115 protein-coding genes, 1 pseudogene and 1 riboswitch (1 of these 117 running past the window's edge) are annotated in these 115,343 nt (G+C 42.6%); of the genes and pseudogenes, 66 read left to right on the top strand and 50 right to left on the bottom strand.

Annotation, left to right across the window (positions count from 1 at the left end):
• Positions 1-179: 179 nt before the first annotated feature.
• Genes CF394_RS03840 through CF394_RS03850 form a run of 3 tightly spaced genes read left to right on the top strand, consistent with a single transcriptional unit; the run spans position 180 to position 2,925 of the window.
• A complete protein-coding gene (locus CF394_RS03840) occupies positions 180-1,154 on the top strand; it encodes an ABC transporter substrate-binding protein (protein WP_094941913.1) in 975 nt (324 codons plus the stop codon).
• Between the two features lie 15 nt (positions 1,155-1,169).
• Positions 1,170-2,144 carry an ABC transporter permease gene (locus CF394_RS03845; RefSeq protein WP_094941914.1) on the top strand — a complete coding sequence of 325 codons (975 nt, stop codon included), beginning with the start codon at positions 1,170-1,172 and terminating at the stop codon, positions 2,142-2,144.
• The gene (locus tag CF394_RS03850; protein ID WP_094941915.1) at positions 2,128-2,925 is read left to right on the top strand and encodes an ABC transporter ATP-binding protein; all 798 of its coding nucleotides are present in this window, start codon (positions 2,128-2,130) and stop codon (positions 2,923-2,925) included. The genes CF394_RS03845 and CF394_RS03850 overlap by 17 nt, the downstream gene beginning before the upstream one ends.
• 39 nt (positions 2,926-2,964) lie before the next feature.
• Here the strand turns inward: CF394_RS03850 and ilvA are convergent, their stop codons facing one another.
• Positions 2,965-4,227 carry a threonine ammonia-lyase IlvA gene (gene ilvA / locus CF394_RS03855; RefSeq protein ID WP_094942105.1) on the bottom strand — a complete coding sequence of 421 codons (1,263 nt, stop codon included), beginning with the start codon at positions 4,225-4,227 and terminating at the stop codon, positions 2,965-2,967.
• A 70-nt stretch (positions 4,228-4,297) separates the two neighbouring features.
• Positions 4,298-5,200, bottom strand: coding sequence for a glutamate biosynthesis transcriptional regulator GltC (gene gltC / locus CF394_RS03860; RefSeq protein WP_094941916.1), 903 nt, complete (start codon positions 5,198-5,200; stop codon positions 4,298-4,300).
• A 116-nt stretch (positions 5,201-5,316) separates the two neighbouring features.
• Between gltC and gltB the strand changes: the two genes are divergently transcribed.
• The 4 genes from gltB to hisF all read left to right on the top strand — a co-directional run bounded on the left by gltB (position 5,317) and on the right by hisF (position 12,794).
• Positions 5,317-9,816 carry a glutamate synthase large subunit gene (gltB, locus tag CF394_RS03865; protein WP_094941917.1) on the top strand — a complete coding sequence of 1,500 codons (4,500 nt, stop codon included), beginning with the start codon at positions 5,317-5,319 and terminating at the stop codon, positions 9,814-9,816.
• Between the two features lie 14 nt (positions 9,817-9,830).
• Complete coding sequence (locus CF394_RS03870) at positions 9,831-11,300, top strand: glutamate synthase subunit beta (RefSeq protein ID WP_094941918.1); 1,470 nt, start codon at positions 9,831-9,833, stop codon at positions 11,298-11,300.
• Between the two features lie 106 nt (positions 11,301-11,406).
• Positions 11,407-12,030: an imidazole glycerol phosphate synthase subunit HisH gene (hisH, locus tag CF394_RS03875; RefSeq protein ID WP_094941919.1), complete on the top strand. Its 624-nt coding sequence runs from the start codon at positions 11,407-11,409 to the stop codon at positions 12,028-12,030.
• Entirely contained in the window at positions 12,024-12,794 is a 771-nt protein-coding gene (hisF, locus tag CF394_RS03880) for an imidazole glycerol phosphate synthase subunit HisF (RefSeq protein WP_094941920.1), read from the top strand. Before hisH ends, hisF begins: the two co-directional genes overlap by 7 nt.
• A gap of 775 nt (positions 12,795-13,569) precedes the next feature.
• Here the strand turns inward: hisF and CF394_RS03885 are convergent.
• Together CF394_RS03885 and CF394_RS03890 are read right to left on the bottom strand one after the other, a co-directional pair.
• Positions 13,570-14,001 carry a hypothetical protein gene (locus tag CF394_RS03885; RefSeq protein ID WP_094941921.1) on the bottom strand — a complete coding sequence of 144 codons (432 nt, stop codon included), beginning with the start codon at positions 13,999-14,001 and terminating at the stop codon, positions 13,570-13,572.
• Entirely contained in the window at positions 13,985-14,560 is a 576-nt protein-coding gene (locus CF394_RS03890; protein WP_165767447.1) for an SLOG family protein, read from the bottom strand. The genes CF394_RS03885 and CF394_RS03890 overlap by 17 nt, the downstream gene beginning before the upstream one ends.
• Positions 14,561-14,631: 71 nt before the next feature.
• Here CF394_RS03890 and CF394_RS03895 point away from each other — a divergent pair, with 71 nt between their 5' ends.
• On the top strand, positions 14,632-14,862 hold the full coding sequence (locus CF394_RS03895; protein WP_165767448.1) for a DUF2642 domain-containing protein: 231 nt from the start codon (positions 14,632-14,634) through the stop codon (positions 14,860-14,862).
• A gap of 43 nt (positions 14,863-14,905) precedes the next feature.
• A pseudogene (locus CF394_RS16035) lies at positions 14,906-15,064 on the top strand (manganese catalase family protein); the annotation flags it as partial.
• Between the two features lie 46 nt (positions 15,065-15,110).
• Here the strand turns inward: CF394_RS16035 and CF394_RS03905 are convergent.
• On the bottom strand, positions 15,111-16,385 hold the full coding sequence (locus CF394_RS03905; RefSeq protein WP_094941924.1) for an MFS transporter: 1,275 nt from the start codon (positions 16,383-16,385) through the stop codon (positions 15,111-15,113).
• A 121-nt stretch (positions 16,386-16,506) separates the two neighbouring features.
• On the opposite strand from CF394_RS03905, the gene CF394_RS03910 reads away from it, so the two are divergent.
• The 8 genes from CF394_RS03910 (at position 16,507) to CF394_RS03945 (ending at position 26,406) form a co-directional block, all read left to right on the top strand.
• Complete coding sequence (locus CF394_RS03910; RefSeq protein WP_094941925.1) at positions 16,507-18,051, top strand: Ppx/GppA family phosphatase; 1,545 nt, start codon at positions 16,507-16,509, stop codon at positions 18,049-18,051.
• Positions 18,048-20,117: an RNA degradosome polyphosphate kinase gene (locus CF394_RS03915; protein WP_094941926.1), complete on the top strand. Its 2,070-nt coding sequence runs from the start codon at positions 18,048-18,050 to the stop codon at positions 20,115-20,117. Before CF394_RS03910 ends, CF394_RS03915 begins: the two co-directional genes overlap by 4 nt.
• Before the next feature lie 99 nt (positions 20,118-20,216).
• On the top strand, positions 20,217-21,662 hold the full coding sequence (locus tag CF394_RS03920; protein WP_094941927.1) for an MDR family MFS transporter: 1,446 nt from the start codon (positions 20,217-20,219) through the stop codon (positions 21,660-21,662).
• 182 nt (positions 21,663-21,844) lie between these two features.
• Positions 21,845-23,020 (top strand): ABC transporter substrate-binding protein, encoded by a 1,176-nt coding sequence (locus CF394_RS03925; RefSeq protein WP_094941928.1) that lies wholly within the window; start codon positions 21,845-21,847, stop codon positions 23,018-23,020.
• 71 nt (positions 23,021-23,091) lie between these two features.
• Positions 23,092-23,967 (top strand): branched-chain amino acid ABC transporter permease, encoded by an 876-nt coding sequence (locus CF394_RS03930; RefSeq protein WP_094941929.1) that lies wholly within the window; start codon positions 23,092-23,094, stop codon positions 23,965-23,967.
• 9 nt (positions 23,968-23,976) lie between these two features.
• A complete protein-coding gene (locus tag CF394_RS03935; RefSeq protein ID WP_094941930.1) occupies positions 23,977-24,939 on the top strand; it encodes a branched-chain amino acid ABC transporter permease in 963 nt (320 codons plus the stop codon).
• Complete coding sequence (locus CF394_RS03940) at positions 24,917-25,696, top strand: ABC transporter ATP-binding protein (protein WP_094941931.1); 780 nt, start codon at positions 24,917-24,919, stop codon at positions 25,694-25,696. The genes CF394_RS03935 and CF394_RS03940 overlap by 23 nt, the downstream gene beginning before the upstream one ends.
• A gap of 2 nt (positions 25,697-25,698) precedes the next feature.
• On the top strand, positions 25,699-26,406 hold the full coding sequence (locus CF394_RS03945; RefSeq protein WP_094942106.1) for an ABC transporter ATP-binding protein: 708 nt from the start codon (positions 25,699-25,701) through the stop codon (positions 26,404-26,406).
• A gap of 19 nt (positions 26,407-26,425) precedes the next feature.
• Here CF394_RS03945 and CF394_RS03950 read toward each other — a convergent pair whose 3' ends face one another.
• Positions 26,426-26,770 carry a hypothetical protein gene (locus tag CF394_RS03950; RefSeq protein WP_165767449.1) on the bottom strand — a complete coding sequence of 115 codons (345 nt, stop codon included), beginning with the start codon at positions 26,768-26,770 and terminating at the stop codon, positions 26,426-26,428.
• A 94-nt stretch (positions 26,771-26,864) separates the two neighbouring features.
• Here CF394_RS03950 and CF394_RS03955 point away from each other — a divergent pair, with 94 nt between their 5' ends.
• The 4 genes from CF394_RS03955 to CF394_RS03970 all read left to right on the top strand — a co-directional run bounded on the left by CF394_RS03955 (position 26,865) and on the right by CF394_RS03970 (position 29,995).
• Complete coding sequence (locus CF394_RS03955; protein ID WP_094941933.1) at positions 26,865-27,299, top strand: OsmC family protein; 435 nt, start codon at positions 26,865-26,867, stop codon at positions 27,297-27,299.
• A gap of 8 nt (positions 27,300-27,307) precedes the next feature.
• On the top strand, positions 27,308-28,831 hold the full coding sequence (locus CF394_RS03960; protein WP_094941934.1) for an amidohydrolase: 1,524 nt from the start codon (positions 27,308-27,310) through the stop codon (positions 28,829-28,831).
• Between the two features lies 1 nt (position 28,832).
• Positions 28,833-29,642, top strand: coding sequence for a type II pantothenate kinase (gene coaW, locus CF394_RS03965; RefSeq protein WP_094941935.1), 810 nt, complete (start codon positions 28,833-28,835; stop codon positions 29,640-29,642).
• Between the two features lie 152 nt (positions 29,643-29,794).
• Complete coding sequence (locus CF394_RS03970; protein WP_094941936.1) at positions 29,795-29,995, top strand: cold-shock protein; 201 nt, start codon at positions 29,795-29,797, stop codon at positions 29,993-29,995.
• A gap of 91 nt (positions 29,996-30,086) precedes the next feature.
• On the opposite strand, the gene CF394_RS03975 is transcribed toward CF394_RS03970, so the two are convergent.
• Positions 30,087-30,473 (bottom strand): ribonuclease HI family protein, encoded by a 387-nt coding sequence (locus tag CF394_RS03975; RefSeq protein WP_094941937.1) that lies wholly within the window; start codon positions 30,471-30,473, stop codon positions 30,087-30,089.
• Between the two features lie 72 nt (positions 30,474-30,545).
• Between CF394_RS03975 and CF394_RS03980 the strand changes: the two genes are divergently transcribed.
• Positions 30,546-30,731 carry a zinc-finger domain-containing protein gene (locus CF394_RS03980; RefSeq protein WP_094941938.1) on the top strand — a complete coding sequence of 62 codons (186 nt, stop codon included), beginning with the start codon at positions 30,546-30,548 and terminating at the stop codon, positions 30,729-30,731.
• A 40-nt stretch (positions 30,732-30,771) separates the two neighbouring features.
• On the opposite strand, the gene CF394_RS03985 is transcribed toward CF394_RS03980, so the two are convergent.
• Positions 30,772-30,981, bottom strand: a complete 210-nt coding sequence (locus tag CF394_RS03985) for a cold-shock protein (RefSeq protein WP_094941939.1) — start codon at positions 30,979-30,981, stop codon at positions 30,772-30,774.
• 93 nt (positions 30,982-31,074) lie between these two features.
• On the opposite strand from CF394_RS03985, the gene CF394_RS03990 reads away from it, so the two are divergent.
• The 18 genes from CF394_RS03990 to CF394_RS04075 all read left to right on the top strand — a co-directional run bounded on the left by CF394_RS03990 (position 31,075) and on the right by CF394_RS04075 (position 45,837).
• On the top strand, positions 31,075-31,701 hold the full coding sequence (locus CF394_RS03990; RefSeq protein WP_094941940.1) for an HD domain-containing protein: 627 nt from the start codon (positions 31,075-31,077) through the stop codon (positions 31,699-31,701).
• On the top strand, positions 31,689-33,569 hold the full coding sequence (locus tag CF394_RS03995) for an ABC-F family ATP-binding cassette domain-containing protein (protein ID WP_094941941.1): 1,881 nt from the start codon (positions 31,689-31,691) through the stop codon (positions 33,567-33,569). Before CF394_RS03990 ends, CF394_RS03995 begins: the two co-directional genes overlap by 13 nt.
• 30 nt (positions 33,570-33,599) lie before the next feature.
• Positions 33,600-34,730: a conserved virulence factor C family protein gene (locus CF394_RS04000; RefSeq protein ID WP_094941942.1), complete on the top strand. Its 1,131-nt coding sequence runs from the start codon at positions 33,600-33,602 to the stop codon at positions 34,728-34,730.
• Entirely contained in the window at positions 34,727-35,164 is a 438-nt protein-coding gene (locus CF394_RS04005) for a BrxA/BrxB family bacilliredoxin (protein ID WP_094941943.1), read from the top strand. Before CF394_RS04000 ends, CF394_RS04005 begins: the two co-directional genes overlap by 4 nt.
• 8 nt (positions 35,165-35,172) lie before the next feature.
• The gene (locus CF394_RS04010) at positions 35,173-35,952 is read left to right on the top strand and encodes a class I SAM-dependent methyltransferase (protein ID WP_165767450.1); all 780 of its coding nucleotides are present in this window, start codon (positions 35,173-35,175) and stop codon (positions 35,950-35,952) included.
• Positions 35,953-36,161: 209 nt separating this feature from the next.
• Complete coding sequence (locus CF394_RS04015; protein WP_243370664.1) at positions 36,162-36,707, top strand: YpjP family protein; 546 nt, start codon at positions 36,162-36,164, stop codon at positions 36,705-36,707.
• A gap of 12 nt (positions 36,708-36,719) precedes the next feature.
• The gene (locus CF394_RS04020) at positions 36,720-37,658 is read left to right on the top strand and encodes a thymidylate synthase (protein WP_094941945.1); all 939 of its coding nucleotides are present in this window, start codon (positions 36,720-36,722) and stop codon (positions 37,656-37,658) included.
• Positions 37,659-37,670: 12 nt separating this feature from the next.
• Entirely contained in the window at positions 37,671-38,150 is a 480-nt protein-coding gene (locus CF394_RS04025; protein ID WP_094941946.1) for a dihydrofolate reductase, read from the top strand.
• 24 nt (positions 38,151-38,174) lie between these two features.
• Complete coding sequence (locus tag CF394_RS04030; protein WP_094941947.1) at positions 38,175-38,897, top strand: lysophospholipid acyltransferase family protein; 723 nt, start codon at positions 38,175-38,177, stop codon at positions 38,895-38,897.
• On the top strand, positions 38,884-39,726 hold the full coding sequence (locus CF394_RS04035; RefSeq protein ID WP_094941948.1) for a DegV family protein: 843 nt from the start codon (positions 38,884-38,886) through the stop codon (positions 39,724-39,726). Before CF394_RS04030 ends, CF394_RS04035 begins: the two co-directional genes overlap by 14 nt.
• A gap of 4 nt (positions 39,727-39,730) precedes the next feature.
• Positions 39,731-40,561, top strand: a complete 831-nt coding sequence (locus tag CF394_RS04040; protein ID WP_165767451.1) for a GDSL-type esterase/lipase family protein — start codon at positions 39,731-39,733, stop codon at positions 40,559-40,561.
• The gene (locus CF394_RS04045; RefSeq protein WP_094941950.1) at positions 40,554-41,129 is read left to right on the top strand and encodes a YpmS family protein; all 576 of its coding nucleotides are present in this window, start codon (positions 40,554-40,556) and stop codon (positions 41,127-41,129) included. Before CF394_RS04040 ends, CF394_RS04045 begins: the two co-directional genes overlap by 8 nt.
• Before the next feature lie 11 nt (positions 41,130-41,140).
• Positions 41,141-41,668 (top strand): peptide-methionine (S)-S-oxide reductase MsrA, encoded by a 528-nt coding sequence (msrA, locus tag CF394_RS04050; RefSeq protein WP_094941951.1) that lies wholly within the window; start codon positions 41,141-41,143, stop codon positions 41,666-41,668.
• 22 nt (positions 41,669-41,690) lie between these two features.
• A complete protein-coding gene (gene msrB, locus CF394_RS04055; protein ID WP_094942108.1) occupies positions 41,691-42,083 on the top strand; it encodes a peptide-methionine (R)-S-oxide reductase MsrB in 393 nt (130 codons plus the stop codon).
• A gap of 11 nt (positions 42,084-42,094) precedes the next feature.
• Positions 42,095-42,310 carry a YozE family protein gene (locus tag CF394_RS04060; RefSeq protein ID WP_094941952.1) on the top strand — a complete coding sequence of 72 codons (216 nt, stop codon included), beginning with the start codon at positions 42,095-42,097 and terminating at the stop codon, positions 42,308-42,310.
• Positions 42,311-42,381: 71 nt separating this feature from the next.
• Positions 42,382-43,086, top strand: coding sequence for a purine-nucleoside phosphorylase (gene deoD / locus CF394_RS04065; RefSeq protein WP_094941953.1), 705 nt, complete (start codon positions 42,382-42,384; stop codon positions 43,084-43,086).
• Between the two features lie 85 nt (positions 43,087-43,171).
• Complete coding sequence (locus CF394_RS04070; RefSeq protein WP_094941954.1) at positions 43,172-44,632, top strand: S41 family peptidase; 1,461 nt, start codon at positions 43,172-43,174, stop codon at positions 44,630-44,632.
• A gap of 56 nt (positions 44,633-44,688) precedes the next feature.
• Complete coding sequence (locus CF394_RS04075; RefSeq protein ID WP_094941955.1) at positions 44,689-45,837, top strand: CobW family GTP-binding protein; 1,149 nt, start codon at positions 44,689-44,691, stop codon at positions 45,835-45,837.
• Positions 45,838-46,043: 206 nt separating this feature from the next.
• On the opposite strand, the gene CF394_RS04080 is transcribed toward CF394_RS04075, so the two are convergent.
• Entirely contained in the window at positions 46,044-47,387 is a 1,344-nt protein-coding gene (locus tag CF394_RS04080) for an MATE family efflux transporter (protein WP_094941956.1), read from the bottom strand.
• Positions 47,388-47,429: 42 nt separating this feature from the next.
• On the opposite strand from CF394_RS04080, the gene murG reads away from it, so the two are divergent.
• Positions 47,430-48,500 carry an undecaprenyldiphospho-muramoylpentapeptide beta-N-acetylglucosaminyltransferase gene (gene murG / locus CF394_RS04085; RefSeq protein ID WP_094941957.1) on the top strand — a complete coding sequence of 357 codons (1,071 nt, stop codon included), beginning with the start codon at positions 47,430-47,432 and terminating at the stop codon, positions 48,498-48,500.
• A gap of 27 nt (positions 48,501-48,527) precedes the next feature.
• Here murG and CF394_RS04090 read toward each other — a convergent pair whose 3' ends face one another.
• Positions 48,528-49,073 carry a GNAT family N-acetyltransferase gene (locus CF394_RS04090; protein WP_094942109.1) on the bottom strand — a complete coding sequence of 182 codons (546 nt, stop codon included), beginning with the start codon at positions 49,071-49,073 and terminating at the stop codon, positions 48,528-48,530.
• Between the two features lie 286 nt (positions 49,074-49,359).
• On the opposite strand from CF394_RS04090, the gene CF394_RS04095 reads away from it, so the two are divergent.
• From CF394_RS04095 to CF394_RS04125, 7 genes are all read left to right on the top strand, one after another.
• Complete coding sequence (locus tag CF394_RS04095; RefSeq protein ID WP_094941958.1) at positions 49,360-50,025, top strand: response regulator transcription factor; 666 nt, start codon at positions 49,360-49,362, stop codon at positions 50,023-50,025.
• On the top strand, positions 50,009-51,370 hold the full coding sequence (locus tag CF394_RS04100) for a sensor histidine kinase (RefSeq protein ID WP_094941959.1): 1,362 nt from the start codon (positions 50,009-50,011) through the stop codon (positions 51,368-51,370). The genes CF394_RS04095 and CF394_RS04100 overlap by 17 nt, the downstream gene beginning before the upstream one ends.
• Before the next feature lie 197 nt (positions 51,371-51,567).
• On the top strand, positions 51,568-54,357 hold the full coding sequence (locus CF394_RS04105) for a 2-oxoglutarate dehydrogenase E1 component (protein WP_094941960.1): 2,790 nt from the start codon (positions 51,568-51,570) through the stop codon (positions 54,355-54,357).
• Positions 54,358-54,379: 22 nt separating this feature from the next.
• The gene (gene odhB / locus CF394_RS04110; protein ID WP_094941961.1) at positions 54,380-55,609 is read left to right on the top strand and encodes a 2-oxoglutarate dehydrogenase complex dihydrolipoyllysine-residue succinyltransferase; all 1,230 of its coding nucleotides are present in this window, start codon (positions 54,380-54,382) and stop codon (positions 55,607-55,609) included.
• A gap of 57 nt (positions 55,610-55,666) precedes the next feature.
• Positions 55,667-55,864 carry a DUF6501 family protein gene (locus CF394_RS04115; RefSeq protein WP_094941962.1) on the top strand — a complete coding sequence of 66 codons (198 nt, stop codon included), beginning with the start codon at positions 55,667-55,669 and terminating at the stop codon, positions 55,862-55,864.
• 44 nt (positions 55,865-55,908) lie between these two features.
• Entirely contained in the window at positions 55,909-56,769 is an 861-nt protein-coding gene (locus tag CF394_RS04120) for an ATP-binding protein (protein WP_094942110.1), read from the top strand.
• Positions 56,769-58,616 carry a vWA domain-containing protein gene (locus CF394_RS04125; protein ID WP_094941963.1) on the top strand — a complete coding sequence of 616 codons (1,848 nt, stop codon included), beginning with the start codon at positions 56,769-56,771 and terminating at the stop codon, positions 58,614-58,616. The genes CF394_RS04120 and CF394_RS04125 overlap by 1 nt, the downstream gene beginning before the upstream one ends.
• Before the next feature lie 38 nt (positions 58,617-58,654).
• Here the strand turns inward: CF394_RS04125 and CF394_RS04130 are convergent, their stop codons facing one another.
• The gene (locus CF394_RS04130) at positions 58,655-59,812 is read right to left on the bottom strand and encodes a toxic anion resistance protein (protein ID WP_094941964.1); all 1,158 of its coding nucleotides are present in this window, start codon (positions 59,810-59,812) and stop codon (positions 58,655-58,657) included.
• A complete protein-coding gene (locus tag CF394_RS04135; protein ID WP_094941965.1) occupies positions 59,802-60,452 on the bottom strand; it encodes a 5-bromo-4-chloroindolyl phosphate hydrolysis family protein in 651 nt (216 codons plus the stop codon). The genes CF394_RS04130 and CF394_RS04135 overlap by 11 nt, the downstream gene beginning before the upstream one ends.
• A gap of 155 nt (positions 60,453-60,607) precedes the next feature.
• Between CF394_RS04135 and CF394_RS04140 the strand changes: the two genes are divergently transcribed.
• Positions 60,608-60,889, top strand: coding sequence for a DUF1033 family protein (locus CF394_RS04140; protein WP_094941966.1), 282 nt, complete (start codon positions 60,608-60,610; stop codon positions 60,887-60,889).
• Between the two features lie 190 nt (positions 60,890-61,079).
• Positions 61,080-61,280 carry a cold-shock protein gene (locus CF394_RS04145; protein ID WP_094941967.1) on the top strand — a complete coding sequence of 67 codons (201 nt, stop codon included), beginning with the start codon at positions 61,080-61,082 and terminating at the stop codon, positions 61,278-61,280.
• 39 nt (positions 61,281-61,319) lie between these two features.
• Here CF394_RS04145 and CF394_RS04150 read toward each other — a convergent pair whose 3' ends face one another.
• Complete coding sequence (locus tag CF394_RS04150; protein WP_094941968.1) at positions 61,320-61,976, bottom strand: hypothetical protein; 657 nt, start codon at positions 61,974-61,976, stop codon at positions 61,320-61,322.
• A 98-nt stretch (positions 61,977-62,074) separates the two neighbouring features.
• Between CF394_RS04150 and CF394_RS04155 the strand changes: the two genes are divergently transcribed.
• Positions 62,075-62,536 (top strand): YkvA family protein, encoded by a 462-nt coding sequence (locus tag CF394_RS04155; protein ID WP_243370667.1) that lies wholly within the window; start codon positions 62,075-62,077, stop codon positions 62,534-62,536.
• A gap of 34 nt (positions 62,537-62,570) precedes the next feature.
• Here the strand turns inward: CF394_RS04155 and CF394_RS04160 are convergent, their stop codons facing one another.
• Together CF394_RS04160 and msrA (CF394_RS04165) are read right to left on the bottom strand one after the other, a co-directional pair.
• Positions 62,571-64,178, bottom strand: a complete 1,608-nt coding sequence (locus CF394_RS04160; RefSeq protein ID WP_094941970.1) for an ABC-F family ATP-binding cassette domain-containing protein — start codon at positions 64,176-64,178, stop codon at positions 62,571-62,573.
• Between the two features lie 57 nt (positions 64,179-64,235).
• Positions 64,236-64,751: a peptide-methionine (S)-S-oxide reductase MsrA gene (gene msrA, locus CF394_RS04165; RefSeq protein WP_094941971.1), complete on the bottom strand. Its 516-nt coding sequence runs from the start codon at positions 64,749-64,751 to the stop codon at positions 64,236-64,238.
• Positions 64,752-64,860: 109 nt separating this feature from the next.
• On the opposite strand from msrA (CF394_RS04165), the gene CF394_RS04170 reads away from it, so the two are divergent.
• From CF394_RS04170 to CF394_RS04190, 5 genes are all read left to right on the top strand, one after another.
• Positions 64,861-65,784 carry an LCP family protein gene (locus CF394_RS04170; protein ID WP_094941972.1) on the top strand — a complete coding sequence of 308 codons (924 nt, stop codon included), beginning with the start codon at positions 64,861-64,863 and terminating at the stop codon, positions 65,782-65,784.
• Between the two features lie 11 nt (positions 65,785-65,795).
• A complete protein-coding gene (locus CF394_RS04175) occupies positions 65,796-66,998 on the top strand; it encodes an AI-2E family transporter (protein WP_094941973.1) in 1,203 nt (400 codons plus the stop codon).
• A gap of 2 nt (positions 66,999-67,000) precedes the next feature.
• The gene (locus tag CF394_RS04180; RefSeq protein WP_094941974.1) at positions 67,001-67,384 is read left to right on the top strand and encodes a sporulation protein; all 384 of its coding nucleotides are present in this window, start codon (positions 67,001-67,003) and stop codon (positions 67,382-67,384) included.
• A 54-nt stretch (positions 67,385-67,438) separates the two neighbouring features.
• Positions 67,439-67,542, top strand: a riboswitch (SAM riboswitch).
• A gap of 58 nt (positions 67,543-67,600) precedes the next feature.
• Complete coding sequence (gene metA, locus CF394_RS04185; RefSeq protein WP_094941975.1) at positions 67,601-68,509, top strand: homoserine O-acetyltransferase MetA; 909 nt, start codon at positions 67,601-67,603, stop codon at positions 68,507-68,509.
• A 5-nt stretch (positions 68,510-68,514) separates the two neighbouring features.
• The gene (locus CF394_RS04190) at positions 68,515-69,372 is read left to right on the top strand and encodes an aminoglycoside phosphotransferase family protein (RefSeq protein ID WP_094941976.1); all 858 of its coding nucleotides are present in this window, start codon (positions 68,515-68,517) and stop codon (positions 69,370-69,372) included.
• Between the two features lie 170 nt (positions 69,373-69,542).
• On the opposite strand, the gene parC is transcribed toward CF394_RS04190, so the two are convergent.
• Complete coding sequence (gene parC, locus CF394_RS04195; RefSeq protein ID WP_094941977.1) at positions 69,543-71,963, bottom strand: DNA topoisomerase IV subunit A; 2,421 nt, start codon at positions 71,961-71,963, stop codon at positions 69,543-69,545.
• Entirely contained in the window at positions 71,963-73,930 is a 1,968-nt protein-coding gene (gene parE, locus CF394_RS04200; RefSeq protein ID WP_094941978.1) for a DNA topoisomerase IV subunit B, read from the bottom strand. The genes parC and parE overlap by 1 nt, the downstream gene beginning before the upstream one ends.
• A 186-nt stretch (positions 73,931-74,116) precedes the next feature.
• On the opposite strand from parE, the gene plsY reads away from it, so the two are divergent.
• Both plsY and CF394_RS04210 read left to right on the top strand, forming a co-directional pair.
• Entirely contained in the window at positions 74,117-74,722 is a 606-nt protein-coding gene (gene plsY / locus CF394_RS04205) for a glycerol-3-phosphate 1-O-acyltransferase PlsY (RefSeq protein ID WP_094941979.1), read from the top strand.
• 12 nt (positions 74,723-74,734) lie between these two features.
• Complete coding sequence (locus CF394_RS04210) at positions 74,735-75,031, top strand: HesB/YadR/YfhF family protein (protein ID WP_094941980.1); 297 nt, start codon at positions 74,735-74,737, stop codon at positions 75,029-75,031.
• Here CF394_RS04210 and CF394_RS04215 read toward each other — a convergent pair.
• The 4 genes from CF394_RS04215 to CF394_RS04230 form a co-directional block, all read right to left on the bottom strand.
• Positions 75,016-75,369, bottom strand: coding sequence for a hypothetical protein (locus CF394_RS04215; RefSeq protein WP_439332854.1), 354 nt, complete (start codon positions 75,367-75,369; stop codon positions 75,016-75,018). The genes CF394_RS04210 and CF394_RS04215 overlap by 16 nt on opposite strands.
• The gene (locus CF394_RS04220; RefSeq protein ID WP_279327638.1) at positions 75,354-75,773 is read right to left on the bottom strand and encodes an acyl-CoA thioesterase; all 420 of its coding nucleotides are present in this window, start codon (positions 75,771-75,773) and stop codon (positions 75,354-75,356) included. The genes CF394_RS04215 and CF394_RS04220 overlap by 16 nt, the downstream gene beginning before the upstream one ends.
• 201 nt (positions 75,774-75,974) lie before the next feature.
• A complete protein-coding gene (gene acnA, locus CF394_RS04225) occupies positions 75,975-78,686 on the bottom strand; it encodes an aconitate hydratase AcnA (protein ID WP_094941982.1) in 2,712 nt (903 codons plus the stop codon).
• Between the two features lie 118 nt (positions 78,687-78,804).
• Positions 78,805-79,296: a DinB family protein gene (locus CF394_RS04230; RefSeq protein ID WP_094941983.1), complete on the bottom strand. Its 492-nt coding sequence runs from the start codon at positions 79,294-79,296 to the stop codon at positions 78,805-78,807.
• A 236-nt stretch (positions 79,297-79,532) separates the two neighbouring features.
• On the opposite strand from CF394_RS04230, the gene CF394_RS04235 reads away from it, so the two are divergent.
• Positions 79,533-80,075 carry a cysteine hydrolase family protein gene (locus tag CF394_RS04235; protein ID WP_094941984.1) on the top strand — a complete coding sequence of 181 codons (543 nt, stop codon included), beginning with the start codon at positions 79,533-79,535 and terminating at the stop codon, positions 80,073-80,075.
• A 91-nt stretch (positions 80,076-80,166) separates the two neighbouring features.
• On the top strand, positions 80,167-80,421 hold the full coding sequence (locus CF394_RS04240; RefSeq protein ID WP_094941985.1) for a GlsB/YeaQ/YmgE family stress response membrane protein: 255 nt from the start codon (positions 80,167-80,169) through the stop codon (positions 80,419-80,421).
• Between the two features lie 35 nt (positions 80,422-80,456).
• Here the strand turns inward: CF394_RS04240 and CF394_RS04245 are convergent, their stop codons facing one another.
• From CF394_RS04245 to CF394_RS04265, 5 genes are all read right to left on the bottom strand, one after another.
• Positions 80,457-81,137 (bottom strand): lytic transglycosylase domain-containing protein, encoded by a 681-nt coding sequence (locus tag CF394_RS04245; RefSeq protein ID WP_094941986.1) that lies wholly within the window; start codon positions 81,135-81,137, stop codon positions 80,457-80,459.
• A 78-nt stretch (positions 81,138-81,215) separates the two neighbouring features.
• Positions 81,216-81,794 carry an SCO family protein gene (locus CF394_RS04250; protein ID WP_207761683.1) on the bottom strand — a complete coding sequence of 193 codons (579 nt, stop codon included), beginning with the start codon at positions 81,792-81,794 and terminating at the stop codon, positions 81,216-81,218.
• Between the two features lie 75 nt (positions 81,795-81,869).
• The gene (locus CF394_RS04255) at positions 81,870-82,007 is read right to left on the bottom strand and encodes a YvrJ family protein (RefSeq protein WP_094941987.1); all 138 of its coding nucleotides are present in this window, start codon (positions 82,005-82,007) and stop codon (positions 81,870-81,872) included.
• Between the two features lie 70 nt (positions 82,008-82,077).
• Complete coding sequence (locus CF394_RS04260) at positions 82,078-82,290, bottom strand: DUF2922 domain-containing protein (protein ID WP_094941988.1); 213 nt, start codon at positions 82,288-82,290, stop codon at positions 82,078-82,080.
• 19 nt (positions 82,291-82,309) lie between these two features.
• The gene (locus CF394_RS04265; RefSeq protein WP_165767452.1) at positions 82,310-82,525 is read right to left on the bottom strand and encodes a DUF1659 domain-containing protein; all 216 of its coding nucleotides are present in this window, start codon (positions 82,523-82,525) and stop codon (positions 82,310-82,312) included.
• 105 nt (positions 82,526-82,630) lie between these two features.
• Between CF394_RS04265 and CF394_RS04270 the strand changes: the two genes are divergently transcribed.
• Positions 82,631-83,059, top strand: coding sequence for a DUF2621 domain-containing protein (locus CF394_RS04270; RefSeq protein ID WP_207761684.1), 429 nt, complete (start codon positions 82,631-82,633; stop codon positions 83,057-83,059).
• Between the two features lie 47 nt (positions 83,060-83,106).
• Here the strand turns inward: CF394_RS04270 and CF394_RS04275 are convergent, their stop codons facing one another.
• The 14 genes from CF394_RS04275 to CF394_RS04340 all read right to left on the bottom strand — a co-directional run bounded on the left by CF394_RS04275 (position 83,107) and on the right by CF394_RS04340 (position 101,094).
• On the bottom strand, positions 83,107-83,595 hold the full coding sequence (locus CF394_RS04275) for a CcdC family protein (protein WP_094941991.1): 489 nt from the start codon (positions 83,593-83,595) through the stop codon (positions 83,107-83,109).
• A complete protein-coding gene (locus CF394_RS04280; RefSeq protein WP_094941992.1) occupies positions 83,585-83,914 on the bottom strand; it encodes a thioredoxin family protein in 330 nt (109 codons plus the stop codon). The genes CF394_RS04275 and CF394_RS04280 overlap by 11 nt, the downstream gene beginning before the upstream one ends.
• 12 nt (positions 83,915-83,926) lie before the next feature.
• Complete coding sequence (locus tag CF394_RS04285) at positions 83,927-84,637, bottom strand: cytochrome c biogenesis CcdA family protein (protein WP_094941993.1); 711 nt, start codon at positions 84,635-84,637, stop codon at positions 83,927-83,929.
• Between the two features lie 80 nt (positions 84,638-84,717).
• A complete protein-coding gene (locus CF394_RS04290; RefSeq protein ID WP_094941994.1) occupies positions 84,718-86,505 on the bottom strand; it encodes an ABC transporter ATP-binding protein in 1,788 nt (595 codons plus the stop codon).
• A complete protein-coding gene (locus CF394_RS04295; protein WP_094941995.1) occupies positions 86,498-88,258 on the bottom strand; it encodes an ABC transporter ATP-binding protein in 1,761 nt (586 codons plus the stop codon). Before CF394_RS04295 ends, CF394_RS04290 begins: the two co-directional genes overlap by 8 nt.
• A gap of 112 nt (positions 88,259-88,370) precedes the next feature.
• A complete protein-coding gene (locus CF394_RS04300) occupies positions 88,371-89,621 on the bottom strand; it encodes a Y-family DNA polymerase (RefSeq protein ID WP_094941996.1) in 1,251 nt (416 codons plus the stop codon).
• A 644-nt stretch (positions 89,622-90,265) separates the two neighbouring features.
• The gene (locus CF394_RS04305) at positions 90,266-90,481 is read right to left on the bottom strand and encodes a hypothetical protein (protein ID WP_094941997.1); all 216 of its coding nucleotides are present in this window, start codon (positions 90,479-90,481) and stop codon (positions 90,266-90,268) included.
• A 156-nt stretch (positions 90,482-90,637) separates the two neighbouring features.
• Complete coding sequence (locus CF394_RS04310) at positions 90,638-92,044, bottom strand: restriction endonuclease subunit S (RefSeq protein WP_094941998.1); 1,407 nt, start codon at positions 92,042-92,044, stop codon at positions 90,638-90,640.
• Between the two features lies 1 nt (position 92,045).
• Positions 92,046-93,515 (bottom strand): class I SAM-dependent DNA methyltransferase, encoded by a 1,470-nt coding sequence (locus CF394_RS04315; protein WP_094941999.1) that lies wholly within the window; start codon positions 93,513-93,515, stop codon positions 92,046-92,048.
• A gap of 37 nt (positions 93,516-93,552) precedes the next feature.
• On the bottom strand, positions 93,553-95,925 hold the full coding sequence (hsdR, locus tag CF394_RS04320) for an EcoAI/FtnUII family type I restriction enzme subunit R (protein WP_094942000.1): 2,373 nt from the start codon (positions 95,923-95,925) through the stop codon (positions 93,553-93,555).
• Between the two features lie 788 nt (positions 95,926-96,713).
• Positions 96,714-97,169, bottom strand: a complete 456-nt coding sequence (locus CF394_RS04325; protein WP_133079801.1) for a hypothetical protein — start codon at positions 97,167-97,169, stop codon at positions 96,714-96,716.
• A gap of 477 nt (positions 97,170-97,646) precedes the next feature.
• Positions 97,647-99,020: an argininosuccinate lyase gene (gene argH / locus CF394_RS04330; RefSeq protein WP_094942002.1), complete on the bottom strand. Its 1,374-nt coding sequence runs from the start codon at positions 99,018-99,020 to the stop codon at positions 97,647-97,649.
• Entirely contained in the window at positions 99,017-100,228 is a 1,212-nt protein-coding gene (locus CF394_RS04335; protein WP_094942113.1) for an argininosuccinate synthase, read from the bottom strand. The genes argH and CF394_RS04335 overlap by 4 nt, the downstream gene beginning before the upstream one ends.
• A gap of 86 nt (positions 100,229-100,314) precedes the next feature.
• The gene (locus CF394_RS04340; protein WP_094942003.1) at positions 100,315-101,094 is read right to left on the bottom strand and encodes a polyphosphate kinase 2 family protein; all 780 of its coding nucleotides are present in this window, start codon (positions 101,092-101,094) and stop codon (positions 100,315-100,317) included.
• Between the two features lie 118 nt (positions 101,095-101,212).
• Here CF394_RS04340 and CF394_RS04345 point away from each other — a divergent pair, with 118 nt between their 5' ends.
• The 3 genes from CF394_RS04345 to CF394_RS04355 all read left to right on the top strand — a co-directional run bounded on the left by CF394_RS04345 (position 101,213) and on the right by CF394_RS04355 (position 104,277).
• Positions 101,213-102,241: an NADH:flavin oxidoreductase/NADH oxidase gene (locus CF394_RS04345; RefSeq protein WP_094942004.1), complete on the top strand. Its 1,029-nt coding sequence runs from the start codon at positions 101,213-101,215 to the stop codon at positions 102,239-102,241.
• A 177-nt stretch (positions 102,242-102,418) separates the two neighbouring features.
• Positions 102,419-102,757 (top strand): DUF485 domain-containing protein, encoded by a 339-nt coding sequence (locus CF394_RS04350; RefSeq protein ID WP_094942005.1) that lies wholly within the window; start codon positions 102,419-102,421, stop codon positions 102,755-102,757.
• A complete protein-coding gene (locus CF394_RS04355) occupies positions 102,754-104,277 on the top strand; it encodes a solute symporter family protein (protein WP_094942006.1) in 1,524 nt (507 codons plus the stop codon). The genes CF394_RS04350 and CF394_RS04355 overlap by 4 nt, the downstream gene beginning before the upstream one ends.
• A 22-nt stretch (positions 104,278-104,299) precedes the next feature.
• On the opposite strand, the gene CF394_RS04360 is transcribed toward CF394_RS04355, so the two are convergent.
• Together CF394_RS04360 and CF394_RS04365 are read right to left on the bottom strand one after the other, a co-directional pair.
• On the bottom strand, positions 104,300-105,058 hold the full coding sequence (locus CF394_RS04360; RefSeq protein ID WP_094942007.1) for an SDR family NAD(P)-dependent oxidoreductase: 759 nt from the start codon (positions 105,056-105,058) through the stop codon (positions 104,300-104,302).
• A complete protein-coding gene (locus tag CF394_RS04365) occupies positions 105,042-105,983 on the bottom strand; it encodes an MBL fold metallo-hydrolase (RefSeq protein WP_094942008.1) in 942 nt (313 codons plus the stop codon). The genes CF394_RS04360 and CF394_RS04365 overlap by 17 nt, the downstream gene beginning before the upstream one ends.
• A 126-nt stretch (positions 105,984-106,109) precedes the next feature.
• Between CF394_RS04365 and proC the strand changes: the two genes are divergently transcribed.
• Positions 106,110-106,946 (top strand): pyrroline-5-carboxylate reductase, encoded by an 837-nt coding sequence (gene proC, locus CF394_RS04370; RefSeq protein WP_094942009.1) that lies wholly within the window; start codon positions 106,110-106,112, stop codon positions 106,944-106,946.
• Here proC and rnz read toward each other — a convergent pair.
• From rnz to mce, 5 genes are read right to left on the bottom strand one after another with little or no spacing between them, the layout of a single operon-like run.
• A complete protein-coding gene (gene rnz, locus CF394_RS04375) occupies positions 106,904-107,851 on the bottom strand; it encodes a ribonuclease Z (RefSeq protein ID WP_094942010.1) in 948 nt (315 codons plus the stop codon). The genes proC and rnz overlap by 43 nt on opposite strands.
• Position 107,852: 1 nt before the next feature.
• Positions 107,853-109,091, bottom strand: coding sequence for a DNA polymerase IV (locus tag CF394_RS04380; protein ID WP_094942011.1), 1,239 nt, complete (start codon positions 109,089-109,091; stop codon positions 107,853-107,855).
• A 12-nt stretch (positions 109,092-109,103) separates the two neighbouring features.
• Positions 109,104-110,201: a M20/M25/M40 family metallo-hydrolase gene (locus tag CF394_RS04385; protein ID WP_094942012.1), complete on the bottom strand. Its 1,098-nt coding sequence runs from the start codon at positions 110,199-110,201 to the stop codon at positions 109,104-109,106.
• A gap of 11 nt (positions 110,202-110,212) precedes the next feature.
• Complete coding sequence (locus tag CF394_RS04390) at positions 110,213-111,760, bottom strand: acyl-CoA carboxylase subunit beta (RefSeq protein WP_094942013.1); 1,548 nt, start codon at positions 111,758-111,760, stop codon at positions 110,213-110,215.
• Positions 111,760-112,173 carry a methylmalonyl-CoA epimerase gene (gene mce / locus CF394_RS04395; RefSeq protein WP_094942014.1) on the bottom strand — a complete coding sequence of 138 codons (414 nt, stop codon included), beginning with the start codon at positions 112,171-112,173 and terminating at the stop codon, positions 111,760-111,762. The genes CF394_RS04390 and mce overlap by 1 nt, the downstream gene beginning before the upstream one ends.
• Positions 112,174-112,285: 112 nt before the next feature.
• Between mce and prli42 the strand changes: the two genes are divergently transcribed.
• On the top strand, positions 112,286-112,381 hold the full coding sequence (gene prli42, locus CF394_RS15725; protein ID WP_165767453.1) for a stressosome-associated protein Prli42: 96 nt from the start codon (positions 112,286-112,288) through the stop codon (positions 112,379-112,381).
• Between the two features lie 39 nt (positions 112,382-112,420).
• Here the strand turns inward: prli42 and CF394_RS04400 are convergent, their stop codons facing one another.
• The 3 genes in view from CF394_RS04400 to scpA are tightly spaced (at most 38 nt apart) and all read right to left on the bottom strand, a layout consistent with a single transcriptional unit that may run on beyond the window.
• Positions 112,421-112,861 (bottom strand): BrxA/BrxB family bacilliredoxin, encoded by a 441-nt coding sequence (locus tag CF394_RS04400; RefSeq protein WP_094942015.1) that lies wholly within the window; start codon positions 112,859-112,861, stop codon positions 112,421-112,423.
• 38 nt (positions 112,862-112,899) lie between these two features.
• Positions 112,900-113,913: a methylmalonyl Co-A mutase-associated GTPase MeaB gene (meaB, locus tag CF394_RS04405; protein WP_094942016.1), complete on the bottom strand. Its 1,014-nt coding sequence runs from the start codon at positions 113,911-113,913 to the stop codon at positions 112,900-112,902.
• Positions 113,910-115,343, bottom strand: the 3' portion of a protein-coding gene (gene scpA / locus CF394_RS04410; RefSeq protein WP_094942017.1) for a methylmalonyl-CoA mutase. It continues 660 nt past the right edge of the window; the window shows 1,434 of its 2,094 coding nt (coding positions 661-2,094); its start codon lies off the right edge, out of view; it ends in the stop codon at positions 113,910-113,912. Before scpA ends, meaB begins: the two co-directional genes overlap by 4 nt.

Genomic DNA, 115,343 nt, shown 5'->3' on the forward strand with positions numbered 1-115,343 from the left:
TTTTTTTACGTTTAAATAAATTTACAGACAATTCCGCTTATCGGACAAGACCTACCCATTTTAATGCGACACTAGTGATTATTTCTGAAAATTCCATTGACTTCTATTCAAACAGGCTGTAATATAGCCCTTATAATACTTCGTCGCTTCAACGCGCTAAAGTTAAGGGGGATTTCATTATGAATTGGAAACGCACGTTAGGTCTTATCACACTATCATCTACATTGGTCCTTGCAGCTTGTGGAAACTCTTCAGAAGAGGCAACAGCAACTGGAGACACAGTTACAATAGGAGTTACACAAATTGTAGAACACCCATCTTTAAATGCTGCATTTGAAGGATTTCAGCAAGCAATCGAAGATGCTGGAATCGAAGCGGAATACCAAGTAGAAAACGCTCAGAACGATACGAGTGCGAACACGACTATCGCCACTAATTTGGTGAGCAGTGACGTTGATTTGATCTTTGCAAACTCAACTCCTTCTGCGCAAGCAGTAGCAAGTGCTACTACAGAAATCCCTATTGTGTTTACTTCCGTTACAGATGCAGTAAGTGCGGAATTAGTGGCTTCAATGGAAGAGCCAGGCGGAAATGTGACGGGTACTGTAGACACGCAACCTGAAGCTATTCCGAATACGATCGAGTTTTTAAAGAACGAACTTCAAGCGAAATCCATTGGTATGGTGTTTAACTCAGGCGAACAGAACTCCAGAGCACAAGTTGATGTGGTGAAAGCAGAAGCAGATAAATTAGGGATTGCAGTAGAAGAAGCATCAGTAGCTACTTCAGCAGAAGTAAAGCAAGCTGCAGAATCACTCATTGGTAAAGTAGATGCGTTTTACATCATTACTGATAACACGGTTGTCTCAGCTTTGGAATCTGTCTTATCTGTCGCTACAGACAATGAACTACCAGTTATGGTTGGAGAATTTGATTCGGTAGCTCGTGGTGGTCTAGGGGCATTCGGATTTGATTATTTTGAAATCGGCTATGAAGCTGGAGAGATGGCTGTCAAGATTTTAAACGGAGAAGCGACTCCAGCAGAACTGCCTGTTCAGTATCCTCAAAATGTGAAATTTGTGGTGAACGGTACAGTAGCAGAGCAATTAGGTATTGAAGTAAAAGATGAATGGAATGCAGAACTTGCAGAGTAGAAATGAGGGGTTCAAATGATAGGAGCATTAATTGGAGCTGTAGAGCAAGGGTTTATTTACGGAATCATGGCTCTAGGCGTCTATTTAACTTTCCGAGTCCTGGACTTTCCAGACCTTACAGTTGACGGAAGTTTTGTAACAGGAGCTGCAACCGCAGCGGCGATGATTGTGATGGGCTATTCTCCAGCACTTGCAACGCTGGTTGCCATCGTCGTTGGATTTGTAGCAGGTGTCGGAACAGGTCTCCTGCATACCAAAGGTGGCATCAATCCGTTGCTGTCTGGAATCTTGATGATGATCGCTCTGTATTCAATCAATTTACGAATCATGGGATGGACGGTAGAAAATTCAGTGGGCCGTCCTAATATCCCTTTATTACAATCCGAAACGTTGTTCAGCAAGTACACGGCTTGGGCAACAAGTTTAGGAATTCCTGTTGAAATCAGCATCATTCTTTTTGCGGCAATCGGAGTTGCAGTCGTCAAGTTGGCACTTGACGCTTTCTTGAAAACAGAAGTGGGCTTAGCCCTTCGCGCAACAGGTGATAACAAACGGATGATTCGAAGCTTCTCTGGGAACACATCAACACTTACGATTCTTGGCCTTGGTTTATCTAACGGCTTGGTTGCCCTGTCAGGCGCTTTAATAGCTCAATACGGGAAGTTTGCAGACGTCGGAATGGGGATTGGAATGATTGTTATTGGTCTAGCTTCGGTCATTATTGGTGAAGCACTATTTGGCACCAGATCTATCGTTCGAGTCACATTGGCTGTTGTGATTGGAGCCGTTATCTACCGTCTAGTTTTAGCATTTGCGCTTCGTATCGAATTCTTAGATACGGGAGATATGAAGCTACTTACAGCTGCTATAGTTGTTCTCGCGCTAATTGTACCTGGGAAGCTGGGCGAAACGAAAAAACGTTTGGCTCGAAAGAAACAACAATCCAAATCCGTTATCAAAGGAGGGGCTGACCTTGTTAACCATTCGTAATTTACACAAACGCTTTAATGAATCCAGTCACGACGAAAAGATTGCGTTACATGATCTGTCCCTCCATTTAGAAGACGGTGATTTTGTGACCATTATCGGAAGTAATGGTGCAGGGAAGTCCACGTTGTTGAACTGTGTCTCAGGTACATTGCAAGGAGACGGCGGGACAATTGAGATTGCAGATAATCAAGTCGATACGCTCGCTGAACATGCAAGGGCCAAATGGATTGGTCGTGTGTTTCAAGATCCAATGGCTGGAACGTCACCTAGTCTTACTATAGAAGAGAACTTAGCTGTTGCACATGCGCGAAATCGCAAGCGAAACTGGAGGTTTGCGACTTCAAAAACGAAGCGGGACCATTTCCGCTCAGCACTTGAAGTCTTGCATTTGAATCTTGAGAACCGGTTGACTACTAAAGTGGGTACTTTATCTGGAGGCGAAAGACAGGCCTTGTCTCTTTTGATGGCCACATTTACAAATCCTTCTTTGCTACTTTTAGATGAACATACGGCTGCACTGGATCCCGCGCGAGCGGAGCTGATTACACAGCTAACGAAACAGCTCGTCCACGACCAACAACTGACGACTCTCATGGTGACACACAATATGCAGCAAGCGATTGATTTAGGGAACCGCTTGATCATGATGGATCAAGGGAAAATCATTTATGAGGCGGATGCTGAGACGAAGAAGCATTTGACCGTACAGCACTTGCTAGAGGAGTTCAAGAAAATAAAAGGGAGCCATGCGTTATCGGACCGCATGCTATTAGAAGCATAAAGAAGCACATCTCACTGCGAGATGTGCTTTTTTGCTGACTTAAATCAACAGTTCAAACAGTAGTGAATCCGTATTGACTGCTTTGTAGTCAAAACCATTGTCTTCAAATCGAGCAATCAATGCTTCGTAGTCATCAGGATCATGAAGTTCAATTCCAATAAGGGCAGGACCGCTCTCTTTATTGTTCTTTTTCGTGTACTCAAACGTTGTGATATCATCTTCAGGTCCAAGCACGTCATGTAAGAATTGACGAAGTGCTCCAGCGCGCTGCGGGAATTTCACAAGAAAATAATGCAAATAGCCTTCATATAATAAGGATTTTTCTTTGATTTCTTGCATCCGGGAAATATCGTTATTTCCTCCACTAATGATCACGACCACTTGTTTGCCACGGATATCATCCGCTACTAAGTCCAGTGCCGCAATAGGAAGAGCACCAGCGGGTTCTACAACGATGGCATGCTGATTGTACATTTCAAGAATCGTTGTACAGACTTTACCTTCCGGGACTGTGAGCAAGTCATCTACATAGTGCTTCGCTATAGAGAAGGTTTGAACGCCTGCGCATTTCACGGCTGCTCCGTCTACAAATTTATCGATTGAGTCTAGCGCGACCGGCTTACCATGTTGGAAGGCTTCCGCCATAGAAGCCGCCCCACTAGGCTCTACCCCAATGACTTTTGTAGTGGGCGATATACTTTTCGTATATGTTGAAACACCAGCAATTAAGCCTCCGCCACCAACACTTGCCAAGATGAAATCTACTGGACCTTCAAGTTCGTGAAGGATCTCAACAGCAACCGTACCTTGACCGGCAATCACATCAGGATCATCGAAAGGATGGATAAACTCTGCACCTTGTTCTGTTGCATAAGTAGTAGCAGCTGCAGCTGAATCGTCAAAAGTATCTCCTTCGAGTCGAATCTCGACAAACGCTCCACCAAACATCCGGACTTGATTCACTTTCTGTTTAGGTGTTGTTTTCGGCATAAAAATGGTTCCTCGTATAGCTAATGCCGCACAAGCATACGCGACACCTTGTGCATGGTTCCCAGCACTTGCACAGACTACGGAATTTTTTCTAGCCTGTTCCTCTATAGAAGCAATCTTATAATAAGCGCCTCTTAATTTAAACGAGCGGACATGTTGCAAATCTTCTCGTTTTAAGTAAATGTCAGCTTGGTAACGCGTGCTTAAAATGTCATTTCGCTGAAGTGGAGTATGGGCTACAACATCTTTTAATTGATGAAATGCTTGAAGAATGTCTTCTACTTTCACCAACGATTTGTTTTTAACTTCAATCATTTCATCACAACCTTTATCAGAATATTTGACAAGTTTAACACACCATTGCGCTGAAGTGCTAGAGCATTTATAAATATTGGTTCATTCTTCTGAAAAATTGTGTGGCGAAATCAATAAATATGGTCTCTGACGGTGTGAGTACTCTGGAAGTAGACGTGATGAGTCCGACAGTCCGTTGCATCAAAGGTGCTTGAATCTGAATCTTTTTTGTAAATCGCATCGACCCTTCTGGTAATGTGCTTTCAGGTAGGATGGACACTCCTAGGCCGGCTGCAACCAATCCCTTAATCGCATCGAGGTCTTCTCCAACGGAACTGATGGTAGGTTGAAAACCAACAGATTGACAGGCTTGGACGACAGTCTTGTGCAAAATAAACTCTTCTGGAAACAAGATAAATGGTTCATTCTTCAGCTCGATCAGATGAACAGTCGACTGATTCGCCAGCCTGTGTTGTAACGGAACCACTAAGGAGAACTTTTCAGTAAACAGTTCGGTAGTAGTGAGTTCCGGTTCACCTGTTGGTAACGGACCTATAAAGGAAATATTGATCGAGCGATCTTTGACGGCATCAACTAAGTACTTATAATTTCCTTGGCGAAGCTGAAACTTGACGTCGGGATGTTGTTTACGAAAAGCTGTGATGACGCTTGGCAACAACTGAGTGGCGAAACTGCTTGGAAAACCTATCCGGATGCTTCCTTTCTCAGGATTCAAGTAGGTATTGACTTCTTCGACTCCAACATCAATCTCTAATAAGGCCTTCGTGACGTGAGTTAAAAAAGTTCTTCCAATGGCAGTTAGTTTCACGTTTCTTCCGATTCGGTCAAATAATTGAACTCCTAATTCTTTTTCTAAATTAGCAATCTGACGGCTTATGGCAGATTGGGCCACGTGTAAATGAAGGGCAGCCTCAGAAATATGTTCTCGTTTTGCTACTTCTTGAAAGTACAGTAATTGGCGTAGTTCCAACGATTTTCCGCCTTTCTATCTCAAATTGATATGAGTATGATAGTAATTATATATTGTTTATATCATTTTGAAAACTTACACTATTCCTACACATTCATGACATGGAGGGATCGGCGATGACATTTCACAACTACCCGAAAAAACAAGGACTTTATTGCCCGACAAATGAGCACGATGCATGTGGCATTGGACTTTATGCCAATATTAAAGGGCAAGCGAGTCATGACATCGTTACGGATGGTCTTGAAATGTTACATCGACTGGATCACCGAGCAGGACGTGGTCATGACCACCGTACGGGAGATGGAGCGGGAATCATGGTGCAGTTACCAGACGCGCTGTTCCGTCAAATTTTAGCGTTTCCACTGCCACAAAGAGGAGATTATGCTGTAGGGATGTTTTTCTTTCCTCAGGAAGTCCAAGTAATAGAAGACGTAAAGAAACAAGTAGATAAACTAGTTGCCAGTTCCCAGCATCTTAATCTGATAAAATGGCGCGAGGTTCCTATAAATGGCTCGGAACTATCGAAAACGGCACAAGACTCCATGCCGATTATTGAACAATTGTTTGTAGAGAAAAACGACACTCACATGACGCAATTAGATTTTGAAAGACACCTTTATCTATTCCGCAAAAGACTTGAACGATTTTTGACAGAGAATGGCTACGAAGTCTATATTCCTTCGCTTTCGACGGAAACTATTGTTTTCAAAGGACTTCTAACTCCGGTTGAAGTTAGCGAATTTTATCTGGACCTACAAGATGAGCGCTTTGTATCTGCCTATAGCTTGGTTCACTCACGCTATAGTACGAACACATTCCCGAGTTGGAAACGAGCCCACCCAAACAGATACCTCGTCCATAATGGAGAAATCAATACGCTTCAAGGCAATGTCAATTGGATGAAGGCACGTGAGCAACAGTTTGTCTCCTCAGTTTTTGGTGAAGATATTCAAGATATCCTTCCAATCGTTGACGAGTCTGGAAGTGACTCTTCCATGTTAGATAATGCATTCGAGTTCCTGGTCCTTGCAGGACGATCTCCAGCGCATGCTGCGATGATGATGATCCCAGAACCTTGGAGTGAGAACAATCCACACATGACGCCAGAAAAAGAAGCCTTTTACACGTACCATTCTACATTTATGGAGCCGTGGGATGGGCCGACTGCAATTTGTTTCACGGATGGTAAACAGCTAGGTGCTGTACTAGACAGAAACGGCTTGCGCCCGGCACGCTACTACGTTACAAAAGACGACCGTCTCATCTATTCTTCTGAAGTCGGAGTGGTAGATGTTAAAGAAGAAGATGTCGTCCGAAAAGAGCGACTCAGTCCAGGAAAGATGCTACTTGTGGATCTAGAGCAAGGAAGAATCATTGAAGATGATGAATTGAAACAGACAATTGCTACGGAACATCCGTATGATTCCTGGCTAGAGCAATTAGAAAAGCTTGATACGTCTAAAGAACTCGTTGAGAATGAGCAAGAACTTTCCTACAAACAGCATTTAAATCAATACAGCTTTGAAGACATCCACAAATACCTACTGCCTTTAGCTTTGGAAGGCAAAGATCCAATCGGTTCCATGGGGAATGACACGCCGTTAGCTGTGTTGTCAGATCGACCGCAGCTATTGTTTAACTATTTTAAGCAGTTATTTGCTCAGGTGACCAATCCACCAATCGATTCGATTCGTGAAAAAATGGTAACTTCAACTATCAGCTACTTAGGTCCTGAAGGAAACTTGCTGGAACCGGATGCCACGAATGCAAAGAGGATTCAATTGCAGACGCCAATTTTAAAAGCAAGTCAAATGAACCAATTGCGAAATCATCCGGTATTTTCCTCGACAACTTTAGAGTTGCAGTTTACAGGGTCACTCGAAGAAAAGCTCAATTCGTTACTTGAAGAAGTTGATCAGGCACTTGCAGAAGGTAAGCATTTGGTGGTTCTTTCCGACCGCCATCTATCTAAGGGAGAAAAAGTTGTGCCGGTCCTGTTAGCGAGCAGTGCCATTCATCAGTATCTCGTCAGAAAAGGACAGCGAACGAAACTATCGTTACTTATCGAATCTGCAGAAGTGAAAGAAGTTCACCACATCGCTGCTCTTATCGGGTACGGATCAGATGCTATCTACCCATATTTGGTTTACGCAACGCTTGAGCAATCAATTGAGCAAGGTCATCTGAATAAGTCCTACGATGAAGCTGTAGCTTCAACTGTAAAAGGCTTTACAGATGGAGTCGTAAAAGTGATGGCGAAAATGGGAATCTCGACGATTCAAAGCTACCGTGGTGCACAAATTTTTGAGGCCGTTGGAATCGGACAGGATGTTATCAGTAAGTACTTTACAGGAACGAAATCTCAGCTGGGTGGTATTGACCTATCCACAATACAGCGCGAGATGGAACTTCGTGTTGCACATGCTGTGGAGCAAGCAGCTCAACCACTAGACTCAGGTAGTCAGTTCCAATGGCGAGCGAATGGAGAACATCACGCGTTTCGTCCAAAAACGATTCATACACTGCAGTGGGCAGCTCGCAAAAATGATATAGGTCTTTATAGACAATATGCAGAGATGGCGAATGAGGAGCGACTGGGCTTTTTACGAAATTTATTTGATCTGCGTACAGACCGACCGAAAGTACCGTTAGAAGAAGTAGAGCCTGCAAGCAGCATCGTCAAACGATTTAAAACGGGCGCTATGTCCTTCGGTTCGTTATCTCAAGAGGCTCATGAAACGCTCGCTATAGCCATGAATCGTCTAGGAGGCAAAAGTAACAGTGGGGAAGGTGGAGAACATCCTTCTCGTTATCAACGTGATGCAAATGGCGATTACCGAAGAAGCGCCATCAAACAAATTGCTTCTGGACGCTTTGGTGTAAAGGCTGTGTATCTTTCTGAAGCGGATGAGTTGCAGATTAAAATGGCACAAGGAGCAAAGCCTGGTGAAGGCGGTCAATTACCTGGTAACAAAGTGTACCCTTGGGTAGCAGAGGTCCGCGGTTCTACTCCTGGAGTCGGACTAATTTCACCGCCGCCACATCACGATATCTATTCCATTGAAGATATGGCGCAACTGATCCATGATTTGAAAAATGCCAATCGTCATGCTCGTATCAGCGTAAAGCTCGTTTCAAAAGGTGGAGTCGGAACTATAGCGGCTGGTGTTGCTAAAGGCGCTGCGGATGTCATTGTTATCTCTGGTTATGACGGCGGAACAGGTGCTTCTCCGAAAACAAGCATCATGCATGCCGGCCTTCCATGGGAACTCGGACTAGCAGAAGCACATCAAACACTTATGCTAAACGGTCTTCGTGACCGTGTGACACTCGAAACGGACGGGAAATTGATGACAGGGAAGGATGTCCTTCTTGCAGCACTTCTTGGGGCAGAAGAATTTGCATTTGCAACGGCACCACTTATCGTGATGGGGTGTGTCATGATGCGTGCGTGCCATCTAGACACTTGTCCAGTCGGTATTGCTACGCAAAACCCAAAACTTCGCGACAAGTTTACAGGAGCAGCAGATCACGTCGTAAATTATATGCACTTTGTTGCAGAAGAACTACGAGAATGGATGGCTAATCTTGGGTTCCGCACAGTAGATGAGCTAGTGGGCCGCACAGATGCATTACATGTTTCTGAGCGAGCTAAGAATCACTGGAAAGCAGGACAACTCGACTTGACCGTATTGTTACATCGTGTTGATGGACCTACTACAAAACAACGTGACCAACAGCACCGTTTAGAGCAGTCACTTGATTTGAAAGTTTTGTTGCCTCAGCTTGAGACAGCTATTGCAACCGGTCAGTCTAAAACCGTTCAGTCCGCTATTCGAAATACAGACCGAGTGGTCGGAACAATTGTTGGACATGAAGTTACGAAAAAGTATGGGGAAGCAGGTCTACCAGAAGATCATATCCAGCTGCACTTGTCAGGCCATGCGGGCCAAAGTCTTGGAGCCTATTTGCCGAATGGAGTCTCCATCTACTTGTCGGGAGATGCGAATGACTATCTAGGCAAAGGCTTGTCTGGAGGAAAGCTCGTCCTTAAACAACCTGTCGAAAGTTCTGTGAAGGATGCCATGATTGCAGGAAATGTAACGTTTTACGGAGCGACTTCGGGTGAGGCGTTTTTGAACGGGCGGGCTGGTGAACGCTTTGCTGTTCGAAATTCAGGAGCATCTATAGTAGTCGAAGGTATCGGAGATCATGGCTGCGAATATATGACAGGTGGGCGTGTAGTCATCTTAGGTGATATAGGCAAAAACTTTGGGGCAGGAATGTCAGGAGGCACTGCTTATATACTTCCGGATAGCGAGCAGCGAGTAAAAGAACTTAGCAATTTGGAGATGATTCAACTTGTAACAATAACAGATGACGAAGAGTACCACGAGCTTCAAAAGATGCTGATGGATCACTTCTATTACACGAAGAGCAAAAAAGCGGGAGCACTTTTAGCGAATTGGGATGCTACAAAGTTCCAGTTCATTAAGGTAGAACCTGTTGAGTATGCAAAAATGAAAAAACGCATTGTTGATCTAGAACAGCAAGGTCTTGAAAAAGATCAAGCCGCTTTGCAAGCGTTCTACGGGGCAACGGTCGTTTCTTAAGGAGAGTGAAGTGAATGGGAAAACCAACTGGATTTTTAGAAATCGACCGGAAGAAACCGCTCGAGGAGCCAGCAAAAAAACGGATTCGGCATTTTCATGAATACGGACAGCGCTTTACGGATTCTGAGATGCAAGAGCAAGGAGCTCGTTGTATGGACTGCGGCACCCCGTTTTGTCATATGGGGATTGAGATTCGAGGAGTTGCAGCTGGATGTCCCATTCAAAACGTTATTCCGGAATGGAATGACCTTGTCTACAGAGGCCAGTGGAAAGATGCTCTTGACCGCCTACTGATGACGAACAACTTCCCAGAGTTTACAGGAAGAGTATGTCCAGCACCTTGTGAGAGCTCGTGTGTCCTAGGAATCTCAGAACCTGCAGTAGCTATAAAGGGTATCGAACGAAGTATCATCGATAAAGGATTTGAAGAAGGTTGGATCACACCACGTATTCCTGTTAATCGAACTGGGAAGAAGATAGCTATCGTGGGTTCCGGTCCAGCAGGTCTTACAGCTGCGGATGACCTGAATCAAGAAGGTCATAGTGTAACTGTCTTTGAGCGAGATGATCGTCCAGGAGGACTACTGATGTATGGAATTCCTTCAATGAAGCTCGATAAAGATGTTGTACTACGACGAGTACATCTACTTGCAGAAGAAGGAATTCAATTCATCGTGAACACCGAAATCGGAAAAGATATCACGCTTACTCAACTTCGTGAAGAGTTTGATGCTGTCATCCTTTGTGTTGGCGCACAGAAGCAACGAGTGCTTCATCTTCCTGGTGACGATGCACAAGGCATTGTTCCTGCGATGCAGTATCTATCTGAAACAACAAAAGCGCATCTTGATGGGACAAAGCCTCGTCTTGACGTTAGTAAAAAGCATGTACTCGTCATTGGTGGAGGTGACACGGGAGCAGACTGTGTAGCCACAGCTATTCGACAAGGGTGCAAGTCGATCGTCCAATTTGGGAAGCATCCGAAGCTTGGTTCAGAAAGAGATGGCGATCACATGTGGCCGTCAGATCCGAATGTCTTTAAAATGGATTACGCTTATGAAGAAGCACTTGCAACTAAAGGCCAAGACCCGCGAGAATATTTGATACAAACAAAAGAAATCGTAAAAGGTCATTCAGGAGAAGTCGTCGCATTAAAGACAATTCAAATGGAGAAAGTAGTAGGGGAAGACGGCTTCCATTACTTCCGTGAACTACCAGGTACTGAAAAAGAGTGGCCAGCGGATGTAGTGTTTGTTGCAATTGGATTTGAAGGTATAGAAGAACAAGTTGCTGCAGATTCCGATCTCAGCTTATCACGCAACCGCATCGCCGCTTCAAAAGTAGATTACGCGACTAATATACCTAGTGTATTTACAGCTGGAGATGCAAGAAGAGGTCAAAGTCTTGTCGTCTGGGCAATTAAAGAAGGAAAAGAAGCGGCTCAAAAAGTGAATCAATTTGTAGCAACACCTCAACCCGTGTAAAAGCGGGTTTTTTTTCGCATTAAAGCTTTCTTCTGCTAGTGAGTTAAAGTTTTCTCTTTCAATTTTTTTATGACGATGGCATAATGAGAAACAGGAGGCGAGTGCGATGATTGGAATACTGGATTATGGTGCTGGCAACATGCACAGCGTGGAAAAAGCCATCAAAAAACTTGGATACCCGTACGTTCGAATTGAAGACGGGACTTATACAGGTGAAATTGAACAATTGATCTTACCAGGAGTGGGTCATGCGGAACAAGCTATGAAACAACTTGAAGAACGCGGTCTTGTTTCTTATATAAAACGAAAAGTAGAAGAAGGTATTCCGATACTTGGTATCTGTTTAGGAATGCAGCTGCTTCTTGATGCAAGTGAAGAAGGCGATGCACAAGGATTAGGCCTATTAAAAGGCACGGTTCCTTACTTTGCAAATCCTGATTTGAAGGTCCCTCATATGGGTTGGAATGATGTAGAAGATGTGAAAGGCCATTTCTTATTAAAAGACCTTCCTAAACAAACAGACTTTTATTTTGTTCACTCTTATTATGCAGCTCCTAAAGATACAGACGATATCATTGGGTTGACAGATTACGGGACACCTTTTGCTTCAGCCATAGGCAATGACTACGTTATGGGTGTGCAGTTCCACCCAGAAAAGAGTGGCGAAGCGGGCATGAAGCTGCTCGATAATTTTTGCCGTTATGCAAAGAAAAAGGTGACGACATGTTAAAAAAACGAATTGTACCAGCTATTGATGTTTTAGATGACAAAGCAGTGAAATACGTTCAATTTCGTAATCCCACTATCATTGGAGATCCTGCAGAACTTGGGCGGAAATACGCTGAAGATGGAGCAGATGAACTGATTTATTTAGATACGACCGCTTCATTGAAAAATCAAGAAGTGAAATATGAGTGGATTCGAAGAGTGGCAGAGGAAGTCTATATTCCTTTCTCCGTAATCGGAGGCGTCCGAACAATTGAAGATTTCCGCCTGTTGCTTCGTGCAGGTGCGGACAAAGTTGGAGTAAACTCCGCTGCTGTGTTGCGTCCCGAACTATTGAACGAGGCTGCAGCAATCTTTGGTAAACAATGTGTCGTGCTGGGGCTCGATGCAATGCCGATTTTACGTGAAGATGGTTCGATTGAGCGCTGGGAAGTCTATACGCACTCTGGTCATGAGAATTCAGGAAAAGACGTGTTAGAGTGGGCTCAAGAAGCTGCAGAACGAGGTGCTGGAGAAATCATCTGTACGAGTATTCATAAGGACGGCATGAAGACGGGGTATGATCTGGAGTTGATTAAACTTCTTTCTGAAAATGTCTCCATTCCGATTATCGCTTCAGGTGGTGCCGGCGAACTGCATCACATCTCTGAAGTTTTCACTGAAGCAAAGGCAGATGCGGCACTTGTTGCCTCTATGATTCATTATGGTCACTATTCAATTCAAGAAATTAAACAACATGTTAAAGATCACGGCATTCCAATGCGTTAAGTAAATTCTATACTTTACACAAGGGAGCTTCTCTTAGTATGAGAAGCTCCCTTGTGTATGTTTAATTGTGTGCAGGGGAAGCGTTCCGCGGGCGCGGGCTGAGCCTCGGTCTCAGCTTCCGCTTATAATCCCGCTGGAGTCACCCCTACACACTTTTCATATATGCTGTCTTATTACATTTGTACGAACATATTGGTTATGATACAACCTTAGGAGTTGGGGTTTAACTTAGAAGTCTTTAACCTGCTTTCCTAGACTTTGAGTATGAGCTTGAAAAATCGGGCCTTGCCCCAGCACAGCCCCGCCTTCATCTAGTTCTATAGAAGATACAAGTGAACTGAACCATCACTGTTAGAGGCAGAGCCGAAGTAGGATCAGGGAAGTTTCTACAACTTCTCCCAAATCATTTATAGACAGACTTTCTTCAATTACTAGATGTGGTTTTTCTGCCGTACAATGAAGACAGGTGCAGGACTAGCTCAATAAGCTAGTCCTGCACCTGTGGTTAGTTGTTCCTAGAGAAAATCCATCGTCTCGAGAGAGAAGATTGTCTCTCAGAAACAATTGTTGTTCGAAATTAGTACTTCTTACTTTTTGTTATCAGTTCATATTTAAACCGAGCTTAGAAGCTGGTTGGAAGCTTTGTAAGATCGTTTGGGGATCTTGCTGATCCAACTGAGGCACTTGGTGCAGATGGTGCTGATTTTTTCACATAAAAAAGCCTCCTTTGCATAATCGCTAGTAGTATGCTCAGGAAGCTGCTCAGTTATTCGGTTTAGAAAGAACTGGCAAATTTTTTTAAAATAGACTCCACAAATGCAATAGTCGTTTCGATGGAGCTAGTAGGATCAAATCCTTGAAGATAATTTAGAGGGAGATTTAACTCTGCAACTCCTTCGTTCGCATCATAAGTGAATGCATAACGAAAGTCTGGATTATTCCAAATTGAGTCAATCTCGTTTTTGACAATCTCCATTTTAGACTTTGGAATATAAATTCCAATCAACACATTGTAAAAACGAAAGATATCATCCGTTTCTAGCACGAATCCTTCAATTCGAAAGTCTTGGTATTCTGGCTTGGAAACATATAAATAATGATCTAAGTGGTCATTGAAATAGGACATTGCTTTAGATAAATCTTGTTGAGTAAATGAGTGAAGCAACTCATCTGTTTCTTTTGAATACACTTCAAAGTGTGTAGTCATGGTCATCGCCTTCTTTCCATCTCATCTGTTCTGCTGTGTCATTCAAATCAAACGATGTAATTTGTTCGACTACGAATGTGGGCTGTGTTTCTTGATAGCGTCCAATCAATTCCATAAAAAATTTAGGACTTGCCGGTTGTTCGTCATCGTACACAACTAGGGCACTATCAGTATTTCGCAACAAGAACTTGTCGCGCTCTTGAAATTGCCATGGACCTTGGTAACCACCTGTCGTTAACGCTTGGTAAAAGTCAGCTTCTAGCACAAGTTGTTGAAACTCGGCTTGCTTGTCCGGTTTTAATCGACTGGTGAACTCTGAAAATGGCGGGGTGATAGAAAGTTTCAAAGGAATTCCTTCTTTTTTCAACTCTACTACAACCTCAGCTCCCCAGATCTCGACACCTTGCTGTCCGGAAATTAGCACCCATTCCAGTCCTTCCTCATAATAGCGAAGGAGACGGTCTTTTAAAGCCGTTTTAATAATTGCAATCCCTGGATGTTTGGAGTCAAAGATACCGAGTTCCGTTGCGCGATATCCGCTGATTACAAGTTTCTTCACAGGCTCACCTCTAAATTTAGTGTAACATAAACTGTCTTTTTGAATAGGCTAATATGAAAGCGAGGGATTCAGTGAGTCAATCTACCCCACAAGTGAATTATGAGGCAACGGTAGAATCTTATGTTGTACGTCATTTACGTGAACTTCAAGGAACTGACGTGACCATTCAAACTCAGCGGTCTATAGTGGAGGGAACTTTATCGATGGTTCATTACGATTGTGTAATCGTCACTAAAGAAGGCCGGGACTTCGTTGTTCGTAACCAACAAATCATTTGGTTCACACCTTCTGAGGGCAACTGATGTTTCAAAGAACGAGTAAGCTGTTAATTAACTTGCCCCAAGTGGTGAGCACCCAACAACTGGAGCGCCATTGGTTGTAGAGGAGGGGAGTCCAAAAGGGGCTCCGATCCCAGAGCTCGATGACTTACCAGAAGAATTTGCTCCGGGGCTCACGGCTGACGATTATACAAAGATCGCCAAACGCTTGATGGAAAATTTATAGATGAAAAAGGCTCTTTCCGAATACAATCGGAAAGAGCTTTTCATGTTTACTCATTGAGTACTACTGGAGGGGCATGATGGTCTGGCTCGGGTACAAAACGCAAAATAATGAAACCGATTATGAAGAGCACAATCAAGCTGAAAACGCCTGTAGACGAATTCCCAGTTACTTGAGCGGTGATACCGACAAGTAGCGGACCTAAAATCGCTGCAAATCGCCCAAAAATATTATAGAAACCGAAAAATTCATTAGAATTTTGTTTCGGCACAAGCTTTCCGAAATAAGAACGGCTTAGGGCTTGAATACCACCTTGAGAAGTTCCGACCAGCATCGCTAGTATGAAGAAATCCGTAACTGAATCCATAAAGTAAGCATACGTACATACAATGGTGTATACAAAGATCCCTACATAAAGCATCGTTTTTTCACCAAACTTGCCTGCTAAATGACCGTATAAAAAAGCAAAAGGTGCTGCAATCAGTTGTGTGAGGAACAAGATCCCAAGTAGCCAAGTAGAATCAAGTCCTAGGTCAGTTCCATACGCTGTTGACATAGAAATGATGGTGCCGACTCCATCAATATAGAAGAAATAAGCTAGGAGAAAGAGAAAGACAGCTCGGTATTTGCGAATTTCTTTGAACGTAGTAAACAACCTTTTGAAGCTTTGACCCACCGGATTTGGTTCTCTCGGAACAAAATGAATTTGTTTTACATTTTTAAAAATAGGAATTGAAAAAATTACCCACCAAGCTGCTGTGATCAAGAAAGCAATCTTACTAGCTGTATCTGCTGCGAATGGAAGAATCCCTTGTTGACTCAGAATGATGATAGCCATGGCTATAACAAATGGGAAGAGGCTGCCGATATAACCCATTCCATAACCGCGAGCAGATACTTTTGCCATTCGTTCATCTGTTGTGACGTCCACGATAAAGCTGTCATAAAACACATTGGAGCCTGTTGCCCCTAGAGCTGCAAATGTGTAGACAATCAGTAGAAGCAGCCAGTTCTCAAAAGGTACTAATGCTAACGCCACTGTAAAAATCACACCAATTGCAGTGAAGACGGTGAAAAATTTCTTCTTCAATCCTTCATAATCTGCGATAGTCCCCATAATAGGACCGAGTAGAGCTAGGATAGTTGTGAAGATCGCAATCGTGTACCCTAAATAAGCAGTTGAATCGGCCCCTGCAATGCCAGCCTCTGTTGCGGAAGATTTAAAATAAATTGGAAAAATTGCTGTAGTAATAATGAGTGTATATGCTGATGAGGCCCAGTCATACATGACCCAACTATTCTCTTTTTTACTATATTTTTTCACAAGACCCTCCCCCTCTTTTCTTCATTGTATATCATCGCTATGAATTTCAGGTAAATTTTCTGAAAAATAACTTCTTTAGAATACGAATCCGTTATAATAAAAAGAAACGGCAGGTGAGTGTATGGACCAGTTACGCGCCATCATTGATATCGGATCAAACTCCATTCGACTAGTAGTCTATAGTTATTCCTATGAAAAAGGGCTAGAAGAGCATCACAATATTAAAACAGTAGCTCGACTAAGTAATTATTTGAATGATGACTTAGTACTAGAGCAAGAAGGAATCGACAAACTCGTCGAGACACTTCAAAACTTCAATGCTTTCTTAAAAGATTTATCGATTTCTCAACCGGTCATCGCTGCGACCGCTGCAATTCGGCAAGCGGTGAATCAAAAAGAGATTCTACAACAAGTGCATGATAAGACAGGTATGGCAATTGATGTCTTGTCCACCAAGCAAGAAGCCTATTATGGCTATCTGGCAGTCGTTCTGACTACCGATTGTAAAGACGGTTTGACCGTCGATATGGGTGGGGGAAGTACTGAAGTCACTCTGTTTAAAAACAAACAATTGCTTGAGTCATTCAGTTTTCCATTTGGAGTCGTAACCTTAAAAAAGAAGTTTATCTCTGGGGATATCCCAACACTACAAGAACGAAAAGCAATCCATGCTTTTGTTAAAGACCAATTTGCAGAGCAATCTTGGATTGCTGAAAAGGGGAAAGGGCTTCCTATCATATCTATAGGAGGAAGTGCTCGAAATATTGTCCAAATCGATCAGAACCGCAAGAATTATCCGCTATCTGGAACTCATCAGTACGAGATGACATTAGAAGACATGCGGGCAGTCGACCACCTGCTAAAGAAAATATCATTTGCAGACCGAAAGAAAATTGACGGCCTTTCTTCTGACCGAGCCGACGTGATTGACGGAGCGATCATTACGTTTCAAACGTTACTCGAAATGAGCAACTCTACAATCTTCATGCACAGTAGAAAAGGGTTGCGAGAAGGCATTATCATCGAACAACTTGAGGCTACAAATGAACATACTTTTTTCGTCGATGAAGTGGCATCCAGTGCGATTCGGCATATACACGGAAAATTTGGAATCAACAAGCTTGAAGAAAGTGATCTGATCGATGCGTTTCATAAACTTCACCAACAATTTTCTGAAGCGGGATGGATTCAAGAATGGTCCGACGATCCGGAAATGCTCACGTATGCGTATCAGCTCTTCCACTTTGGCAAGCAAGTAGACCTAGAGTCTGCCAGTCAACATACGTTCTATTTATTGACGAATAGCACGTTAGACGGTTTCACGAACAAACAAAAATTGAAACTGTCTCTGCTTGCTTCTTATAAGAACAAACAAACCTTTCAACAGTACATTCAACCGTACCAAGGAATTCTCCCAATGCAAGAAATTGAAGAATGCCGAGAAGCTGGAGCGTTACTGCGATTTGTTCATGCTCTCCAGACGACCAATCATTCCAGCGTTTATGATGCAAAAATGCATTCGGATGGGGAAGATATTGTGTTAACACTTTTTGTAAGAGGCTCTCATGTTCTAGAGTCCTATCAAGCGGACAAAATGAAGAAACATATTGAAAAACTAACGAATCGTAGTGTCAAAATTCAATTTGAGACGGAGGCATCTGTATGAGTGAGTTTACATATGCACATTTCAACAATCGGGAACTTAGTTGGTTGGCATTTAATGAAAGAGTATTAGAAGAAGCAGAAGACGAAGACAATCCTTTATTTGAGAGACTTAAGTTTCTTGCGATTTTCAGCTCCAATCTGGATGAGTTTTTTATGGTTCGAGTTGCAGGACTACAAGACCAAGTTCGTGTTGGGTTTACGAATCCTGAAACAAAGTCGGGACTTACGCCACTGCAACAGTTAGAAGCCATCGCTGAAAAAACGCAACAATTGGTAGCTCGTCAAATGAAAGTATACCGTCAGCTCATGGAGGTCGATCTTCCAAAAGAAGGGTTGCATGTCGTCAGTTACTCAAAACTCAATCCAGACCAAAAGAAAGTGATTGATCTCCAGTTTGATGAAGAAATCTATCCGGTCATTACACCTGTGGCGGTAGATGCGTATCGACCGTTCCCTATTTTGCTGAGCAAGACAATGAACATATTGGCTATGATAGAAGATGCTGATGAAGAAGATTCACTAAAAATTGCCATCGTCCAAGTTCCGTCTGTGCTCAAACGGTTTTTGGTTGTGGAATCAACGAGAGATTCCCATACGATTGTGTTATTAGAAGATGTCATTATAAGCAACTTATCCAAATTGTTCACAGGGTTTACAGTAAAACATGCGAATCCATTCAGAATCACACGAAATGCAGATCTCACGATACATGAAGAAGGGGCTCGGGACCTTCTTATAGAAATCGAAAAAGAATTAAAAAAGAGAAAATGGGGAGCTGTCAGCCGCCTTGAAGTAAAATCAAGCGAAATCAAACAGAAAGTGCTCGCCTATTTGTTAGATGAATTGGAAATTACAGCAAGTGATGTCTATAAAATCGATGGGCCACTCGATGTGACGTTTTTGTTTTCTTTCACTAAGTATTTTGAGACCAAGTTTCCAAAACTTTCTTTCCCAATCTTCATGCCTCAGCAACCACAAGACTTAAAACGAGAAGAGGATATGTTTCAAAAATCTCTCACTCAAGATTTGTTTTTCTTTCATCCGTATGAATCGTTTCAACCAATACTTGAGTTTGTTGAAAAGGCTGCAGATGATCCGTATGTTCTCGCTATTAAACAGACACTGTACCGTGTCAGCGGGAATTCACCCATTATAAATGCCTTAAAACGTGCTGCAGAAAATGGCAAGCAAGTTACCGTTTTAGTTGAATTGAAAGCGAGATTTGATGAAGAAAATAATGTCATCTGGGCAAAAGAACTTGAGAAGGCTGGCTGTTTAGTCATCTACGGTATGCACAATTTGAAAACGCATTCCAAAATCACTTTAATCATTCGACAAAAACAAGGTAAAATTGAACAGTTTGTGCATCTTGGAACTGGAAATTATAATGATCAAACTGCAAAAGTCTATACAGATATGAGTATTATTACCACAAACAAAAAGATTGGAGCAGACGCAACGAAATTCTTTAACTATTTAAGTGGTTATATGGACAAACCAGATTATCAAAAACTTGTCGTTTCTCCATTTGAGATTAAAGACCGGTTTGTTGAATTGATTGATGAAGAGATTGAATTTCACAAGACATTTGGGAATGGCCATATCAAGTTGAAAATGAATTCGTTAACAGATAAGGACCTCATTGAGAAGTTATATGAAGCATCACAAGCGGGAGTGACCATAGATTTAGTTGTGCGAGGGATTTGTTGCTTGAGACCAGGAATCAAAGGTATCAGTGATACGATTCAAGTTATCAGTATTGTAGGACGCTTTTTAGAACATTCGAGAATCTATTATTTCCATCGCAATGGAGCATCTAAACTTTATTTATCTTCTGCTGATATGATGACACGTAACATGATCAAGCGAGTCGAGATTTTATTCCCAATACTTTCTCCTAGTATTAAAAAACGCATTTTGTCTATTTTGGACTTAGAGCTTCGGGATACTACAAAAGCACGTGTTCAAGACTCAAATGGAGTGTATTCTTACAGAGAATCCGACGAAACTATACATGCACAACAGCAATTTATGAGTCTTGCTAAGAATGGCTGGCGCTTTGACTAAGCGCCATTTTTTTATTTATATTTCGAGTTACAAATAGTTTGATAAACTAAATAGTATGATGTACGATGGAGTAATGTAAAAAAGAAAGAAGGATCCCCTATGAAAAAACCCCCGTACGGAATGATTGCCATTTTGTTTATTGGCGCTTTTGTTGCATTTCTAAATAACACTCTCTTAAATGTCGCATTACCTACCATTATGATTGAATTTGATGTAGAGGCGTCTCAAGTACAGTGGCTCACAACTGGCTACATGCTCGTGAATGGAATTTTAATTCCAGCTTCAGCTTATTTCATACAAAAATTTAAAAATAGAACACTATTTATTACGGCTATGAGTTTATTCACACTCGGGACACTTGTTGCCTTTGTTGCTCCTAGTTTTTGGATATTAGTAGCAGGTCGCATGATCCAAGCAAGTGGTTCTGCAATAATGATGCCGCTGCTCATGAATGTCATGTTGATAGCATTTCCTATAGAACGCCGAGGAACAGCAATGGGATTATTTGGTCTTGTGATGGTTATGGCTCCAGCAATTGGACCGACGCTGTCAGGATTCATAGTCGAGAATTATAGCTGGCGCGTCCTGTTTGCTATGATTTTACCGTTTGCATTGATTCCATTAGTACTTGCGATTTTCAAATTAAAAAATATTACACCACAGAGAGAAGTAACTCTTGATAAGTTTTCTTTAGTCTTGTCGACGATTGCTTTTGGTGGGCTATTATACGGTTTTAGTGTGGCTGGTGATGAAGGATGGGGATCTCCTATAGTATTAGGAACTTTAACTGCCGGAGCAATCGGATTGATTGTATTTATTCGTAGACAGCTTAAATTAAAAGAGCCTCTCTTAGAATTTCGTATATACAAATTTCCGATGTTTGCTCTTGCCTCAGCAATATCCATTGTATTATCGGCAGCGATGTTCTCTGGAATGATTTTAACGCCACTATACGTACAAACCATAAGAGGATTCACTCCACTTGAATCAGGTCTTCTGATGTTGCCAGGTGCTCTCGTTATGGCAATCATGTCACCAATCACAGGTCGTTTATTTGATTCATTTGGGGCCAAATGGCTAGCATTGATTGGCCTTTCAATTTCAGCTTTCGCAACGTTTGAATTAAGTACGCTAACGATGGAGACAAGTTTTCAAGTCATTATGATTTTTTATACTCTGCGGATGTTCGGATTTTCGATGATTTCAATGCCGATCATGACAAATGGTTTGAACCAACTTTCGGCGTCACTTTATCCACATGGTACGGCCATGAATAATACGCTTCAACAAGTATCAGGAGCCATTGGTTCGGCAATATTCTTAACTATCATGAACACTCGAATGAATCATTGGATAGAAGATCAAGTACGTGAGCTACAGCTCTCCGGAATCACTCCGACAGAGCAAATGATTGGAGAACTTTCAAAACAAGGAATGCTTGAAGGAATCACTTATTCATTTTTCATTGCCGCATGTGTAACTTTGGTCGCACTGATATTAAGTTTGTTTATAAAGAGAGTAGTTCCAAAGCGCGAAGAAGTTTAATTCTTCGCGTTTTTATTTATGTATACTGATATATTCATTAAATTTTCTAATAAAATATAAAAATTTATGTAGACGGATAAAAAGTCATGCATTACAATGAAGTTGTTCAAACAAGTAAGACAGTTGTGAATTGTGTAAATAGAAAGACAATTTAACTGTCCACAAAAAATGGGGGTCTAGTAATGAAAAAATCGAAATTTGCGTCATTGTTTTTAGCTTCAACTGTGATTCTTGGTACTTTGGCAGCATGTGGAGACACAGGCGGCAGTTCTTCAGGAGATGGCGATACAATTAAGATCGGAGCTAACTTAGAGCTTTCTGGACCTGTAGCTTCATATGGTTCGTCTGAGCTTGAGGGAATTGAAATGGCAATTGAAGAAATCAACGCTGACGGTGGAATCGACGGTAAAGAAATCGAATTGACAAAAGTTGATAATAAATCTGATGCAGCTGAAGCTACAAACGCTGCAATCAAATTAACGGACCAAGACGAAGTAGCTGCAATCATTGGAGCTGCAACTTCTGGGAACACAGTAGCTCAAGTTCAAGTGGCAGGAGATTCTAAAACGCCACTGATCACACCATCAGGTACAAGCCCAACTGTTACTGTCGCTGAAGATGGTTCAGTTAATGAATACGCGTTCCGTACATCATTCATCGATCCGTTCCAAGGAACAGTAGCTGCGAACTTTGCGGCGAATGAATTAGGTGTTAAAACAGCTGCAGTTTATGCAGATAACTCATCTGATTATGCAAAAGGTCTTGCTGCATCGTTCATCGAAGACTTTGAAGCTGCTGGTGGAACAATTGTTGCCGAGGAATCTTATGTTGCAAAGGATACAGATTTCCGTTCAACATTGACTCGCTTACAATCTGCAGATGCAGAATTCATTTTTATCCCTGGGTACTATGAAGAAGTTGGTTTGATTGTTAAACAAGCACGTGAACTCGGTATCGATGTTCCTCTAATGGGAGCAGATGGTTGGGATTCACCGACAATTGTTGACTTAGCAGGTGCGGAAGCACTGAACAACACATACATCATCAACCACTACTCAGCAGAAGATCCAGAAGGTAAAGCAAAAGAATTTGCCGAGAAATTCGAAGAGAAGTACGGCAAACTTCCAAACTCATTCAACGCATTAGGGTATGACACAGTTTACCTATTAAAAGATGCGATCGAGCGTGCTGGAGAAGTTGATGGAGAAAAAATTAAGGAAGCATTAGCTTCTACTGACGGACTAGAACTTGTTACAGGTTCTTACTCTGTTGACGAAAACCACCACCCAGTTAAATCAGCTACGATTTTAGAATTCGTTGATGGAGTTCAAGTCTTTAATACGAAAGTTAACCCTTAAGGGGTGCGTTATTAGGGGGGAGAACAGTTCCCCCCTTTTTCTTTTGGCAACACATCAAAGGGGGTTCACATATGGAAATCATTCAACAGATATTGAATGGTATCTCGGTCGGGAGTATCTATGCACTTATTGCACTTGGCTACACAATGGTGTACGGGATCATCAAACTAATCAACTTCGCTCATGGTGACGTGTTCATGTTAGGTGCATTCATTGGGTTTTATGCAATTACCATGTTCCAGATGAACTTTTTTGTGGCACTTATTTTCTCCATGGCGATCACGGCGTTAATTGGAGTACTTATTGAGCGTATTGCATACAAACGGTTACGAAATGCTACACGTATTGCAGCACTAATTACAGCAATCGGGGTCTCTTTACTTATTGAATATGGTTTTATTTATATTCGAGGTGCTCAACCTGAAGCTTATCCAGATGTGTTTGGACGTCAGTCTATTTCTTTGTTAGGAGCAACGATTGACATGAAAGCAGTGCTGATTTTGTCAGTATCTGTCATTTTGATGTTGCTACTTCAGTTCATCGTTCACAAAACGAAAACAGGAAAAGCAATGCGTGCAGTGTCACATGATACAGAAGCAGCGAAACTGATGGGTATAAATGTCGACAATACGATTTCTGCTACTTTTGCAATCGGTTCTGCATTAGCAGGAGCAGCGGGTGTCATTTTTGGATTGTACTATACAAAGATTGATCCACTAATGGGTGTCATTCCTGGTCTAAAAGCATTCGTAGCTGCTGTTTTGGGTGGAATCGGTATTATTCCTGGAGCGATGGTAGGAGGCTTAATTCTCGGATTGGTTGAAACATTTGTTAGCGCCATCGGTTTCTCATTATGGCGCGATGCTGCGGCATTTATCATTTTGATTCTAATCTTAATCTTCCGCCCATCTGGGATTTTCGGAAAAAATTCAAGAGAGAAAGTGTAGGTGGACAAAATGAAAAGACACTCAAGAGCGTTTTGGCCCCTACTAATTGCAGCTCTTGTCTTTTATGCAATTGTTCAGGGTCTTATTATGATGGATATGCTTGGTGCCTACCATACTAATACGTTGATCTTTATTGCGATTAATATTATATTGGCAGTCAGTTTGCACTTGGTAATCGGTATAACAGGACAGTTCTCTATCGGTCACGCTGGATTTATGGCGGTTGGTGCCTATCTATCTGCAATTGTTACAATGAAACTTGACCTTCCATTCATCGTAGCCATCATTGTTGGTGGATTAGTAGCAGCACTAGCTGGACTAATAGTTGGAATTCCAAGTTTACGTCTCCGTGGAGACTATTTAGCAATTGCAACATTGGGTTTTGCAGAAATTATCCGTATCATCTTCTTGAATATTGACTACGTAGGTGGAGCAGCAGGGATGCAAGTCAGCAAAATGACGGACTGGACATACACATTCTTCTTCATGTTGCTCACGATTTTAGTAATTGTGAACTTTACGCGTTCACGTCACGGTATAGCTGCTCTTTCAATCCGGGAAGATGAAATTGCTTCCGATGCCATGGGGATCAATACAACCTACTATAAAGTTGTTGCATTTGTAATTGGAGCATTTTTCGCTGGAGTTGCGGGTGCGTTATTCTCACATAACTTTTATATTGTCTTACCATCTCAATTCGGATTCTTGAAATCGGTTGATATCTTAATTTTAGTAGTCTTAGGAGGATTAGGAAGTCTATCAGGTGCTATTATCTCTGCTATCTTCTTAACTCTCGTTTCGACATTCTTACAAGAGTATCCTGAAACTCGAATGATTATTTACAGCCTTGTATTGATCATCGTCATGTTGTACCGTCCACAAGGGTTGATGGGAACAAAAGAAATCACAGATTATTTCCGAGGTTGGACGTCAAAAGGAGGTAAAGACAATGGAAAAGACACCACTACTTGAGGTAAAACAAGCGGGTATTCAATTTGGAGGCTTAAAAGCCGTACAAAACTTAAACCTTGTTCTTTATCCAGGAGAACTTGTTGGACTAATCGGACCCAATGGTGCCGGGAAAACGACAAGCTTCAACTTACTGACAGGCGTTTATGTACCAACTGAGGGAGATGTCGTATTTCAAGGAAAGCGAATCAATGGAACTGCTCCTTATAAAGTGACGCAGTCTGGAATGAGTCGAACGTTCCAAAATATTCGATTGTTCCGTGATATGACCGTGCTTGATAATGTAAAAGTTGCGTATCATGCACTTGCGAAACATACGATGTTAGCTTCAATACTTCGACTTCCATCTCATTTTTCTGGAGAAAAGAAAATGGAAGAAGATGCGATTGAATTCTTAAAGATTTTTCGCTTAGATCGCTACAAAGACGAATTGGCTAAAAATCTTCCTTATGGTCAACAACGAAGATTGGAGATCGCGCGGGCGCTCGCTGCGAATCCAAAACTGTTGTTATTGGATGAACCTGCTGCAGGGATGAACCCTCAAGAAACTCATGACTTGATGGAACTGATTGCCTTTATTCGAAATAAGTTCGATCTAACTATTTTATTGATTGAACACGATATGAACTTGGTAATGGGCGTGTGTGAACGAATTTATGTATTAGATCACGGTCAGTTATTGGCTGAAGGACCTCCTGAAGTGATTCGGAACGATCCGAAAGTTATTGAGGCCTATTTAGGTGAGGAGGTAACGGAATGACGATGCTTGCAGTGAAAGATATTGATGTATACTATGGCAATATTCAAGCTTTAAAAGGAGTCACGGTAACTGTTGAAGAAGGAGAAATCGTCACGCTGATTGGTGCGAATGGCGCTGGCAAAAGTACACTTCTTAAAACATTGTCTGGCTTGTTGAAACCGAAGTCAGGAACCATTGAGTTTCTAGGGAACTCTATTGCTGGTAAACCTGCACAAGGAATTGTGAAGTCTGGTATCTCCCACGTTCCAGAAGGACGTCGTGTGTTTGCGAACTTAACAGTTGAAGAGAATCTAGAGCTTGGTGCTTTTCTTAGAAAAGATAAAAAAGGCATTGATGCTGACATGAAGAAAGTCTATGATACGTTTCCGCGACTTCTAGAACGCCGGAAACAAATGTCCGGAACGCTCTCAGGTGGAGAACAGCAGATGTTAGCTATGGGACGTGCCATCATGGCAAAACCGAAGCTTCTGCTTCTAGATGAGCCTTCAATGGGGTTAGCTCCTTTAATGGTAAAAACCATATTCGAAGTCGTTAAGGACATTAATGCACAAGGCACGACCATCTTACTGGTTGAGCAGAACGCTAATATGGCGCTTTCTGTGGCGAGCAGAGGTTACGTAATTGAAACAGGTAAAGTCGTGCTTTCTGGTTCGGCAGATGAGCTTCAAAGTTCAGAAGAAGTTCGCAAAGCTTACTTAGGAGGGCATTAAGAAAACCGCTCACAACTTATTATGTTGTGGGCGGTTTGCTTTTTGCAAGGAGATAGCGGATTCCTTCAACTATTACAGCTAAAACTAGACCGAATGCTGTGAAAATAAATAAGGATAGAAGACCAGCTAGATCTCCGAACTCACCAGAAGAAAAAAGGAAGCTCCGAAACATCTCAAAAAATCCGATAGCAAGTCCGATTAAAAAGATGAAGACACCTTTTCGTAAGTTTAAAAATGCTAAAGCCCCTGCAAATAAACCTGCAGCTAAGCCATAAGCAATGATCGTGACGACATTAGAAGTCGTAAGTGGTTGATCAAGAACTATTCCCACTCCTAGGAGCAAAAGAAAGAGTGTAATGGACATAACGAGTACGCCCAAAGTTTTATAATTGGCATTCATTTCATTTCCCCGCTTTCTGATTTCAAGTATACTAATAAAAAAGAAAGGATGTAAATGGATGCGACACTCATTTCACCAGTCTCTACACTGGAACCATAAACGCAACACTGTGGGAGAAGTGACTCTTGCAGGACACACTCATCAATTCTCGATTCCTGCTTCTCTTGATGGACCAGGTAAAGGTACGAACCCAGACGAGCTGTTACTAAGTTCAGCAGCCGGATGTTACATAATGACGTTAGGTGCCATGTTTGAGCGAAGTCAAATTACTCATGCGGAAATTGAACTTCACTCGGAACTTATTGTCGAAGTAAACGAAGGAATCTATAAGGTTCAGGAAATTCGACATCACCCGACCATTCGAAACTTCCCATCTAATAAAAAGAAAATTATTGAGCGATTGGTACACAAAGCCGATGAACGCTGTATGATAAGCAATGCATTGAAAGGGAATGTGCTTATCACAATCCATCCGTCTTTAGAGGAGGAATAAAATTATTTATGAAAATAGTATTAAAAGATGCAACTTTTGTGACGATGACCGAACCAGGCCATCAAGTAGAATCTGTTCTAATAGAAGATGGAAAAATCATTCATACTGGCTCGTATCAAGAATTGAAAGCGCTAGCAGACAAAGAACGGAGCCTTGAGGGTAAAGTTGTCTATCCCGGTTTGATTGATAGTCATATGCATTTAATAGGACACGGTCAAAAAATTCTATCAGCTGACCTTTCTGTTTGTACGTCCATCCGTGAGTTGTTAGATATGGTCAGCACAGCATCACCGGTTTCAGGTTGGATTGTTTTGGAAGGCTGGAATGACAATACTCTAATGGAACAACGTCCTCCGCTTCGTGAAGAATTGGATGCTATTTATCCCGATACACCTGTCGTCTTGAAACGAATCTGTCGCCATGCGCTCCTAGCTAATTCAAAAGCTTTAGAATTAGCTGGTATAGATGAAAAAGTCGAAGAAGTTTCTGGAGGTGTCATCGGAAGAGTATCTGGTACGAATCAACTAAATGGTTTGTTTTATGATGAAGCTCAGCAACTGATCACAAAAGCCATTCCTGAACTATCTATTGATGATTTATCTTTTATTATTAAAGAGAGTATAAAAAATTTACATAGCTTAGGTCTAACAGGCGGGCACTCAGAAGATATGGCTTACTACGGGGCCTACACCAATCCTCTAACAGCCTATAGAAATGCTTTAGGAACATCTTTTAGAGCGCACTTATTACGACATCACCATGTCTTTGAAGAGATGAACCATGAAAAAGGGGATGAGTTCCTAACATTTGGTTGTATGAAAATTTTTATGGATGGCTCACTTGGAGGTCATACAGCTTGGTTATCTGAACCGTATACAGATGAACCGCAGCTTCAAGGTGTCGCAATACATACAAAAGAGGCATTAGAAAACATGCTCAAAACTGCACGTTCCTACGGTGCTGGTATTGCAGTCCATGTGATTGGGGACAAAGCAACGGAACAAGTGGTCGAGCTACTTGAAGCGTACCCAGCTCCAGAAGGCATTATGGACAGGCTAATCCACGTGAATGTGCTTTCTGAAAATCTTGTTACTCGTATTGCTAAACTAGGAGTCATGTGTGACATCCAACCGATGTTTGTTCCTTCTGATTTCCCGTGGGTGAAAGATCGTTTAGGCGAACAACGACTGGATTACGCTTACGCTTGGAAGACGCTTCTTGAGAACGGAATTGGATTAGCAGGAGGTTCAGATGCACCTATTGAAACGGCAGATCCTTTGCTTGGAATTCAAGCAGCTATGAACAATCCGTATTTACCACATCAAGAGCTTTCAGCATTTGAAGCCATCTCTTTATATACAACTGGAGCCGCTCGTATTGCTGGCCAACAGGATCGCTTTGGACAGATTGCTCCAGGATTTTTTGCAGACTTCACAGTAGTATCAGAAGAGATAACGAAAGAGTCGATTGTCCATCTTACAATTGAAGCAACACTAGTGAATGGGGAAACGGTTTATAGAAAGGACCAATAGAATGTCTTCTTTAGGAATTGATGCAGGAGGTACGCTTGTCAAGTTGGCGTATTGGAAAGATGATGAAATCCAGACAACGTATTTTCCTTCTGCACGCTTTGATCTCGTGAAAACGTGGATTTCGGAAACGATGAAAAATCCGCAAATTTGCATGACGGGAGGAAGAGCGAAACAGCTAGAACACTATTTAGGAAGTGAAAATTACCGCTATGTGGTTGAATTTGATGCCACAATCAAAGGGGTTCTTTACCAGTTGAAAAAAAGCGGTTCTCTAACTAAACGTACAATTATTACAAATATAGGAACAGGTACATCTATTCATTATTTAGATGGAGATGTGCACGAACGATTAGCTGGAACTGGAATCGGCGGAGGTACACTTCTTGGTCTGAGCAAAATTATGATTGGAACGGATGATTTCGAACAAATTGTAGCGAAAAGTGAGAAGGGTTCACGAAAATGGATCGACGTTCGAGTTGAAGATATTTATCAACAAAATCAACTTCCAATTAAAGGGTCACTTACTGCTAGCAACTTTGGGGCATTACTGACAGTTGAGGCGGATATCAACACGCCAGATGACTTAGTAGCCGGGATTCAAGGGATGATCGGAGAAGTTATTTCATCTCTTTCTATTCAAGCTGCTGACACAAAAAATTGTACAGATATTATTTACATTGGAACGACACTTGAAAACAATGAAATGCTCCAAAATGTTATTTCCTCCTATACAATTTTAAAGGAAAAAACACCACTGTTCTTACCAGAACATGGCTACAGTGGAGCGATTGGAGCTCTTTTAACAATTTAATCATTCTATTTGCATTCTCTCCCAACTCATGGTATATTGTAATAGAATTATTTTTGTTCGGAGCGTTAGTAGGTGGCAACACTTTTACTTAACAGTGTTGAGCAAGGATAGTAACAAAAGTGTACATGCATGTACACGAGGAGGATACACACATGGAACAAGGTAAAGTAAAATGGTTTAACTCAGAAAAAGGATTTGGATTCATCGAGCGCGAAGGTGGAGACGACGTATTCGTTCACTTCTCAGCTATCCAAGGCGAAGGTTTCAAAACTCTTGACGAAGGTCAAGACGTAACTTTCGAAATCGAGCAAGGTCAACGTGGCCTACAAGCTACTAACGTAACTAAAGCTTAATTTTACCCTTTCAAAAAGACCTCACTTGTGAGGTCTTTTTTTTGTCTCGAGATGTATAGAACGTTGCTCTAGAAATTTCATAACAATTCTCCTAACCTTTCCTCAACTCTTCTGTAGCCAAACGATGCGCAGCCGCATTCTCCTTATCCTGAATCCACTTAATAAAATATAGTGGAACTTCACTCAATAGTGCTTCAATCTCAAAAAGGATCTCCTTATATTCGGGTCGCTTCACATACATCGTATCTACTGCCTGAAACACAATCTTCGAGTCGACTCGAATGGACAAAACATCCGGTTTCAACTCAATCACTTCTTTCAAACCTTCACGAAGAGCAATAAACTCAGCGGTGTGATTGGAACAAACACCAATCTTTTTGCTAAGCATTCTTTTATGGCCGTCTCCTTTATAAAAAATTCCTATAGCGCTTTCACCAGGGTTGCCACGCGTGGCCGCATCCGTATAGAGTTCAATCATTTTCTAGTTCCTTTCCTTGCAACCGTCTTCTAAAAACGATTATACTACTACAATAGATAAGGTGGGATAAACATGCTTTTACATCAAGTTGTAGAGGAGATCAACCGCTTGGAAGACGTTTATTGTGAAGACTGTCCAATCAAGCAAGATCTTCGCTCACGTAAAGGAAAGACAGCTGCACACCAATTTTGTATTTCTGGATGTTCTGTTGGTAAAGAGTTGCAGCAAATGGGTTCTAAACTCTATCAGACCACATAAAAAAACCCTGCGCAAAATGCGCAGGGGAAGTTTACATAACTTATTCACTTAGGATTACTTGAACATCCGCAGCTTGTGGTCCTCGGTTACCTTCTACGGTACGGTAATGAACTTTTTGGCCTTCTTCTAACGTTCGGAACCCTTCACCTTGGATACCTGTAAAATGCACAAACACGTCTTCACCATCCACGGATTCAATAAACCCGTAACCTTTTTCTGCATTAAACCATTTTACTTGTCCTTGTTGCATTGTACCGGGACCCCCTTCGTTAGAAAAATCAGATTATTACTAGATAAACTATACAGGATTCGACGGTATCCGTCAATTTGAAAGGGGAAAACCATGATGTGGGAAAAACTTGCTCCCTATCTTGAAACATACTACAACCAATACGACGGAAGCCATGATATGGCACATATTGAACGCGTCTATGAGAACGCGGACCGTCTATTAAACCATTATCCGGAGGCAAATCGTCATTTGGTCACTTTTGCAGTCGGACTGCATGATGTAGAAGATAAAAAATACGCTACAGAAAACAGTGCAGCATTCATGGCATATATATTTGAAACGTTCGCTATTTCACCAGAAGAACAACTAAAGATTCGAACTATCATCGAACAAGTGTCTTTTAGTGGAGGTGCACAGGCAGATAGTCTAGAAGCGCAAATAGTGCAAGATGCCGATCGTTTAGATGCCATTGGTGCGGTAGGGATTGCACGAACATTCGCATTTGGAGGCGCAAAAAATCGCAAGCTCTATAATCATAAAGAAGTCGAGGCCTATTGGGATGGACAACCATTAAAAAACGGTTCATCTGTGACTCATTTCTATGAAAAGCTTTTGAAATTAAAAGAATTGATGAATACCGAACAGGCTCGTCAGATGGCAGAAGATCGCCATCAATTTATGGAACTCTTTTTAAACCAGTTGTATGAAGAAGTGGGGAATCAGCCGTGTCGCAATTGATCATTCAATCCTTGAAGAAAACTGTAGGAGAAAAAACGCTATTTGATTCAATCGAATTCACGATTTATAAAGGCGAAAAGATTGGGCTTGTAGGTAAGAACGGTAGCGGGAAATCAACATTACTTCAAATTCTTGCTAAACGACTTGAAGCCGATCATGTTGTGATGGATCATCCTAAAGATTATTCGATTTCTTATTTGGAACAGCAGCCATCTCTGCCAGCAGGCAAAAGTGTCCTGGAAAGCATGTTCAGTGGCGACCTTGAAGTGATGAGACTCAATCGGGCTTATGAAGAAGCACGTCTAGCAGCTGAACTGGACAGCACAAATATGAAATTGATTGAGACACTCCTTACTATACAGCAGCAAATGGAAGAGAAGAACGGGTGGGAAGTCAATACAGCGGCTAAGCAAGCATTGACTAAACTCGGTATAGAAGATTTCACACAAGATGCAGGGACATTGTCCGGTGGCCAACAAAAAAGAGTAGCGCTAGCTCGAGCGCTAATTGAACCACATGACTTGTTGCTACTGGATGAGCCTACGAACCATCTGGATGTAGAGTCCACTGTTGCTTTAGAGGAATTAGTGAAGTCATACAAAGGAGCAGTCCTTTTTGTAACGCATGACCGTGTATTCTTAGATCAAATCTCTACTTCCATTTTGGAAATCGATCAACAGCAGTTATTTCGCTACAAAGGGAATTACGAACAGTACTTGGAAAACAAAGCTATTCGCTACGAGCAACAACAGGCCGAGCACTCCAAGATTCAAAACCTTTACCGCAATGAACTGAAATGGGTGCGACGTGGGGCCAAAGCGCGTACGACAAAACAAAAAGCGAGACTTGACCGATTTGACGATATTCAAGTAAAAGCGAAACAAAAAGTATCTGTCGCGGATTTAGAAGTGAACTTGTCATCAAGCCGTCTCGGTAAAAAAGTCATGGAAGGGCATCAACTTGGAAAGCAGTTCGGCGATCGCCGTCTGTTTAGTGACTTCTCTTTCTTGCTTCAAAACAAAGACCGCATCGGAATCGTAGGAGAAAACGGTGCAGGTAAAACAACGCTGTTTTCGATACTTGCTGGACTAGAAGAACCGACTTCAGGAGAGCTTGACCGTGGACAGACTGTGAAAATCGGTTACTTTACTCAAGAACTTCCTGAGTTTGATTCGAATCAGCGTGTCCTTCATTATATTACGGAAGAATCCAATTCGATAGAATCGACGACTGGTGAACGATTTTCTGCGGTTCAGATGTTAGAGCAGTTTTTATTCCCAACGTCGACCCATGGCACCCAGATTCGGAAACTCTCGGGAGGAGAAAAGAAGCGACTGTTCCTGTTGAAGTTGCTCATCCAGCAACCAAATGTGTTGTTATTAGATGAACCGACAAATGATTTGGATTTAGATACTTTGACAGTCCTGGAGAATTATTTAGATACGTTCCCGGGAGTTGTGCTTACCATTTCGCATGATCGCTATTTTGTAGACCGAGTGACGAACAAGCTTTGGATACTAGAGAATGGGCATGTAACGCAGACCCTTGATTCCTTCGAAGAGTATTTGGAACAGAGAAAAGCACAGGTAAAGGAAGAAAAAATGGAAGAGGTAACTGCCTCTCCTGAACCTGAAGTAAAAGAAAAAAAGAAACGACTTTCTTATAATGAGAAAAAAGAGTGGGAAACTATAGAAGACGAAATAGCAAAACTCGAACAACGAATCACGGAGCTGCAACAGCAAATTGATCAAGCGGGTTCCAATTATGAAACAATTCGTGTCGCCTCTTTACAATTGGAAGAAACAGAAGCGATTTTAGAAGAAAAAATGGAGCGATGGGCGTACTTAGAAGAAATTGTTTCTTCATGATACACTGAAAGATAGAAAAGGAGTGATTCGATGAAGATTGTCACAATTGAACCAACCCCTAGTCCAAATTCAATGAAAATCGTCGTAGATACAGAACTACCTTTTGGTACAAGCACAAATTACAAAGTTGAAGCACTTGACCAAGCACAGGGAGTCATTCGACAGATTTTAGAGTTAGAAGGAATGAAAGGTATTTATCATGTTGCTAACTTTTTGGCAGTAGAGAAGCATCCCAAAGCGAGCTGGGAACAGTTGATTCCGCAGATTGAAAGTTTGTTCGGTAAAGATACAGAAGCAGTGGAGGAACAACCAGCTTTAGATACATCTTTTGGAGAAGTCCGTGTCCACATTCAGGATTATCACGGCATACCGCTACAAGTAAAAGTGTTCGATAGCTCGTCAGAAAAACGGTATGCTCTGTCTCCACGCTTTACAGAAACATTCGAAAAACGTATTCAAGATGATGAGAACTATATCCTCCATAGAAAATGGTTGGATTATGGAGTTCGTTATGGAGAATTTGATGAAATCGCGGCGCAGGTCCAAGACGAGCTAGAGGCAGCTTACACAGAAGAACGTCTTCGTCAGTTGGCTGAGCCGGAGTCTCACACGGAGACAGAATGGAAAAATAAGCGTCACCCAGTCTCACTTGAAGAATTTCAACATCCAGATTGGCAAGTTCGCTATCAGTTGCTTGACCGTTTAACACACCCAAAAGAAGAAGACTTGCCACTACTTGCTCTAGCTCTAAAAGACGAGAAAGTATCAATTCGCAGACTTGCAGTCATTTATCTTGGGATTCTTGAAGATCCAATTGTCGTTCCTCATTTGACGATTGCTTTGCATGACAAAAATGCATCAATCCGTCGTACTGCAGGAGATACTATGAGTGACCTAGGGTATCCTGAGTTTGCACAAGCAATGGAACAAGCGCTTTTTGATAAAAATAAGCTAGTTCGTTGGCGTGCAGCCATGTTTTTCTATGAAGTTGGGGATGATACACATCTAGACTCGCTGCGCAAAGCTGAAAATGACAGTGAGTACGAAGTCCGACTTCAAGTGAAAATGGCCATAGCGCGTATCGAGCAAGGAGAAGAAGCAAAAGGGTCCGTATGGAAACAAATGAACATGGCACGAGCAATCAAGGAGGAAAACCAATGAACGCCTATGAAGAATATATGAAGCAAATCGTTCAGCCGATGCGTCAAGAATTGACGGGACATGGCTTTACAGAATTGACGAGTGTTGAAGAAGTCGAAAATCATATGGAGTCTGCTAAAGGGATTTCGTTTATTGTCATTAATTCCGTCTGTGGTTGTGCAGCAGGACTTGCACGACCAGCTGCAATTGAAGCTATTGAAAATTTGACTCAAAAACCAGATCATCTTGTCACAGTCTTCGCCGGGCAAGACCAAGAAGCGACAGAGAGAATGCGGAATTATTTTTCAGAAGTCCCACCAAGCTCTCCTTCAATGGCTATTTGGAAAGATGGTCAGCTAGCGTATTTCATTCCACGTGAGCAGATTGAAAACTTCTCAAAAGAAGCTATTGTCGATCACGTGCAAGGTGTTTTGGAGCAACTTGTGACCTCATGAGAGTTGCGGTGACTACTTCAGCTAAACTGTCTGAGGAAGGGCGCGAGTATGCGAAAACATTTGCGGAACAAACTGGATATCCTTATGTGGACCGCGGGAATGGGTCTCTCCACAAGTGGTTTAACCAGTTTGATGTTCTCTATATTTGGACCTCTCAAGGTTGGGAAGCACAAAGTGGGGATGGGCATCGCTATGCTTATCATCCAGGCACTGCAATGTTTCGCTATAAGCGCTATAAACAAGGGGAAGTAGAGCCATTTCTTTCTGCTGTTCAATTACAACCTGGAGATTCATTTCTTGATACAACACTTGGGTTTGGCTCCGACTGTCTGATGGCAAGTGTAGCTGTGGGAGTTACAGGGAAAGTGGTGGGGGTTGAGAAATCTCCAGTACTCAGTTTCCTTTTCCATCAAAGTCAGCAACTAGCCGATCTTCGTCTACCTCAATTAACGGCTGCTCTAAAACGAATCCAATGTGTGGAACAGGATGCTGTCGATTTTCTAAAGAGACAGCAAGACTGTTCTTTTGACGTTGTTTATTTAGACCCGATGTTTGAGGAGTCTATTGAAGAAGCTACGAACTTCCATACACATAAAGTGTTCGCAGTTCCAGATGCGTTTTCTGCCGAGTGGGTAGAAGAAGCGCTAAGAGTGGCCAAAAGACGTGTTGTGGTGAAAGCTCATTATACTAGCACTGTGTTTTCAGACTACGGATTCAAGCAGCAAGTCCGAAAAACTTCAAAATTTCATTTTGGTTTCAAAGATAAAGAACAAGACCCAGCTGAGTGATCAGCTGGGTCTTTGTATCAATGTGTGAAGTTTAAAGAAGTCAAGTAACCTAATAGTAATAAATATCCGATGCCAATGAAAATACCTAAGCTCATTAGAAGGCCTCCTTTTATGTAATCAATTTGTGCATGTGGTTGCTTCTTATTGTACAATGAAATGAGAAAAGAATGAAGTGCAACTCCTAGTTTGAGTGACAAGTTGTTTCAAAAATGTTACGGATGGATGTGAATGAATTGACTTTATATGTGAAAAAGTTTCTTGCTGCCTTAGTTGCCGTCATTACATTTGGTGTCATCACACCTTCACATGAAATCTGGAACGCGGTATTTGAAATTGAAGAAAGCCGCGTTAGCCAGAGTTATATTGAGCAACAACCCATTGACATTAAGAGCCTATTAGTATCAGCCGAAGAGCAAAGCATGGTTAAGTTCGGTTCAAAAATCAGTCCTAAAATTTATGATCAGTATCAAACTGCAATTTTCCCGGCATACCAAGAAAAAATTGAAGAACTTGCAACTGCTGAATCCGCAATTTCTCATAAACCTTCTGGTGAATATGGAGAAAAGATCTTTCATCTATATGATACGGTGACAAATGATGATATTCTTCGAGCTCATGTCCGCGTAGAAAAACGACCACAAGAGGGATATTACTTTACCTTCCACTATCATACGGCTGATGATGCATTTACTAGTCATATTGATGTTGGTGAAATCTACTGGTCGAAAAATACACCGCCTAAATGGTTATCATAAAGGAGCACTCCCATGAAACAATATCACGATCTTTGTACATATATTTTGGAAAACGGAGAACAACGAAAGGACCGAACAGGAGTTGGGACAATTGGCGTATTTGGCTATCAAATGCGTTTTAATCTTCAACAAGGATTCCCGCTTCTGACAACAAAGCATACCTCATTTAAATTAGTTGCAAGTGAACTGTTATGGTTTTTAAAAGGGGACACGAACGTGCAAACTTTGGTCCGTCAAAACAATAACATTTGGAACGAGTGGGCATTTGAAAATTGGGTAGCAAGCGACGAGTATCAAGGACCTGATATGACTAACTTCGGAATACGCGCAACTCAAGATGCTGATTTCAAGGTTCACTACGACAAAGAGATGACTACTTTTATTGAGCGTCTTAAAGTCGATGATTCGTTTGCTGCTAAATACGGCGAACTTGGGCCTGTATACGGCAGACAATGGCGTGCTTGGGAAGGCAAGGATGGTCAAATCATCGATCAGATCCAGAACGTCATCTCCTCTTTGAAACAATCCCCACACTCAAGACGTCATATTGTGACCGCTTGGAATCCGGCAGAAGTAGATGAGATGGCACTACCACCTTGTCACTCATTTATGCAGTTCTACGTGCAAGGAGACAAACTGTCCTGCCAGTTATACCAAAGAAGTGCAGACGTGTTTTTAGGAGTACCTTTTAATATTGCATCTTACGCATTATTAGTTCATCTAATCGCACAAGAGACAAACCTTGAAGTTGGCGAATTTGTTCATACATTCGGTGACGCTCATTTGTATTTAAATCACTTAGAGCAAGTAAATGAGCTGTTGTCCCGTGAACCCAAAAAATTACCTGAGATTCAATTGAGTTCAAAATCCATTTTTGATATGGAACTCGAAGATATTCAACTTATCGGTTATGAATCGCACCCTCGTATTCATGCTGAAATTGCTGTTTAAGGACGTGGTAGCATGATTTCTATGATCGTTGCTCATGATGAAAATCGAGTCATTGGTTCAAATAATGAGATGCCGTGGCATCTTCCGGAAGATTTGGCTTATTTCAAATCAGTTACTCTCAACAAGCCGGTCATCATGGGAAGAAAAACATTTGAATCGATTGGAAGACCCTTACCAAACCGCACGAACATCATCATTACTCGTAACAAAGAGTTTGAAGCTGAAGGGACTTATGTATTTCATTCGATGGAAGACGCTGTCGAGTTCGCGAAACAGCAAGGAGACGAACAACTGATTATTGGCGGTGCACAGATTTTTAAAGACTATTTAGATATGGCAGATCAACTTTATATTACTGAGATCCATGAAACTTTTGAAGGTGACGCCTATTTTCCTGAATATCCTGAATTTGAACTCCAGTGGGAGTCAGATAAGATGACTTCAAAAGCTGGAATCGATTACACTTATAAACGTTATAGCAAGAAAGGCTAGTGAAGACTCGTGATTAGAAGTCTTGTGACATATAGTTATATTATTGGCTACATCCCTACCCAAATGGCTACATTACGAAGGTTACAAAAAAAGAAGCATGAGTTAGATACCGCTTCTTACGATGACCTGGTCTATGAAACGCCGAGAAGGTGGGCAACGAATATTTTAAAAAAAGCCGGTGCTTCTGTGGAAATTTCGGGTACTGAGCATCTCCCTCAAGGACCCGTGCTTCTAGTAGCCAATCACGAAGGGAATTTTGATATTCCGGTACTGATTTCCAAAGTTCCAAAGCCTTTCGGATTTTTATCAAAAGTGGAAGTGACGAAAATTCCGTTTATAGCTGATTGGATGACAGAAATGAATTGTGTCTTCATCGACCGGTCTAACAGACGAAGTGCTTTGAAATCCATAGAGGATAGTATAGAGACTCTGCGTAACGGACACTCTTTACTATTGTTCCCAGAAGGGACAAGATCTAAAGGACAAGGCATACGGGAATTTAAATCAGGATTTGTGCGAGTTGCTCAAAAAGGAGGAGTACCTATTGTGCCCATTGCGGTTTATGGAACTTCTCGTCTGATGGAACAACAGAGCAACCGGATTAAACCAGCTCAAGTATATGTGCAGGTTTTGCCTTCAATTTCTATAGAAGAGACGGAAAGTACAGATGAATTTAAACAACGCATTCAACACCAGATTGAACATGCGCTACTAGAGCTACAAAAGGGGGAAAATGTCTATGATTAAAATTGTGACGGATTCTACTGCTGAGCTGACACAAGAAGTACTGGATCGTTACAGCATAACAGTAGTTCCTCTAACCATTCATGTGAATGGAGAGGATTATCTAGATGGAGTGACCATCTCAGCAGAACAATTTCTTCAAAAGATGAAAGCTACTGAAGAGTTACCTAAATCTTCTCAACCAGCGGCTGGAACATTCAAACAAGTGTATGATGAGCTAGGAAAAGATGGATCTCAAATCTTATCCATCCATATGACAGGTGGAATGAGCGGTACAGTTAAATCTGCACAAGCTGCTGCAGAAATGACGGAAAGTGATGTAACAGTTGTTGACTCTCGCTTTATCTCTCATGCTCTGGCTTTCCAAGTGATTGAAGCAGCAAAAGCGGCTGAAGAAGGAAAGTCACTTGATGACATCCTTGACCTACTGGACCGTGTTCGCGCCAATACCAGACTGTTTGTAGTAGTTGATACACTAGAGAATCTGGTCAAAGGCGGTCGTATTGGTAAAGGCCGAGCTATGATAGGATCGTTATTGTCCATCAAACCGATTGCATCCCTTGCAAATGGAGAATATACTCCTGTAGCTAAGGCACGCAGCTACAAGCAAGTCATCAACTATTTGATGAATGAATTTAAGACGGATACTGGTTCCTCAGGAGTAAAAGCAGTTGGGATTGCACAAGCAGATGGGTTCCAAATGGCTACCCCTCTAAAAGAGGCTATTGAGGCGTCTGGATTCCGTGATGTAAAGATGTCCTTTACGACTCCCGTAATTTCCACGCACACAGGCCCAGGCGCCATTGGGTTTATGTATTTGTTGGAAGGATAATCTCGTGAAACAATTCGGTTTACTACTTATAGGGTTGGTTTTTTTGATTGCGGGATGTTCTTCTATTGTTATTAAACCAGTCTTTCAAACCAAAGAACGTGAGGAACCTGTAGATTATCAGGTTCCTTATGCTGTCTTTCCGGACAATTTGTTATTCCTTGGGTTGGGAGATTCATTGACTGTAGGCGTAGGAGATGAATTAAAACAGGACGGGTATTTAGGACGTGTAAAACAGGAGTTACTACAAAGTGATCAAATCGAGCAAATTGATTTGATCAATACAGCAAAGCGAGGACGTAGAAGTGATCAATTGATGACATTACTTTCTAGTGGAGCCCTTGATAAGGAAATACAAGAAGCTAGTCATATTTACCTTTCAATTGGCGGAAATGATGTCATGAAAATCATCAAACGGGATTTATTTTCTCTTCAACTGGATGCCTTTGAAGAAGAACGAGAAAATTATGAAACTCGCTATTTTCATATTTTGCATTATATCCGTGACTTAAATCCTCAAGCCCCAATCATTGCATTGGGATTATACAATCCCTTCTCCTTAATCACTGTAGAATCAGAGGAAGTGGAATCCATCATAACAGACTGGAACACCACCATGGAACGTCAGCTGATGGAGTTTGAAGCAACTTGTTATGTGCCTGTTCAAGATTTGTTTTATACAAACACAAACTTGGTCTATCATACAGATTTCTTTCATCCAAATGCTAAAGGCTATGAATTGATTGCCAATCGGATGATCAGAACCATGGAAAGCTGTGGTTTTGTTGAAGAAACAAATGGGGAACTGTATGTAAAGGGGGCGAGTCGGAATGAATAAATGGAAGATTGCATTTTTCGTACTAGTAGTAGCACTTATACTAGGAGCGGTTTGGTTAGTCAATATGATTTCAACTGAATCAGAGAGCTATGAATTAGCTGAGAGAGCAGCAGCCACTTCAGGTGGAGAATTAAGAGTTCAGACAACTAAATCGGATTTTGAAGCATTGGCTAACAAGTATATTCAAGAAGCAGTTGAAAACCAGCCTATCCCACTAGAATTGACAGTGGACAATCAGATAGCGTTAGTATCCGAACTTACAGTATTTACATTAACGATTCCGGTTCAAATGTATTTTGACCCTATCGTAAAAGAAGATGGCAATATTCAACTAAAACAAGATAAGGTAGACATTGGACAATTGTCAATTCCACCTGAACAAGTATTAAAGCTGTTACGAGATTCTATAGACCTGCCTACATGGATGGTCGTTAGTCCAGCAGATGAGTCTGTTTTTATCGATTTAGGTGGACTACCAATTGATGGCGATTTTGATATTCGCGCTGAAAAGATTGATTTAGAAAATGACGAGATCATCCTTTCTGTTACAGTTCCAACAACAAACTAGGAGGTTTTCATATGGAAATCGCAACATTTGCAGGTGGTTGTTTTTGGTGCATGGTAAAGCCGTTTGATCACTATGACGGAATTGAAAAAGTAGTCTCCGGGTACACCGGCGGACATGTTGAAAATCCAACTTATGAACAAGTCTGTTCGGAAACGACAGGGCATTATGAAGCGGTTCAAATCACATTTGACCCCGCTAAATTTTCGTATGAATCTATTGTAGAGATCTTTTTTCAAAATATTGACCCGTTTGATGCAGGCGGTCAATTCTTTGACCGGGGCCAATCGTACCAAACGGCTATTTTCTTTCATAGTGAAGAGCAAAAAGAAATTGCAGAACAAGTCATGAAGCGATTAGAAAACGATGTCTTCGCTAAAAAAGTAGCTGTAAAACTGCTTCCTGCTTCTACGTTCTATCAGGCGGAAGACTATCACCAAGATTACTATAAAAAAAATAGTGGACACTACACACGCTATTTCACAGGATCTGGTCGCAAACAGTTCACGGAAAATTTAAGGAGGGATTACTTTGAAAGATAATCTACGAGAAAAGCTTACAGAAATGCAGTACTACGTTACACAACAAAACGGTACAGAGCCTCCCTATAAGAATGAATTTGATCAGCATTTTGACGAGGGTATCTATGTGGATATCGTGTCTGGAAAACCATTATTCCATTCAAAAGACAAGTATGATGCAGGATGCGGTTGGCCAAGCTTTACTCGACCAATTGATGCACCTGAAGTAGTCGAAGAGTTTGATGACAGCTTTGGAATGAGACGCGTTGAGGTACGAAGCAAGACAGCGAATTCTCACCTAGGACATGTCTTTCCAGACGGTCCAAAAGAAGAGACGGGTCTTCGTTACTGCATCAATTCCGCGGCCCTTCGCTTTGTGCCTAAGCAAGATTTAGAAAAAGAAGGCTATGGCGACTACTTGTCGACATTTGAGTAAAGGTGTAGCCAATGCGAGACAGTTTTTATCAATTTGCCCTTCGCTACAGAGGTGGCTCTACGACTAATCAGAAACACCGGTTTGCTGAACGGGTTTTTGAATTACATGACTTCCCGAAAGCTTCAACAGACTTTCATGAAATCTCTTTATATATTGAGATGCAGGCAGATGATGACTTGCCTGCATCTACTTTTGACGAGTTGTGGGAAGAATATACGTCAAGATGACACCGACAATTGCAATCAGACGTTAAACTATGTATCATAAATCTATACGTTAAAGAAATGAGGTTACAAAGATGAGTGTTCACATTAGTGCAAAAAAAGGTGAAATTGCAGATACAATTTTACTTCCAGGAGATCCACTACGTGCAAAGTATATTGCGGATACATTTTTAGAAGATGTTGTTCAATATAATGAAGTTCGTAACATGTTTGGTTACACAGGTACATATAAAGGCAAACGCATCTCTGTTCAAGGAACAGGAATGGGTGTTCCTTCTATCGCTATCTATGTAACAGAGTTAATGCAAGAATATGATGTGCAAAAATTGATTCGCGTTGGTACGTGTGGCGCGATTCAAAAAGATGTAAAAGTACGTGAGGTCATCTTGGGTCAAAGTGCTTCCACAGACTCATCATTAAACAAAGTATTGTTAAACGATTTAGCATACGCACCTACTGCAGATTTCGATTTGTTGTACAAAGCTTTTGAAGCAGGAAAAGAAGCTGGTCTTAACCTTCGTGTAGGAAACATCTTTACAGCTGACTTATTCTACAATGATGAAGCTGACTATAAAAAATGGGCAGATTACGGTATTTTAGCAGTTGAGATGGAATCTGCAGCTCTTTACACTTTAGCTGCTAAATTCGGTCGCCAAGCGCTATCAATTTTAACTGTAAGTGATCATATTTTGACAGGTGAAGCGACTTCTTCTGAAGAACGACAAACAACATTTAACGATATGATTGTTGTTGCACTCGAAGCTGCTATTCAAGAATAAAATGAATTCCGGCTTCCACTTGAAGCCGGAATTACGTTTTGGACTGTCGACTTGCGCGGCAGTCTTTTATTAATGAGGTGAGAACATGGAACATGAAAATGAACATCAGCAACCGGAACCAACTCCACCAGTGAAGCGTTCATTCCGCATCAATCCGTTTATCTTTGTCATCGTCCTGTTTCTTACAGCCATTGCCTCTGCGGGCATCACGATGCTTGCTTTAACTACAGGTGAGGATAAAGTGGCAGAAGTCATTCAACCTACAGAGCGACAAGAGTTTTCAAAACTCTATGATGTCTATGATCAACTGCAGGAGAAATACTACATGGATTTTGATCAAGAAGAATTGGTCAACGGGGCAATCAATGGGTTGGTGGATGCTCTAGGGGATCCCTATTCGGATTATATGAATGAAGAAGAAGCGTCCCAATTTGATGAAAGTATCTCATCTAGTTTCCAAGGTATTGGAGCAGAGATTCAAGATCAAAATGGTGTGATTACAGTTGTGTCCCCGATTAAAAACTCTCCTGCTGAACGTGCTGGTATTATGCCTAACGATAAAATCATTGCCGTTGACGGTGAAGACATTCGTGGTTTCAGTGCTTCTGAAGCGGTCATGTTGATTCGCGGGGAAAAAGGAACAGATGTGACATTAACGATCCAGCGCGGTGAAGAACAACCAATTGAACTTACAATCACTCGTGATGATATTCCAATTGAAACCGTGTATGCTGAAATGTTGGAAGGAAATGTAGCGCACATATCGATTACAAGTTTTTCTAGAGATACGTATCAAGAACTTTTAGCTGCACTCGAGCAAATGGAATCTGAAGGTATGGAGATGTTGCTTCTAGACGTACGTCAAAATCCAGGTGGACTTTTAGACGTAGCTGTTGATATCGCTTCACTATTTGTAGAAGAAGGACAACCAGTCCTACAAATCGAACAACAAGGTGAAGCTACGATTTTACCAGCAACAGATGCCGAGAAAGTAACGGTACCGACTGCTGTCATCATTGATGAAGGAAGTGCTTCGGCCTCTGAAATCATCGCAGCAGCGCTTAGTGAATCTGCAGACATTCCTGTTGTCGGACTTACTTCATTTGGTAAAGGAACTGTACAAAGTGTAGAAGATCTACCAGATGGTTCAAATATAAAGTTAACGACGGCTAAGTGGTTGACGCCAGATGGTAACTGGATTCATGAAAAAGGCGTTGAGCCGGATCATGAAGTAGCATATCCAGACTATGCATCTCTTGCTCCACTAGATGCTTCCGTGGAACTGAGCGAAGGCTTGCAATCTGAACAAGTAGCTTCTTTGAAGAAATTTATGGCCGCTATCGGTTATGAAGTGGAATCACAAGATACTAAGTTTGATGCACAGCTTAAGACCCTTGTCGAAGAGTTCCAGCAAGAGAATGATTTAGAAGTTACAGGAGTGGTGTCAGGCGAGACAACAACTGCGCTGATGAATGCTGTCCGTGAAACTATGCGAACAGAAGATCCACAACTACTAAAAGCAATTGAAGTGTTATCAGAACAATAGAACGAAGGGGCTGGCTACTTGTAGTCAGCCTTCTTTTTTCGGGAGGAGGAGACTTTATGAAATATGTTTACTTATTAAGTGGATTTTTAGGAAGTGGTAAAACGACTTTATTAGTCAAATTTATCGAACATCTTAAAAATAAAGGATTGCGGCCGGCAGTTATCATGAATGAACTGGGAGCACTCGGCTTTGATTCGGAGGCTGTAGAAGGAGATGTACCCCTCAGAGAGTTGTTAGATGGATGCATTTGCTGTTCACCTGCTGAAAAAACAGAAGCACAAATACAACAAATTCTCTATCAAGAAGAGTTTGATGTATTACTCATTGAGACAACAGGTGCCGCGCATCCGGTTGCTTCATTAGATGTTATCTTATCTCCATTGTTTGCAGATCAGTTTGACTTAAAAGGTATTTTAACCGTAATTGATGCGAAACGATTTTTACAAAGAGATACACTACCTATTCAGACAAAAGCGTTGTATCTTGAGCAAATACGACATGCGCATACACTTATTGTGAATAAAACAGATCTGATTAATGAAGAAGAATTGAGTGAGCTTCAGTTCACGCTGAAACAATTGAACAACACGGCCGAGATCATTGAAGCGCAGCATGCGGCAATTGATTTTGAACAATTGACAAGTTCGACTAAGGATACTACTCCGCACTTACCGTCCCGTATAGGAAAAGAACTGCGACTAGGGTCTCGTCTCGATAGTTTAGAGCACCCCTATCCTCAATACGTGGTAGAAGAATGGGTCCAATCGTTACCAGATTCCGTTTACCGGATTAAAGGCTATGTTCAGCTCCCATCTACGACTCATCCTCATTTATTTCAATATTCTTATGGGATGACTCAGTGGATGGCAGAGGATGTCAAAGTGAAGACGCAACTTGTATTAATTGGAGAGAATATTAAGACCGCTCCCTCACTAGAAGCATTTTCTCTTAAAAGCCTCCTTGAATTGTTATACCCCGGTAGAGATCGTGTATCTGAATTGATAACAATGACGGAGATTCATCAGTTCCTTGATGAAGAGCTTTTAGATGTTAGAACGCATCCTCGAACACGTTTTAACCTGGAGACGAAACGTAATCAAATTGAAGAGAAGGTAAAAAAATTAGACTGTTCTAATTGGCAAGAAAAGCACTTTCTCGACTTTGTTACTAAGAGATACGAACACTTGTCAACACACTCAAACTAGCAATACCCTTCCTCATTGGAAAAACCTCTCAACAGAAGGTCCAATCTTACCGGATTTCTTTCTGAATTGGTCCTGTTGGACGAGCCTTTCAATCAGAGGTCTTTGATGAAAAGAAATGGGCGGAGAAGTATAGGTCTCTTTCAGTAGAAGTGGATATTAAGGTAACTGTGCGAGATTCAGGAATTATGGATTGAAAAAACCACGTGTCATGCGACATGTGGTTTTCTTTGCACAATTAGTAAACGAATTGATAGGGTAATGGCTCCAGCAGTAAGACCTGCAATCAGACCGACCCAGTACCCATATTGAGCAAACTCTGTATAGGTAGCCAGTATGTAGCCTAAAGGTAAGCCGATTACCCAATAAGAGATGATGGCCATAATGAATGTGATCTTGACATCTTTATAGCCACGAAGCGCTCCTTGAACCGGTGCTTGAATAGCGTCAGACAATTGGAATAAGGCAGCAAACACTAGAAACTGAACAGCATAAGCAACAACTGTTGCGTCATCTGTATAGAATCCTGAGATTTGTTCACGGAAGAAATACAGGATGGATGCTGAGATAAAGCTGACTCCTACTGCTAGCGATACGGCTAGCCATGCATAATGTTTCGCTTCGTTTCGGTTTCCTGCACCTACAGCTTGACCGACGACAATGGTCGCTCCCATAGCAATAGATAACGGTATCATATAGAGCAGTGACGTAAAGTTTAAAGCGATCTGATGAGCAGACAACACTTCGGTCGAGTAATTCGTCATTACGAGAGTAACGGCTGAGAAGATGGTCGTCTCAGCAAAAATAGACAATCCGATTGGAACACCCATCGCGACAATCGTCCAAATTCTCTTCTTCTGCACTCCGACAAAACCACTGAAGATCTGGTACTCTCTTATAGAAGGCAACAATACGATCAAGCTTATAGTTATAGCTAATACCAGCCAGTAGGTGAGCGCGGAAGCAAGTGCAGCTCCTTGTCCCCCAAGCTCAGGAGCACCCCAGTTTCCAAAAATAAACAAGTAGTTTAAAAAGATATTGATAGGAGCCGATAGCAAGGTGATGAACATGGTGACTCGAGTCAGACCTAAAGCATCTATAAATCCTCGGAGTACACTATAAATAAAGAGAGGTACTAGTCCAATGGAAATCGTCTTCATGTAAGCAATCGCGATTTCGCGTTCGATTGCTGTAACATCCATTGCGTTGACTACAGGTTCTGCAAGAGTAAACACCAAGATATAGACTAGTAAAGACATTCCAATGGCTACAAGTATTCCTTGTTGAACAGACGGGCGAACCTGGTCTTTTTTATTTCCACCTATGTAATGTGCTACGATAGGCGTTATACTAATAAGGATGCCAGTCAGACCTGTATAAACAGGCACCCAAAGCGACGACCCGATTGAAACGCCTGCCAAGTGACCGATGTCGTATTGACTGGTCATTAAGATATCGAAAAAAGTCATAAGGTAGAGAAAAACTTGCGTAATTAAAATGGGAGTGACGATGAGGGCTAAAGTCTTCAAATATCTTGGCAATGAATTCGCCATGAGTGAGCACGTCCTTTATGATGATCTTGGAGGTTGGATTTTATGAAAACACTATTTTTAACAGGCGGTGGAACTGCCGGCCATGTTTCTTTAAACTTAGCCATTATACCAGAACTAGAGAAGAAGGGCTATGCCGTCCATTATATCGGTTCTGCAAACAGCATTGAACAAGAACTAGTACAGGAATACTATCCCCATGTACCGTTCCACAGCATTTCTACAGGAAAGTTACGCCGCTACCTTTCCATTGAAAATATAAAAGATCCGTTTAAAGTACTTGCAGGTGTGGGTCAGTCAGTTCAACTCATGCTTAATTATAAGCCTGTTGCAGTATTTTCTAAAGGTGGTTTTGTTTCAGTTCCTGTTGCTTTGGCAGCGAAGCTTACAAACAAACCACTCGTGATTCACGAATCCGATATGAGCCCTGGTTTAGCTAATAAGATTGCGTCTCGCTTTGCCAAGACTGTTTTGACGGTGTTTGATAACACAGCAAAGCATTTTCCTGGTAAAGGCATAGCCGTTGGACCAATCATTCGTCCAGAACTATTTAGTGGTTCAAGGGAAAAGGGTTTAGCACAACTTGGATTTACAAAAGAACTTCCCGTGTTATTGATTATGGGTGGGAGTCAAGGATCTGCTAAAATCAATCAATTGGTCAGAGAGACAAGAAAGCAATTGGTGGATTCTTTTCAAATCATTCATTTAGCTGGTAAAGGGCATGTGGAAGTGGGAGAGTGGTCGCACCCAAACTACCGAATTTTTGAGTTTGTGACAGATGAATTATCTAATTTCTTAGCGACCACAGATTTTATCATCTCCCGTGCTGGTTCCAATGCGATATTTGAATTTTTAGCTCTTCAAAAACCTATGTATTTGATTCCTCTCTCTAAAAAAGCGAGTCGAGGAGATCAAGTGGAAAATGCGCATTATTTTGCTGCAAAGGGTTATGCCGTCATGACTGAAGAAGATTTATTAACAGCAGAGGAATTTACTGGTGCCATTCAGGAGCTTGTGACACGTCAAGAGAAAATACGCCGTAACCAACAACAGGCGGCTAGTTCGCCATCTCCAGAAGCGTTTGTCACTCTATTAGAACAACAGTGGAATAAATAGAAAAGGCTGCTCGGATGAGCAGCCTTTTTACATTGCTTGTTCTTCTTGATTCTGTTGTTGCAGCATATAGAACATGAACATATCTTTTGAGATACAATAGAGGTCATAGACTTCTTGTTCACGGTTGATCTCTTGGTAGAGCGCAGAATATAAGTCATTTGCTTCGACTGCATACGGTAACTTCGCAGCGGCACGAAGACTCTTTTCATTTGATTTGCGGATACGCATGAATACTTTTTCAATCTCTAATTCGAAAAACAATTCGCTAAGGAACTGCTCTTTTGCTTTAGAGTTGTAGCCAAGACCCTGGAAAGGCGTGCCGATCCAAGTGCCTAAGAATCCAGCATTTTGTTGTACGTCAAACAAGTTGATCGTACCTATAGGTTGGCCAAAGTCACTCAGAATAGTGCGTGAGATGACCGTACCTTGGTCTTCTTCTTCCATAAGTGCTTTTGTGCTAAAGAGATACTCTTCCGCAGAAGCGGCTTTATGGCGAACAAACTTCATCACTGACGGGTCGGACATGAGCTCATATAGAGCGTGGCAGTCTTGTAAATCGCGTCGTTTTAGCAATTCAATCTTCCTCCCAAACCGGTATACCGGTTCCTGAAATTTTTCATTTTGTGCTGCATAAAAAATTTCGGGGTAGGAATCGAACCTACTAGAACCAATCGCGTGGTGGCGCACCATTTGCCTTCCCTATCAAACTATAGAATTTTATGTTGCTAGAAAAATATACATTATTTTTTTCGAATTGAAAAGTGAAAAATACGTGAACATAAAAACTTGAATCCTAGTACCTAAATTCGTACGATTAAGCTAGACCAAATACGTAATTAAAGAAGGCAGGTGAGCGACTGTGGCACGCATATTATTTGTTGAAGATGAGCCGAATATTGCAAGGTTCGTAAAGCTAGAACTGGAGCATGAAGGCTTTACAGTGGATCATAAGCTAGATGGTCGAGATGGGTACGAATTATTCCGAAATAATAAATACGATGTCGTCTTGTTGGATGTTATGGTACCCGGACTCAACGGGATGGAACTGACTAGACGGATTCGTAAGACCTCGACGATACCTATATTACTAGTAACGGCTCGAGACGCTGTTATGGACAGAGTTTCAGGTCTTGAAGCGGGTGCGGATGATTACATCGTAAAACCATTTGCGATTGAAGAACTACTTGCTAGAATACGTGCCATTCTTCGTAGAGTTGAGACGACAAGTTCTCCTACTAATGAAACCTTTTTCATAGACGAAAAAGCCCGTAAAGTCGTAGCAGAAGGAAATGAAATCGAATTGACCAAGACGGAATTTGATTTGTTGCTTTATTTTGTGAATCACCCAAATCGCGCGTTGACTCGGTCACAGATCATAGAACATGTATGGGGATTTGATGCGGAAGCGGAGACGAATGTTGTCGATGTCTATGTGCGTCATCTCCGTAAAAAACTCCCGCAAAACATTAGTGAAGCCCTGCAGACTGTAAGAGGGATTGGATATATGTATGAAGTGGAAGCCTAATTCATTACGAGTCCGTTGGTCGATATGGACAGCCACTGCCATGATTGTGACGTACATTTTGCTGTCACTTGTACTAGCGACTGCTCTTAGTCAATGGCTACTTGCCAATGAAAGGGCAGCAGCAACCATTTCTTTTACAGAACTAGAAAGTTACATGACTACAAGGGGTCCTGCACTTAGCTTTCAAGACTTTGAACGCAATACAGGGTTATTAAATCAATTTCTGAGTCGCAATCAAAGTGCGAGACTACTAAATGAAGACGGTGTGGAGATTCTACAAATCAACCCAAGTTCTCCGTATCCCATCTTTACTGGAGAAGTCAATTCATTTCAGAGGATGGAAGAGGACGGAAAAGATTTTTTATATAAAGCTACGGAATTTCAAATCGGCAACGGCTCTCTTTATATCGCCATGTCCCATTCATTAGAAAGTTATAGCTCCATGATCACTTATTTAAGATGGTCTCTAGTGTTATTTGGAGTTCTGTTTGTCATCGTATCCGGGATAGCAGGATATTTCTTGTCATCTTTACTCGTCCGTCCATTAGAAGAACTCAAATATGCAATGAAACAACATGCACTTGACAATCAAGTAGTACCAGCCTTGTCTTATACAGGTACGGATGAGATTGGCCAACTAGCAGAGGAATACCAACAAATGGTGAGCCGTATTCATAAAGTCTATGCCATGCAGGAGCGTTTTATAGGAAACGTCTCCCATGAACTGCGTAGCCCCATTCAAGCAATGGAAGGAAATCTTGCCATGTTGCAGCGGTGGGGGAAGACAGATCCGCAACTAGTGGAAGAGACTGTGACCATCTTACAGCAAGAGACGATGCGTATGAGACAAATGATAGAAGCATTACTTGCTCTCGCGAAACAAGAAGAAGATTCGAACCACTTTGCAGAGGTTAAACAAGTCGTTGAAGCAGCAATAGAGCGACAAGATCATCATGAGGCGGCAATGATAACTTCTTCTATTGAACCTGCCGTCCTTTCCATCTCACCAGTCCTTCTTGAACAAGTAATCACGAATTTACTTACGAATGCGATTCGCTACTCATCAGAAGTTCCTATCATATCTATCACAGGCAAAGTGACCGACAACAAGTATATTTTGCGAATTCAAGATCAAGGAATCGGTATGGATGCGAGTGAATTAGAGAGAATTTTTGAGCCGTTCTATACGGTTGATGCTACGCGGTCCAAATCAGCGGGTGGAACTGGTCTAGGTCTAACATTTGTAAAGCAAGTGTTGGAACGTGCTGAGGGAAAAATTTCTGTAACAAGTGTACTTGGAAGAGGAAGTGAATTCACACTTCAATTTCCAATTAAAACCAAGTGAACTACCATTCAGTTGAACGCTCGTTTTATACGAGCGTTTTTTCGTGAGATTTTTCACAAAAAGCATTGTAATTTTTCCTAAGAGTAGTAAGATTGAAATGGAAAAATTGTTCATGCCCCCTCGCTTTCATAAAGGGGTCATCAATGATACTATGAATATATATACTATTGATAGGAACTACAGTTGGAGGTTTTCTCATGTCGAAAACAACTACACCCTGGTCCGCATTCTCGGGTCCGAACTTAGGGTATGTGATGGAGCAATATGAATTATTTTTGGAAACACCAGAAAACGTAGATTCTGACCTTGCCGCGTTGTTTGAACAATACGGTGCGCCAGTTGGTTCTACGACTTCAAAATCAGAAGCTGTACAAGTAGACGACTCGTTAATGGATGTTGTGTTGAAAGCGATTCAACTTGCGGATGCGATTCGTACACATGGTCATGAAGCAGCAGATATTTACCCGCTAAATGATCGTGAAAAGAAAACAGAACGTATCTCATTAGAGTTTTACGGATTAACAAAACAGGACCTAGAAAAGGTACCTGTGTCTTTGCTTGTTCAAAACCCACCGGCTACCGTTCAAAATGGAGCACAAGCAATCGAACATCTAAAGTCTGTTTACACAAACAAAGTAGCTTATGAGTTTGCTCATGTTATTACTCGCAATGAGCGAGAATGGTTGCAGTCTCAAATTGAAAGCACAAAACCTCAGACATTATCAGCGGATGAGAAAAAGGAGCTCCTTGCTCGTTTAACTCATGTAGAGGGGTTTGAAAAATTCATTCACCGTACATTTGTTGGAGCTAAACGTTTCTCTATCGAAGGTTTGGATACTCTTGTTGTGTTGTTTGATGCTTTAGTCGAACAGTCTAATAAAGAACAAGTGAAACAAATGAACATCGGGATGGCTCACCGTGGCCGTTTGAACGTGCTGACTCATATCTTGAAGAAGCCGTATGAAATGATGTTCGCTGATTTTGCACATGTTCCAAATGATGCGTTCATTCCTAAAGATGGCTCTTTAGAGTTCTCTAAAGGTTGGTACGGAGATGTGAAGTACCACAACGGTGCGACATACAATTCACCCTCAGGTTTGAAAGTAAAGCTTGCCTACAACCCATCACACCTAGAAGTAGTTAGTCCAGTAGTTACTGGACAAGTTCGTGCTGCTCAAGAAACGACAGATGAAGCAGGCCTACCGAAACAAGATCCATCCACTGCATTTGCAGTTCTTGTACACGGAGATGCTGCATTCCCAGGACAAGGTGTGGTTACAGAAGTCTTGAACTACAGCCGTGTTCCAGGTTACCAAACTGGAGGATCCATCCATATCATTGCAAACAATATGATCGGCTTTACGACAGAACATTACGATTCACGTTCAACGCTTTATTCAAGTGATCCAGCAAAAGGGTACGAAGTGCCAGTTGTTCACGTAAATGCCGATGAGCCAGAAGAAGTCATTCGTGTGGCTAAACTTGCGTTTGCGTACCGACAAAAATTCAATAAAGATATCGTGATCGATTTGATCGGATACCGTCGCTATGGCCACAATGAAATGGACGAGCCGATGGTAACGAATCCAGAGATGTATAAATTGGTTCACAAACATCCAACTGTACGTGAACTCTATGGAAAGAACTTATCTTCTGAATCACTAGTAAGTGAAGATGAAGTGAAGAAATTAGATGAAGATACATTTGCAGAAATGCAAGCAGCTTATGACCGTGTGAAAGAGCTTCCTGAGTCGAAAGCGCATGACATCGTTATCCCAGAAGCTGTGTTAAATGGCATGCCAGAACACGAATCTGGTGTAGAAGAAGACCGTCTGCGCAAAATCAATGAAGAGTTGTTGACTTGGCCAGAAGACTTTACTCCTTTTAAAAAGCTTGCTCGCATCCTAAAACGTCGTGAAGAACCTTTCAATGGCAAAGGGAAAATTGATTGGGGTCATGCTGAGACATTAGCATTCTCTACAATTCTGCAAGACGGGCAATCCATTCGTCTAACAGGACAAGATGCGGAGCGAGGGACGTTCTCACACCGTCACCTTGTACTGCATGATGAAACAAATGGTAAAGAATTGATGCCAATTCATCATATCTCTGGTTCTAGCTCATCTTTCGTCGTGCACAACAGTCCACTGACAGAAGCAGCTATCCTAGGTTATGAATTTGGTTACAACTTAGAGGATCCAAATACATTGACGATTTGGGAAGCTCAGTATGGTGACTTTGCTAATATGGCACAAGTGATGTTTGATAACTTTATCAGTGCAGCACGTGCTAAATGGGGTCTAAAATCAGGTTTAGTTATGTTACTTCCGCACGCTGCTGAAGGACAAGGACCTGAGCATACAAGTGCCCGCGTTGAGCGTTATTTACAGCTTGCAGCTGAAAACAACTGGACGGTTGCGAACCTCTCAAGTGCTGCGAACTACTTCCATATCTTGCGTCGCCAAGCGGCTATGCTAGAAAACGAAGCGATTCGTCCACTGATTATCGTATCTCCTAAGTCCTTGTTACGTCATCCTAAAGTGGGAGCGGATGTAGCAGAATTGACATCAGGCAAATTCGAAACAGTGATTGAAGAACCAAACTTGGGTAAAAACGCGGACAGCGTTACAAAGATCGTGTTTGCGAGTGGAAAGCTTGCAATTGATTTAGCAGATAAGATTGACTCTGGTGAAGGATATGATCACCTGCACATCGTTCGCGTAGAGCAGTTGTATCCATTCCCTCAGGAGAAAATTGCGGACATCATTGCTCGTTATCCAAACGTTAAAAAACTGGTATGGGCTCAAGAAGAACCTCAAAACCAGGGTTCATGGCACTTTGCCCTTCCATACTTGTTAGAGCTAGGCAAAGGCCTAGATATCTCTTATTCAGGACGTACACACCGTTCAAGTCCTGCAGAGGGTGACGGAGAAGCGTACAAGGTCGAACAAGCACGTATCATTGAAGAAGCAGTAGCAAACAACTAAATCGTCCAAGGAGGAAACAATCGTGGCAGATATTATCGTTCCAGAATTAGCAGAATCCATTACAGAAGGTACCATTGCACAGTGGTTAAAACAACCAGGTGATACAGTTGAAAAAGGTGAGTTCATCGTTGAACTTGAAACAGATAAAGTAAACGTAGAAGTCATCTCAGAAGAAGCGGGAGTTGTTCAAGAACTTCTAGCTGCTGAAGGAGATACAGTTCAAGTTGGTCAAGTCATCGCTCGTGTAGGTGCTGGTGAAGGTTCAGCTGCTGCTCCAAAAGAGGAAGCGCCAGCGAAAACAGAAGAAAAAGCTCCTGAACAAAAAGAAGAGCCTGCTAAAGAAGCAGTTAAAGAAGAAGTAAAGCACGAGGAGTCTGGTGATCGTACAATCGCATCACCTGCAGCTCGCAAATTAGCTCGTGAAAAAGGAATCAACTTGAGCGAGATTTCTCCAGTGGATCCTATGGGTCGCGTGCGCGTTCAAGACGTAGCAGCTCACGGTCAAAAACCGGCAGCTGCACCACAAGCACAAACTGCTGCTAAAGAAGACGATGGCCGCACAACTCGTGAGAAGATGACGCGTCGTCGTCAGACGATTGCTAGCCGTCTACTAGAAGTAAAACAAAATACAGCCATGTTGACTACATTCAACGAGATCGATATGACAAACGTGATGGCACTTCGTTCACGCAAGAAAGATCAATTCTTCGAGCAAAACGATGTACGTCTTGGATTCATGTCCTTCTTTACTAAAGCAGTTGTAGCAGCTCTTAAAAAGTATCCATACGTAAACTCTCAAATCGATGGAGACTACATCGTGAAAAACAACTTCTACGATATTGGTATTGCGGTATCTACTGAAGGTGGACTAGTTGTGCCAATCGTACGTGACGCGGACCGTAAAAACTTCGCAGAAATCGAAGCGAACATTGGAGAACTAGCTGCAAAAGCTCGCGACAACAAATTAACACTTGGCGATATGTCAGGTGGTTCATTTACAATCACAAACGGTGGTGTATTCGGCTCATTGATGTCTACTCCAATCTTGAACGGTACACAAGTAGGGATTCTTGGCATGCACACAATCCAAAAACGTCCAATCGCTGTTGGAGACAATGTCGAGATTCGTCCGATGATGTATATCGCTCTATCTTACGATCACCGTGTTATTGATGGAAAAGACTCTGTAGGATTCTTGAAAACTGTTAAAGAGTTGCTTGAAAACCCAGAGGATCTTCTACTTAACTCATAATTTATACAAGAGGTCCTGCACTACGCAGGATCTCTTTTCCACTACAGGAGGGTTCTTATGATTCATGAAAATTGGGCAGAAAAGCCAACACTTCGCACAGTAATATGCAAGCATACAAATGCTGAAAAGTTTCTTGTTAGCAATGTCTTAACCGCTGGGAAAGAGTATGAAGTGAAGAACGAAACAGACGAGTTTGTGTTTGTTGTCGACAACACAGGCAAAATTGGTGGGTATTATAAAGAGTACTTCGAATGACCGATGGGGTTCCATCGGTTTTTTCTGTCGAAAGGGAGAAGACTATGAATCTTTTAGAAAAAGAACGAAACGAACGTTCTACCAGAGACTACTTAGATGACAAATCGCTCATTCGAGATGGTGGGTATAGAAGTCCGAATGCACACCTTTTACAAGATATTCAAATTGCCATAGCTTTAGGAAAACCTGTCTTACTTAAAGGACCGGCAGGGGCAGGGAAGACCAAGCTTGCGGAAACCATCAGTCACTATTTTGGGCAACCGATGCAAAGTATCAATACTTCTGTCGATCTCGATGCAGAAGCGCTTCTAGGATTTAAAACTATTATTCAACGTGATGGTCAGACGGCTATCGAATTTGTGGAAGGTCCTGTCGTCGAAGCCATGAAGAAAGGTCATCTTTTGTATATCGACGAGATCAATATGGCTAAAGCTGAAACATTACCGATTCTACACGGAATTCTCGATTATCGGAAGATGCTGACAAATCCGTTCACAGGAGAGGTCATTAAAGCACATCCTCATTTTGGGGTTCTTGCTGCCATTAATGAAGGATATATGGGAACAGCTCCTCTCAACGAGGCGTTGAAAGATCGTTTTGTATCTTTTTCTATTCCTTATATTCAAGGAGACGATCTAAAAGAGTTAGTGGAAAGCCAATTCCCGGAGCTAAAAAACTCTAATCTCGATACGGTGCTTGCTATTACTAACGAGCTAAGAGAACTAGCTGAACAAGGTCGCGTAGCGGACGAATCTGCTTCTATTCGTTCTCTTTTTGATGTGATCGAGCTGTCCTTTTACATGCCTCTTGAACGCGCTTATCAATACGGCTTACTTGAAAAAATGGCGGACTTACAAGAAAAGATGCTTGTCCATGAAATCATCACCTCGTGGTTGGATGCGTAATGGAACGCTTCATTAAGTTCAATAATGAAGTCGTCGAGGCAGGAGAACTGTTGCATTTTGAGCGTGTGGCACAAGCATGGATGCGCTCATCTGAATTTACGCTATCCGAACGCCAACTGCTAGAACTCAACCCTGCCGACCATCTCGTTGCCATCAGCGTGTTTTGGCGACATCGAACGCCTGCAATTCAACATGCGGGTCGAGTGACGGATGTACTGCTTCTCACATTAGGATTCTATAAAGAGTTTAATCTGAGAGTATATGAAGAGTTTCTTGATGAGTTACAAGGACACCAATTCGAGCAACTAGCAAGACAACTCGTCTTTTTATTAGAAGAGATACGCTTTACACAGCAAATTACGAAAACGAGAAAAGGCACTGCGAAATGGTTTCAGCTTCGCCATCAAGCGGCAGTTCCGTATTACAAACAACAGCTCTCGACTTTACAAAAACGTGGATTTACTTCTGATGCATTGCTTTATTTTATCGCTGTCGCGTTCTATGAGGGGACCTTACATGTCCAAGATATCGGAGAATTTAGCGAACTCGTTCCTTTTTTGAATCAGTGGCGCACGTTGTCTTCAACAGAAGATACTGTAGATACTGTCTGGGGAATCTTGTTTCGAATGGAAGATATTTTGTCTCAAGATGCTCAACTGACGCATTTTCAGCATCTGGTGCTGCGAGGGTCTGAATTTGAAAACTTTACGTACCACCGGGGTCTTAAAAAGGAGTTAAAAGGTACGGAAGAGTCAAAAGAGTCGGTAGAAGAGATGATGCAGATGTGGCACCAAGAAAGTGAACAGGAGAAAGGCCTGCATCTAAGATTTGAGATTGAACATGGTCGAGATAGTGACCTAGCAGATCCAGATGGTGCAGTAGAAGAAGGGCGCGAGGACCATGAGCCGACTTCTATTGGACTAGGAAATTCTTCTGCTCAGTCGTCTGAAGACTATGACCAGGATCAACTGACTGCTAGTCTGTTTCCGCGAATTCATGACACTGTGGTCGCGAAGGAACGGTTAATTGAGGTTCAAGAAACGACCAATTTTACTGCTGTTGCTAAAACCCGATTACTGCAGTCTCCATACGTTAAACAACTGGTAACTTTGTTTGAAAAAGAAATGGCCAAAAAAGAAATTGATGTGCAGAGAAATTTAAGCAAAGGGAGACTGCAGAAGAATCTCTTGCCTCTTTGGCTTGAAGAAAGACCACGAATCTTTTACCGGAAAGGACAAGATAGTAGAGAACTTGATGCAGTTTTTTACTTGCTAGTAGACGGGTCCGCTTCGATGCAGGATAAGCTAGAAGAAACGAAAGAAGCTGTCCTCTACGTGCATGATGTATTGCGCAAGCTCAGAATCCCGCATCGGATCGTACAGCACTATGAAGACGCGTATGATGCTACAGAGAGCTACCAACCAAACTATTTTGAAGTGATGCATGAATACGATCATACGACAGATGCCGCTCCGTCTATTTATTCAATGGAAGCACATGAAGACAACCGAGATGGCTATGCACTTCGCAAAGCTGGGCACTCGTTACTTGCACGCCCTGAATCTCAGAAGTTCCTTCTTTATTTCTCAGATGGTGAGCCATCTGCTTTTGAATACCGGGAAAAAGGAATTCTTGATACGGCAGACGCTGTTCAGTGGCTTGAGAAGAAAGGCATAGGTTTTCTTCATTTGTATCTGTCTGACACTAAGGTAACGGAAGAACAACAGCACCTTTTCTCTGTAATCTATGGAAAGCGCACGGCTGCAACGGATTCATTAGATCAGTTTACTTCAGAAGCACACCGTCTTCTCAAACGAATGCTCCAACATGCTTTGATGCGACTATAGGAAAGACCCCGAAATCAAATGATTTTGGGGTCTTTGTCCTACATACGGTTTTCGCTACGTTCTTGAATTTGTAAGAGACGATTTTTCAATTCTTCTTCCATACGGGCAATCTCAAGTTCCGCAGCTTTTCGTTTCATGCGGCCATCAGCTTGAATTTGGAGCGTTTCTTCGATAGTGCTGAGTAAGTTTTCTTGCGTCTTCTTCAACGTATCGATTTCAACAATGCCACGCTCATTCTCTTTAGCCGTTTCGATACTGTTCACTTTTAGCATCTCTGAGTTCTTTAGCAGTAGCTCATTAGTCGTAGCAGTTACCTGACGCTGAGCCGACACGGCTTTCTGCTGACGGTTTAGTGTAAGAGCAATAGCTATCTGATTTTTCCATAGAGGGATAGATGTCATAATAGAAGATTGAATCTTCTCAGCTAGTGTCTGGTTCGTCTGTTGGATCATTCGGATTTGAGGCGCACTTTGGATTGTGATTTGACGAGACAACTGCAAATCATAGATACGTTTTTCTAGACGATCAACAAATTGGGTCATGTCATGGACTTCCTGGAACGCCATCTGATCGTTGGATTGCTCTGCTTTTTGTCTCAATGCAGGAATTGTCGTAGAGACAATCTCGTCTCGTTTTAGTTCTGCTGCTGCGATATAAATATTCAAGGCTTTAAAGTAGTTCTTGTTTTGATCGTAGAGCTTATCAAGCATGCGCACATCTTCAACTAAGCCTCGTTTAGAGTGCTCCAACTGAATGCCGATCCGGTCTACTTGAGTACTCAATTTTTGATAACGGGACATCACTTCTTGAAGAGAGCGGTTCACTTTAGAGAACAGTTTACGGATTCCCTTTTTCTCTTTTTGATTCAGATCTTCCGGATTGATTTCATTTAACTTTTTCATTAAATCACTTAAAATGTCGCCGACTGGACCGATGTCTTTCTTCTGAACATGGTCAAGCATCTGATGAGAGAACTTGGTCAGTTCATTTTGAGCAGTAGCTCCGTATGTCAAAATAGATTCATAATCTCCAACAGGGATCTGGGTAGCTAATTGTTTGGCTTTTGTTTGTTCTTCTTCTGTAAGGCGATCTAGTAACTTTACTTGTTGCGTTGCAGGAGTCTCTGCTTTTGAAACTGGTTCCATCAACAGTTCATCTAGCAAATAGTCTGTTTGGTTCGTTTGTTCAGCGTTCATTTGGCTGATCTCCTTTCGGTTCCGGTAGACGGGAAGTGGTCAATTGTTTCGCGTAATCCAACTCCAACTGGAGTCGGTTGATATCTTGTTTGACAACATCGTTTACGTCTTGTTGAAGAAGCTCGTTGATGTCATCCATCATTTCACGAGCATCTAAAAGTGCGAGTTTTGTGGAAGCATCCTTGCTTGGCTGTCTAACAAGTAACGCATATTTTTTTGTGATTTCTAATGCACTATCTAGGTGTGAGTAGAAGAAAGCCTCTACTAAATAGAAGCGCTTAGGATCCTCTTTGACAAGCTGGACAATGCGTTTTGCTGCCCGGTTCATCTCAATCAATTGTTTGATGGAACGGAATGACCGAACTTTGGTATAGTATTGATTGAGCTCGTGCATCTTTTCTTGAGCTTCTCCAACTTGTTTCGAAATATGCTGAAGTTCAGACCAAGTAAGCCCATGTTTTTTGACGACATGGTACTTCTGCACACCTTTAATAGAGTAATTGGAAGCTGCATACGTACCCGCAGCTACAAAGGCACTTAGGGTGAGCCCTGCATCAAACGGGACTAGTAACAACAATAGAGACGACCCCGCGATGGGAATATTGAGCACATGTCGAATTGCTGTATATTTTGAATTCATAGCTGCACCTCGTTTCACTACTTTTACATACGTTTTCAGGACCGAAAAGTTTCATTCTTAACGTAAGTATCAGTTTCTAGAGCAAGAATTGCAAGCACTTTAGTCGACAGCACCTGTTTGTTTTAGCATAATGGGAGAAGGAAGGAGGGACACACATGTATCGTGTGATCTATATGAAGGCTGATTATGAGCCGTGGTATTTGTTTGAAGGCTGGCAGCAACACATTGTAGACAGCTGGTCCTTCCCATCCGAGAAGGAAGCAAAGCAGCATCTTGTACATAAAGTCCAAGAATTTCAAGATATCTACAAATTTTCTCGTGAGAAAAACGGCTATCATGCATTTTGGGATGGAAAAGAAGTCTGTTACTGTGAAGACTGCGAAGAAGACTTGCAGCTTTATCACGGCTTGTTTATTTTTACGGAACTAGCAGAATAATGGATGTAATCAGATAATAGCGGTTGACGAAGAAACTGGAACTGATATAATTTAACTAACAATGTATAGTGAAAACCGTAACGCAATTCACATATCCTATGTAGTGATCGATGTGAACTCATCGGTACTTCATCGGATATGTGAATTTTTTGGTTTTCACGTATTGATTATTTATTTGGAGGTTGTTCATATGAAACAAGGTACAGTAAAATGGTTCAATGCAGAAAAAGGATTCGGCTTCATCGAAGTTGAAGGAGAAAACGATGTATTCGTGCACTTCTCAGCAATCAACGGTGACGGATTCAAATCTCTTGATGAAGGTCAAGCAGTAGAGTTTGAAGTAGTAGAAGGCAACCGTGGACCACAAGCAGCTAACGTAACAAAACTATAAGATACAAAAAGCATGACCATCTGCGGTCATGCTTTTTCTTTATTCAACAGATTGTAAGGTGGAAGTGACTTCAAATTGTTCTCCTTCACCGCCTGGCATTTGAAATACACGTTTCACTTCACCGAATCCTTTGGCAAAGTACTTTTGTGTCAGACTGCCATCAGATCCTTCTTGTTCCATGACTAGAACATCTGAAAAATTCTGATACGGTGTTTCTAGTGTGGCCTCGGTTTCTGTAATGGTCCATCCATTGAACTCATGACCCACCTCAAAAGGAAGCGCCAAATAGATTTCTAGTTCTGGCATCGATTCGAGTTCACTAAGTGCTGGAAAATCCGCATCGTAGGCTTCTGCCTGTTCAAAGATTTTGACGATACGTGCTTCTTCCACTCGGTAGATACGCTGCATGACAGTCCCGCCATTGTCTTCTAACGTACCAATATAATTTTCATATAAGTGCTGTGTACTGAGTGTGTAGGTAGCATACTCATTTCCTTCACCTAAAAACGATGCGGTCGATTGATTAGGCATGAAGTAGTCATGCAGTTCGATTGCTGTTTCAGTGGTTTCTGTCGGTTCTTCAGTAGATGGCTGCTCTTCAGTTGGAGTCGGTTCTGGTTGAGGGGACGGGTCATCAATAGCTTGTTGCGAACAGGCAGCGAGTAGTAGCAAGAGCAGTATCGACATCTTTTTCATAGTTCTGATGCCTCCTTTTAAAAGTTAGACGGGTGGTAGAGGTGAGAAGTTTCAAGACTCTATAAAATTGGTATACTGTTGATAAGGGAGGAATGAATATGCAAACAACGGATTATCAACAACAGCTTGATTTTTATGAGCGTTTACGTAAGTCTATCACGTCCTACTTTCAAAAAAAAGGAATTACCAAGGTGTCGTCCTATCTTCTATTCGCGCCAGATATTTTTCATCTGATGATCAAATCATTAACGGATCCAAGAATCGATTTTAAAAGCAAGGCTCTACTAGGTGCTGGAATTGCTTATTTTGTTGCACCTGTCGATTTTATGCCAGAACTACTCGCAGGTCCAGGCGGATTTGTTGATGATTTGGTGATTGCTACATTCGTCTTAAATATGTTAGTAAACCGCCTATCACCAGAAGTGTTAGAAGACCACTGGGCTGGAGATGACAATCTACTCGGGACGCTGAAACGTCTATCAGCAAGCGGGGAGTCCATCTTAGGGAAGCTCCCGACAAAATCGTTAATCGGTCAATTTATGAAACGCAGTCCTATGTAAAAAAACACATCCCTCGGGATGTGTTTTTTAATGGTTATTTCGTTACAAATTGTTGCTCTTTCCACTCGAGGTACTCATCATACGTTAATTGCTTATCTAAGATGGTTCCATCTGGTTGAATCTCAATGACACGGTTAGCAATCGTCTGAATGAACTGATGGTCATGAGACGTAAACATCATAGCGCCTTTGAAGGCAATCAATCCGTTGTTCAGGGCTTGAATAGATTCTAGGTCTAAGTGGTTCGTAGGCTCATCAAAGAGCAATACATTCGATTCTGATAACATCATCTTCGACAACATACAACGCACTTTTTCTCCACCTGACAGGACAGATGGCTTTTTCTTTACTTCTTCTCCAGAGAACAACATACGTCCAAGGAAACCGCGTAGGAACGTCTCAGACTCATCGTCTGGAGAGTATTGACGCAACCAATCAACTAGTGAAGTCTCACTGCCTTCGAAGTAGCGTGCATTATCGATAGGGAAGTAAGCGCGTGTTGTCGTTACACCCCAACGAACGGATCCTGAAGTCGGTTCTTCTTCTTCAGCCAAGATACGAAGTAGTGCAGACTTAGCAAGTTCATCACCAAGTAATACCACTTTATCGTCTTTGTTTAACATAAAGTGAACATCTTTTAATAACGTTTGGCCTTCTTGCTCATAGCCTAAGCCTTGAACTTGAAGAACGTCGTTTCCGATCTCACGTTTCATTGAGAAGTTGACATACGGATACTTACGAGAAGATGGACGGATATCATCGAGCTCGATCTTCTCAAGAGTTTTCTTACGAGACGTTGCTTGCTTTGATTTCGAAGCGTTGGCACTAAAGCGCGCAACGAATGCTTGAAGCTCTTTGATTTTCTCTTCTTTTTTCTTGTTCTGGTCTTGAGCCATCTTTAATGCTAATTGGCTAGACTCGTACCAGAAATCATAGTTCCCAACGTAGACTTGAATCTTTCCGAAGTCTAGGTCAGCAATATGTGTACATACTTTGTTTAAGAAGTGACGGTCGTGAGATACGACGATGACTGTGTTTTCAAAGTTGATCAAGAACTCTTCTAGCCACTGAATTGCTTTCAAGTCCAAGTGGTTAGTAGGCTCATCCAGTAATAGGACGTCCGGTTTGCCAAATAAGGCTTGAGCAAGCAACACTTTTACTTTGTCAGAACCGTTAAGTTCGCTCATGAGTTTAGAATGCATGTCATCCGTGATTCCAAGACCTTGAAGCAAGATAGCTGCTTCTGATTCTGCTTCCCATCCGTTCATGTCAGCAAATTCGCCCTCAAGCTCTGCAGCGCGCATGCCGTCTTCATCAGAGAAGTCTTCTTTCATGTAGATAGCGTTCTTTTCTTTCATGACCTCATAGAGACGTTTGTGACCCATCATGACAGTCTCAAGAACCTGGAACTCTTCATATTCAAAGTGATTCTGCTTCAGGACAGCTAGACGCTCATCTGGTCCCATAGAAACATGGCCCTCTTGAGGTTCTAGGTCACCTGATAGGATTTTAATAAATGTAGATTTCCCAGCACCATTGGCACCGATCAAACCGTAACAGTTACCTGCAGTAAATTTAATATTGACATCTTCAAAAAGTTTACGATCACCAAATCGCAAACTGACTTCGCTTACTTGAATCATTAGTTAATACCCTCCTGTTAACACAATCATTTCATTATACCATGAAATGGGGAAATGTCACTTCCAGTTCTTTTCGATAAACTCGTCACGACCGGACTGTGCACGATCTTGCTGATAGTGGTCCGGTTCTTTTTTATAAAAGTCTTGATGGTAGTCTTCTGCCTCATAAAAGGTAGAAGCAGGTAAGATACGAGTGACAATAGGTTTCTGGAACTTGCCACTAGCTGCTAATTCATCTTTTGCTTTTTCAGCAAGTTGCTGCTGTTCCTCCGTTGTATAGAAAATTGCTGTACGGTATTGGTCCCCTCGGTCTTGGAACTGGCCCTCATCGTCAGTAGGGTCGATTTGTTGCCAGTAGATCTCAAGTAGTTGGCTATACGGGAACAAAGTAGGATCAAATTCAATCTCTACGACTTCTAAATGACCTGTAGTACCAGTTTTTACCTGTTCGTAAGTTGGGTTGTCGACGTGACCACCCATGTAACCAGATGTCACTTTATGAATGCCAGGATAGCTATCAAATGGTTTTACCATACACCAAAAACAGCCACCAGCAAAAATTGCTTTTTCCATTGTATCTCCTCCGATTCGTGGTGCTGAAAAAATTCTATCACTTCTGCGCAAACTATGAAACTACTTGTTCTTCCAATACGTTATGATATCTATAGAAAGGGTGTTGACCATGGAAGAATTACGAACAGAGAGACGGAGTCGTAGGAGACGCAGATCTCCATTCAAAGGCGTACTGAAGCTTCTTTTAGTGCTGGTGCTTGTCGTCATCGGGTATGCGGCATTTACGTATTGGCAAGGTACTCAATTAGCAGAAGAACAAGAGTCAGAAGATTTTTCTGGTACGGCTTATGACGGAGGGCGAATGAATGTCTTGCTTTTAGGTGTTGATAGCAGAGGGGAAGAACAATCGCGTACCGATACAATGATGATTGCTTCCTGGGATCCTGAGACGAATGATGTTAAACTGGTATCTCTCATGCGAGACATTTATGCCGAAATTCCAGGATACCAATCCTATAAACTCAATACAGCCTACTATTTAGGCGGAGCGGAACTAACGAAACAGACGATAGAAGGGATGTTTGGTGTCCCGATTCATCATTATGCACTCATTGATTTTACGAGCTTTGAGACGATGGTAGATGTGTTAGCTCCGAACGGAGTAGAAATCGATGTAGAAAAAGACATGTCCGAGGAAATCGGTGTAGAATTGAAACAAGGTATTCATAAACTTTCAGGAAAAGAGCTTTTGGGGTATTCAAGGTTTCGTAAAGACGAAGAAGGCGACTTTGGACGCGTGAGACGCCAACAAGTCGTGATCGAAGCTTTGTCAGAAGAAATGACTTCACCAAGAAACCTGCACCGGCTGCCTAAGTTTGCAGGGGCTTTAAATGGGTATATTCAAACAGATATCGACAGCACAGAAAAGCTTGGCTTCCTACTAGACGCTGCTACAGGGGGCAAGCCAGAAATCGAGCGCTTGACCATTCCTCGCGAAGGGGAGTACAGCTACAACTCTTACAGTCATGCCGGAAGTGTAATCGAAATCAATAAGGAAGCAGCTCAGACTGCGATTTCAGAGTTTCTCAAGTAGGGGGAAAAGCTATGTTTGAAGACAAAAAGCCAGGGTTTTTTGACACAAGATTTATTCAATTTTTAGGCGGGAAGAATACGATCTTTGCTTTACTTCTAATTGTCTTGATAGGATTGACCATATTTATTTTCGATTTGGTATCGTTTGTGTTTAATCCACTTACCGTCTTTTTAGGAAATGTCGTATTACCCATCATCTTAGCAACTATCGTGTATTACTTATTGCGTCCGGTATTGCGTTTACTAGAACGGGCAAAGGTTCCGCGCATTTGGGGTATCTTGATTCTGTTCTTGGCAGTCGTAGGACTGATCACTCTGATTGTACTGCTCGTATTTCCCTATTTAAAAGAACAATCGATTCGTTTTATCGAAAACTTCCCTGATGACTTTTCGCTGCTTGTGAACAACTTTACAGCTTGGCTGCAGACATCGATGTTTTCAGGCTACTACGATACGATTGAAGCAGACCTTAATGAGATGATTCAAGATCTACCAAGTCAACTGGCGATGTTTTTCCAAGATACGTTCACTAGGATCGCTACGGGAATCACATCTTTTATTGGTGCAATCACCAGTTTTATTTTAGCCCTTGTCACAGTACCGTTTATCGTTTTTTACTTACTAAAAGACGGGGAGAAGTTGCCACAGTACATCTTACGCATGTTGCCTCCTCGTATGCGTGACGAGACGGCACAAGTGTTCACGGACATCGACAAGCAGATCAGCTCATACATACAGGGGCAATTATTGGTCTCCGCTGCCATTGGGTTCATGGTGTTCATTGGATTCAGTATCATCCAGATGCCCTATGCCGTACTTCTAGGAGCAATTGCTATGGTGACGAGTGTGGTGCCATACCTCGGACCAATTATTGCAATTACACCAGCTGTCATCATCGCATTGATTCAATCCCCGTTCATGTTACTGAAGCTTGCAGCAGTATGGACCGTTGTCCAGTTAGTTGAAGGAAAGTTTATATCGCCTCAGATCATGGGCAGAACATTGCATATTCATCCGATTACAATCATCTTTGTTTTAATTACGGCCGGTGCTTTATTTGGAGTGCCTGGCGTTATCCTTGGGATTCCAGGGTATGCTATAGTTAAAGTAATTGTTACACACTTTTTCAGATTGTTTAAAATGCGGTATAATCGATATGAGCCGGTTGTGGACAATCACTATGAATATAGTACGAAAACAAATAAGGTGGAGTAGTTATGAATTCGTTTGAATCACATATTGAAAAAGGCATGATCAAAATTGATACGGTGGTTGACCATCCGTATATCGAGCACGGCATCAATCTCTCTGGTACCATCTACATTGAAGGGCTAGAAAATGATGAAGATCTTGAAGACATTCGTCTAGAGGTATGTAAGAAAGAAACACGTGACCTTGTTGCAAAACAATCCTTCGAGCCTGTGGGGAATGCGGCTTCTAAAGGTACGCGTATGATTCCTTTTGAAATCATGCCAGATGAGCGCTGGATGCCTGAAGAAGGAGAAGAAGCGACACATCTGACATTGATCACAACAGCGTTCTTCGGAGATGGAAGCCAAGTGCAAGATGAGGACGATTTGATCTTCGATATTGAAGAATAGCTTGTCACTTCTTTCCCGTAATGCTAAAATGACAGCATCATCCAAATTAAATATCAATTATCAAGAGAAGCCGAGGGACATGGCCCCGTGACGCTTCAGCAACCTCTGCAGTGCAGAAAGGTGCTCCCTCCATCAAGTGCTGACTTGGAAGATAATATTACCGACACTCTGCCCTTGTATGGGTAGAGTGTTTTTATTTTGAAGGAGTGAACTGGAATGCCTATCAATCTACCGAAAGAACTACCTGTAATCGAGAAATTGCGAGAGGAAAATATTTTTGTGATGGATTCGGAACGTGCCCACACACAAGATATCCGACCTCTCGAAGTGTTGATCGTCAATTTGATGCCTGAGAAAGAAAAAACCGAACATCAATTGCTACGACTGCTTGGGAACACACCACTTCAGACCAATGTCACCTTCCTACGGATGGCGAGTTATCAGCCAAAAAACGTCAGTAACAGCCATTTGGATCAGTTTTATAAAGTGTTTGACGACATCAAAGACCGTCGCTTCGATGGAATGATCCTAACGGGAGCTCCTGTAGAGCAGATGCCGTTTGAGGAAGTTGCCTACTGGCCAGAGATTGTAACGTTGTTATTTTGGGCCAAGACGCATGTGACATCGACTCTTTCGATTTGCTGGGGGGCACAAGCTGTGCTTTACCAAGAGTTTGGTATTGATAAGGAAGCATTACCTGAAAAGTGCTCAGGAGTCTTTTCTCATCAATTAGTAGCACCACATCTGGCTCTCGTACGAGGATTTAACGATACGTTCCTTGCGCCTCATTCAAGACATACGACTGTCTCTTACGAAGCGATTTTGAAGCAGCCAGAGCTCGAACTAGTTGCATTATCAGAAGACGCTGGAGTTTTCTTAATCCAGTCGAAAGATCAGCGCCATATAATGGCTACCGGCCACTTAGAGTATGATGCAACTACTCTCCGTGACGAGTACGAACGAGACGTAGCAAAAGGGTTAAAGTGCCAGGTGCCTGATAACTATTTTCCTAATGACGATCCATCGCAGACTCCCCAAAACACATGGAGATCTCATACCCATCTGTTATTCTCTAATTGGTTAAATTATTATGTGTATCAACAGACGCCTTTTGATTGGAGCTAGATTTTATGACTTTTGAAGAAAAAATTGCCGCAGCATTTGGTGAGCAAGGGGAGAGATGGCTTGAGAAGCTCCCCCAGCTGATCCGAAAAGTGGAGTGTGAACACGGGCTCCACTCGATTCAACCTTTCTCTAATCTGTCCTACAATTACGTAGCAAGAGCTATAAAAGAGGGGCAAGAAGTGGTTGTAAAGATTGGCTTACCTGGATATGACTTCACAAATGAGGTTAGGGCTCTTGAAGCGTTTGATCAAACTATCATAGCCGCACTGTTAGTTTCAAATGTTGAAGAAGGCTACTATATTATGGAAAGTATTTCGCCTGGAACTACTTTAAATGCTCAATTTCCCGATACGAGAACTAATGTTCGATTTTTTGTGGAGCAGTGGAGGAGACTACATGATATAGTTCCATCTGAAACGATAGAAATAACATTACCTAGCATTGATACATGGTTTCGCACGCTAGATGCTGAAATCTCTGAACTACCAGAAGCTTGGATAGTTGAAGCAAAACTTGCAAATTCTAGACTGAAAGAACTGCAGCAAGATACGAATCTTCATGGAGATTTGCATCATGAGAACATTTTATATGACAAATCACGAGGATATATGATTATTGATCCTAAAGGCGTTGCTGGACATTCATATTATGATTGTGTGCAATTTTTGTTGAATAAGAACCGTTCTGTGGATGAGTTTGCTCAAAAAGTTATGTGGTTGATTGAAGACTATGGATTTGAAGAAATAAAACTGCTAGATGCAATCAAAGCACTGGGGATGGTTTATCTGGTGTGGGCTCATGAAGACAAGGATCCAGAAGCTCAAGATCGCTATAGTATGATAGAATGGATTATGGAAAGATAGAAAAAGAAGGAGACCCAGATTTAGGTCTCCTTTTCGTTTAAGATAAATTAGTTTCCATAATATATATTATCTAAAGTTACGTATCATAAAGTAGTATACTTGAAATAATGAGATATTTGAGAAAAAACCAGGATTTTTAGGTCCTGGTTTTTTGTATGATTTATTCTGTTTTAAAAATCTTTTACTTTAAATCTTTGAATAGCTCCAACAGCATCCACATCCACCAAGAAACTGCCATTTGAATAGCGATCGACAGACTTTAGTTCTTTAACGATTAATGGTTCACTGTCGCCTTTAGCTGTTTGAGGAATCAATACAGCATCATTTGGAACGTACTTTACATCGACAATTCGATGCGCATTCGTTTTTAATTCTCGTAATACTACCACTCCACGTTTTGCACGTGAACTTGGTTCCAACTCTTTACGAGCCAGTTTCTTCACAGCGCCTCTATGCGTCACGACCACAAAGAAGTTTTGGCTGTCTTTTGCAATCATCGTTGTAGCAACTACGGCGTCCCCGTCTTTTAGATTGATTCCCTTCACCCCTGCTGTCTTAACACCAGTAATTGGGATCTCATCTAAAGAGTACGTTAATGCATAGGCTCCCATAGTGAAGAATGCAATATCATCTGAAGGATTTGCAAAGTGTACGGATACGACTTCGTCACCTTTTTTTAATTTCATTGCTTTTAATGTGCGGTTGTATCGCTGAACGTAGAACTCAGCAAGTAATGACCGCTTCACTTGACCATCTCTAGAGACCGTAACCACAGTATGGTCTAATTCAAACGACTCGATGGCCGCAGCGTGAATGATCTGTTCGCTTGGATCTAGCTGCACGATACTAGAAATATGCTGGCCTAGGTCTTTCCAGCGGATCTCCGGCAACTCGTGGACCGGCTGATAGATGTAGTTTCCAAGACTCGTGAACAGTAGCAAGTGATGCTGTGTGTTGCTCGTCATATCGAGCAGTAACTCATCTGTCTCTTTCATCGCAAAGTCTTTCCCGTTAGATGCTTGATACGAGCGAAGTGACGTTCGCTTCACATAGCCTTCTTTTGTCACCGTTAGGCGCACATCTTCACTCGGAATCAACACATCGAGTGTCAATTTGATTTCTTCAATAGCATCTTCAATCACAGAACGACGGGGTTCTGCATACGCTTTTCGGACGTCTTGAAGTTCTTTCTTGATGACGCGAATCAGCTTCTTCTCGTCACCTAGAATACCTTGTAATTGTGCAACAAGCTTTGTAAGGTCTGCATGTTCTGCTTCAAGAGCCGTAATATCCGTATTTGTTAAACGGTATAGTTGAAGTGACACGATGGCTTCAGCTTGTTCTTCTGTGAACTCATACGACGCCTTCAAATTTTCTTTCGCGTCTCGCTTGTCTTTTGAAGCACGGATTGTCGCAATTACTTCATCTAGAATGGATAACGCCTTCATCAAACCTTCCACAATATGAAGACGAGCTTTCGCACGCTTCAAATCAAAATCAGAGCGCTTGCGAATGACTTCTTTTTGATGCTCTAAGTACGCATCTAGAAGTAGTGGCAAGGTCATCATCGTTGGGCGACGATTGTAGATGGCGATCATATTGAAGTTGTACGACACTTGAAGGTCTGTGTTCTTCAGTAGATACTGCAAGATGCCGTGTGCATCTACGTCTTTTTTCATTTCAACTACGATACGAAGGCCAGTACGGTCAGATTCGTCTCGAATATCCGCAATCCCATCTAAACGCTTGTCAGAACGCTGTTCGTCCATGCGTTTGATCAGATTCGCTTTGTTGACTTCATAAGGAAGCTCAGTGATTACGATTTGCTGCTTGTTTCCTTTGATCGACTCGATTTCTGTTTTAGAGCGTACGATAATTTTCCCTTTACCTGTCTCATAAGCTTTCTTGATGCCGTCGACACCTTGGATGATACCCCCTGTTGGGAAGTCAGGTCCCTTCATCACTGTCATCAGTTCATCGACAGTAACTGCAGAGTTCTCCATGTACATGAATAACGCATCAATGACCTCGTGCAAGGCATGTGGCGGGATATCAGTTGCGTATCCAGCAGAGATACCTGTTGACCCGTTCACAAGGAGATTCGGGAAACGAGCAGGTAACACAGTTGGTTCGCTGTCGGAATCATCAAAGTTTGGGATAAATTCAACCGTCTCTTTTTGGATGTCTCTCAACAACTCTGAGGAAATCGCTGATAGACGAGCTTCTGTATAACGCATTGCAGCTGGTGGATCTCCGTCAACAGAACCATTGTTTCCGTGCATCTCAACAAGCAAGTTTCGAAGCTTCCAGTCCTGGCTCATCCGTACCATCGCTTCATACACTGAGCTGTCTCCGTGTGGATGGTAGTTCCCGATTACATTACCGACGGTCTTCGCAGATTTCCGGAACGCTTTGTCATTTGTGTTGCCTTCAGTATACATCGCATACAGGATACGACGTTGTACTGGCTTCAAACCATCTCGTGCATCCGGTAGTGCGCGGTCTTGAATAATATATTTACTGTATCTGCCGAAGCGGTCGCCGATGACCTCTTCGAGTGGCAGATCTTGAAAACGTTCGATTTGGGACATTACAGTTCACTCTCCATATGAATACGTTCATTTTCTAGTATCGTGCCATCTTCTTCGAGACTGAAGTCGACGTGGCTCTCAATCCATTTACGTCGTGGTTCAACCTTATCACCCATCAAGGTCGTCACACGGCGCTCTGCCCGTCCTCCGTCTTCAATTGTGACACGAATCAGTGTACGCGTCTCTGGGTTCATCGTCGTCTCCCAGAGCTGATCCGCATTCATCTCACCTAATCCTTTATAACGCTGCAGAGCATACCCTTTACCGATTTTTTTAATCGATTCTTGTAGTTCCTTTTCAGTCCATGCATACGTGCTGACTTCTTTCTTGCCGCTTCCCTTGAACACTTTGTAAAGAGGTGGTAAGGCGATATAGACCTTTCCTGCTTCAATCAATGGTTTCATATAGCGGTAGAAGAACGTGAGAAGCAATACTTGGATGTGAGCACCGTCCGTATCAGCATCGGTCATGATGACGATCTTGTCATACGCGATGTCTTCTACATTGAAATCAGCACCGACTCCCCCGCCAATAGCATGGATGATTGTCGCGATCTCTTCGTTTTTCATGATGTCGACGAGCTTTGCTTTTTCTGTATTGATGACCTTCCCGCGAAGTGGCAGGATGGCTTGGAACGTACGGTCGCGACCTTGTTTGGCAGAACCTCCAGCAGAGTCACCCTCTACTAGGTACAGTTCGTTACGTTTCGCATTTCGAGACTGAGCAGGTGTCAGCTTCCCAGAAAGAAGCGTATCGTTCTTCTTCCGCTTCTTGCCGCTTCTCGCTTCTTCACGAGCCTTGCGCGCTGCTTCACGTGCTTGTTGGGCACGGATAGCTTTGCGAATCAAAGAAGCCGTCAAATCGGCGTTTTCTTCTAAAATGTATTGAAGCTTTTCTGAAATGACGGTGTCCACCGCACTTCGCGCTTCGTTTGTACCAAGCTTTCCTTTTGTTTGACCTTCAAACTGCAGCATGTTTTCTGGGATACGCACGGAGATGATCGCCGCAATCCCTTCGCGTACGTCAGAGCCGTCTAAGTTCTTATCTTTTTCTTTGAGTAAACCCGTCTTGCGCGCATAGTCGTTGAAGACGCGAGTCAGTGCGGCTTTGGCGCCTGTCTCATGGGTTCCGCCGTCACGTGTGCGTACGTTGTTGACGAAAGATAGAATCGTCTCTGAATAACCATCGTTGAACTGGAACGCGAACTCGACTTCGATATCTGACTGTGTGCCTTCCATGTAAAAGACGTTGTGCAGGGTGTCTTTCTCTTCATTCAAATAAGCAACGAAGGCTTCTATCCCTGTCTCATAGTGATAGACTTCCGTTGTATCCGTTCTTTCATCTTTTAAAGTGATACGCAGTCCCTTTAATAAGAAAGCTGACTCACGGAGACGCTCACTTAGAGTTTCAAAATTGTATTTGGTCACAGAGAAGATTGTTGGGTCTGGTAAGAAATGAACAAGTGTCCCTGTCTCTTTCGTTTTCCCTGTCTCGTGTAAGGCAACTTCGACTTTTCCACCGTGAGAAAACTTTTGATAGAATTTCTTACCGTCTCGGTGGATCTCTACTTCTACTTCAGTGGACAGTGCATTCACAACAGAAGCACCGACCCCGTGAAGTCCGCCACTAGTCTTGTATCCGCCTTGTCCGAACTTTCCTCCGGCGTGCAATACGGTAAAAATGACTTCAGCAGTAGGCTTCCCAGTCTTGTGAGTTCCTGTTGGCATACCGCGGCCATAGTCACGGACGCTGATGCTGTTGTCTTCATGAATCGTGACGTCGATTTGAGTTCCAAAGCCTGCCAGACTTTCATCTACGGCATTGTCGACAATCTCATAGACTAAATGGTGAAGACCTCGTGTGTCCGTAGATCCGATATACATCCCGGGTCTCTTACGTACTGCTTCCAGACCTTCAAGTACTTGAATATCATCATCTGTATAGGCTGTTAATGTCTGTTTTGCCAAGTTGTTCTCTCCAATCAAACGTGTGTTCTATTTTTAACGATACGCTTGTCTAGCATTGATGTCAACCGCTAGACCGTCATTCTCTAAGTGTAAAGAAACAGCGAAAAGATTGCAATGCACTCTGTCCATTCAAAATTCGGTTATGGTAAACTACTACTACAGAACTGTTTGTTAAAGGAGACTGCTATGATTACTGGAATTGCACTTTTACTCGCCTACCTGCTCGGCTCTATCCCGACAGGACTTATAATAGGAAAGGTTTTCTTTAAGATAGATATCCGAGAACACGGGAGTGGAAATCTCGGTGGAACCAATACATTCCGTGTACTTGGAAAACCAGCTGGCTTGATCGTGTCGCTAATCGACATCTTAAAAGGGACGGCCGCTGTATTGCTACCGGCATTTGCGGTGTTCTCTGAGGTGGGTGTTCATCCCCTTGTTCTTGGAGCGGTTGCGGTCATCGGTCACATGTATCCGGTTTTTGCCGGATTCCGTGGAGGGAAAGCAGTTGCAACGTCTGCTGGCGTACTACTCGGCTACAACTGGTTGTTCTTCTTGATCCTGCTCGTCTTATTCTTTGTGTTCTTGAAACTCACAAAAATGGTGTCGTTGACATCGATCTTACTTTCTATCACGGCTTTCTTAATGGCGATAGGGTCACATTTCTTGATTCGCCCTGATGTTCCGCTTATTCTATTGATAAGTGTCTTGATGATCTTTATCGTGTACCGTCACCGTGCGAACATCTCGCGCATTCGTCAAGGTACAGAACCAAAAATCTCTTGGATATAGGAAGTGAGCTCGATGAACATCGTGATCTCAGAACAAGCACTACACTGGTTTAAAACAGATATGGATGCTGCAAGCGGTGAATGGATTCAGTTTTATGCGCGCTACGGAGGTAGCAGTAAGCTCCATGAAGGGTTTACGCTTGGGATGACCAAGGCGGAGCCTGATGAACCAGCCGTGCAGCAAGACTTTGATGATATCCATTTCTACATTGAAGAACGAGACCTGTGGTACTTTGATGACCACGACCTCCATGTGGATGTAGATGAAGAACGAAATGAAATTGTATTTGACTATCAAAAAAGATCGTAGCCTCCTCCGAGGTTACGATCTTTTTTTTGTATGAACCGCGTATATTGATCTACTAGACCCTCGTCGACTAGTACCTGCTCCTGGATGTCTCCGAACAAGTCAAAATGAGGGTAGTCTTCTTTATGATCGATCCAGGCCTCTTTGAGACCATACCTGCGTCCCCACTCTGCAAGACGCTTTGTATCTTGGCAACCGACTTTCGTGACAGAAGTCGAATTTGGAAAACGAGGGTCTAACCAGTAATGCGTCAAGATAGCCATCTCTCCTGCTTCGATTCGCCGCTTCCACTCTACTAATTCTGTTCTTGAGATTCCAAAAGCCATTATGCTTGCACGCACGCTTTCTCGTATGCCTCATGCCACTCTTGATCGACTTTCGATAGTGCGATAGGACGGAATGTCTCTTTTGCAACTAACGTGTGTACGGTCTTGGCGGTAGCGAGGACTGTACCATCTTCTTTAGTGACTTCATAGCCGTAAATTGTCTTTAGACGGCTGTAGGAGTCAATCCACGTTGATACAGAGACTGTATCCCCATAGCGCGCGCTCTGTTTGTATTGAATGGAAACATCTAATACAGGAGACAGGTAGCCTTTTGATTCAAGTCCCGCATAATCAAATCCCAAGTCTTTGATCAATTGTGTCCGCCCCATCTCGAGCCAGACTAAATAATTGGCGTGGTAGACGACGCCCATCTGGTCAGTTTCTGCGTACCGAACTTCAATAGATTTGTTACTTTTCAAGTTAATTCACCTCTCTATCAGTATACATCATAAAACAGGAAGTACTAAACTAACTAAATGTTATCCAAAAATAACAATCTTAGAAACTCTATATTATTTCAATATAGTTATACAGTTTTTCTTTATTATCCTCACTTATATCAGGTGTTTAAGCATGAAAAAACCCCTCCCCACCGAAGTGAAGAGAGGTCTGTTGAAAGCTTACGCTTCTAACATTTTGTTACGAAGTACCATCTGAAGGATACCACCGTGACGGTAGTAATCTACTTCTACTTCTGAATCGAAGCGAGCAAGTACTTGGAATGTTTTTTCAGAACCGTCTTTAGCTTTTGCAGTAACTGTTAAGATATCACGTGGTTTTACGCCTTCTGCGATATTCACGCTGATCTCTTCAGTCCCAGTTAAGCCAAGTGTATCTGCGCTCTCGCCTTTCATGAATTGAAGTGGAAGTACACCCATCATTACAAGGTTTGAACGGTGGATACGCTCATAGCTCTCCGCGATAACTGTTTTGATGCCTAGAAGGTTTGTACCTTTCGCAGCCCAGTCACGTGAAGATCCCATACCGTAATCTTTACCAGCAAGAACAACAAGTCCTGTACCATCTTGTTGGTACTTCATTGCTGCATCGTAGATCGCCATGATTTCACCAGTTGGCCAGTAAGTTGTGTAACCGCCCTCTGTACCTGGTGCCACTTGGTTACGGATACGGATGTTTGCAAACGTACCACGCATCATGACTTCGTGGTTCCCACGGCGTGAACCGTAAGAGTTGAAGTCGCGGATCTCTACGCCTTTTTCACGAAGGTAGCGACCTGCTGGTGTATCTTTACCGATCGCTCCAGCTGGAGAGATGTGGTCCGTAGTGATTGAATCGCCAAATTTCGCAACAACGCGAAGTCCAGATAAAGTTTGAATGTCTTGTGGCTCTTTAGATAGACCTTCGAAGAACGGTGGATTCTGGATGTATGTTGAATTCTCATCAAATGCATACAGGTCATCGTCTGGAGTTTCAATTGCATTCCACTCTTCGTTCTCTGTGAATACGCGAGCGTACTCTTTACGGAACAATTCAGGAGTTACAGTTGAGTGAACTGCTTCTTTTACTTCTTCAGTAGTTGGCCAGATGTCTTTGAAGAATACATCGTTACCGTCTTTGTCTTGACCGATTGGGTCATTTTGAAGATCGATATCAACTGTACCTGCAAGTGCATATGCCACAACTAATGGTGGAGAAGCTAAGTAGTTTGCTTTTACTAATGGGTGAACACGGCCTTCAAAGTTACGGTTACCAGATAATACAGATGTCACTAGCAAGTCGTTATCGATGATGCCTTGCTCGATTTCAGGAAGAAGTGGACCTGAGTTCCCGATACATGTTGTACAGCCATAACCTACAAGGTTGAATCCGATTTGCTCAAGTGATGATAGCAAGCCAGAATCTTGTAAATAACCTGTTACAACTTTTGAACCTGGTGCTAATGAAGTCTTCACGTAAGCAGGAGGAGTTAATCCTTTTTCAACTGCTTTCTTTGCAACTAAACCAGCGCCAAGCATTACGTATGGGTTAGAAGTGTTCGTACAAGATGTGATAGCTGCGATTGCAACTGCACCTGTAGGAATGGTAACTTCTTTGCCATCAAGCTCGATTGTTGCTGTTTTTGCGAATTCTTTCTTAGAAAGACCGAAACCTTGGTTTCCTTGTGGAGCGACAACAGCTTTATTGAATTCTTCTTTCATTGCTGAAAGTGGAATCAAATCTTGTGGACGCTTAGGACCTGAAAGGTTTGGCTCGATAGCAGAAAGATCTAGTTCGATGATGTTTGTATAAGTAGGCTCTACTGAATCTGCTGTGAAGAACATGTCATTTGCTTGTAGGTAAGCTTTAACCACTTCAATGTTCTCTTCTTCACGGCCCGTTAGACGCATGTAGTCAAGTGCTTCTTCATCTACCGGGAAGAAACCACAAGTTGCGCCGTATTCAGGTGCCATGTTAGCAATTGTTGCACGGTCAGCAAGTGGAAGTTGAACAACGCCTGGTCCGAAGAACTCAACGAATTTGCCAACTACGCCAGCTTTACGTAAAACTTCAGTTACTTTAAGAGCCAAGTCAGTAGCAGTTGTTCCGTTTGGAAGTTCTCCTACTAGACGCACTCCGATAACTTCTGGAATTGGGAAGTATGAAGGTTGACCAAGCATTCCTGCTTCCGCTTCGATACCACCTACACCCCATCCAAGTACACCGATACCATTGATCATCGTTGTATGAGAATCCGTACCAACAAGTGTATCTGGGAATGTTTCAAATGTGCCATCTTCGTTCTCAACAGCGTGAACAACGTTCGCTAAGTACTCTAAGTTTACTTGGTGAACGATACCCGTTGCTGGTGGAACTGCACGGTAGTTGTCATAAGCTTTTTGTGCCCAGCTAAGGAACTGGTAACGCTCAGCATTACGCTCAAACTCAAGCTCCATGTTTAAACGAAGCGCGTCGTTTGTTCCGTATTTGTCAACTTGTACCGAGTGGTCGATAACAAGGTCAACTGGAATCTCAGGGTTGATTTTTGATGGGTCTCCACCCATTTTTGCCATTGCTGAACGAAGTGCAGCAAGGTCAACAACTACAGGAACTCCTGTAAAGTCTTGAAGGATAACGCGTGACGGCTTGAATGGAACTTCCGCCTCTGGGTCGTTTTCTTTGCCCCAGTTCGCTAATTTTTCAACATGGTCATCCTTGATCACGTAGCCGTCATATTGACGAAGTACAGATTCAAGTAGCACTTTGATAGAATACGGCAAGCGTGATACGTTTGCGATTCCTGCTTCTTCTAAAGCTTTTAAACGGTAATAGTTATACGTCTTGCCATTCACTTCAAATGAAGCGCGGCTCTGATGTAAATTGCTTTTTGCCATCGTGTTTCCTCCTTTGCATAATGAAAGAGACATATGTCGCTTTTCTCCACTATTAATCTTATAACAGTGAACGTGATAAGTAAATTACATTAAAATTATTAATCTTGATAAGATTTCTTTATATCTTTAATTGTTGTAAAATTTCTTCTAATTGCTTCAAATGCCGTTTCTCGTGGAACCCTAGGAATACAAACCACTGTCCAAGTGAAAGATAGCCAAACACCGGATGTTTCATTGCTTTTGTTTTCTTCTCGACAGGCGTGAACTGTTTGTAGAGATCTAAAATTTGCATGCGAGAGTCAAATAGTTGTTTGTAGATGTCCTCTTTTGACTTTTCATCTTCTTGTGGGGCGAGCTGTGATGGTGCCGTGACCTTAATAGCACGAACGGTAGTCAAACGAATTGGCTTTTTTAATACTTTCTTATCTTCCGCTCTTCCTTCTCTCATCAATCGAGCGATGTAGGCATCCATCCGCGCAATGTGCTCGGCCACTTCCCGTGGACTCCAAGTTTTCTGGTCGGGTCTTTCATTAAATTGATCTTCTGGAATCGTATGTAGGGTACGCACCAAGTGATCACGAATCGTGTTTAAATGTTTTAGAGTATCCATTTGTCGTCTCCTCACAGTGAAAAAGAGTGGAAACTGCTTCCACTCTTTTAGTAAAATTGGATAAAGTCAAAGGTGAGTGTAACAACAAACAAGGTGTGAAGTCCAGCAAACCACATGGCGTGTTTCGTCCAACGTTTGTGTAATTCATAATCCATCTTGTTGTCCCTCCTTTTTTCTTAGTATACAATTTTTCAGAACATTTGAAAAACATTTTATTCAAGAAAGGATGACGCAATATGAAGGAAGCTTTACTAGTAGTCGACTATACAGTGGATTTTGTCGCTGATGATGGAGCGCTCACTTGTGGTAAGCCAGGACAGGCAATTGAAGAGAAAATCGTTTCTTTATGTGAAGAGTTCGTCCAACAAAATCAAGTGATTGTTTTCCCTGTAGACCTTCATTATAGAAACGATACGTATCATCCGGAGACTGCACTGTTCCCTCCACACAATATTGAAGGAACACCAGGACGAGATTTGTATGGGTCTCTTGATGATTTTTACGAGGAACATAAAACCCATATCTATTATATGGACAAACGTCGCTACAGTTCCTTCGCTGGGACGAATCTGGATCAGTATTTACGAGAACGAGAGATTACGACAGTTCATATCGTCGGTGTCTGTACAGATATCTGCGTGTTGCATACCGCGGTCGATGCCTACAACCTTGGTTATGACATTGTAATTCATGAAGAAGCTGTGGCATCGTTTGATCCTCAAGGTCACGAATGGGCACTACGCCATTTCAAAAACACCCTTGGCGCAGAAATAAAATAATTTTTTTCGTGAATAGGTTTAAGAATTCTTGTCTAAGGATATTTAAAGAGTGTACTCATACATTAACATTAGACAAGGAGAGTGAAGGAAAATGGAATTTCTTTTATACTTAATCGTAGGTGGAATCATCGGATGGGTAGCTGGACTTATTTTAGGTAAGGACATTCCGGGCGGAGTTATCGGAAACATTATCGCTGGTATCGTAGGTGCTTGGGTTGGGGGCATGTTGTTCTCAGACTTCGGACCATCAATCGCGGGTATGGCAATCGTTCCTGCTTTAATCGGTGCTATCATCGTAATCTTCATTGTTTCATTTATCATGAAAGCAATGCGTAAAGCAGCATAAAAAAAAGCCTCTTCTGAGGCTTTTTTTTTATGGTCTTATTCAGGTCGTGCCGTCACATTTTCAGTATACGTATCACTGTACAAATTATAGAAATGGAGCACATCAGCCACGTATTCATCCGAACGGTTGTAAAGATAGATGGCTGCTTCTAACTCCCCTTCTGCTGCTCCGTTCGAGCCGAGATAGTTCGCTGCGCTGTAAACCGCATCTGTTAAACTATACGGATCGGCGATTCCATCTCCGTCTCCGTCTACCCCGTATCCTCCGTACTTGGCAATCACTTCAGGATCCGTCTTTTCCTCTTGTGGAATTTCACCTTGCCCGAGTCCACTACATGTCGGATGCGACCAGCCCACAAAAGTACACGGCATGAACTGCATATGCCCTTCTGCTCCCACTGGTGACAACAAAGGATCCATAGTTGAAAAGCGTGTCTCGATACGATGATGTGCTGCTAACAGTTGCCAGGGCACTCCGTATTCTTCTTCGGCTGCCTGATAAACAGCAATATAGTCTTCTGGTATCTCAGGGTCACGGAACTCCACCTTCTTCGCTTCTACAAACTGGCCGATTTCATGGGCCCACGGAATGTTCCGTAGTTCATGCCATCCGATGACGGACAAAAAATACCCGACAATCATAAAAGGAAGAAATAAGCCGACAAACCAAAGTTTACGACGAATCATTTTTTTGTGATTTAGTTTTTTGGTTTTCATAGAGAATCACCTTCATCTAATGCTTGTCCTATCATACTATAATTCTGATAAAAAAAGAAACTGCCCAAATCGGACAGTTTACTCTTCAGACAGTGCCTTCATGTCCTCTGCAATTTCATCTACAGGAACGTCACTGACTCCACTATAGCTTTTCACAACGATTCCTTCTTGATCAACCAAGTAAAAGCTGCTTCCGTGAATGACTTGGTCTGAATTGGCGTCATTTTGTACAAGTGCTTTAAACGAGTTTTTCGCCAGCTGGCTAATGAATGCTTGGTCATACCCTGTCAAGAGCTCCCATTTTGACTCGTCAGCGAGCTCATACATGCTCAAGTATTCTGTCAGTACTTCAGGGCTATCAACTTCAGGGTCGACGCTGAATGCAACGATTTTGTAGTTTTCAACGCCTTGTTCTTCAAGAGCTTCTTGAATATCTTTCAAGTTGGCCGTCATAGGCGGACAGATGGTCGCACAGTTTGTGAAGATAAAGGCACTTAGCCATACCGTTCCTTGTAAGTCCTCTAAAGCAAGTGTTTCTCCTCGGTGGGTTGTCGCTGAAAATGACTCGACTTCCCAATCCGTCTGACGCTCGAAACCGCCGCCACATCCAGCGAGAATTGTCACGACTGCAAGTAGGGTTAGCAACAACTTTTTCAAATGGATCACTCCTCATCTTACTCCTAATGATAGTCGTTTCAATGAGTGGGGTCAATCCAAATGAACGGCTGTTTCTTACACTTTTGTGACAGGAGTGATTGCCACAAGTGCATCACGAATGGCTTCTAAGCGAGATTCGATTCTATGCAGGAGATAGAAAGATACTACGACTGGAAAGCCAATTTCTTGAATGATTGCGACCCATTGATCCATAAGAACACCTCCCTCCTTATAATTTGTTTAGTAGTTTAAAAACCTCCCCCACGAGTGGAGGAGGCTCAGATTAGAATAAACTTTGAACGCTTCGATCGATGATTTGTGCAGAGACGGCTTCTGTTGCCGGCTCCCCCTCGACCGCAAACACTTCTGCAGCAAGGATAGCCTGCATAGCAGTCTGCACTTCTGCCAGTGTCAGATCCGCGCGGGGCTCTTCAACTGCTACCGTGATTTTCTTACCGGCAGTATTGCCGAATTCCAATTGTAACGTTTTCGCCATTGTTAGGTCCTCCTAGTCATTAGATGATTTCGTCTACTTCTTGCTTCTCTGCTGACAGTAATTCTTTTGCTGAAAGGCTGCCTAGTTGAACAGCCACTTGGTACATTGCATCCGCTGAACTTGTCGGTTCAATATGAATGTACGACTTCGAGTGACGCTTCGGTTTGTTGTCTGCAGTCATACCGTCATCATAGACGAGACGCAAAACGGAACTCTTTAAAATGTAATTGGCCATGTTGTTCACCTCCTTCATCCTCTATATAGGAGAGTTCAAAGAAAAGGGATACGATGGATGAATTTTTGTGCGGAACATTGTATACTTAAGGCGAGGTGAACGATAGTGTTAGATGGCTGGTTTCTTTGGTTTATATTATTTTGGGTCGTCGTGTTGATTTCGTTGATGGCCATTGGCGGATATTTTATGTTCCGAAAGTTTTTAAAAGCCCTTCCTAAACAAGATGGCAAGTCCGATCTAGACTGGGAATCGTATTATGTAGATAAGACCATTCACTTGTGGTCTGATGAACAAAAAGCATTGCTCAATGAACTTGTTGAACCTGTACCTGAATTGTTCCGTCCGGTCGCCAAGCAAAAGATTGCTGGTCGTATCGGGCAATTGGCGCTCGAAGAAGATGCGAAGGCCATCACACAAGAACTTTTGATTCGCGGCTATATTTTAGCTACACCAAAACGAGATCATAAGTTTCTTCGCAAAAAGATGGCGGAACTGCATATTGACCTAAGTCCTTATGAAGTCTATTTCCAATAAAAAATACCGTACCTACTTTGGAGTGTTTCCAAAAAGGTACGGTATTTTTAGTTGCTTTGAAGCTTTAGCTTTTTAAATTTTGTATACATAGCAAGACGCCACGGGACGATCATACCAAAGGCAAGTAGCCAGAACATGCCGCTGAGTTCCCCAACATCGATTTCACTGCTCAAGAGCAATTTCATGACGATACGGACAGCTAGCAGTCCAAAAAGGATGAAGACGAATGCTTTAGAAGGCTTTAAGAAGATGTCTCCTTCTCGTCGCTCGAAATTAGAGGTCTTGATCAGCAAAATGGAAAAGACCATACCAACTGCGACTGCTTCCAGTACGTGAATCCAAGGAACTCGAAAGAACGGAAATACGAACATCAACGCTCCTGTAGACATGAAGAGCGGTGGCAATAAAATCTTCTTTGCACTCGCTGGCTTCTTGGCTGCACGGCTACGCACAATGGTTAGAGCGGTTCCCATGACGACCGCTGTCACAATCGAGAGTGTGACCAACAGTTCTTGCGGTATCCACTCAAAGAACATCGTCTGTCACCTCTTGCAGTTGATCTAGTCGGAAAATCAATTCTTGCATCGGCACAAACCGTGCAAAGCGTTGAATTTCTTTTGCCTGGTGCCATAGAAGAACAACTGGAGCAGTATAGAGCCCGAGTTGCCCCGCCACTTCGGGCACATCTGCGATATTTACTTTATAGAACGGGATGGTATAGTTTGCTTCTATTTCTTGCACCTGTGGTAGCAGCCCTTCACAGACCGAGCAACCAGTGGTCTTAACGAATAGCAATCCCACAGGTTGTTGTTCACGGACTGTCTGCCACTCTTCAAATGTTTGAATGTCTTTCATAGGTTCACTTCCTTAAAAACCGGTAAAGTCCCCGAAAATTGGGCTTAAGATCCGGATAATCCATGTAAGGCCGTCAAAGAACAAGATGACCCCTAGCACAATCATAATATATCCGCCGATTTTCATAAACTGTTCACTATGCTTTTTCATCCACTGAGTTCGTGTGACAAAGAACGACAATAAGAAGAATGGAATAGCAAATCCAAGAACGTAAGCGACCATATACCAAATACCTTGGTCAGGATTTTGGCTTGCCATTACAAGCACTGCAGCAAGGATAGGGCCCGTACACGGCTGCCAACCTGCAGCAAATGCCATTCCGATTAAACTACTACCGAGGTAACCGGAAGGACGATTTTTGAATTTTAATCGTTTTTCAGACATCAAGAAGTCCGGTTTGAACACACCAACTACTAGTAGACCAAAAATTACGATTAAAATAGCCCCAACTTGACGAATCAGATCTCCATATTGAATGAAGAATGTGCTGAGCCACGACGTCGCAAAACCGAGTGCCAAAAAGATAACGGAGAATCCAAGTAAGAAAAATAACGTATGAAACATGCCTCTGCGCTGCATTTGCTTCCGGTCAGTCTTCAATTCTTCAATCGTCATACCTGTGATATACGAAAGAAAAGCCGGATACAGCGGTAATGTACACGGGGATATAAAGCTCAAGAACCCTGCGCCAAAAGCAAGCCAGATGCTAACATCGGTTGCCAACAAAAATCACCCTTTCAGCTGAACTGTCTCCATCGTATCAGACTTTCCTTAAAATTACCTATCACTTGCTTATGACAGTTTTATGACATTTGTTCTTCCACGATGCCATTTTGTAGTTGATACATCTTGTGATACAACCCTTTTTGACGAATCAGTTCTTGATGGGTACCGCGTTCCACTATCTCTCCTTGATGGAGAACCAGGATCAGTTCCGCATCTTGAATTGTACTGAGTCGGTGTGCAATGGCAATCGTTGTACGTCCTTTTCGCATCTTTTCAAGACTTGTTTGGATGGCGACTTCTGTCTCTGTGTCGATGTTGGCAGTCGCTTCATCAAGGATGAGGACTTTCGGATCGGTTGCCATCGTGCGAGCAAATGCAACGAGCTGACGCTGCCCACTAGAAAATGTAGATCCACGCTCTGTCACTTTTTGTTGATAGCCATCTGGAAGTTCACGAATGAACTGATCCGCTTGAACAAACTCAGCAGCCGCACGTACTTGTGCACTCGTCATGTCCTTATCATGCAGACGAATATTGCTTTCAATATCTCCGTAGAACAAGAAAGGATCTTGAAGCACGAGGCCCATCTTTTTCCGTAGCTCGTTCATCGGGAAGTCTTTCAACGAATGGCCGTCAATAAGTATGTCCCCGTCGTTGTATTCATAAAAACGCATGAGTAAGTTGATGATCGAACTCTTCCCGCTTCCCGTATGACCCACGAGAGCGACGGTTTGTCCAGGTTCTGCCGTAAAGGAAATGTTCTTCAGTACGTCTTGACGCCCATCATAGGAAAACGTTAAGTTACGGAATTCGATCTTGCCATTTTCAATCTTGGCATTTGATTGGTCGCTTTGTGCAGGCGCCATGTCTTCCTCATCCATCAATGTAAATACGCGAGAAGCGGCAACGATGGCTTGTTGGAAGATGGAAAGGCGCTGCATGACTTGATTGATCGGTTCAAAAAAGCGGTCGATATACGTAACAAATACATAGATGACCCCAACTTCTACAGGATTTGAAAACGACGTGACTCCGAAATAGCTGAGCACGAGAATGATAGCCAGTGCATACACCAAATCAATAGCTGGACGTAAAAGCAAACTATCGAGTTTAATATTGCGTCGTCCCGCCTGGAAGTGTTTGTCATTGATCTCGCTAAACTCATCCCGTAAACGCTTTTCTTGTCGGAATGCTTGAATCATTCCCATACCAGCAAGAGATTCCGCAAGCTTTGCATTCAGTTGTGACAGTCGCTCACGTAAATCTTGATAGACTACTGAACTATGTTTTCGGTACGTATAAATGATGAATCCTAAAATCGGAAGTAACAGTGTCGCCATTAGAGCGAGTTGCGGATTGATGATGAACATCGCAATATATACCCCGATGACCAAAAACCCTGACTGTACAAATCCGACTAGTACGCTGACAAACATGTCTTTAATAGCTTCTGTGTCATTTGTGACGCGTGACACGATGCTCCCTGCTGGTGTGCGGTCAAAGTAGCGCATGCCAAGACCCTGGACTTTAGTGAAGACATCGATTCGCATCGTTTGAATAATTTTTAGCGCAAGCTTTTGAAACGTCATTAGCTGGAAATAGCTGATGATCACATTACTGATCTGGATAAAAATATAGGCTGCTGCAAGAGCGACAATCGCAGACTGCGGGAAATACCCAAGTGTCAAATAATCATCGATATAGATTTTTATTAAATACGGTCCGACGAGGTCGCCAATGACTGTTAAGGTCAATAAGACAAGGGCCATGATCATCATTTTTTTGTGAGGGATCAAATAGCGTAGTAAGCGTTTTAACACCTGCCACTGCATTTTACCTGTGAGTTTTGGCATCTTTTCATCCATTGCGATCGCCTCCTTGCTCAACGAGAGACTCGAGCTGCTGGAGCTGATACATCTCATAGTAGGTTCCTTCAAGTGCCATAAGTTCGTCGTGAGTTCCTTTTTCTTTGATGGTCCCATTCTCCATCACGATGATTTGATGCGCATGTTGAATCGCACTTAGTCGGTGAGACGTGATGATGGTCGTCTCATCACTTCGTTCTGCTTTCAACGCTTCCAGAATCGCTTCCTCCGTTTTCGCATCGACAGCAGACAAGGAGTCATCAAGAATCAGTAGTTCGGGTTGCATCATTAGGGCGCGTGCAATGGAAATGCGTTGCTTCTGCCCACCAGAAAGGGATACGCCTCGTTCACCGACGATTGTGTTATAGCCATCTGTGAAACGCGTGATATCATCATGGATGGCAGCAAGCTTCGTTGCTCGTTCGATCTCTTCTTGAGTTGCCTGGACATTCGTAAAGGCCACATTGAGACCCACCGTTGTAGAGAACAAGAAATGATCTTGTGGGACGTACCCAATAGCTTCGAGCAGACTTTCTTTCTTATAATCGCGAATGTCATGCTGACCATACGTGATATGACCTTCGTACCCTTCAAATTCACGCAGCAACAGTTTCAATATCGCTGTTTTCCCTGAACCTGTACGGCCTACAATTCCCAGGGTCTGTCCGCGGTCGAGTGTGAAGTGAACATTATGCAACGCCTTGCGCTCGTCCCCCGGGAAGGAGAATGAATCAATCGCGAACGTTACTTTTCCTTCAGGCTTCATTTCAATTGCACCGACACGATCGTCAATGTCTACTGGTTCAGAAAGCAACTGCTGGATGCGGTCATAAGAAGCACGCCCCCGTTCCACGATGTTGAACAACCAGCCAAATGCAAGCATCGGCCAAACAAGAAGACCTAAATACGTATTGAATGCGACGAGGTCTCCGATGGTCATCTCTTCGGACAAAATAAACTGAGTTCCAAAACTGATAGCTAAGAAGAAGCAGGCGCCGACAATCAGTGAAATCGTCGGGTCGAATAACGAATCTACTTTCGCGACGTGAACATTTTTGTCAACGACGTCTTGAGAGAGACGTTTGAAATCTTCCGTGTCCTCTTGTTCTTGACCAAATGTTTTGATGACTTTGATTCCGCTGATACTTTCTTGCGACTTATCATTCAAGTCAGAGAACGCCTCCTGAGCGAAACGGAAACGTTTATGTAGCAAGCGTCCGTAATAGCTCGTCGATAACACCATAAGTGGCATCGGTAAAAGCGCAATTAAAGTCAGTTTCCAGTTGATCGTGATGGCCATTGCGGCAATAACAAATCCTCCAGTTGCCAGTGAATCCACGAGTGTCAATACACCCGCTCCTGCTGTTTGTTGAACGGCGGATAAATCGTTCGTTGCGTGAGCCATTAAGTCTCCGACACGGCGTTTTTGATAAAATGCTGGTGACATACGGCTGAAATGTGTAAACAGTGTTTGGCGCATCCGTCTAGCAAGTAAGATGGCCGAGCCGAAAATCATCATTCGCCAGTAGTAGCGCAGAATGTACATCAGAATGGCTGCACCTGCAAGTAGCCCGAGCCACTGCAAAAGTAGTTCTGTTGTGAGTCGCTCCTCGTTGATGGCATCGACCACTTCCCCAATAATTCGAGGAGGGATAATGGTTAGAAATGCCACAACTAACAACATGACAATGCCGAGTCCGTAATGCCATTTTCTCTCTTTAAAGAACCAGGCAAGGTCTAAAAATACCTTCATGTGTTGTTCCCCTTTTCTCGTCCAATTTCAAAACCTTATTTAGTTTAGCAAATGTTCACACATTTCGGAAGACGAACCACTAAAATAATTTCGAAAACTGAAATATCTATACTTACATTTTTTTGTGTCCTCCTAGAAGTGTAGCTCTGTAACGTGCCGTGCCATCCGCTGTGTAAGATACCGCCCGGAGTACAGCAGTCGATCCGTATTTACGTCGCAAGGCATCAATGGTTTTTCCAAGCCGTTGTTCGCGGACCTGTTGCTGATGTTGGAACAAATTGAGCTGCATGGACGTGTCTTCTTCAAGATTACTGACCGAGAGCGCTATGCGACGCACGGGGCTGCCATCGTAGAACGTATCCATCAAACGATCAAAAGCTGCATAGAGGACCGATGTGCGGTTTGTAGCTTCTTCTATAGAAAGAGACCGGCTAAACCCGCCGAACTTGCTGTAGCCGATACTCATATGCATCGTCCTGCCCACTTTACCGGCTTCTCGGAGGCGTCTCGCAACATCTTCTGTCATCTCCAGGACGACAGCCATAGTTTCTTTTTTCGAGTTGTAGTCTCGAAATAAGATCTGTCCTTTACCGTAGCTCACCTGTCCTTCCATGATAGGTGCACCGACTTCCGAAAGGTCGATTCCCCAAGCGTGATGGTAGAGCTGATTGCCCATCACACCAAATTTTTTCTCGAGCTGTTCTAAGGGCGTATGCGCCAGGTCTCCTACTGAAAAAATCCCCATCGCATGAAGCGTCGCTTCTAAACGGGTTCCAATCCCCCATACTTCTCGCAGAGGCGAAACTGGCCAGAGCTTGTTTGGTACATCTTCATAGGTCCATTCTGCAATCCCTTTTTTCTTCGCTTCTAAATCAAGCGCAAGCTTCGATAGCAACATATTCGGGCCGATACCGATACTACATGGAACTTGAAATTGACGTTTTAAGTCGCGTTGAATTTTACGGGCAATGGTCCATGGGTCTCCCCAAAGAATTTCCGTTCCTTTTAAATCAATGAAGCTTTCGTCGATGCTGTAGACATGGATGGATTCCATTGGGACAAGTTGATTGAGATAGCGTGTGATCTCTGCTGAGATTTTGACATACAGCTCCATCTGTGGCTGGATGATGCGGATGTCGGGGTGGTTGGGGATTTCAAACAAGCGTGTCCCGGTCTTGACGCCGAAACGCTTTTTCATGGACGGAGAAGCAGCGAGTACAACACTTCCCTTCTGTTCTAAGTTGCCGACGATGGCAATGGCCTCTTTTTGGATGTCCAGGCCGTGGACAGCTGCAGAACAACTTGCAAAGAAGCTTTGCATGTCGATGCAAAGGATCGTGCGCGGTTCAAGAAGTTCATACATAGGGATTCCGCCTTTCTTTAGTTTTGTTTAGTATACAACGAACACTTGTTCTTAATCTAGTGGGGAGTCAGTTTTGTAGAGGATTTTTTGCGGGTTTTATACTAGTCAAGAAAAGAAGATCCCGGTGAGGTACCTGTCTTAGACTCAATTCTGGTAGTTGATGAGACTCAGTTCGAGACAACGTCGAAGAAGTGTGGCTCTTCAACTACCGATTTAGAATTGTGGCTGTGACAGGCTCCGTATGATTTATACTTGGATAGACGTTCGATTCACAGCCTGAGGTTTGATTTTGTTAAAAGAAGTAAGAACCAGTAGTGGCCGATTCGCTCAAAAAGCGAATCGGCCACTACTCTTCTTCATTCTCTGTAAAATCAACCTCTGACAAAAGATAAAACCTCTAACCAAACTTTTCATTTAGAGGAAGTCGTGGAAAATCACAGTACCAGAGTCGGCTCTGCCTCTATCTTACATACTATGATCTTCAAGCGTTCTCTCTACAACCGTTTTGGGGCGGGCTGTGCTGGGGCAAGGCCCGATGAAGAAAGTTTAAATTCAAAGTCTAGGACAGCGAGAAACTTCAAAGGGAATTGGTTGCATTGGAAAACAAAAAACCTATTGAGCAGAACGCTCAATAGGAAATATGGTTAGACTAAATCGGCAATATCGTTGAAATCTACAGTATGAGGTATTTCATCCGCATACATAAGATTTCTAACCATTGTCAAAAGATCCACGACATCTAAATCATGATATTCTTGACCTTCGGCATTCATCTCATAGGTAGGGATATTTCGAATTGTATAGACAGTACCTGAGATTGTCCAGGATAAGTCTTTTTTAACTGGCAAATCATGTGCCAATACATGTTCCTCCCCGACTATTGATTCTCTAGGTATTGAAATTGTACGCATCTTGTCACACCACTTAAATTAGCTAATTTAGGTAATTATAATACAAGGTAATCTCGAATTAATAATGAGAATCAATGTATGAGATGGATTTTAAATACTTTTAGCTTAAAATTTTATAAGTTGTTTTGTATAAGGTAGCAGTACTTCAATTTTATTGACAATTCTTTTTTGTTCTTCTAAAGGTGCAAGAGGTACAGGAATACTATTTAATTTTGCTTGATTCATCTTTGGTTGTGCAGTTCCAGTGACATACTTTGCTAAACTAATAGCATTTATATAATACATAACATATTCTAGAAGAACATAGTCACCACATCCAATAACATGAGCATGATTATTCACCCAATACTTACCATTAGCAATAAAAGCTATAGGCTTGCTTCTTGTTAATAAGTTTGCACCATCTTCACCAATTAACATCAATTTTTCATCGAATATATAATTATCAACTTTGTCAATTACTCCGGAAGCTCCATAGTAATCATATATCTTATCTAGTTTTTCTCTTTGAGATACAGATAAAGGAATTCTTTCAGAATCCCTATTGATCATTACATCTCCAAATCTAACCCACTTCCAACTCTCCGGAATCTCAAATGGGATTTCATCCTCAGTGATTTCAGAAAGCACCTTAGTTTTCTTGATTCTGCCTTCCTCAATCAGTTTTTTCTTTTCATCTTGGATCTTCTTGTAAAGTTCTTCTGCTGTACCTTCCTCTGCGCGCTGTTCAACTAGTTTACCTTGGATAGCGTATTGCAAAATAGACTTTTGCATATCCTCCGGGAACTTTTTATTGAGCTTCACCACTTCGGAATATGCCTTACCATATTTATCAACGTAAGGCATGAGTTCTTCAATTTTTGCTAGAATACGACTTTGCTCTTGAAGTGGTGGCAATGGAATTAATTGATTTTTAACCACCTCTCCAGTTATTGCTACAAAGGTAGAGCCTGTAGCTTTTTTTATAAAATCATTCTTAAATGCTCTAAGTATATATAAGACTAATTTGCTGTCCATGCTTGCTAATGTATTGATTCCACATAAGCCTCTTCCTATACAAATTTTTCTTTCTGTAATATTCACAATGCCTACAGGTGCTCTGACACATAAAAGAACTGTTCCTGGTTCTACTGTTTTAGTGGGTTTATTTGTTGTTTGATCAGATATTTGAAGATAATCGTTTCCGAAAAAAACTTTACCTTGATGGAATTCTAATCCAGATTGGTCTTTAAGAACACTGTTTCCCTTGGGGGATTGCCCCATAGTTAATTCGAATAGATTACCTAACCTAACCCACTCCCAACTCTCAGGAATCTCAAAAGGGATTTCATCAGCTGATATTTCAGGAAGTGGTTTTTGCTTTTTGATTTTCTTGTCTTTAATCAATTGTTCTTTTGCTGCTTCGATCTGTTGAAGCAGTTCTTTTGCCGTTCCTTCTTCTTCACGCTGTTCTACCAACTTGCCCTGAATGGCAAATTGCAGAATGCTGTTTTTTAAGTCCTGTGCATTCATGTTATTTACCTCCAAGCATAGAGGTGATTTGTTCGAGTACGTGATCAATTTCTGCGTTTAGAGACGCTCGCTTCTCTTGGTATTCATGAATTAAATCCATAGGCTCAAGGATGATTTCTTCTTCATGAGGGAAACCGCAAAGGTCAATGTTGTAATTTCTGTCTACAATTTGATCGACTGAATATTTCTTGGCTTTAGGGAAACCATCGACTTCAATTTCTTCTCTGTCGTTCCACCAAGCTAAAGTTTCGTCGAAGTGCTGTAATTTCATCGGTTTCGTTTTTGAAAAGTTTTTATAGCCTTCTGGCATGTCGACACGGTAGAACCAAGTCTCTTCTGTAGATTTTTTATTATCAAAGAATATAATATTCGTTCTGATGGATGTATACGGAGCAAAGACGCTATGAGGCATTCTGATAACCGTATGAACATTGAATTCGCTGAATAATTTTTTCTTGATGTTATATTTCGCGTTATCTGTTCCAAATAAGAATCCGTCTGGAATAATGACTGCTGCTCGGCCGTTCTTCTTCAAACGGTACATTATAACGTTCATAAATAGATCGGCTGTTTCAGAGCTTCTTAGTTCTGACGGGAAATTGACTTTAACACTGTCTTTTTCACTTCCGCCATAAGGTGGATTCATCAAGATGACATCAAAAGGCTCCATCTTGCGTAATTCTTTATAGTCGATTTCTAGCGCATTGCCATGAAGAATATTCGGATCATCGATATCATGAATGAGCATATTAGTTACAGCAAGTAGATGTGGAAGTGCTTTCTTTTCAATTCCATAAACTGAATCGTTATAGAGTTTTCTGTTCTCTAAAGAATTTGATACTTGTGTTTCAAGGGCTGCGAGTGCAGAAGTTAAGAATCCACCTGTTCCACAAGCAAAATCACCAATTTTCTCTCCTAGCTTAGGGTCTACTACTTTTACCATGAAATCTGTTACAGCTCGTGGTGTATAGAACTCTCCTGCGTTACCTGCACTCTGTAAGTCTTTAAGGAATGATTCATAGATAGTACCGAACTCGTGGCGTTCTTTATACTCAGTGAAATCAATTTCATCAATGATATTGATTACTTGGCGAAGCAATACTCCGTCTTTTTGATAGTTGTTTGCGTCTTCAAATGCCGACTTCACAATGACTTGACTCATTGGAGTCTCTTCATCAATTTCTAAGTTTTTAAGAGTAGGAAACAGTTGCGAGTTTACAAACTCAAGTAGAGCGTCCCCAGTTAACGCTTCGCCGTCTTTTAAATCGACAGCCCAATCTCGCCATTTCAGCCCTTCTGGAATAATTGAGTTGTAGTTATCGTCATAAAGCTCCCACGCTTCTTCTTTTGCATCGTATATTTTTAGGAAAAGAATCCAAACGATCTGTTCAATTCTTTGAGCATCTCCATTAACACCTGAGTCATTGCGCATGACGTCTTGAATTCTCTTTACAAAGTTACTAACTGCCATCACTTTAACCTACCTTATTTGCTTATTGTGTGTTTTCTTAGAAGTAATAAATTTCATTCTCTAATTCTTTGACTGCCTGCATGTAGCCTTTTTTGCCTCCAAAAGCTTTAACAATCTTCATCGGACTACCGATCTGTGCAAATTCTTTCAATTGCAAGACTTTAGTATCCTCTATCTCTTTGATTCCGTCATTGGCATACTTATCTAAAAGTGTTGAGATGACTTGTTGTGCCACATCCGAGTACTTATAAAGGTAATGACGCTTTTTTACATTTTCAGCCCGCTCTTTTTTTGTCAGTGGAGGCTTATCGTATGCCAAGTGACAAATAAGATCGAAGTCGTCTAATTCGGTTTTCCCTAGCTCTTCTCTAATTGCATCGAGTAGTACTCCGCTATCTTGCAGTTCATCAATGATGGCTTGCTTTTTCTCTGCAGCGCTCCACGTTCTTAAGAAGTCATCTAGTTGTGCGTAACGGTCGAGAATATTTTTCTTCGTATAATCTGTGAGACTTTCCGTAATAAGCTTGCCATCCTTGTCGACATACTGAACTCTCTCGGAAAGGACACGTACAGTGACATCATTCACATAATATTTACGAGGTTTATCTTCTTCATCATCAAAAGGCGGTGGATTCCTAGGATCATAATCGTCATCGTCTTCTTTAATTACTTCGGGAGTATCTCCCCCACCATCAATATCATCACCTTCAGTTGGAGCGTCAGGCTCGTCTATAGGGTCTTCTCCACCTAATTCAATAACTACTTCAGGTTTCCCATCAAAAGCAGGATCCGCAAAAAGACGACTCGAGTTACGGAAGTCCATGATTGTAAAGTATGTCTTTCCGTATTCTTCAAGAAGTCTCGTTCCTCGGCCAATAATCTGTTTGAATTCCGTCATGCTGTTGATATTGTTTTCTAGAACAATCAACTTACACATTTTGGCGTCGACACCAGTAGTCATAAGCTTACTTGTTACAGCAATAACGGGATAGTCGCTTTCTTCGTCAATAAAATGTTCAAGTTGCGCCTTTCCTTCATCATTGTCCCCAGTAATCCGCATGATGTATTTATCGTTTTGAGCGTACAAGTCTCTGTTCTCATTAATTAATGCCTGCCTCATCCGTTCAGCGTGTTCGATGTCCACACAAAAGACAATGGTTTTGCTAAATCTGTCGGTGTTCTTTAGAAACTCCGTGATTTTAGAAGCAACGACTCTTGTTCGATGATCGATAACAAGTTTTCGGTCAAAATCTTTTACATTGTATTCGCGATCTTCAATTTCGTGGCCATGCTTATCTACCTTTCCAACTTCAGGACGATATCCTTCTAAATCTTTGTCTAGACCTATACGAATAACTTTATATGGAGCTAAGAATCCATCATTGATACCTTCTTTTAATGAGTATTCATAAATGGGTTCACCAAAATAAGTTAAACTCGATGCTTCTTTAGTTTCAACTGGTGTGGCCGTGCAACCTACATGTGTAGCTGATGAGAAATAATCAAGAACTTTTCTCCAAGCAGATTCTTCTTTCGCACTGCCTCTGTGACACTCGTCAATGACAATCAAATCAAAAAAGTTTGGCTGAAACTGTCTGAATGTCTCTTCTCCGTCATCACCCGTAAGCTGTTGATAGAGAGCCAAATAGATTTCATAAGAACTATCCAGGTTTTTTTTTTGAACTTTTGTCATCTTGCCACTGAACGGCTTAAAGTCTCCTGTAATTGTTTGATCAATCAAGACGTTGCGATCTGCTAAGAAGAGAATTCGTTTCTTTAAACCAGACTTCCAAAGTCTATAAATGATTTGGAAAGTCATATAGGTTTTTCCGGTACCTGTGGCACTAACTAATAGTACACGGTCTTGCCCTTTAGCAACAGCGTCTACAGTACGATTAATGGCAACACGTTGATAATATCTTGGTGTCTTGTAATTGGGTACGTAATAATAAGGTTCTGTAATGACTTTTTCTTCAGCTTCATTGATGTTCTTATCTTTTAAGTATCTTGAATACAATTCTTCAGGTGATGGAAATTCCTCTAATCGCAGTTCTTTAACTTCACCTGTAATTAAATTTTGTTCAACAAAAGCATCTCCATTCGATGCGTAAACGTAAGGAATATCAAGTACTTTAGCATACTCGATAGCTTGTTGAAGACCAGCGCCAACTGAATGAGTGTTGTCTTTAGCCTCAATAATTGCTAATGGAAAATTACTTTTATAAGAAAGTAGATAATCCGCTCTTTTCTGTTTCCCTCTGGCTGTAACTTTCCCCCGAAGGATGATTCTACCCGCAGTGAAAGCATATTCGAGACGGACTTGCTTTTTGATATCCCAACCCGCATTAGTGATTGCTGGCGTAATATATCTTGCTTTCATATCCTCTTCAGATAAATGTCTCTTGCTCATTGGTTCAACCCCTTTACTTAGAAAACTGTAAGATTGACAAACCCCTTTAAAATTCATACTTCTTTAGAGACAGACGTGCAAATAAGTTCATGATTTATGTACTCCCTTCCATTTTACCTATTTGGTAAGCGCTTTACTAGATGTAGCGAAGAATTTAGGTGGTTTTTGGAAAAGATAGTATAGTAAGAGGCCTAGATATTTCTGGAACTTCGTAGTGTAAGTTATGCGGAGCCTGTCACAGCCACAATTCTAGATCGGCAGTTGAAGAGCCACACTTCTTCGACTTCGTCTCGAACTGAGTCTCATCAACTACCAGAATTGAGTCTAAGACAGGCACCTCAACCGGGGTCTTTTCTTCTGGAGGAGTTTAGAGAACACGGGATTGTGGTGGAATGCAGAAGTTTAATAATATCTTGGTGTTTGCAGCAAGCTTGCAGTCCTAGATAGTGATTATGAGCTTGAAAAATCGGGCCTTGCTCCAGCACAGCCCGCCTCTACCAAAATTTATAGAAAGATTACAAGATGGTTCTCGACATTTAGTAGAGGCAGGGCCGAATCTTGGATTAAGAGTTTCTACAACTTCTCAGAAAAAAGAAATTGCGATATGAGTTTGATCCGTTTTTTGAGGTTGATTTTGCAGAGAACTAAGAAGAGCAGTGGCCGATTCGCTAAAAAAGCGAATCGGCCACTGCTGGTTTTTATTTCTTTTATCAAAATTGAACCTTGGAATGTTGGACAAAGCTTCTATCGTTTTAATTTAAATAACAGCAAGGTGATTTAGAACGCATTTACTTCGAGTAATTCTTAGTAAAGTATTCTTCGCCTTTCTCATCAACAATGATTCTTTCCCCAATTTTTTTGAATTTCATAGATATGTCATTGTCTGCTGTGATGTGATACGTGTCACCTACTGTAGTGACATTTGTATTTTGGAATGCTTGAAAAACAGGCGGAATCTCGTATCCTTGTGCTTGGAAAACTAAGTCAATTGCTGTGGTTCTTTTGGTATCATAAGGACCTGAACCCGACAGAATCAATTCCCTATTTTCTACAATGATAAGTTGACCTCGATTGTTCGTGAAGCCACCGTCTTCAAAATCAGTAGCCTTTGCTTCATATTCAACTTCTGTGACAGCTGCGTCTTTACTAGTAGAGCTAGACGATTCGTTATCACTAACTGAAAAGCTACATCCACTTATTAAAACCAAAATGATCAAACACAGAAAGACTTTCATTTTCTTCACCATCAGACCCCCTATAAACTCTACTGTGAAACTTAAGATACGACTTTTCGTTGGTTATACTATCTATACGTTCCATATTTAGGTGGGTTTCAGTTATCGTTAAAATCCTGTAATTTACAGATTGTAAAGGTTTAAGAGTATCCAGGCGTTTGCTGCAAGCTTGCTGTCCTAGACTGTGATTATAAGCTTAAATAATCGGGCCTTGCTCCAGTACAGCCCGCCTCTGCCTTGTTACATTAGAGATTGCTAAGTGGTTCTTGACAATGAATAGAGGCAGGGCCGACTCTGCGATTATGAGATTCTACAACTTCTCAGAAAATAGAAAGTGCGATATGAGTTTCATCCGTTGCCTGAGGTTGATTTTGCAGAGAACTAAAAAGAACAGTGGCCGATTCGCTTTTTGAGCGAATCGGCCACTGTTCGTTTTTATTTCTTAGAAGGAAATCAATCCTCAGTCTTTTATTAAACTCTATATCTCTATGCCAGTAATGCCTTCGCTTTCTGAAGTTGCAGACGCACCTGCTCAAATCCCGTTCCGCCAAGCGAATTTCGTCTGCGGACGGCTTCACGCGGAGAAAGCGCAGTATAAATATCGTCTTCTATTAAAGACGAGTAGTCTTGATACGTCGCCAGAGAAACGTCCTTCAAAAAGATGCCGTTTTGAATGCAGTGGAACACAACACGTCCGGTAACGTCATGCGCTTCACGGAACGGCATCCCTTTAGTAGCCAAATAATCCGCAAGCTCTGTCGCATTTGAGAAATCAGACTCGACTGCTGATTCGAGAGTTTCCGTGCGTACCGCCATCGATTCGACCATACCAGCAAAGATCTTCAAAGAACCTGTCACCGTCTCCACAGTATCAAACATGCCTTCTTTGTCTTCTTGCATATCTTTGTTATACGCAAGTGGCAGACCTTTAAGTACCGTCAGCAAACCAAACAGATTGCCGTAGACGCGTCCAGTCTTACCACGGATCAGCTCTGCCATATCTGGGTTTTTCTTCTGAGGCATGATGCTCGACCCGGTGGAAAATGAATCAGATAGTTCAATGAAAGAAAACTCTTGGCTCGACCATAAGATGATTTCTTCTGCAAAGCGAGATAAGTGCGTCATAAGTAAAGAAGATGCACTTAAAAACTCGACAATAAAATCACGGTCGCTCACGGCATCTAAACTATTCTCATAAATAGAAGAAAAGCCTAACAGTTCCGCAGAACGTGCACGATCAATCGGAAATGTCGTGCCAGCAAGTGCTCCAGCACCTAAAGGCGAGCAATCCGTTCTCTTCAATCCATCAACGAAACGTGCTTTATCACGCTCCAGCATCCAGAAATACGTCATGAGATGATGACCGAAAGAGACAGGTTGTGCGCGCTGCAAATGGGTATACCCTGGTGCAAGGGTCTCCACATGTGTTTCAGCTTGCATCACTAGCACTTTTTGAAACGCTACGATCAAATCTATAATCTCATTCGTACGCTTTTTCAAGTACAGGTGCATATCTGTAGCCACTTGATCGTTTCGACTACGTCCGGTGTGCAATTTGCCACCAACCGGGCCGATCAGATCAATCAGCTGCTTTTCAAGATTTAAATGGATGTCTTCTTGATCGATAGAAAACTCGAGCTCTCCGTTTTCAGCTTTCGCTTGCAAGGCATGAAGACCTTCCGTAATCTGTTTCACTTCGTCTTCAGATAGAATCCCTTGCTCCCCAAGCATTTGAACGTGCGCCAAGCTCCCTGTGATATCTTCCATTACCAGTGCCTGGTCGAAGTGGATAGATGCGCCGAACGCATCGACCCACTGCTCGGCCGTCTGTTGAAAACGGCCTCCCCATAACTTCGTCATACCGTCACCTTCTGCTCCTGTTGTTTGTTGACGACTGCATGGACTTTTGTTGGAAGTCCCCATAGTTCGATAAAGCCTACAGCAGATGCGTGGTTGAATGCATCATCCGTTGAGTACGTTGCAAGTTTCTCATCATATAGAGAGTTTGGTGACTTACGGCCTTCGACGATAGCGTGACCTTTAAAGAGCTTGACGCGAACCGTTCCGTTGACGTATTGTTGCGTCTCTTTTAAGAATGCTTGAAGTGCTGTGCGCAGTGGCGAGAACCAAAGCCCTTCGTAAATCAACTCTGTCAGCTTCTTCTCCATAACAGGTTTGAAATGAGCAAGCTCTTTTACAAGAGTGATGTCTTCGAGTTCTTTATGTGCAAGGAGTAGCGTATGTGCTCCAGGAATCTCGTAGACTTCACGTGATTTAATTCCAACAAGGCGGTTCTCCACATGATCAATACGACCGACTCCATGTTTTCCAGCTACTTTGTTTAATTCTTGAATCAAGTCGCTGAGTGCATAGTTCACTCCGTTTAATGAAGTCGGAACACCCGCTTGAAACTCGATTTCGATGATGTCTGGAGTATCCGGTGTATTTTCTAGAGCTACCGTTAGTTCATAGGCATCTTCTGGTGGTGCTACCCACGGATCTTCTAAAATCCCACATTCATTGGCACGGCCCCACAAGTTCTGATCGATGGAGAACGGGCTATCTAAATTGATAGGAATCGGAATGTTTTTTTCTTTAGCATAAGCGATCTCTTCATCACGGCTCCACGACCATTCACGAACAGGAGCAATGACTTCTAAGTGAGGTGCAAGCGCTTGGAACGATACTTCGAAACGAACTTGGTCGTTACCTTTTCCGGTACAGCCGTGAGCTACTGCAGACGCTCCAACTTGTTCCGCTACTTCTACTAATTTTTTAGCGATTAAAGGACGAGATAGTGCAGAAACGAGTGGATACTTTTGCTCGTACCATGTATGAGCTTGCATAGAAGTGAGTGCATATTCATTTGCAAACTCTTCTTTTGCGTCGATGACATAGCTTTCTGTGGCTCCAACAAGCAGTGCTTTTTCTTTAATGAAATCCAAATCTTTTCCTTCACCAACGTCTAGGCATACCGCCACCACTTCATATCCTTGATCTTTAAGCCATGTGATGGCGACGGATGTATCAAGTCCACCTGAGTATGCTAAAACGACTTTTTTCATAATAAAACCCCCATGTATGTTTATGCATAATAATTTATCAATATGCATATACTAACATGGAGGTTATAAAAATACAACTAGTTAATTATTTATTCATTTATAATTTGTGTCAGTTCTTTGTCATGGATGGGTGGAAACTCTAATCCACGTTTTGAGAGCTCGGCTTCAATCGCATTAATGGCATGACGGATAACTTGGAGACGCGCCGATTTTTTGTCATCCCCTGAAATGACAAACCAAGGTGAGCGTTCCTCATCAGTCTTCTCGAGCATTTCTTCAGCGGCGATGATATAGTCTTCCCACTTCTCACGATTGCGCCAATCCTCCTCTGTCAGTTTCCACTGTTTGAATGGGTCATTCTTTCGCTCGACGAATCGTTTCAACTGTTCTTCGTTTGAAATCTGCATCCAAAACTTGATGATGATATACTCTTCTTCCGTCAATGTCTGTTCAAATGCGTTGATTTCCTCAAATGCTCGTTTCCATTCGGTCTTGGTAGCAAACTTTTCAATTCGCTCCACAAGTACTCGTCCGTACCACGAGCGGTCAAAGATGGCTATTTGACCATGCATCGGCAACTTTCTCCAGAATCGGTGCAAATAATGGTAGCGTTTTTCATGTGGTTGGGGTGCAGCGATCGGATGCACAATAAAACCACGCGGATCCATGCGTTCTGTCAAACGCTTGATGGCACCTCCTTTACCGGCAGCATCCATTCCTTCAAAAACTAATACAAGTGCCACTCCGTGTTTCCGAAGCGTCAATTGAAGACTTAAAAGATGATACTGCAACTTCTTCAGCTCTTGTTTGTATTCCTTTTTTGACAAGGACTCCGACTTCTTTTGAACTTGGTTTAATTGAATGATCACACGCTCCACCTCCAGTTTCTCCCTATTATAAGTGATTTCTGAAAATTCGGTAGCTATTCTTTGAAAATTCCATGAAAATGCGAAATAATAGCATCATACCCGAGAAAGGTGATGAGTTATGTCGAAATTATTTGAAACTGCAAAGCTCGGCGAATTAGAGCTTAAAAATAAAGTGATCATGGCACCGATGTGTCAGTATTCAGTTGAAGCGGAAGATGGCCATCCAGAAGATTGGCACTTAGTGCACTATTCTTCTCGTGCAGTAGGTGGTGTGGGTCTCGTCATCGTGGAGATGACAGACGTAGAACCAGATGGACGTATCACAAATCGGGATTTGGGTTTGTGGGATGACAGCCATATTGAATCGCATCGCCGTTTAGTCGAGTGTGTGAAAAAAAATGGTGCAAAAATCGGTGTACAGATCGCACACGCAGGAAGAAAAGCTACAGATGCCGAGCAGCCCGTATCTTCTTCTACAGTTCCTGTCGTAGCCGATTCTCCTGATTGGAAGATACCGCGCGCTTTGACGACAGAAGAAGTTAAAGAGATGGTAGAAAAATTTAAACGAGCAGCAGAACGAGCCATTGCAGCTGGTTACGATACGATTGAATTACACGGAGCACATGGCTACTTGATTCACCAGTTCCACTCACCAAGTATTAACAAGCGACAAGATCAATACGGTCTCGATCTATCGTTGTTCGGTGTCGAAGTCATTCAAGCTGTAAAATCTGTCATGCCTAAAGAAATGCCTCTCTTGTTCCGTATGTCAGCAATCGAATACATGGACGGCGGGTACGGGCTTGATCATGCTTTAGAGATCGCTGGCCGCTATAAAGAAGCCGGTGTCGATGTGTTCCATATCTCGAGTGGCGGTGAAGCCCCTCCCGGGAAAGTAAAACCTTCTAATGAGCCAGGCTACCAAGTTGGTTTTGCACGTGCGTATAAAAAAGCATTCGAACTTCCGGTCATTGCTGTAGGCCGACTTGAAGATGCTGTACTAGCTGAAAAAGTTGTAGCTGAAGGCGATGCGGAGTTTGTGGCCATCGGCCGTGGCTTATTGCGTGATCCCTATTGGGCTCTTCATGCAGAAGAACAACTGACTGGACAAGTGACACCTCCAAAAGCATACGAACGTGGATTTTAATTCTTCCTCTCATGCCGTTGTGGTATGAGAGATTTTTATTGCTCTTTTATTCATAAGGTAAGAAAATGGTCCTAACCCAATTAATGGGAGTAATCGAATACTATCGTTTTTTAACTATTCATTGTTTTCTGATTAATCATTCATTATACTGAATACTTATAGAAAGGGAGGAATGGTATGGAGCCTATAAAAGAAAGCGGTTACACACGCGATTATCCTTATGAGAAGATCGCAAATCAAGAAAACTTTAGAGAATTGAAACGAAAGAAAAACAGTTTTATCTTGTATGTCTCAATCTTTTTCTTACTTGCGTATATCGCATTACCCATCTTGACTTCGTATACAACAATTTTGAATACGCCGGTCATTGGAGATATCTCTCTCGTTTGGGTGTACTCCATTTTACTCTTCGTGATGACGTGGACGCTCTGTATGATTTATGTCAAGAGAGCCAATCAGTTTGATAAAGAAGCAGAAGCTATTAAAGATCAAGCAGTCAGTGAGGTGGGCAAATGAGTGGAATTGGTTTGTTCTTCTTTGTTGCCATCGTAGGATTGACTTTGTATGTTACATACGTCGCTTCAAAGCGTACGAATTCAGCGAGTGAGTTTTATACAGCCGGTGGAGGTCTGACTGGCTGGCAGAACGGGATTGCGATTGCAGGAGATTATCTCTCTGCAGCTTCGTTCTTAGGGATTGCAGGAGCTATCGCATTATTTGGATTCGATGGCTTCTTCTTCTCCATTGGTTATCTTGTTGCCTATCTTGTAGTTCTTTATATTGTTGCCGAGCCATTACGAAATCTTGGACGGTACACACTAGCGGATATGATCGCAGCTCGCTTTAATCAGAAAAAAGTACGTGGAGCAGCAGCTGTCAGTACGATCACAATTGTCCTCTTTTACATGATTGCGCAACTTGTTGGGGCCGGTGCGCTGATTCAGTTACTACTTGGCATTGATTACTGGATTGCCGTATTGATTGTAGGAACGATGATGACGATTTACGTTTTATTTGGAGGTATGGCTGCAACGAGTTGGGTGCAGATCATCAAGGCTGCCCTACTTATGGTCGGAACCGTGATCATTTCCTTCCTTGTACTTTGGAAGTTCAACTTTAACATTTTGGGAATGTTCTCTGAAATGAAGTCCGCAACAACGCACGGAGAAGCTTATCTACATCCGGGTGTCCGTTACACGAATGGCATTGATACAATTTCCATGATGATTGCGCTCGTTCTTGGTACAGCAGGTCTTCCTCACATTTTAATGCGTTTCTTCACTGTAAAAGATGCGAAGACCGCCCGTAGTTCCGTGGTTTATGCAACTTGGATCGTAGGAATCTTCTACATTTTGACGATTTTCTTGGGCTTCGGTGCCGCTGCATTTGTTGGTTCTGAACAAATTGTTGCAGCGAATGCAGCAGGAAACATGGCAGCCCCTCTACTTGCTGAAGCTTTGGGTGGCGAGTTGCTATTATCCTTCGTCTCCGCAGTTGCGTTCGCAACGATTTTGGCAGTAGTAGCTGGACTTGTGCTATCAGGTGCTTCAGCATTTGCCCATGACTTATATGGTCAGATCTTTAAAAAAGGAAAAGTAACAGAGAAAGAGCAAATGGTTGCGGCTCGATCGGCTTCTATTGCCGTTTCTGTCATCTCGATTGTGTTAGCTCTTGGAGCACAAAATATGAACGTAGCCTTCTTAGTTTCTTTAGCATTCTGTATCGCAGCCTCTGCGAACTTACCAGTCATTATTTACACCATTTACTGGGAAAAGTTCACGACGACTGGAGCGCTTGCAGCGATTGTGACGGGTCTCGTCACGGCACTCGTTCTAGTACTCCTCAGCCCGAACTTATGGGCAGCAGATGGTTCGATGTTATTTACTGGTGAACCTCTATTCCCACTGACGAATCCAGCACTTGTTTCTGTTCCTGCCGGTTTCATTGGAGGATTTATAGGAACTCTTATTGGACAGCGAGCAGATGCCAAAAAATATGCAGAAGTCGATGTCAAAGCGACTGTCGGCTTGAAATAGAAATAGATCGCCCGCGGGCGATCTATTTTTTTGCGTAAATGCTTCTTCCAAAGCGTTCAAATTGTAAAGGAACGAGCTGTGTGAGCTTCGCTCCGATTCCAAGATGCCGAGGTACAAGTACTTCTCCTTGCGGACGCTCTAGTTGTTCAAGGACGACGTCACGCACCGTTTCAATAGACAGTAAATGCTTGCCGAGTGATTTTTTGTAGGTACCGGACTCGTCTGCTTTATCAATGAAAGGCGTATCAATCGGCCCCGGTTGGACAATGGTCACATCCACTCCACTCCCCATCAACTCCATACGAAGACCTTGCACATATCCAGTTAAGGCATGCTTGGTGGCTGCATAGACGCTTGCTTTAGGAGAGGCCATTCGACCTGCCAAAGAGCCGATAAATACGAGTTGTCCCATTCCACGCTTTTGAAACAACTTACTATGGTAGCGACTCAACAGCATCGGCAACTCGACGTTGACAGTCAGCATCTCGTGTATTTCTTCAGGACTTAGTGCAGTATGCTCTTTGAAATAGCCGACTCCTGCATTTAAAATGACGATGTCAAACTCGCCTTTCACTTCTACAGGCCATTCAGCTTCTTCTTTTTGCTCGAGCATATCCCAAGCGGCGATACAGCCACCTTGTAGTTTCAATTGCGACAGTGCAGAAGTATTTCTTCCTGTGACTGTAACCTCGTGCCCTTCAGTCAACAGAGCGTCGGCTAACGATTTTCCGAGACCACTGGTTGCACCAGTTAATAGAATCCGCTTACGCTTTTCGATAATAGTTCACTCCTTGTTCCTGGAGTTCTAAAATTTCGTTTTGCTCCACTAAATAGTCGATCTGACCAATCGTTTCTGACAACGTAAGGCCTAGTTCTTTTTCATAAACTTTAGGAAACAACCGTTTTGTCACTTCAAAAATCGATACGGTCTCGTCTCCCATTAGGTCCAGCACATGATACGCACGCTGTTGTTGTTTCAGTAAACGCTCTTTGATCAGAGTGTGGGCGTTCACTACAGGCGCTCCGTGACCACTGTAGATGGTCTCTACTGGAACTTCCAATACTTTCTTCAACGACTCATTGTATTGAAGCAGTGCTTTTGGACGAGGGGCTTCTCTTGTAAGAGGCGGCTCTATTAATGGATTGGAGGAGATATGAGCAATGACGTGATCTCCTCCAATCATAAAGCGTTCATCCGGCTGGTAGAAAGAGAGCTGACTCTGAGCATGTCCGAGCGTCTCCATCACTTGCATTTTCGGATGACCAGGTAAAGCATCCCCTTCTTTCAAGATACGGTCGAGAGCCCGATTACCCATTAGCTTTATCGGACGGCGCATCTTTTCAATCCAGTGATAGTAAGATTCCGGCACTCCTTCTTCAACCAGTTGTTGCAAATAGAAGGTATCGTGGTAAGAAAAAAAGTCTTCGTCTCTTGTAAACCACACATCGTTATAAGCATGGCCCATCAGTGTTGCGTTTTCAAAAAGCTCTGTCCACCCAGAATGATCAGGGTGGTGGTGAGTGAGCACGACTTGTTCAACATCAGATGGACGATAGCCGAGATTTTTTAATTGCGATTCGAGTTGTTCCCTAGCTTCGACTGTCTTAGGTCCAACGTCGAATAACGTTAAGGTGTCTCCTTTTACTAAATAGCTATGAACATCCCCAACTGCAAATGGCGTGGGAAGTGTAATCGTATGAATCATGAGACGCCTCCTAAAATGAATGGTTATTCATAGTGTACTACGAATCCCGAAAGACGTCACGGGCACATTGACAAGCGGCTTGTACAATTCTATAATTCGAATCATTATATAGAGGAGGCGGTTTGAATGAAGATTGTATTTTTCGGAGCAGGCTCAATGGCAGAAGCATTAATTAGTGGATGGGTTCACTCTCCGACACTTCCTCCGCTCTCTCTCTATGTCACGAATAAAAGCGATCATGCAACATTGAAACGATTGGAAGCTACTTATGATACGAGCTGCGTAGTTGACCATCCGGAAAGTATAGAAACAGCTGATTTTGTAGTACTCGCGATGAAACCTAAGGACGTAAAAGAAGCATTTCCAGCAATCCGACCACAGATTTCAGCGCATACTACCGTGATCTCGGTCATTGCGGGTATTGATATGGAATTGTTGGAGACAGCTTTTCCTGGTCATGCTATCGTTCGAGCCATGCCTAATACGTCTGCTACCATCGGAAAAAGTGCGACCGTGTTGAGTACTAATAATTTGGTTTCAGCAAGTACTCTTAATTTTGTAACTCAATTATTTGAAGCAATCGGAACAGTAGCTGTCATGCCAGATCATCAGATGCATGCAGTGACCGCTGTATCTGGAAGTGGGCCAGCCTATGTGTATTATGTAACCGAGCTGCTTCAGCAAGCCGCCAAAGAACGAGGGTTGCCGGATGATGAAGCTGAATCCCTGGTACTGCAGACTCTAGAAGGCGCTGTCGCTATGCTCCGCGAGACAAAAGAAAAGCCTGCCACTCTGAGACAACGAGTGACAAGCCCGGGAGGCACAACAGAAGCCGGCCTTCGCCAAATGAAACAACTAGGAATTGAGACTGCGATTTCAAAAGGCATCGCCGCTGCTACAACGCAGTCGCATATTCTAGGTCAAGCAGTGAAAGACGTTATGCTGCCATCTCGTAAGAGCTGATAGCCTTGTAAATCTTGTGCAATGAATACGGGACAGCCGGCATCTCCCATTTCAGCTACTAAGCGCGGTTCATCTTCTTTTGTGAAGCGTGCACTAATATGCGTTGCAATCAAATGTTTGGCCCCTGCTCGCTGTGCTACGGTCGCTGCTTGACGAAATGTCGAATGACCGTAAGCACCAGCGAGTTTTTTATTGGTATCGTCAAAGGTGGCTTCATGAACGACCACGTCCGCGTCAATTGCCAATCGAATCGAAGCTTCACAAAATCTTGTATCTCCAAGAATCGATAGAATAAGCCCTCGCTGAGGGGAAGATGTGACATCTGTACCTTTTATTATTCGGCCGTCTTCTAACTGGATAGTCTCTCCGTTTTTTAAACGTCCCAGAAGAGGTCCTTTTGGTACACCTAACTCTCTCACTTTCTCCATCAACAAAGTTCCTGGTAAGTCTTCCTGAACGATTCGATATCCGAAGCTCGGAATCACGTGTTCCAGTAAGTCTGCTTCAACTACAAACTGCTCGTCTTCAAACACGATCCCCGGTTGGATTTCACGAATGGAGAGTGGGTACGTCAAATGCGTTCCTGATAGTCTTAGAGACGTTCGAATGTACTCTTCAATTCCAGCAGGTCCATAAACGGTTAGTTCTTCTGTTCCTCCAAGGAAAGAGCGAGAACCTAAAAATCCCGGAAGACCGAAAATATGGTCACCATGAAGATGGGTGATAAAAATCTTTTCCACTCGACGTGGTTTATAGGAGGTTTCAATCAAGCGGTGCTGCATGGCTTCTCCACAGTCGAATAGCCAATACGTGCCTCTTTCCTCTACAAGATTCAATAGTATTGAGGACGTATGACGCGTTCTAGATGGCATACCAGCACCTGTTCCTAAAAACATTAGTTCCATCTTACTCCTCCTTGTCGTGATCATTTAAGAAATCTTTACTGAAGCTAGAAGATGAGCCTTTTGAGCGGATCCGAATCCCTTTTTGAATACTCGACTTTCCGTATTTCTTTTGCAGCTCTTCTACAAGATTTCGAACGGGTTCTTCTTTTGCTACTTGTTGATACGAGTCAAAAGTAAGTTGCTCCGTGATCTCACCTGGCTCTTTCAACTGTTGTACAGTTACACCAACCAAACGTACTGGTTCGAGATTCCATAGTTCGAGGAATAACTTCTTGGCGTGTTTTTCAATATCCGACTGTCTATAGATAGGTTCTTTAAATGTGCGACTCTTCGACCGGTTCTGCCAATCGTGGTAACGGATCTGGACATGAACTCCGTACCCCACATACCCTTTTTCTTTCAAACGACTTGCCACTTTACCTGATAACTGCTCGATATGCTGGAGCAGTGCAGGTTTTGAGGTTTCGTCAAAAGACAGAGTCTTGGAGTTGCCGACACTTTTTCGTTCATACACGGATTCTGGATCTACTGGTCGACTGTCGATTCCGTGAGCTCGTCGCCACAATTTTTCGCCGTGTTGTCCCAGTACTTCAGACGCTTGTTTTTCGGTCATCCGCGCTAAGTCTCCAATAGTATGAATAGAGTGTGCTCGTAATTTGTTAGCAGTCTTCTCCCCCACACCATGCATCTTTTCCACATCAAGCGGCCACAATACATGGGCTACATCACGTTTTCGAAGGACCGTAATTCCCATCGGCTTTTTCATACCGCTTGCCATCTTAGCCAAAAACTTGTTCGGCGCAATTCCTATACTACATGGTAGGTCGAGTTCTCGTAAGATGCGACTTTGAATGGTCTTTGCCAGTTCAATAGCGTCCGCTCCGTTAACAACAGAGGTGACATCCATATAGCCTTCGTCAATAGAGACAGGCTCTACAAGATCCGAATACTCTCGCAAAATTGCGAACATGGCTTGACTAGCAATTCGGTACCGCTCAAAGGTAGGTGTAACGAAAAGAAGCGAAGGGCATTTGCGCTTCGCTTCCCACACGGGCATCGTCGTATAGACTCCGTAGGCACGCGCTTCATAGGAGCACGTTATAATAATGCCTTTACGTTCTTTCGGATTGCCGGCCACAGCGACCGGCTTTCCTTTTAGAGAAGGGTCATGAGCCTGTTCGACCGACGCAAAAAAACTATTCATATCCAGATGGAATAAGATGCGTCCTCGTTCGCTCATTCTACGTCCCTCCTATTTCTTCAACAAGTGTTCTACTACATCTGCTAATTTTTCAAGCTGATCAAGAGGCATCGCTTCATTAGTCGTATGAATCTCTTCATAGCCTACAGATAAAATGACGGTAGGCACACCAAGACCATTCAAGATGTTGGCATCGCTGCCCCCACCACTCCGTTTGATAGAAACAGGGAGTCCTAATGCTTCAAGAGCTTCTTTTGCAAATACTACGACAGGTTCTGATTCTGAATACGAAAACCCTGGGTACATCATCTCGGTCTTCGTCTCTGCTGAAGCTCCGAATTGTTCTGCCGTTGTAGAGAATGTGTTGACCATATGCTCTACTTGAGCCATTACTTTTTCTTCAGTCAAAGAACGTGCTTCAGATAAAATGTGCACTTCTGGACAGACGATATTAGTCGCTTTTCCACCTTCAAAACGACCGATGTTCGCTGTTGTCTCGTCATCGATACGACCAAGTGACATCGCAGAAATTGATTTCGCTGCCACTGTGATGGCCGAGATACCTTTTTCAGGAGCAACGCCGGCATGCGCGGGTTTCCCAGTAACTGTTGTCCATAGCTTTGCTTGGTAAGGAGCTGCTACGACGATACCGCCGACTTCTCCGTCACTATCAAGCGCGTAGCCATAGTCTGCATCGAGAAGAGCCGCATCTAAAGCTTTTGCACCTACAAGTCCACTTTCTTCTCCGACTGTGATCACCACTTGGATCTGTCCATGAGATGCACCTGATTCAAAGACGCGTCGCAGGCCTTCAAATAAAGCAGCAATTCCTGCTTTGTCATCTGCACCTAAAATCGTATCGCCTTGTGAGACGATGCGGTCGCCTTCGATAACGGCTTTAATGTTCTCGCCTGGAGTGACTGTATCCATGTGACAAGAGAACAATAGCTTCGGTTGTTCAGCATTTCCTTCTTTTGTAGCAATTAAATTACCGGCTCCAAATCCAGTTTTTTCTTTCGCGTCATCTTCAATGACCGTGAAACCGAGTTCTTCCAGTTTGGCTTTTAAAATCGGTGCAATCGCCCCTTCATTTCCTGTTTCAGATGAAATTTCAACAAGTTCTATAAATTCATTTACGAGTCTCGACATAATGGCCTCCTTTAAAGTGGGATGTTTCCGTGTTTCTTCTTCGGACGCTCTTCTTTTTTCGTGCGCATCATCTCAAGCGCTTGGATCAATTTGATTCGTGTATCACGAGGATCGATGACATCATCAACCATTCCCATTGATGCTGCGACGTAAGGGTTCGCAAACTTCTCACGGTATTCTTCAATCTTTTCTGCACGAGTGGCTTCTGGATCTGCACTTCCTGCAATTTCACGAGCAAAGATGATGTTTGCGGCTCCGTTTGGCCCCATAACGGCAATCTCAGCATTTGGCCAAGCAAATACGACGTCTGCACCGATCGATTTCGAGTTTAAAGCCACATAAGCTCCGCCATATGCTTTGCGCAAAATGACAGTTAGTTTCGGTACCGTCGCTTCTGAATAGGCATACAAGATCTTCGCTCCGTGACGAATAATACCACCGTGTTCTTGCTTGATTCCTGGGAAGAAGCCTGTAACGTCTTCAAACGTGATCAGTGGGATATTGAACGAATCACAGAAGCGGATGAAGCGAGCTGCCTTATCGGATGAATCGATATCAAGACCACCAGCCATCACTTTTGGTTGGTTGCAGATCAATCCAACCGTCTCACCTTTGATACGTGCGAAACCGACGACGATGTTGCGTGCGAATTCCGCTTGAACTTCTAAGAAAGAATCTGTATCAACTACTTGCTCGATCACGCGGCGAATATCATATGGACGAATCGCTTCAAATGGTACGATGTCAGCAAGATCTGGACGCTCGTCCGATGCTTCCTCAAGTTCTGCAATCGGTGTTTTTTCTTCGTTGTTTTGAGGAAGATACGTTAGAAGCTGGCGCACTTGCTCGAGCACTTCTTCTTCAGTTGCCCCACGGAAATGTGCGTTTCCGCTGATCGTATTATGTACTTTTGAGCCGCCCAAATCTTCAGATGAAATTTTCTCACCTGTTACCGTCTCGATAACCTTTGGTCCGGTGATGAACATCTGACTTGTTTTATCAGTCATGAAAACGAAATCCGTGATGGCTGGAGAGTAAACAGCGCCTCCTGCACATGGACCTAAAATAACAGAGATTTGCGGAATAACTCCTGAATAGATGGCATTACGATAAAAAATCTGGCCATAGCCGTCTAACGAAACAACGCCTTCTTGAATGCGAGCTCCACCTGAGTCATTGAGACCGATGAACGGAGCACCGTTCTTTGCGGCCATGTCCATGACGTTGGCAATCTTAAGAGCGTGCATCTCACCGAGCGCACCGCCAAATACCGTAAAATCTTGTGAGAACAGATAGACTGGCTTACCGTGTACTTTACCATAACCCGTCACAACTCCGTCTCCAGGACCATCTTGCTTGTCCATCCCGAAGTCTGTTGTGCGATGCTTAATGAATGGGCTCAGTTCAACAAATGTGCCTTCGTCTAAAAGAAGATCAATTCGCTCGCGAGCTGTCAGCTTTCCTTTTTCATGTTGCTTTTCAATACGCTCGTCACCACCACCAAGTTCGATCGTGCGTTTGCGGTCATATAACTCATTGATTTTATCGTACATATCCATTACTGTTTCGCCTCCGACTGTTTTTCACATACTTCATAAAGCACTCCGTAAGAAGACTTTGGATGTAAAAAAGCGACTAGTGCGCCTCCTGCTCCAACTTTCGGTTTGTCTTGCATCAAGCACACCCCTTGCTCTTTCAATTCCTGTAAACGAGATTCAATTGAGTCGACTCCGAAAGCTATATGATGCATCCCTGGTCCCTTTTTTTCTAAAAAGCCATGTATCGCGCTAGCTTCTGAAAGAGGCTCTAGAAGTTCAAGTTTCAGATTGCCTGCATCTAAGAAAGCTACTTTCACTTGTTCGCTCTCAACTTCTTCAACTTTCAGCAGTGGAAGACCTAGTGTCTCCGTATAGTATGGAAGCGCTTCATCAATTGATTGTACGGCGATTCCGATATGATCTACTTTTTTCATCGTGCCATCCCCTTTCACACTCTATCTTCTATTGTAGCGATTTCAAAAATGGTTGGCTACCTCTTTTGTCTTTGCTAGAATAGAGGTAGTGAACTAGAGGAGCGATGTATGCATGAGAAATGAGACGTTTCGAAAAGTAATTATCTACTTGATGATTATTACGATGTTACTTTCTACATTTGTGTTTGGATTAAGCTTTTTACTATAAAAATACACGGTCTGAATTTCAGACCGTGTATTTTTTAGTTTAATATTCTTCGCAGTGTTCTTCGAATAGTGCTTGAAGGTGCGTGATAACACTCATTGGGTCATGCCCTTCAATCTCGTGGCGTCCTACTTCTGCAACCATTTGACCGTCTTTTACTAAAACGAATGAAGGTGAAGAAGGTAAATGCTCGTCGCCGAACTTGTCACGCGCATAGAAAGTTGCTTCTTTATCTTGGCCTGCAAATACCGTTACCAAGTGATCTGGTCGGCGGTCATAATGCACCGCATGTGTCGCTGCTGGACGGGCGATGCCGCCTGCACAACCACAAACCGAGTTAACCATGAACAAAGTAGTTCCAGAACGCTCAAGCGCGCGGTCTACATCTTCAGGTGTACGTAATTGTTCGTATCCTGCAGCATCCATCTCATTGCGAGCTGTAGTTACGATCTCATTCATATATAGGTTAAAATCCATACTCATTTCAAAACACTCCTTTATAGCAGTATTGTATCAGACTTTTAGCTACTTGACGAAGCAAAAAGTTTGCTGACGGCTTGTTCAACTGTCAGCTCAGATGCAGCTACTTGTTGTTCTAGTTCTTTCATCAGGTGCTTTTTCTCAGATGATGCAAAAAATCGAGAAATCAATGCATCGGTTACGGATTCTTTAAACCACTGCTTTTGTTGTTGGCTTCGAGTCTGTTCAAACACACCCGATTCCGTAGTAAGCTTACGAAACTGTTCGATTGTCTTCCAGACGTCTTCTAAGCCCATTTTTTTATAAGACGAGACAGGAAGTGCAACAGGTGTCCAGCCAATAGTTGCCGGTTGGATGAAATGCAAGATCTGCTTGAACTCTGACACTGTCTTTTTCGCAGGCGCTTCATTGGCTCCGTCTGCTTTGTGAACAACGATGGCGTCTGCAAGTTCCATGATCCCTTTCTTCATCCCCTGCAGCTCGTCTCCAGCTCCAGTCAAAGTGAGTAACAAGAAGAAATCCGTCATTTCTCTGACAGCTGTCTCCGATTGACCCACTCCTACGGTTTCAATTAACACGACATCATATCCTGCAGCTTCACAAAGTAGCATCGTCTCGCGACTTTTTTTATGCACACCGCCTAGCGTACCCGATGTAGGTGACGGGCGGACGAATGCATTTGCTTCTTTCACGAGTGTCTCCATTCGCGTCTTGTCACCGAGGATACTTCCTCCCGTGCGAGAGGACGAAGGATCAATAGCTAGAACCGCAACACGGTGCCCCTGATCCACAAGCATCTTTCCAAACGCTTCAATAAACGTACTCTTTCCTGCACCGGGCACACCTGTAATACCGATTCGAATCGAGTTTCCTGTTCGAGGGAGCAATTGCTGCAAGAGCTGCTGCGCCGCTTCTCTATGAGTAGGTTGCTGACTCTCAATGAGCGTGATAGCACGAGCAAGAGCAACTCGCGAGCCACTGATTAGCGGCTCTACAAGTTCTTCAGGATTTAAAGGTTGTGCTGCTCTTTTGGAAAATTTTTTGACGTTCGTCATACGGTCTCTCCAGCTTCTTCGTAGCCAAGCTGCTTATAGATCTCCTCGATTACTTTTTGAGCAGCTACCGGAATGACAGTTCCTGGACCAAAGATAGCAGAAGCACCGTTTTCAAGAAGGAACGCATAATCTTGACTCGGGATAACACCGCCAACCACCAGAAGAATATCGGAGCGACCTAATTTTTCGAGTTCTGCTTTTAGTTCAGGCACGAGTGTCAAGTGACCTGCTGCGAGCGAACTGACGCCAATCACATGGACGTCATTCTCAACAGCTTGTAAAGCGGTCTCTGCAGGCGTCTGGAACAGAGGTCCCATATCTACGTCAAACCCAAGGTCAGCAAATGCGGTCGCTATGACTTTCGCGCCGCGGTCATGCCCGTCTTGTCCCATCTTCGCTATCATGATACGAGGACGACGGCCTTCGTTTTCTAAGAAGTCTTCCGCCATTTCTTTCACAGCTTCCACTTCCTGAGATTCCGAGTAGTTCGAGCTGTAAACACCACTGATAGAACGAATGATGGCTTTATGACGACCTGACACTTCTTCAATAGCATCCGAGATTTCGCCAAGTGTAGCTCGGTGACGTGCCGCTTCTACTGCGAGCTCCAATAAATTGCCTTGGCCGGAAGCTGCCGCATCTGTCAGTTGCTGTAACGCGCGTTCTACTGCTTGTTGGTCGCGTTCTGTACGTACTTTCTCGAGACGAGCGATTTGAGACAAGCGAACAGCTGAGTTGTCGATTGCTAAGATGTCGATTGGGTCTTCTTTTTCAAGGCGACGATAATTGACTCCTACAATCTTTTCTTGCTTCGAATCGATCTGTGCTTGACGGATGGCCGCTGCTTCTTCAATCTTCATTTTCGGAAGTCCGGTCTCAATCGCTTTCGCCATACCACCTAGTGATTCAATCTCTTCGATATGAGCCCACGCTTTTGTCATCAGTTCTTCAGTCAATGTTTCCACGTAATAGCTACCGCCCCATGGGTCGATAATTGAAGTCATTCCCGCTTCTTCTTGCAAGAACAGTTGTGTGTTCCGTGCGATTCGAGCGGAGAAATCTGTTGGAAGCGCGATGGCTTCATCAAGTGCGTTCGTATGAAGAGATTGGGTGTGCCCCATAGCAGCTGCGTTCGCTTCAATTAGTGTACGTGTCACGTTGTTGAACGGATCTTGCTCTGTCAAACTCCATCCAGATGTTTGAGAATGCGTACGAAGTGCTAACGATTTTTCATTTTTCGGTTCAAACTTAGAAATCAGTTCTGCCCAGATCCGTCGTGCGGCGCGCATCTTTGCGACTTCCATGTAATAGTTCATGCCAACTGCCCAGAAGAATGACAGGCGCGGAGCAAATCGGTCAATATCCATACCTGCTGCAAGTCCTGTTCGAACATACTCGAGTCCGTCAGCTAGCGTATACGCAAGCTCGAT

It is taken from the genome of Tetzosporium hominis, from assembly GCF_002265435.1.
Taxonomy (GTDB): Bacteria; Bacillota; Bacilli; order Bacillales_A; family Planococcaceae; genus Chryseomicrobium; species Chryseomicrobium hominis.

Bases quoted from the DNA above. Each gene is read 5' to 3' on its own strand.
- CF394_RS03990 (WP_094941940.1), top strand. From the start codon at position 31,075: ATGATGTGGGAAAAACTTGCTCCCTATCTTGAAACATACTACAACCAA.
- CF394_RS04390 (WP_094942013.1), bottom strand. From the start codon at position 111,760: ATGGATATGTACGATAAAATCAATGAGTTATATGACCGCAAACGCACG.
- CF394_RS04295 (WP_094941995.1), bottom strand. From the start codon at position 88,258: ATGAAGGTATTTTTAGACCTTGCCTGGTTCTTTAAAGAGAGAAAATGG.
- plsY (WP_094941979.1), top strand. From the start codon at position 74,117: ATGATTACTGGAATTGCACTTTTACTCGCCTACCTGCTCGGCTCTATC.
- msrB (WP_094942108.1), top strand. From the start codon at position 41,691: ATGCAGTACTACGTTACACAACAAAACGGTACAGAGCCTCCCTATAAG.
- CF394_RS03930 (WP_094941929.1), top strand. From the start codon at position 23,092: ATGGAAATCATTCAACAGATATTGAATGGTATCTCGGTCGGGAGTATC.
- hisH (WP_094941919.1), top strand. From the start codon at position 11,407: ATGATTGGAATACTGGATTATGGTGCTGGCAACATGCACAGCGTGGAA.
- CF394_RS04190 (WP_094941976.1), top strand. From the start codon at position 68,515: ATGACTTTTGAAGAAAAAATTGCCGCAGCATTTGGTGAGCAAGGGGAG.
- CF394_RS04365 (WP_094942008.1), bottom strand. From the start codon at position 105,983: ATGATTCATACGATTACACTTCCCACGCCATTTGCAGTTGGGGATGTT.
- proC (WP_094942009.1), top strand. From the start codon at position 106,110: ATGAAGATTGTATTTTTCGGAGCAGGCTCAATGGCAGAAGCATTAATT.
- meaB (WP_094942016.1), bottom strand. From the start codon at position 113,913: ATGACGAACGTCAAAAAATTTTCCAAAAGAGCAGCACAACCTTTAAAT.
- rnz (WP_094942010.1), bottom strand. From the start codon at position 107,851: ATGGAACTAATGTTTTTAGGAACAGGTGCTGGTATGCCATCTAGAACG.
- CF394_RS03925 (WP_094941928.1), top strand. From the start codon at position 21,845: ATGAAAAAATCGAAATTTGCGTCATTGTTTTTAGCTTCAACTGTGATT.
- CF394_RS04170 (WP_094941972.1), top strand. From the start codon at position 64,861: ATGGAAGAATTACGAACAGAGAGACGGAGTCGTAGGAGACGCAGATCT.
- CF394_RS04025 (WP_094941946.1), top strand. From the start codon at position 37,671: ATGATTTCTATGATCGTTGCTCATGATGAAAATCGAGTCATTGGTTCA.
- CF394_RS04135 (WP_094941965.1), bottom strand. From the start codon at position 60,452: ATGAATTCAAAATATACAGCAATTCGACATGTGCTCAATATTCCCATC.
- CF394_RS04035 (WP_094941948.1), top strand. From the start codon at position 38,884: ATGTCTATGATTAAAATTGTGACGGATTCTACTGCTGAGCTGACACAA.
- CF394_RS04130 (WP_094941964.1), bottom strand. From the start codon at position 59,812: ATGAACGCTGAACAAACGAACCAAACAGACTATTTGCTAGATGAACTG.
- argH (WP_094942002.1), bottom strand. From the start codon at position 99,020: ATGACGAAGTTATGGGGAGGCCGTTTTCAACAGACGGCCGAGCAGTGG.
- gltB (WP_094941917.1), top strand. From the start codon at position 5,317: ATGACATTTCACAACTACCCGAAAAAACAAGGACTTTATTGCCCGACA.
- metA (WP_094941975.1), top strand. From the start codon at position 67,601: ATGCCTATCAATCTACCGAAAGAACTACCTGTAATCGAGAAATTGCGA.
- CF394_RS04265 (WP_165767452.1), bottom strand. From the start codon at position 82,525: ATGGCCAATTACATTTTAAAGAGTTCCGTTTTGCGTCTCGTCTATGAT.
- CF394_RS04210 (WP_094941980.1), top strand. From the start codon at position 74,735: ATGAACATCGTGATCTCAGAACAAGCACTACACTGGTTTAAAACAGAT.
- parC (WP_094941977.1), bottom strand. From the start codon at position 71,963: ATGTCCCAAATCGAACGTTTTCAAGATCTGCCACTCGAAGAGGTCATC.
- CF394_RS04180 (WP_094941974.1), top strand. From the start codon at position 67,001: ATGAATTCGTTTGAATCACATATTGAAAAAGGCATGATCAAAATTGAT.
- CF394_RS03960 (WP_094941934.1), top strand. From the start codon at position 27,308: ATGAAAATAGTATTAAAAGATGCAACTTTTGTGACGATGACCGAACCA.
- CF394_RS03945 (WP_094942106.1), top strand. From the start codon at position 25,699: ATGCTTGCAGTGAAAGATATTGATGTATACTATGGCAATATTCAAGCT.
- CF394_RS04255 (WP_094941987.1), bottom strand. From the start codon at position 82,007: ATGGATCAATGGGTCGCAATCATTCAAGAAATTGGCTTTCCAGTCGTA.
- hisF (WP_094941920.1), top strand. From the start codon at position 12,024: ATGTTAAAAAAACGAATTGTACCAGCTATTGATGTTTTAGATGACAAA.
- CF394_RS04100 (WP_094941959.1), top strand. From the start codon at position 50,009: ATGAAGTGGAAGCCTAATTCATTACGAGTCCGTTGGTCGATATGGACA.
- CF394_RS04060 (WP_094941952.1), top strand. From the start codon at position 42,095: ATGCGAGACAGTTTTTATCAATTTGCCCTTCGCTACAGAGGTGGCTCT.
- deoD (WP_094941953.1), top strand. From the start codon at position 42,382: ATGAGTGTTCACATTAGTGCAAAAAAAGGTGAAATTGCAGATACAATT.
- CF394_RS04240 (WP_094941985.1), top strand. From the start codon at position 80,167: ATGGAATTTCTTTTATACTTAATCGTAGGTGGAATCATCGGATGGGTA.
- CF394_RS04385 (WP_094942012.1), bottom strand. From the start codon at position 110,201: ATGTCGAGACTCGTAAATGAATTTATAGAACTTGTTGAAATTTCATCT.
- CF394_RS04175 (WP_094941973.1), top strand. From the start codon at position 65,796: ATGTTTGAAGACAAAAAGCCAGGGTTTTTTGACACAAGATTTATTCAA.
- CF394_RS04290 (WP_094941994.1), bottom strand. From the start codon at position 86,505: ATGGATGAAAAGATGCCAAAACTCACAGGTAAAATGCAGTGGCAGGTG.
- coaW (WP_094941935.1), top strand. From the start codon at position 28,833: ATGTCTTCTTTAGGAATTGATGCAGGAGGTACGCTTGTCAAGTTGGCG.
- CF394_RS04105 (WP_094941960.1), top strand. From the start codon at position 51,568: ATGTCGAAAACAACTACACCCTGGTCCGCATTCTCGGGTCCGAACTTA.
- CF394_RS03915 (WP_094941926.1), top strand. From the start codon at position 18,048: ATGAGTGAGTTTACATATGCACATTTCAACAATCGGGAACTTAGTTGG.
- CF394_RS04235 (WP_094941984.1), top strand. From the start codon at position 79,533: ATGAAGGAAGCTTTACTAGTAGTCGACTATACAGTGGATTTTGTCGCT.
- CF394_RS04300 (WP_094941996.1), bottom strand. From the start codon at position 89,621: ATGTATGAACTTCTTGAACCGCGCACGATCCTTTGCATCGACATGCAA.
- CF394_RS04160 (WP_094941970.1), bottom strand. From the start codon at position 64,178: ATGATTCAAGTAAGCGAAGTCAGTTTGCGATTTGGTGATCGTAAACTT.
- CF394_RS04400 (WP_094942015.1), bottom strand. From the start codon at position 112,861: ATGAGTATGGATTTTAACCTATATATGAATGAGATCGTAACTACAGCT.
- CF394_RS03970 (WP_094941936.1), top strand. From the start codon at position 29,795: ATGGAACAAGGTAAAGTAAAATGGTTTAACTCAGAAAAAGGATTTGGA.
- CF394_RS04075 (WP_094941955.1), top strand. From the start codon at position 44,689: ATGAAATATGTTTACTTATTAAGTGGATTTTTAGGAAGTGGTAAAACG.
- CF394_RS04000 (WP_094941942.1), top strand. From the start codon at position 33,600: ATGAAGATTGTCACAATTGAACCAACCCCTAGTCCAAATTCAATGAAA.
- CF394_RS04245 (WP_094941986.1), bottom strand. From the start codon at position 81,137: ATGAAAACCAAAAAACTAAATCACAAAAAAATGATTCGTCGTAAACTT.
- CF394_RS04120 (WP_094942110.1), top strand. From the start codon at position 55,909: ATGAATCTTTTAGAAAAAGAACGAAACGAACGTTCTACCAGAGACTAC.
- CF394_RS04260 (WP_094941988.1), bottom strand. From the start codon at position 82,290: ATGGCGAAAACGTTACAATTGGAATTCGGCAATACTGCCGGTAAGAAA.
- CF394_RS03845 (WP_094941914.1), top strand. From the start codon at position 1,170: ATGATAGGAGCATTAATTGGAGCTGTAGAGCAAGGGTTTATTTACGGA.
- CF394_RS04280 (WP_094941992.1), bottom strand. From the start codon at position 83,914: ATGAAAGACATTCAAACATTTGAAGAGTGGCAGACAGTCCGTGAACAA.
- CF394_RS03935 (WP_094941930.1), top strand. From the start codon at position 23,977: ATGAAAAGACACTCAAGAGCGTTTTGGCCCCTACTAATTGCAGCTCTT.
- CF394_RS03840 (WP_094941913.1), top strand. From the start codon at position 180: ATGAATTGGAAACGCACGTTAGGTCTTATCACACTATCATCTACATTG.
- CF394_RS04020 (WP_094941945.1), top strand. From the start codon at position 36,720: ATGAAACAATATCACGATCTTTGTACATATATTTTGGAAAACGGAGAA.
- CF394_RS04380 (WP_094942011.1), bottom strand. From the start codon at position 109,091: ATGAGCGAACGAGGACGCATCTTATTCCATCTGGATATGAATAGTTTT.
- CF394_RS04140 (WP_094941966.1), top strand. From the start codon at position 60,608: ATGTATCGTGTGATCTATATGAAGGCTGATTATGAGCCGTGGTATTTG.
- CF394_RS04275 (WP_094941991.1), bottom strand. From the start codon at position 83,595: ATGTTCTTTGAGTGGATACCGCAAGAACTGTTGGTCACACTCTCGATT.
- CF394_RS04080 (WP_094941956.1), bottom strand. From the start codon at position 47,387: ATGGCGAATTCATTGCCAAGATATTTGAAGACTTTAGCCCTCATCGTC.
- murG (WP_094941957.1), top strand. From the start codon at position 47,430: ATGAAAACACTATTTTTAACAGGCGGTGGAACTGCCGGCCATGTTTCT.
- CF394_RS04115 (WP_094941962.1), top strand. From the start codon at position 55,667: ATGATTCATGAAAATTGGGCAGAAAAGCCAACACTTCGCACAGTAATA.
- CF394_RS03985 (WP_094941939.1), bottom strand. From the start codon at position 30,981: ATGCAACAAGGACAAGTAAAATGGTTTAATGCAGAAAAAGGTTACGGG.
- CF394_RS03870 (WP_094941918.1), top strand. From the start codon at position 9,831: ATGGGAAAACCAACTGGATTTTTAGAAATCGACCGGAAGAAACCGCTC.
- CF394_RS04150 (WP_094941968.1), bottom strand. From the start codon at position 61,976: ATGAAAAAGATGTCGATACTGCTCTTGCTACTACTCGCTGCCTGTTCG.
- CF394_RS04345 (WP_094942004.1), top strand. From the start codon at position 101,213: ATGTCGAAATTATTTGAAACTGCAAAGCTCGGCGAATTAGAGCTTAAA.
- CF394_RS04230 (WP_094941983.1), bottom strand. From the start codon at position 79,296: ATGGATACTCTAAAACATTTAAACACGATTCGTGATCACTTGGTGCGT.
- CF394_RS03920 (WP_094941927.1), top strand. From the start codon at position 20,217: ATGAAAAAACCCCCGTACGGAATGATTGCCATTTTGTTTATTGGCGCT.
- CF394_RS04015 (WP_243370664.1), top strand. From the start codon at position 36,162: ATGTTACGGATGGATGTGAATGAATTGACTTTATATGTGAAAAAGTTT.
- mce (WP_094942014.1), bottom strand. From the start codon at position 112,173: ATGAAAAAAGTAGATCATATCGGAATCGCCGTACAATCAATTGATGAA.
- CF394_RS04070 (WP_094941954.1), top strand. From the start codon at position 43,172: ATGGAACATGAAAATGAACATCAGCAACCGGAACCAACTCCACCAGTG.
- msrA (WP_094941951.1), top strand. From the start codon at position 41,141: ATGGAAATCGCAACATTTGCAGGTGGTTGTTTTTGGTGCATGGTAAAG.
- CF394_RS04125 (WP_094941963.1), top strand. From the start codon at position 56,769: ATGGAACGCTTCATTAAGTTCAATAATGAAGTCGTCGAGGCAGGAGAA.
- CF394_RS04145 (WP_094941967.1), top strand. From the start codon at position 61,080: ATGAAACAAGGTACAGTAAAATGGTTCAATGCAGAAAAAGGATTCGGC.
- CF394_RS03950 (WP_165767449.1), bottom strand. From the start codon at position 26,770: ATGTCCATTACACTCTTTCTTTTGCTCCTAGGAGTGGGAATAGTTCTT.
- msrA (WP_094941971.1), bottom strand. From the start codon at position 64,751: ATGGAAAAAGCAATTTTTGCTGGTGGCTGTTTTTGGTGTATGGTAAAA.
- CF394_RS03955 (WP_094941933.1), top strand. From the start codon at position 26,865: ATGCGACACTCATTTCACCAGTCTCTACACTGGAACCATAAACGCAAC.
- CF394_RS03940 (WP_094941931.1), top strand. From the start codon at position 24,917: ATGGAAAAGACACCACTACTTGAGGTAAAACAAGCGGGTATTCAATTT.
- CF394_RS04315 (WP_094941999.1), bottom strand. From the start codon at position 93,515: ATGGCAGTTAGTAACTTTGTAAAGAGAATTCAAGACGTCATGCGCAAT.
- CF394_RS04045 (WP_094941950.1), top strand. From the start codon at position 40,554: ATGAATAAATGGAAGATTGCATTTTTCGTACTAGTAGTAGCACTTATA.
- acnA (WP_094941982.1), bottom strand. From the start codon at position 78,686: ATGGCAAAAAGCAATTTACATCAGAGCCGCGCTTCATTTGAAGTGAAT.
- CF394_RS04355 (WP_094942006.1), top strand. From the start codon at position 102,754: ATGAGTGGAATTGGTTTGTTCTTCTTTGTTGCCATCGTAGGATTGACT.
- CF394_RS04310 (WP_094941998.1), bottom strand. From the start codon at position 92,044: ATGAATGCACAGGACTTAAAAAACAGCATTCTGCAATTTGCCATTCAG.
- hsdR (WP_094942000.1), bottom strand. From the start codon at position 95,925: ATGAGCAAGAGACATTTATCTGAAGAGGATATGAAAGCAAGATATATT.
- prli42 (WP_165767453.1), top strand. From the start codon at position 112,286: ATGAGAAATGAGACGTTTCGAAAAGTAATTATCTACTTGATGATTATT.
- CF394_RS03885 (WP_094941921.1), bottom strand. From the start codon at position 14,001: ATGACTACACACTTTGAAGTGTATTCAAAAGAAACAGATGAGTTGCTT.
- CF394_RS03975 (WP_094941937.1), bottom strand. From the start codon at position 30,473: ATGATTGAACTCTATACGGATGCGGCCACGCGTGGCAACCCTGGTGAA.
- CF394_RS04350 (WP_094942005.1), top strand. From the start codon at position 102,419: ATGGAGCCTATAAAAGAAAGCGGTTACACACGCGATTATCCTTATGAG.
- CF394_RS04155 (WP_243370667.1), top strand. From the start codon at position 62,075: ATGCAAACAACGGATTATCAACAACAGCTTGATTTTTATGAGCGTTTA.
- CF394_RS03910 (WP_094941925.1), top strand. From the start codon at position 16,507: ATGGACCAGTTACGCGCCATCATTGATATCGGATCAAACTCCATTCGA.
- CF394_RS03980 (WP_094941938.1), top strand. From the start codon at position 30,546: ATGCTTTTACATCAAGTTGTAGAGGAGATCAACCGCTTGGAAGACGTT.
- CF394_RS04005 (WP_094941943.1), top strand. From the start codon at position 34,727: ATGAACGCCTATGAAGAATATATGAAGCAAATCGTTCAGCCGATGCGT.